The organism is Pseudomonas sp. W2Oct36 (genome assembly GCF_041060465.1).
In the GTDB taxonomy this organism is placed as follows: Bacteria; Pseudomonadota; Gammaproteobacteria; order Pseudomonadales; family Pseudomonadaceae; genus Aquipseudomonas; species Aquipseudomonas graminis_B.
Genome location: NZ_JAUERW010000006.1, coordinates 57672 through 173014 on the forward strand (window position 1 = coordinate 57672; position 115343 = coordinate 173014).

Here is a 115343-nt window from a genome sequence, read left to right on the forward strand (position 1 = left end):
GTACACCGCCTCGATGATCGCTTTTTTATCCACCGCCATGTCCAGCGCCTGGCGAACCTGCAAGTTGTCCAGCGGGGCGTGGCGGACGTTGTAGGTAATGTATCCGAGGTTGAACCCAGGCTTTTCGATGACCCTCAGGTTCTTGTCCTCTTTGATCGATTCAACGTCCGCCGGGCGTGGATTCAAAGTGACCTGACACTCGTTCTTTTTGAGTTTTTGAACCCGCACCGACGCATCTGTATTGATCGCAAAGATCAACTGATCAATCTTGACCCGACTCGGGTCCCAGAACTGTTTGTTTTTCACGTAGCGAATTTGCGAATCTTTTTGATAGCGCTGAAACACAAACGGGCCGGTGCCAATGGGCGCCTGGTTAATGTCGCGTACATCACCCGAGGTCATCAGTTTGTCAGCGTATTCAGCAGACAGAATGGACGCAAAGTTCATCGAAACATTCTGGATGAATGCCGCATCAACGTTGTTGAGCGTGAACACCACGGTCATTGGGTCGGTCTTTTCCACCGACTTGATGTTTTTGTCCAGGCCCATGCTGGTGAAGAACGGGAACTCCGTCGGATACGCCACGCGGAATGGATGGTCCTTGTGCAGCATGCGATTGAAGGTGAATAGCACGTCGTCGGCATTGAAATCGCGCGTGGGCGTGAAGAGCTTGTTGCTGTGGAACTTGACCCCTTCGCGCAGATGGAACGTGTAGGTCAGGTTGTCAGGGGAGATGTCCCAGCTCGTTGCGAGAGCAGGCACGACGCTGGTCTCGCCGCGTGCGAACTCGGCGAGACGGTTGTAGATCGGCTCGGCGGCATCGTTGTCAGTACCGGAGGTGTACTGGCCAATATCAAACCCGGCCGGGCTGCCTTCCGAACAGAAGACCAGGCTTTTGCTGGCGGCCTGAACAACGGGCGTCATAGCCAGGAGTCCAGCGGCAATAAGTGACGGCATAACGATAGTTGGACGCATGATATTCCTTATCGTGAGAGGCGCATTGAATGGCAATGCCTGCGCAATCCATGGCAATCGTTTGCGCAAATGGAGAATCAACGCCTGATACATCTCACTGTTCAAGATAGACAACGGACTGTATTTGCGGCTTGTCAGAAGGTATGTCTCTGGCGCCCCACAGTCCATAGTTACGCGTGCTTCAAAGTTTGTAGGAAAAGTGCTTATCGTAAGTAGGCAGGGGCTGTCGGACAGGCGCTAACCGCCAATCGCTACGCATCTAACGATAGTCAATTTCATTTAACGATCGAGCACATAACAACGCGATCGCGTCGCCCTGGGGCAACGCGACCGAGTGGTCATCTGGACGTATTACTTGCCGCTGACGCTGACGCCGTAGAACGAGTTCAGACCGAACGGGCTGATCTTGAAGTCCTGAACTTCCTTGCGCATTGGCTGATAAACAGTCGAGTGAGCAATGGGGGTCATAGGCACGGCATCTTTGAGCAGATGTTGAGCCTGCTTGTACAGCTCGGTGCGTTTGGCCTGATCGGTGGTTTCCTTGGCCTGATGGATCAAGGTATCGAACGGCTTGTCACACCATTTGGCGAAGTTGTTGCCGTTGAGGGCGTCACAGCCAAACAGAGTACCCAGCCAGTTGTCCGGATCACCGTTGTCGCCGCTCCAGCCAATCAGCATGGCGCCGTTTTCGCCCGCCTTGGCGCGCTTGATGTACTCGCCCCACTCGTAGGACACGATCTTGGCGTTGATGCCGATCTTCTTCCAGTCGTTCTGGAGCATCTCGGCCATCAGCTTGGCGTTCGGGTTGTAAGGACGCTGAACCGGCATCGCCCAGAGGGTGATTTCGGTACCTTCCTTCACGCCCGCCTGCTTGAGCAGGTCCTTGGCCTTGGCGACATCAAACGGTGCATCTTTGATCGTGGTGTCGTAGGACCATTGGGTCGGCGGCATGGCGTTGGTGGCCAGTTGGCCTGCGCCCTGATACACCGCGTCAATGATCGCTTTCTTGTCGACGGCCATGTCCAGCGCCTGACGTACTTTCAGGTCAGCCAGCGGGTTCGGCTTGTCTTCGCCCTTGATCTTCGGCATCACGTTGTAGGCGATGTAGCCCAGGTTGAAGCCGGCCTGATCAGGCATCTTCAGCGCGGGGTCAGCCTTCAGCGGAGCGAGGTCAGCCGGACGTGGGTAGGCGGTGATCTGGCATTCGCCTTTCTTCAGCTTCTGCGCACGAACCGAGGCGTCAGTGGTGATGGCGAAAATCAGGTTGTCGACTTTGACGTCTTCAGGCTTCCAGTAGTCCTTGTTCCCGGTGAAGCGGATGTTGGAGTCTTTCTGGTAGCTCTTGAACACGAACGGGCCAGTGCCGATCGGCTTCTGGTTGATGTCTTCCGGTTTGCCTTGTTTGAGCAACTGCGCGGCGTATTCAGCGGACTGAATGGAGGCGAAGCTCATCGCCAGGTTCTGGATGAAGGCAGCATCGACGGTGCCGAGGGTCATTTTGACGGTGTGATCGTCGACCTTCTCGATCTTGGTGATGTTGGTGTCCATCGCCATGTCGGTGAAGTACGGGAATTCGGTGGGGTACGCCTTACGGAACGGGTCGTCCTTGTTGATCATGCGGTTGAACGTGAACAGCACGTCATCGGCATTGAAGGTACGCGTCGGTTTGAAGTACGGCGTGGTATGGAATTTCACACCTTCACGCAGGTGGAAGGTGTAGGTCAGGCCATCCGGGGCAACGTCCCAGCTGGTGGCCAGGCCTGGAATCACAGCGGTGCCGCCACGTTCGAACTGGCTCAAACGGTTGAAAACGGTCTCGGCCGAAGCATCGAAGTCGGTACCGGTGGTGTATTGACCTGGATCGAAACCAGCAGGGCTGCCTTCGGAGCAGAACACCAGACTCGATGCTGCATGGGCGAAGGGAGCGCTGGCGATCAAACCTGCGCCGAGAAGAAACGGAATGACCGCTTTTTTGAGCATGGTGGCCTCAGTTGTTGTCATTTTTTGATTGAGGGTACGGCCTTTTGAGCCTGTCCCACGGATACTTATGCAGGCGCCATACCCAAAGCAAGATGTTGGCGCCAGCGAGGTGACAAACAGTGGCACGAACGTACACGAATGTCGCATAAGTGTAATTTCTGACGCTGTTGAACGTTTGCGTGTCGCATATCGATATCTTTGCAGCACCAAAAGGGTGCATCGCAACGTGGCGATTGCACCCGCTTCGGTCATCAAGTGTTACTTCGCTGTTGGTTTGTCCTGATTATTTGGTCAGGCTGACGCCGTAGAAGGGGGTCAGGCCAAACGGGCTGAGTTTGAAATCCTGAACCTCGTTGCGCATCGGCTGAAACACTTTGGAATTGGCGATCGGGGTGATCGGCACGTCCTTTTTCAGGATGTTCTGCGCCTGCTGGTACAGCTTGATGCGCTCATCGCGGTTGCTGGTCAGCTTGGCCTGGGTCACCAGTTTGTCGTAGCTGGGGTTGCACCATTTGGCGTAGTTGCTGCCCTTCACCGCGCCACAGCTGTACAGCACGCCGAGCCAGTTGTCGGGATCGCCATTGTCACCGGTCCAGCCGTAGATCATCACGTCATGCTCGCCCGCCTTGGCGCGCTTGATGTACTCGCCCCATTCATAGCTGACGATGTTGGCCTTGATGCCGATCTTCGCCCAGTCCGACTGAATCATCTGCGCCGACATGCGCGCGTTCGGGTTGGACGCGCGCTGCACGGTCATCGCCCACAGGTTGATCTGCGTGCCCGGTGCAACGCCCGCCTCCTTGAGCAGCTGCTTCGCTTTTGCCGGATCGTGGGGCGCGTCCTTGATGTTCGGATCAAAGCTCCACTGCGCCGGTGGCAGAGCGTTCTGTGCCAACTGCCCGGCGCCCTGGTACACCGCCTTGATGATGGCCGGCTTGTCGATGGCCATGTCCAGCGCCTGACGCACCTTCAACTGATCGAGCGGGGGATGAGTCACGTTGTACGCCAGAAAGCCCAGGTTGAAACCGGCCTGGCTCAGCACCTTGAGGTTCGGGTCCTTCTGCGCTTCTTCGATGTCCTGCGGGCGCGGATACCCGCTGATCTGGCATTCGCCGGTCTTGAGTTTCTGCAGGCGGGTGGCGGCGTCGGTATTGATCGAGAAGATCAGGTTGTCGAGCTTCACGTCCTCCGGCTTCCAGTATTCCGTGTTGCCGACGTAACGGATCTGCGCGTCTTTCTGATAGCGCTTGAACACGAACGGCCCTGTACCGATCGGCTTCAGGTTGATGTCGCCAGCCTTGCCCTGCTTGATCAGTTGCGCCGCGTATTCAGCCGATTGAATCGAGGCGAAGCTCATCGCCAGATTCTGGATGAACGCGGCATCGATGTTGTTCAGCTTGAAGCGGACGGTCTGATCGTCGACCTTTTCGACCTGCTTGATGGTGGTGTTCATGCCCATGTCAGTGAAGTACGGCGACTCGGACGGGTACGCCTTGCGGAACGGGTCATCCGGGTTCAGCAGGCGGTTGAAGGTGAACAGCACGTCATCGGCGTTGAAGTCGCGGGTCGGTTTGAAATAGTCCGTGGTGTGGAATTTCACGCCAGGCCGCAAGTGAAAGGTGTAGGTCAAGCCGTCGTCGGACACGTCCCATTGGGTTGCCAGGCCAGGCTCGACGTCTGTGCCGCCGCGCTTGAACTGGGTCAGGCGATTGAAGACGGTCTCTGCTGACGCATCGAACTCGGTGCCGCTGGTGTACTGGCTGGGATCGAAACCGGCAGGGCTGGCTTCCGAGCAATACACGAGGGTGCTGGCCGCCTGGACCGAAGGAACGCAAAGTGCCATGGCCGCTGCCAGGAGCAGGGGTTTGAAGGATGTGTCCATGTGAACCTCATTAAGTGCGGCACTCATGCCTGAATTCATCGACAGGATGATAGACAGCCAAGAATGCCGCACGGCTCACTCGGGCAACAAGCCTCGGAAATTCATAAGCTTATTACTTGATGATTTGCTGCAGGTCTTTCCACCACGTGGTTTCGGACGCCAGCTTCATGAACCCTTCCTCCAGATACCGCTGAAGGCGTGACGGCGCTGGCAGCTTGGTGTTTAGCACCTCATTCAGGTAGTTCTGACTGTCCTTGATGAGCGTGTTCTGAATGGCGCGGAGCTCGTCGATCGCCAACTGCTGGGTTCTGTCCAGCTCACTCTTTGATTCACTGCGCGCCACTTCCGCCGGATTGCTGGCCGCCCATGCGTTGACGATCGGGTATTGCCACTCGCTGTCGGCCGGGTGGCAAAAGAAGGCCGATGCCACAGCGACCGGGTCTGCGCCAGGTTTGCCCTCCCAGTAATCGACCATGGACCGGGCGACCCTGCGCACGGCTTCGGTGGCAAGCAGCGCCGCCAGATCGTGAAGCGGGTGTTCAGCGTGATCCTTGGAGAGTTGTGAGTGGGTGGGCTCGATGTCTGGATCTTCGTTTGGATCGCTGCCCAGCAGCGTTTGTGCATCGTCGACGCTGTTGCCGATCCAGGTCAGAACGCCTTGCGCCGCGCTGTTGTAAGCGTTGATCAAAATGGCTGCCGGGGTGTTGAGCAGCCAGCGGTAGAGCCTGAGCGTATCCACACCGACCGCCTGAGCGAGCGTCACCATGCCGTCCCTGGCCGTGAGCAGCGCGTTGAATGCAGTGAAGTAAGCCTGTTCGGGATGTTCGCTCAGCAGTATCAGCATCACTTTGTCCCGGTCCGAGCGATAACCCGGCTGGGAGATTTCAAACTGCAGCTCTTCGGTGGAGAAGAGGATCTTGCCCAGGGGGCCTGCCAGACTGGCCACCACGTCGGTGGCCCCGAACGTGCCTGTGACCAGGGGCAGATTCCATTTGACGTGAACAGGCGTTGTCCACGGCAGAACCCTGACATGCCCGGCCTTGATCAGGCTCAGCTCCACGAAGTTCGAATGGGCGAACAAGTCTTCGACCACATGCAGTGCGGCGCCGAAACTGCGCAGGCCGTCGAGGGAACGGCCGTGTTTCATGGCCAGCCGCAGCTCCTGTTCCATGTAGCCGACCGCATTACCGATGTAGCGCTTCATCGACGTGGCGAGCTCGGCACCCAGGGATGGGTCGCCGGGCAGCACCCAGGCTTCAAAGTCCGGATCACGCACTTTCGGGTCCGGGAACGGCGGATCGATGACCAACGGATTGTCGATGTGCTCCGTCGGTCGATAGACACCCAGCTTCTCCGGCGTGACCTTCATTTCGTTCGGGTAGCGCATCCGCAGGTCGATGAATTTTTTCGCCGCCAGCACGTCGACCAGACGGGTCCAGGCGTCGCGCGACAGCGTCGCCGGGAATTCGCCCGGGATGTCCGCCGCGCGGGTGATCTTGGGATCAACAACCTGAGAGTAATCCCGTAACCAGTTGCCGAAATAAACGGCGTCGATTTCCATTCGGCTGAGCTTGAAGTCCTGCAGCACCCATTCGATCGTCTGGTGAGTGCTGCCTTTGGTGTCAGTGCCCGCTTCGAACGCCTCACGATCAGAATGGGCGTGCGATGGCTCGAAGCGCAGATCGGTCGAGGCCAGATAGTCGCGAATGGCTTCGCAGGCTTGCTTCCAGGAAATCGCGTATTGACGCTCGGTGGAGGCCTCTTCGGCATACGTGGCGAAGGTCATGTCGTCTCGCGACGGGGAGGCTGTTTCGGTCAACCACAAAGTAAATAGATGACCCTCTTCGAACGGCGCATCGGTTGCCACTGGCGCCTGCTCATCGGTCAGTTCCCGGCGCAGGACGTTGTCGATGTGGTGACCGAATTCGTGGAGCAGTGCCGTCAACAACCACCAGTAGTGCTGCGGATTGGCGGTCGTGCGAGCGAAGAATGCCCAATCGACGCGGATGACCCGCTCGCGGTTGTCGTAGTCCGCTTCGAAGCCTAGATCCCGGGAGAGGAGGACCCCAGGGTTGTGTACTTCACCCGCCAGCAGCTTGTCCTGCAGATTCGTGTAGCGGTGAGCCGGGATGTCGTTGCCGAAGACGTTGCTCATCTCCAGGGCGAAAGAATCTGGCACGAGTTTTTCGGCCACTTGGGTCAGCAGGTCCAGCGCGAACGTGCTGCGTAACGTGCAGGTGGTCATGTCGACCGGAATGACGGGTTGAGCTTGAAAAGGCATGATCGGATTCTTCCTTGAATCATTAGCTGTGCACGGCCGTGCCCTGTGGATCAGGCGGCCTTAGGTGCGTGTTGAGGGTGAGTGTTGCCGGGGACAATTCTATGTATTCCGGCCAGCGTGGAAATCGGTCGAATCGCCCTGAGGCGTAGGAGACAGGGGGCGCGCTGATGGGGAAGGGGCCACGGGATGGCCGGAAAAAGTGGGAGCGTGCGAGGGAAAGAGCGGCAGCCGCCGGCTGCCGCCGCGTGCATCAAGGGATAGCGACTTCGATGACACCGTCTGCTGCGACGCTGACCTGGCTGGTGCCGGCTTCGACATCCGGCGTTGGCGCGGCGTCGGCACGCGCGGCCTTCATCATCATGACCGGCGCGCGCAGGTACGGCTGCGGAAAACCGGAGGTGTTGAGGTTCAGGTTGACCAGCTTGTAGCCGGTGCCGCCCAGTGCGTCGGTCACCAGTTTTGCGCGGGCGCGGAAGGCGGTGACGGCGTCCTTGAGCAGCGCGTCCTCGCTGGTCTTGCGCGCGGGATTGGAGATCGAGAAGTCCATGCCGCCCATCTTCATGTCGCCGCCCAGCAAGTCGCCGGTCAACTTCGACAGGGCGGCAAAGTCGGCGCTTTCCAGGCGAATTTCCGCATGCTCACGCCAGCCGGTGATCTTCTGGCCTTTGTCGTCGTAGACCGGGTAGCTGTTGCGGCTGCCCTGACGAATGTTGATGTCCTTGACCTGACGCGCTTCGCCCAGGGCCTTGTTCAGGGTTTCAGTAACGCCGGCCGCCAGTTTGGCGGGATCGGTGTTCTGCGCTTCGGTGTACAGCGTGACGGTCATCAGGTCGCGCTGCACTTCCTGGCTGACCTCGGCACGGACCGAAACCTGGTTGTAGTGAACGTCGTCGGCGAGGGCAGGGGTGCTGGCCAGCGCGAGTGCGCCGAGGGTGAACAATGTGGCAGTGGGGCGAAGGCTGAACATAAAAACTCCTTGTTTGGCGAACCGTCCCGAGGCGTGTGGCAAGCCCCGGCCGACGGATGCCCATGAGACTGTGAACCCGAAGGCTTGTTCCTGCACCGTTGTGCGGACATCAAATGAATGTGGCGCTTTGACGCACTTTGACGGCAACTGTTGTCGCATTGGTTATACTCGCTCCGATTCGCCTGGAGCGCTCATCAGGAGAGCTCATGCTCGCCCCCTTGCAACTGCTTTCCGCTACCCGTCAGAACCTCTGGCGCCTGACCTTCATTCGTATTCTGGTGCTGGGTGCGCAGGCCGGCTCGGTGGGGTTCGCCTATCTGTTCGATCTGCTGCCGCTGCCCTGGCTGCAGCTGGACATCACCTTGGGTTTTTCGGCGATCGTCTGCCTGCTGACGGCCATCCGCCTGCGCACCTCGTGGCCGGTGACCGAGCTCGAATACGCGGTGCAACTGGCATTCGACCTGTTTATCCACAGCGCGCTGCTGTACTTCTCCGGCGGCTCGACCAATCCCTTTGTCTCTTATTATCTGGTGCCGCTGACCATCGCCGCGGTGACGTTGCCGTGGCGTTACTCGCTGATCCTGTCGGGGATCGCACTCGCGCTGTACACCCTGATGCTGGCCAAGTTTTTCCCGCTGGATGCCTTCGTGGCCCGCGAGAACATGCAGATCTACGGCATGTGGCTGAGCTTTGCGCTGGCGGCCGGGGTGATCACCTTCTTCGCCGCGCGCATGGCCGAAGAGCTGCGCCGTCAGGAACACATGCGTGCCTTGCGCCGGGAAGAAGGCGCGCGCGACCAGCAATTGCTGGCGGTGGCGACCGAAGCTGCCGGGGCTGCCCATGAACTCGGCACGCCGCTGGCGACCATGAGCGTGCTGCTCAAGGAAATGCAGCATCACCACAAGGACCCTGCGTTGCAGGAAGATCTTTCGGTGCTGCAGGACCAGGTCAAGCTGTGCAAAGAGACGCTGCAGCAACTGGTGCGCGCTGCTGAGGCGAATCGCCGGCTGTCGGTTCAGGAGCAGACCGTCACGCACTGGCTCGATCAGGCGCTCAACCGCTGGCACCTGATGCGCCCGGAAGCCACCTACCGCTTCCAGCGCCTGGGGCAGGGCGATGTGCCGATGCTGGCGCCGCCGCCCGATCTGACCCAGGCGCTGCTGAACCTGCTTAACAATGCCGCCGATGCCTGCGCCGAAGGGCTCGAGGTGAATCTGGACTGGACCGCCACCGAGATTCGCATCAGCATCCGCGATCATGGCGCCGGCGTTCCGCTGGCCATCGCCGAGCAGATCGGCAAACCCTTTTTTACCACCAAGGGCAAAGGCTTCGGCCTTGGCCTGTTCTTGAGTAAGGCCAGCGTGACCCGCGCGGGCGGCTCGGTGAAACTCTATCCTCACGAGGAAGGCGGCACGCTGACCGAGCTGCGCCTGCCCCGTGACGCACGAGGAGATGAAGCATGACTGACGAAATCCAGGTTGAAGGCGAAGAACTGCCGCACCTGCTGCTGGTGGACGACGATGCCACCTTCACCCGCGTGATGGCGCGGGCCATGGCGCGCCGTGGCTTCCGCGTGAGCACCGCCGGTTCCGCTGACGAGGGCCTGGCCCTCGCGCAGCAGGACATTCCGGACTACGCCGCCGTCGACCTGAAAATGGAAGGCGACTCGGGGCTGGTGCTGTTGCCCAAGCTGCTGGAACTGGACCCGGAAATGCGCGTGCTGATCCTGACCGGTTATTCGAGCATCGCCACGGCAGTCGAAGCGATCAAGCGCGGCGCCTGCAACTACCTGTGCAAACCCGCCGATGCCGATGACGTGCTGGCAGCGCTGCTCTCCGAACACGCCGATCTGGACACCCTGGTGCCGGAAAATCCGATGTCGGTGGACCGCTTGCAGTGGGAGCACATTCAGCGCGTGTTGACCGAGCACGAAGGCAATATCTCCGCCACCGCCCGTGCGCTGGGCATGCACCGACGCACCTTGCAGCGCAAGTTGCAGAAGCGCCCGGTCCGTCGTTAAGCACGGACAGTTTCTTAAACATTTATTCATGGAAGATCGTCTGTGGCGTCTGGCACATTGGCGCCAACGCCTATAACTGCCCGCTGCCGAGCTTTTTGCCATGAATTTTGATGTAGACGAATCCAGGGTCAATGACGCTGTAAACGGGAGTTTCTTTTCCCGGGTCTGGAAGCTGGTCACGCCTTACTGGCGCAGTGAAGAAAAAGGCATGGCCTGGGTGCTGCTCATCGCAGTGATCGTGCTGTCGCTGTTCAGTGTCTTCATTTCAGTGCTGGTCAACAGCTGGTACCGCGACTTCTACAACGCGCTGCAGAACAAGGATCTGGGGGCCTTCACGCACCTGATTCTGTATTTCTGCGGCATTGCGGCCATCGCCATCCTCGGTGCCGTGTATCGCTTGTATTTGACCCAGATGCTCACCATCCGCTGGCGTCGCTGGCTGACCGAACAGCATTTCGCCAAGTGGCTCGCGCACAAGAATTACTACCGGCTGGAGCAGGGCGGTTACACCGATAACCCTGACCAGCGTCTGTCCGAAGACCTCAACAACTTTACCTCCGACACCCTCAGCCTGAGCCTGGGCCTGCTGCGCACCGTCGTCAGTCTGGTGTCGTTCTCGGTGATTCTGTGGGGCGTGTCCGGCAGCATCGAGCTGTTCGGCATCACCATTCCCGGCTACATGTTCTGGGCCGCACTTATTTATGCAGCGGTGGGCAGCTTGTTGACTCACCTGATCGGCAAACGCCTGATCGTGCTGAGCAACCAGCAACAGCGATACGAAGCCGACATGCGTTTCTCGCTGGTGCGCGTTCGCGAGAACGCCGAAAGCATCGCCCTGTCCGATGGCGAGGCCAACGAGAACCAGCGCCTGAGCGCGCGTTTCGGCATGGTCTGGAGCAACTTCTGGACGATTATGAAGGTGCAGAAGCGCCTGACGTTCTTCACCGCCGGTTACTCGCAGATCGCCATCGTTTTCGCCTTTGTCGTGGCCGCGCCGCGTTACTTTGCCGGCAAGATCGAACTGGGCGAGCTGATGCAGATCAACTCGGCGTTCGGCAATGTGCAGGAGAACTTCAGCTGGTTCATCGACGCGTACACCCAACTGGCGTCGTGGCGCGCCACCTGCGATCGTCTGCTCAGTTTCCGTCAGGCCATGGACGAAAACGAAGCGCGCGTGCCGGCCATCAAGGTCAGTCACGAGGGCGATGCCTTGCAGCTCGAAGGCCTCGCGCTGTCCCTCGCCGGCGGTCGCCAGTTGCTGAACAACGCAAACATCAGCATTGCCGCAGGCGAGAAGGTCATGCTCAGCGGCCGCTCCGGGAGCGGTAAAAGCACACTGCTGCGGGCGATGGGCGGGTTGTGGAAAGAAGGCCACGGTGCCGTGAAGTTACCGGCAAAACGTGCCTTCTTCCTGCCGCAAAAACCGTATCTGCCGATCGGCACGCTGCGGGAGGCGCTAAGTTATCCCCAGGCGCCCGAAGTCTATCCTGCCGAGCGCTTTGCTGAAGTGCTGGAAACCTGCCGCCTCGGTCATCTGATCTCTCGACTGGACGAGACCGAGCACTGGCAGCGCATGCTGTCGCCGGGCGAGCAGCAACGTGTCGCGTTCGCCCGCGCCCTGTTGTTCGCGCCGGACTGGTTGTACCTGGACGAAGCCACCTCAGCGATGGACGAGGAGGATGAAGCTGCGTTGTATCAGGCGTTGCTGGACGAGTTGCCGGGCGTGACCTTGCTCAGTATCGGCCACCGCAGCAGCCTCAAGCGCTTCCATCGTCGGCACGTGCGCATCGACGGCGGTCAGTTGCATGAGCAGCCGCTCACCGAAACGGCATTTTGAGCGTAGAGTGCTGAAGCGATAAAGTGTCGTAAACAAGGCGCCTCACCGGGGTTGTTGTGTGATCACACAACCTGGTGAGCTATCATCAGCGTTCAGCGTATTTAGAGATGCATGTTGGATATGGAAAATCAGAGCGCTCCGCCTCGCGCCCGCCGAAAGCACCGCAGTCTCGCGCAGGAGTTGGTTACCGAACTCTCCGAGCGCATCCGTAGTGGCGGACTCAAGCGCGGCGATAAGTTGCCCACCGAGTCCGCCATCATGGAAGAGCAGGGGGTCAGCCGTACCGTCGTACGCGAAGCCATCTCGCGGCTGCAGGCGTCCGGGCTGGTGGAAACCCGGCACGGCATCGGCACCTTCGTCCTCGACACGCCAAGCCCGAGTGGTTTTCGTATCGATCCGGCGACCATCGTGACCTTGCGTGATGTCCTGGCGATTCTTGAGCTGCGCATCAGCCTTGAAGTCGAGTCGGCCGGCCTTGCCGCTCAACGCCGCTCCGCCGAACAACTGGCCGACATGCGCGCCGCCCTCGACGCACTCACCGAAAGCGCGGCCCATGCCAGCGATGCGGTCGGCGCCGATTTCCAGTTCCACATGGCGATCGCCCTGTCGACCGGTAACCGCTACTTCACCGACATCATGAATCACCTGGGCACGAGCATCATCCCCCGCACCCGCCTGAACTCCGCGCGCCTCGCCCACGACGACAACCAGCACTACATGAGCCGCCTGAGCCGAGAGCACGAGGAAATCTACGACGCCATTGCGCGCCAGGACTCCGACGCCGCCCGCGCCGCCATGCGCCTGCACCTGACCAACAGCCGCGAACGCCTGCGCCATGCTCATGAAGAGGCTGAGTCGCAGCGGGCTTGATCTGGATTGATTGATAGGGGATCGCGTTGCTGCGGTGCCCTTGATCGAACAAGGTTATGGCTGGGTTATTCGACGTTTTGATCGATCGGTGCGCGTCTCCATTTTCGCAAGGCTTTGGTGAGGGCTAAGCATGTCAGCGTTGAAACCATGAGCGTCAAGCTGAGCGTCAAGAGAATGAGCATGTCTTCCCCGTCTTCCAGACCCTCCAATTTGAAGAGCGTTAGTAGCCATACATAAGCATTCATCCCGGTTTCAGTGTGAAGTATCCATTTCATCGGTCCGCCAATCATCACCCAGCGTTCGAGTAATATTGAAAGCGTAAGTATGAATACGATTTGCAGGAGTATCGCCAGCACTCTAATCATTTGGCCCCCTGAGAGTTTTCCAGCACATCCAACACTCCGAAGTATTTGATTCCAGTGCTAGGCAAGATTTCCCCTGGCATATTTCTCAAGGATCGACGTAGCTCATCGAATGCCAGCTTCGATGTCATTGTCACGCAGCCCTGGCTAATTCCCTGTGGTCCAACCGGATGAATCCGGAACGCACTTCGCTGAATGTTGTTGATAGTCGTCTGGTCGTCCACTTGGCCGTCGTCTCGGTAAAGGCTGAACCACTCGCTCCTGTCAGTTCCTGCAAATACGTCTTTAACTGGTTGTCTGATCCAGCCCAGCATGCCACCAGATTCTCTGGTCTAATATGAACTGAAGAAACAATCACTTCCTCAAGCTTTATTTCTAGGTATTTGATCTTGTCGTTGCCCGCCCGATTTAACGCGACCGTCACTTCTTTGAAGTGCCTGCCACTGCAGCAGGCTTCGTGCAGCTTAGGTGTTGCTTTATCGACAGCTTTTCGGAAGTACAAATCACTCATTTTCGCGCGGCCACTGCTGGCCCCACCCGAGCTCGTCGTGGTTGCGGAGGCTGACTGGCTGGCGCCGACATCAAAGTCTTCCATCTCAATCCAGTCTTTGAACTGGGCATCCAGTGACTCACCCGGGATGTCAGCCATTTTTAAAAATGCATCAATTGCCATTTCGTTTCGTTCCTTGCGGTTCGCGGTGATTAAGAATTTGAATTTGAACCGCAATGACTTTAGCGACGTGCCGCGCCCCGCAGAAGGTTTTCCAGGCAGGTGCGCGAGCAGTTTCAGAGAAGGACTACAACGTTTGGATCACTGGACTACGGAATAATCCGAGAGGGCGGTGAAAGCGCTTGATTCTGGCGGGAGGCCGTAGGAGTGAGCTTGCTCGCGATCGGCTGCGCAGCAGTCGTAAAGCTGAAGCTGCAGTTCGTTCCGACATGCCGCCTTCAAAAGGATGCTGCCGCTTCGCGCCAGGTCGCGAGCAAGCTCACTCCTACAAATAGCGCCATTTAGCGCAGCCCTTGGGGCGGCTGCGGCATCTGATAATCAGGCACCGTTACCACTTGCGAGAGCAGCCACGCACCACTCATCCTCACCCGGCATAAATATTTCAAAACGCTATTGAGTGATAACCCTCCCAGTTGTACGATGACTTACGACATCAGCGCAGGACTGGTGCTTCATCCACAAAAATAGCTCCCCAGGGTGTTCGAATAATGAATCCACAAGAACTGAAGTCCATCCTCTCTCACGGTCTGCTTTCCTTCCCGGTTACCGATTTCAATGCCCAGGGCGACTTCCACCGCGCTGGCTACATCAAGCGTCTGGAATGGCTCGCTCCTTACGGCGCCTCCGCGCTTTTCGCAGCGGGCGGCACAGGTGAGTTCTTCTCCCTGACCGGCGACGAATATTCCGAAATCATCAAGACTGCCGTCGACACCTGTGAAACCACAGTGCCGATTCTGGCTGGCGTCGGTGGTCCGACCCGCCAGGCGATTCAGATGGCTCAAGAAGCCGAGCGTCTGGGTGCCAAAGGCCTGCTGCTGTTGCCTCACTACCTGACCGAAGCCAGCCAGGACGGCGTTGCCCTCCACGTTGAAGCGGTCTGCAAATCGGTCAAGATCGGCGTTGTCGTCTACAACCGTAACGTCTGCCGCCTGACGCCTGCACTGCTGGAACAGCTGGCCGAGCGCTGCCCTAACCTGATCGGCTACAAAGACGGCCTGGGTGATATCGAGCTGATGGTTTCGATCCGCCGTCGTCTGGGCGACCGCTTCTCGTACCTGGGTGGTCTGCCCACCGCAGAAGTCTATGCCGCCGCCTACAAGGCGCTGGGCGTGCCGGTTTACTCGTCGGCGGTGTTCAACTTCCTGCCGAAAATGGCCATGGACTTCTACCGCGCCATCGCCAAAGACGATCACGAGACCGTCGGCAAGCTGATCGACGATTTCTTCCTGCCTTACCTCGACATCCGCAACCGCAAGCACGGCTATGCCGTAAGCATCGTCAAGGCGGGCGCCAAGCTTGCCGGTTACGACGCAGGCCCGGTCCGCGCGCCGCTGACTGACCTGACTTCCGAGGAAGTGGACTTGCTGGCTGCTCTGATGGACAAGCAGGGCAAGCAGTAACCGCCCGGATGCCGCAAAACCGCTGAGCGATCAGCGGTTTTTTGCCCTCGGGGCTTCGCTAACAGATACCTGGCAGTACCGCTTCACATCGCATCTGTTTTAGGGGCAGGGGCGAGCAGCACACACATAAGATCGTTTACCCGCACAAAAAAATAATTAGTGGGAGTTTCGAACATGCTGAAAACCAAGCCGACGCACGTCCGCTATTTGATCTTGCTCATGCTGTTCCTGGTGACCACGATCAACTATGCCGACCGTGCAACCATCGCCATCGCGGGCTCCAGCCTGCAAAAAAGCCTCGGCATCGACGCCGTCACCCTCGGTTTCATCTTCTCCGCATTTGGTTGGGCCTACGTCGCCGGCCAGATCCCGGGCGGCTGGCTTCTGGACCGTTACGGCTCCAAGAAAGTCTACGCAATGAGCATCTTCACCTGGTCGCTGTTCACCGTGCTGCAAGGCTACGTCGGTGAATTCGGTCTCTCGACCGCCATCTTCCTGCTGTTCGCCCTGCGCTTCATGGTGGGCCTCGCCGAAGCACCGTCGTTTCCCGGCAACGCCCGTATCGTGGCGGCCTGGTTCCCGACGTCTGAACGCGGCACGGCCTCGGCCATCTTCAACTCGGCGCAATACTTCGCCACCGTGCTGTTCGCCCCGATCATGGGCTGGATCGTCTATACCTTCGGCTGGCAGCATGTGTTCATCGTGATGGGCAGTATCGGCATCCTGTTCTCGCTGATCTGGCTGAAAGTTATCCACAGCCCGCGCAACCACCCGAAAATCAACAAGGAAGAGTTCGATCACATCGCCAACAACGGCGGCATGGTCGACATGGATCAGGACAAGGGTAAAGGCTCCGCCAGCGGTCCCAAATGGGACTACGTGCGTCAGTTGCTGACCAACCGCATGATGCTGGGCATTTACCTGGCTCAATATTGCATCAACGGCATCACCTACTTCTTCCTGACCTGGTTCCCGGTGTACCTGGTTCAAGAACGGGGCATGACCATTCTCAAGGCGGGCTTCATTGCATCGCTGCCGGCCATCTGCGGCTTCATCGGCGGCGTACTGGGCGGGATCATCTCCGACTACCTGCTGCGCAAAGGCCATTCGCTGACCTTCGCACGCAAGGCGCCGATCATCGGTGGCCTGCTGCTGTCGACCTCGATCGTGACCTGCAACTACGTCGATGTCGAATGGGTCGTCGTGGGCTTCATGGCACTGGCCTTCTTCGGCAAGGGCGTGGGCGCACTGGGCTGGGCGGTCATGTCCGACGCGTCGCCGAAACAAATCGCCGGTTTGAGCGGCGGTCTGTTCAACATGTTCGGTAACATCGCCTCCATCACCACCCCGATCGTCATCGGCTACATCATCAGCACCACCGGTTCGTTCAAATGGGCCCTGGTGTTCGTCGGCGCCAACGCGCTGGTGGCAGTGATCAGCTACATCTTCATCGTCGGTGAAATCAAACGTGTAGAACTCAAGGAAACCCCAAAGAAGGGTGCCTTGCCGGCCAGTGAAGCCGAGCTTTCTCAAGCGAAACTCTGAGGAAAAACCGTGATGAACTTGATCCAACATGCCGACTCGCCGCGTTACATTCGCCTGCATGCGCTTGATAACGTCGTCGTCGTGGTCAATGACCAGGGCGTCCCGGCGGGGACTGAATTCGATAACGGTCTGGTGACCGTCGACAATGTGCCGCAGAGCCACAAGGTGAACACCGTGGACATCGCCGAAGGGGAGCCGATCATTCGTTACGGCCACACCATCGGCTATGCGCTGCAGCCGATCCCGAAGGGCAGTTGGGTCAGGGAAGATCAGCTGCGCATGCCGTCGGCGCCAGCGCTGGACAGCCTGCCGATGTCCGATGCCGTGCCGGTCCGCGGTGAGCCGCTGGAAGGCTTCACCTTCGAGGGCTATCGCAACGCCGACGGCACCGTCGGCACGCGCAATATCCTGGGCATTACCACTACGGTGCAGTGCGTCACCGGCGTTCTGGATTTCGCCGTCAAGCGCATCCGCGAAGAACTGCTGCCCAAATACCCGAACGTCGATGACGTGGTGGCGCTGACCCACAGCTACGGCTGCGGCGTCGCCATCACCGCCAAGGACGCGTACATCCCGATCCGCACCGTGCGCAACCTGGCGCGTAACCCGAACCTGGGTGGCGAGGCGCTGGTGATCAGCCTGGGCTGCGAGAAGTTGCAGGCCGATCAGGTCATGCACAGTGACGACGCCTCGGTCGATCTGAGCGAGCCGTGGCTGTATCGCTTGCAGGATTCCAAACACGGCTTCAACGAAATGATCGAGCAGATCATGGAATTGGCCGAGACCCGCTTGAAGAAGCTCGACCAGCGTCGTCGCGAAACCGTGCCGGCGTCGGAATTGATTCTGGGCATGCAGTGCGGCGGCAGCGATGCGTTTTCCGGCATCACCGCCAACCCGGCACTGGGTTATGCCTCGGACCTGCTGCTGCGCGCAGGTGCGACCGTAATGTTCTCGGAAGTGACCGAGGTGCGTGACGCGATCTACCTGCTGACCTCCCGTGCGGAAAACATGGAAGTCGCTGAAGGCCTGGTTCGTGAAATGGATTGGTACGACCGTTATCTGGCCAAGGGCGAAGCGGACCGCAGCGCCAACACCACGCCGGGGAACAAGAAGGGCGGGTTGTCGAACATCGTCGAGAAGTCGCTGGGGTCCATCGTCAAATCCGGCAGCAGCGCGATCAACGGGGTGCTTGGCCCTGGCGAACGGGTGACGCGCAAAGGCCTGATCTTCTGCGCAACGCCGGCGAGCGATTTTGTCTGTGGGACGTTGCAACTGGCGGCCGGGATGAACCTGCACGTGTTCACCACCGGGCGCGGCACGCCGTACGGTCTGGCGATGTCACCGGTGGTGAAAGTGTCGACCCGTACCGAGCTGGCCCAGCGCTGGCCGGACCTGATCGACATCGATGCCGGGCGCATTGCGACCGGGCGTGCAAGCATCGAGGATCTGGGTTGGGAGCTGTTTCACTTCTATCTGGACGTGGCCAGTGGCAAGAAGACGACCTGGACCGAGAAGTATCGTCTGCACAACGACATCACCCTGTTCAACCCGGCGCCGATTACCTAAGCCGGAATTCAGCCCTTTACCAGCCGGGCATCTGAGCCCGGCTGGATCACGGTTCATGTGGGAGTGAGCGTGCTCACGAAGAAGTCACTGCAGCCGCTGAAGATTTAGCGGGTGTACCGGCCTCCTCACCCGGCTCAGGCTCAGGCTCCGGAAACGCCTCGGCGTGATCAAACTCAATGCCTTTGCCCATCGCCTTGTACTTCTTGCGCAGCGCGTGCAGTTCCTTCTGGTTGAGATTATCCAGGCTCAGCACGGCGTTCTGTGCATCTTTGGTCACGCGCAGCAGTTCGTCGATTTTGATATGCAACTCATCGGTATCGCGGTTCTGGGTGTTCTGGATCAGGAAAACCATCAGGAAGGTGATGATCGTCGTGGACGTGTTGATGATCAGTTGCCAGGTGTCGTTGTAGTGGAAGAGCGGCCCGGTCGCGGCCCACACGCAAATCAGCGCGATCGCCACCAGGAAGGTTCGTGGGCTGCCGGACCATCGCGACAAGGCCTGCGCGAACTTCGAGAATTTCATTAACGGGTTTCCTTTGTGAGCCTAGAGAGGTACCCAAGGGACCACGCTGCGTCTTTGAAATTTCTTCTTACAACATGAAATCGGCGACAGACTTCAGACCCAGCCGAACACTTCGCACGCGTTGGCGGTGCTCGCTGCGGCCAGCGTGTCGGCAGGGATTTTCATCAGTTCGGCGATGGCGGCGCAAATGTCGGGGAGATGCTCGGGGCTGTTGCGCATGCCTGGAAACATGGCCGGGGCCATGTCCGGCGAGTCGGTTTCCAGCACGACGCTGTCCAGCGGCAACTCGGCGATCACCCGATGCATGCGCAAGGCCTGCGGCCACGTCGCCGCACCGCCCAGCCCCAGCTTGTAACCCAGCTTGATGTATTCCCGCGCTTCTTCGCGGCTGCCGGCGAAGGCGTGAACGATACCGCAGCGCTTGAGCCTGAAACGCTTGAGCGCGGCGAGGGTGTCGGCATGGCTGCGGCGCACGTGGAGCAGGGCGGGGAGGTTGAAGTCCGCTGCCATCTGCAACTGCTGGTCGAGCAAGGCCTGTTGTGGCGGGCGGTCCAGGGATTCGATGTAGTAATCCAGACCGATTTCGCCCACGGCGCACAGTTTGGGATGCCCGGCCAGACGCGTCAGCCAGTCGCGCAGTTGCTGCACATGCTCGGGCTGATGCTCTTCCAGGAACACCGGGTGCAAGCCCAGCGCGGCGTACACCGACGGCTCACTGAGCGCCAGATCCCACACTCGCTGCAGATTGCGCTGATACACGCCCAACACCACGAGGCGCTCCACACCCAGCTGCCGGCTGTTGGCGAGTACGTCGTTGCGGTCGGCATCGAAATCGTCGAAATCCAGGTGTGTGTGGGTGTCGATCAGTCGCACGTTGCTTACGCCTCGTGAATCCGCTGCTTGAACGTCCGCACAATGGCATGCACGCCCGGTTCGTACTGGTCCTGCTCAATGGCCGACAGGGCCAGGGCCAGGGCTTTTTCGGCGATCAAGTGGTGCTGTTGGGCCATGGCATTGACCGGCAGCGGCAGGAAATCCAGCAGTTGCGTGTCACCGAACGTGCCCAGGTGAAGTTGGTCCGGGTTCAGGCGCCGCTGGTGCAGCAGGTCGAACACCCCTTGCAGCAGGACGTAGGACGTCGTGATCAGCGCGTCCGGGAAATAACCCAGCCGATCGAACATATCGCTGGCCAGTTGCAGGCCGCAGTCACGGCTGAACGCGTCGCCGTGCTCGCTGATCACCGAGCCTTCGAAACCCTCCAGCGCGTCTTCGAAGCCCTTGGCCCGCGCCTTACTGACGCTCAGCTCCGGCTGCGCGCCAAGCAAGGCGATGTGTCGGGGTTTGATCTCCAGCAGGCTGCGGGTCAGTTGCTGGCTGGCGTCGTGGTCGTCGCTGACCACCGAGCAGAAGTGTGCCGGGTCCATCTCCCGGTCGATGGCGATGACCGGCGTCCCTTGCTGCTGCAGCGCGCGATAGCTGTCATCGCTGGCCGGCAGGCAACTGGCGACGAACAGCGCATCGCAGCGTCTCGCACGAAACAGCTGCAACAACTGCAACTCGCTGATGGGATCGTCGTCTGAACTGGCGATCAGCAATTGGTAGCCGCGCGCGCGAGCGCCCTGTTCCAGTTGCTTGGCGATGCGCGCATAGCTGGGGTTTTCCAGGTCCGGCAGGATGAAGCCCAGTGTGCGGGTATGCCGGCTGCGCAGCCCGGCCGCCTGCGGGTTGGGCCTGAAGCCATGGGCGTCGACCACCGCGCGCACGCGCTCGACCGTTGCACTGCTGATGCGTTGCTGTTCGGCCTTTCCGTTGATCACGTAGCTGGCCGTGGTCACAGAAACACCGGCCAGACGCGCAATATCACTGAGTTTCAAGCCGGGCATCCTTTCGTGATGAGAAGCAAAAGTGGGAGCGGAACTACCGTGGCAGGGATTTTCACCGATTAACAGCCATCATGACAGCAGACCGTCGCCTCGTAGGAAGCTTGTGACCCGCACGGGCTGTTTCCTACACGATTCGACCGGATGAGCTTCAAACCGCCGGAATTATCAAGTAACGTGCGCGGCACTTCAGATTAAACGATTCAGCAGGCCTGTTTATGGCACTTTTTGCCCAATCGGACCTCTGAATGCCGCATTCAATATTCGCAAACCGTCAGTCATCGGTGTGTACGACCGGTCCTACAACAAGAATCTGGCGCGACCCCGCGCAGCACAGGAGAACGCAATGCTCGAGCTGACCATAGAGCAAATTTCCATGGACCAGTCGGCGGTGGACAAGCCCGCCGCGTTGCAACTGCTGGCTGACTTGCTCGTCGCTGACGGCCTGGTCGCTGCCGGCTACCTTGCAGGCTTGCAGGCGCGCGAGCAACAAGGCTCGACCTTTTTGGGGCAGGGCATTGCCATTCCCCACGGCACGCCAGAGACCCGCGACCAGGTGTTCGCCACCGGCGTGCGCCTTATGCAATTCCCCGAAGGGGTGGACTGGGGCGACGGGCAAATGGTCTACCTGGCCATCGGCATCGCCGCCAAGTCCGACGAACACCTGCGCTTGCTCCAGTTGCTGACCCGCGCACTCGGTGAAAACGACCTGGGCGAAGCGTTGCGTCAGGCGAAGGACCCCGAGTCGCTACTCAAACTGCTGCAGGGTGCGCCACAAGAACTGGCCCTCGATGCGCAGATGATCAGCCTGGGCGTCATGGTCGATGATTTCGAAGAACTGGTCTGGCGCGGCGCGCGTCTGCTGCGCAAGGCCGAGTGTGTGAACAACGGCTTCGCGGCGGTGCTGCAGCAGGTCGAGCCACTGCCGTTGGGCGAAGGCCTCTGGTGGCTGCACAGCGAACAGATGGTCAACAAGCCCGGCCTGGCGTTCGTCACCCCGGACAAACCCATGCGTCATCTGGGCCAGTCGCTGACCGGCCTGTTCTGCCTGGCGAGCCTGGGTGAGTCCCACCAGGCGTTGCTCGAACGTCTATGCGCGTTGCTGATCGAAGGTCGCGGCCACGTACTGGGCGAGGCGACCAGCAGCCGCGCCGTGCTTCAGGCATTGGGCGGCGAAGTGCCGCCGGACTGGCCGAGCGAGCGCGTGACCCTGGCCAATGCCCACGGTCTGCACGCGCGTCCGGCGAAAATCCTTGCGCAGTTGGCCAAGGGTTTTGAGGGCGACATCCGCGTGCGCATCGTCGATGGCACCGAGAATCCGGTGTCGGCCAAGAGCTTGAGCAAGCTGCTGAGCCTCGGCGTGCAGCGCGGTCAGTCCCTTGAGTTCATTGCCGAGCCGACCATTGCCGCCGATGCCTTGCCTGCGTTGATCGCCGCAGTGCTCGAAGGTCTGGGCGAAGAAATCGAACCGTTGCCGGCCCACAGTGAGCCCGCACCCGCCCCGACGATTGTTGAGAAAACCCTCAGCGCGCCGGCTGCGGGCACTCACATCCAGGCCGTTCCTGCGGCGCCCGGCATCGCCGTCGGCCCGGCCCACGTGCATGTTCTGCCAGTGTTCGATTACCCGGCCCAGGGCGAATCGCAGAGCGTTGAGCACGAACGTCTGCACAGCGCGCTGGCGCAGGTGCGCATCGACATCGAGCAATTGATTCAACGCAGCACGGCGAAGGCCATTCGCGAGATTTTCGTCACCCACCAGGAAATGCTCGCCGACCCCGAACTGGTCGACGAAGTGGCGCAGCGCTTGAAACAAGGCGAAAGCGCCGCTGCGGCATGGATGAACGTGATCGAGGCCGCCGCCCGTCAGCAGGAACAGCTCAAAGATGCGCTGCTGGCGGAACGTGCCGCTGACCTGCGGGATGTCGGTCGCCGCGTATTGGCGCAGATCTGTGGCGTCGAGGACCTGGTTGAGCCGGAAGAACCGTACATTTTGGTGATGGATGAAGTCGGCCCGTCCGACGTCGCCCGTCTGGACCCTGCCCGTGTCGCCGGCATTCTCACCGCGCGCGGCGGTGCCACGGCCCACAGCGCCATCGTTGCCCGGGCGTTGGGCATCCCCGCGCTGGTCGGTGCGGGCGATGCAGTATTGCTGATCAAATCCGGCACACAACTGTTGATCGACGGCCAGCGCGGGCGTCTCGACGTCGCGCCGGACGACGCGACCCTGAAGCGCGCCTTGCAGGACCGTGACACCCGCGAGCAACGGCTCAAGGCTGCCGCTGCCCTGCGCATGGAGCCTGCGATCACCCAGGATGGCCACGCCGTTGAGGTCTTCGCCAACATCGGTGACAGCGCCGGTACGCCGGCAGCGGTGGAGCAGGGCGCCGAAGGGATTGGCCTGCTGCGCACCGAGTTGCTGTTCATGGCCCACAGCTCCGCGCCGGATGAAGCGACCCAGGAAGCGGAATACCGTCGCGTGCTCAAAGACCTCGACGGTCGCCCGCTGGTGGTTCGCACCCTGGACGTCGGCGGCGACAAACCGCTGCCGTACTGGCCCATTGATAAAGAAGAAAACCCGTTTCTCGGCGTGCGCGGCATTCGCCTGACCTTGCAGCGCCCGGATATCATGGAAATCCAGCTGCGCGCATTGCTGCGTGCGGCAGACAATCGCCCGCTGCGCATCATGTTTCCGATGGTGGGCACCGTCGAAGAGTGGCGTCAGGCCCGCGACATGACCGAGCGTCTGCGTCTGGAAATCCCGGTGGCCGACCTGCAACTGGGCATCATGATTGAAGTGCCATCGGCGGCGTTGCTGGCGCCGGTGCTGGCGAAGGAAGTGGACTTCTTCAGCGTCGGCACCAACGACCTGACCCAGTACACAATGGCCATCGACCGCGGTCACCCGACCCTGTCTGCCCAGGCCGATGGCCTGCACCCGGCGGTGTTGCAACTGATCGACATCACCGTGCGCGCGGCCCATGCCAATGGCAAATGGGTGGGGGTCTGTGGCGAATTGGCCGCCGACCCGCTGGCCGTGCCGGTGCTGGTCGGTCTGGGTGTGGATGAATTGAGCGTCTCGGCGCGGAGCATCGGCGAAGTCAAAGCCTGCGTCCGTGAATTGAATCTGATCGAAGCCCGAAAACTTGCGCAGGCGGCCCTGGCCGTTGGCAGCGCGGCGGACGTGCGTGCCCTCGTGGAGGGGCTGTAATGGCGAAAATACTGACATTGACCATGAACCCGGCGCTGGACCTGACCGTGCAGTTGGGCCCCTTGCAGATCGGCCAGGTCAACCGCAGCGACGCCATGCTCAGCCACGCGGCGGGCAAGGGGATCAACGTCGCCCAGGTGCTGGCTGATCTGGGCCACGAGCTGACCGTTGCCGGTTTCCTCGGCGTGGATAACCAGCAGCCGTTCGAAACTCTGTTTGCGAAGCGCGGCTTCGTCGATGAATTCGTGCGGGTGCCGGGCGAGACCCGCAGCAACATCAAGCTGGCGGAAAGCAGCGGCCGTATTACCGACCTCAACGGCCCGGGCCCGGAAGTCAGCGCGCAGGCGCAACAGGCGCTGGCCGCTCGGGTCGAGCAGATCGCGTCGGGTTTTGATGCGGTGGTCGTGGCCGGCAGTCTGCCCCGTGGCGTCAGCCCCCAGTGGTTGAAAACGTTGTTGCTGCGCCTCAACGAGATGGGCCTGAAAGTTGCGCTGGACACCAGCGGCGAAGCGTTGCGCGCTGGACTGGAAGCGTCGCCGTGGATGATCAAACCCAACACCGAAGAGCTGGCCGACGCCCTTGATGCGCCGATCATTTCCATCGCCGCGCAAGCAGAGGCCGCAGCCGACCTGCGCCAGCGCGGCATCGAGCACGTGGTGATTTCCCAGGGCTCGGAAGGCGTTCATTGGTTCAGTTCCAACGTGGCCTTGCAGGCATTGCCGTCCAAAGTCACCGTCGCCAGCACCGTCGGCGCGGGTGATTCGCTGCTGGCCGGGATGGTTCACGGCTTGCTGTCTGGGCACAAACCCGAGCAAACCTTGCGGACTGCCACGGCCATTGCGGCCATGGCCGTCACTCAGATCGGCTTCGGCATCAATGATCCGGCGCAATTGAAACGTCTGGAAAGCGGCGTCAACGTCCGCGTCCTGACGGCATAACAAGAGAGGAAGTGTGATGAAGTTAGCCATCGTTACGGCCTGTCCGAACGGCAAAATCAGCAGCGTCCTCAGTGCCCGTCTGCTGGATGCGGCGGCCCAACGCCAGGGTTGGAGCACCAGCGTCGAGATCCACGATCCGCGTCATCCGGAAAAGCAACTGTCGCCGGGCGACATCGAAGCGGCGGACTGGGTGTTGGTGGTAAACACCGGCGCGCTGGACCTGACGCGTTTTTCCGGCAAGCGCCTGTATCAGGCCACGCCCGCACAGGCGTTGCAGGATGCCGACGGCTTTCTGCGTTCAGCGTCGGCGCTGGCGACCGAGCACACCGCGACTTCCGCCCCGCCTGCCACGTCCAGCGCGCAGCCGCGTCTGGTGGCGGTGACGGCGTGCCCGACCGGCGTTGCCCACACTTTCATGGCCGCCGAGGCGATTCAGCAGGCGGCGAAAAAGCTTGGCTATGACCTGCAGGTGGAGACGCAGGGCTCGGTCGGTGCACGCAATCCGCTCAGCGCCCAGGCCATTGCCGACGCCGACGTGGTGCTGCTGGCGTGTGATATCGAAGTCGCTACCGAGCGTTTCGCCGGCAAGCGCATCTATCGCTGCGGCACCGGTATTGCGCTCAAGCAGGCCGACGCGACGCTGAAAAAAGCGCTGGCGGAGGCGGAGGTTGAGTCCACGGCTTCAACGTCCAAGGCGTCCTCCAAAAAAGAGAAGACCGGTGTCTACAAACACCTGCTCACCGGCGTGTCTTTCATGCTGCCGATGGTGGTGGCCGGCGGTTTGCTGATTGCTCTTTCGTTCGTGTTCGGCATTCACGCGGCCGAGGAACCGGGGACATTGGCGGCTGCGCTGAAACAGATCGGCGCGGGCGCGGCGTTCCAGTTGATGGTGCCGTTGCTGGCCGGGTACATCGCGTATTCCATTGCCGACCGTCCGGGCCTAGCGCCGGGGATGATCGGTGGTCTGCTCGCCAGCACCCTGGGCGCCGGCTTCATTGGCGGGATCATCGCGGGCTTCCTCGCGGGCTATAGCGCCTGGGCGGTGAATCGTTACGCGAAGCTGCCGGCGAGTGTCGAAGCCTTGAAGCCGATTCTGATCATTCCGCTGCTGGCGAGCCTGTTCACCGGGCTGGTAATGATTTACGTGGTGGGCAAGCCGGTCGCCGGCATGCTCGAAGGGTTGACCCACTTCCTCGACACCATGGGCACGGCCAACGCGGTGCTGCTCGGCGTGCTGCTGGGCGCGATGATGTGCGTGGATCTGGGTGGGCCGATCAATAAGGCGTCGTACGCGTTTTCGGTGGGCTTGCTGGCCTCCAGCAGCGGCGCGCCGATGGCGGCCACGATGGCGGCCGGCATGGTGCCGCCAATTGGTATGGGCATCGCGGCATTGATCGCCCGGCGCAAGTTTGCCCAGAGCGAGCGTGAAGCGGGGAAAGCGGCCTTCGTGCTGGGGCTGTGCTTCATCTCCGAAGGCGCGATTCCGTTTGCCGCGAAAGACCCGCTTCGGGTGATTCCGGCGAGCATCGCGGGCGGCGCGCTGACCGGTGCGCTGTCGATGTTCTTCGGCTGCAAACTGATGGCGCCCCACGGTGGGTTGTTCGTGCTGCTCATTCCGAACGCGATCAACCATGCGCTGCTGTACCTGCTGGCGATCGTGGCGGGCAGCGTCGTGACCGGCGTGCTGTACGCGCTGCTGAAACGACCTGAACCTGCCGAGCTGGATGCGGTGCCCGCCGGCGCGTAACCGCTGGCGCTTCCCGGCTATAACCGGTTCCACGGGATGCACGCGATGCTTTTAGTGGGACCGGCTTCAGCCGGGAAGAGGCCGGTGTGCCCGCCATCAGAACTTTGGTGTGACTACCGACGCCTTCCCGGCTAAAGCCAGTCCTACAAGTGTGCGGTCCGGCTTCCGGAGATGTGTCGGATGTTCGGGCCTCTTCGCGAGCAAGCTCGCTCCTACAGAAGGCTGAGTGCGCCCCGGATTTCCGCGGCGGAACACGATCAATTGTAGGAGTGAGCTTGCTCGCGAAAGCGATATCCCAGGCGCTGAATGTGTGTCGGATGTTCGGGCCTCTTCGCGAGCAAGCTCACTCCCACAGGGACCGGGCTTGGCACTGGATCTTGTGCCAGAACAGACAACACTCGGCACTGGATCTTGTGCCAGACACAGACAACACTCGGCCTGTTCACTGCCCTGTCATCTCCCGCAAACAATCCGCTGCTAGCTTCCTCCTTTTGGCATTCCCTTGAGGAGGATAAACATGTCCCGGTTCGACCTGACTCGCCGCCGTATCATCCAGGCCGCTGGCGCCGGATTGTTGTTGCCGGGGCTCGCGCCTGCGGTCATTGCGTCGGTGAAGGGTCGCCCGCAGATGACCGACGGCGTGCAGTCCGGCGACGTGCTCGGCGACCGTGCCATGGTCTGGAGCCGCAGCGACCGGCCTGCGCGGATGGTGGTCGAATGGGACACCCGCAGCATGTTCAGCAACCCCCGCCGCACGGTCTCGCTGCTCGCCGACCCACGCACTGACTTCACCGCGCGCGTCGAACTGACCGGCCTGCCGGCGGATCAAGCCATCTTCTACCGCGTGTTCTTCGAGGACGCGCAAATCGGCGTCGCCAGCGAACCCTGGTTCGGCCATCTGCGCAGCGTGCCGGTCAATCGCCGCAACATCCGCTTCGTCTGGAGCGGCGACACCGTCGGCCAGGGCTTCGGCATCAACCCCGAGATCGGTGGCATGCGCATTTACGAAGCCATGCGTCTGCGCCTGCCGGATTTCTTCATCCACAGCGGCGACACCATTTACGCCGACGGCCCGGTGCCTGCCGAAGTGGTCACCGAGGGTGGGCGTGTCTGGCGCAACATCACCACGGAAGAGAAGAGCAAGGTCGCCGAAACCCTCGATGAATACCGCGGCGCCTACCGCTACAACCTGATGGACGAAAACCTGCGGCGCTTCAACGCCGAGGTCCCGCAGATCTGGCAGTGGGACGACCACGAAGTGACCAACAACTGGTCACCGAGCAAGCAGCTCGACGACCGCTACAAGGTCAAGGACATCCAGCTGTTGGCGGCGCGCGGGCGACAGGCGTTCCTCGAATATGCGCCGATGCGCCTGCAGAGCGCCGACAACGGCGGGCGGGTCTATCGCAAGATTGCTTACGGCCCGATGCTGGACGTGTTCGTGCTCGACATGCGCAGCTATCGCGACGGCAACGACGCCAATCTGGCCGACAAGCCCGGGCCGACCACTGCCTTTCTGGGCCGCGAGCAACTGGATTGGCTCAAGCGCGAACTTCAAGCCTCTGGGGCTCAGTGGAAAGTCATTGCCGCTGACATGCCCATCGGCCTGGGCGTGCCCGACGGCGAGATCAGCCCCGGCGTGATGCGTTGGGAGGCCATCGCCAACGGCGACGACGGCGCGCCGAAAGGCCGCGAACAAGAAGTTGCCGAACTGCTGGGCTTCCTGCGCCAGCAGAAGGTCCGCGACACCGTCTGGTTGACGGCTGATGTGCATTACTGCGCGGCGCACCACTACCACCCCGATCAGGCGGTGTATCAGGATTTCGACCCGTTCTGGGAGTTTGTGGCCGGGCCTTTGAATGCGGGCAGTTACGGGCCTAATACCCTGGACAAGACCTTCGGGCCCGAGTTGGTATTCCAGAAGGCTCCGCCAGCGCAGAACACTTCACCCTTCGCCGGCTACCAGTTTTTTGGTGAGGTGAACATTGACGGCCAAAGCGGGGAAATGACCGTGACACTGCGGGATCTGGACGGGGTTTCGGTGTTTGAGAAGAGGCTGCAACCTGCCAGCCAGGCCTGACGCCCCGACAGGCAACGCGGTCCGGCTTATTGATCAGTCGTACGATAACCAGGTAATTGCCGGTAACACTTCCCGCGCCGCTGGCCTATCATTAGGCACCTAACGACGGCTCAGGGTTGGCGTGCATGCTGGCAATCTTTCTGGAAACCCTGAACATCACCGCGCCGGTCTTCGCGATGCTGTTTCTCGGCGTGTTGCTCAAGCGCGTGGGCTGGATCAACGACAGCTTTATCCACACCGCCTCGTCGCTGGTGTTCAACTGCACCATGCCGGCGCTGCTGTTTCTGGGGATCATTCACGCTGACCTCCACGCGGCGTTTCAGCCGGGCGTGCTGATCTACTTCATCGTCGCCACGCTGGCGGGTTTCGCGTTGTCGTGGGGGTGGGCCATTTACCGCGTGCCGTTCGCCGAGCGTGGGACTTACACCCAAGGGGCGTTTCGCGGCAACAACGGCGTGATCGGCCTCGCCCTGGCCGCGAGCATGTATGGCGACTACGGCATTTCCCTCGGTGCGATCCTCGCGGCGCTGGTCATTCTTTTCTACAACACCCTGTCCACCGTCGTGCTGGCGGTCTACAGCCCGGTGATCAAGTCCGACCCGTGGAGCATCACGAAAAGCGTCATGGCCAATCCGCTGATCATCAGCATTGTCGTCGCGGCGCCGTTCGCCTACTTCCAGATCCCGCTCCCCAAATGGCTCGATACCTCCGGCAGCTACCTGGCGCAGATGACCCTGCCGCTGGCGCTGATGTGCATCGGTGGCACGCTGTCATTGAAGTCGTTGCGAGAGAGCGGCACCTTGGCGATCAGTGCGAGCCTGATGAAGATGGTCTGGCTGCCGCTGATCTGCACGCTGGGCGCGTGGCTGCTGGGTTTCCGTCACGCGGAGCTAGGGATTCTGTTTCTGTACTTCGGCGCCCCGACGGCATCCGCCAGTTTCGTCATGGTCCGCGCGGCCAACGGCAACCACGAGCTGGCCGCGTCGATCATCGTCATGACCACCCTGGCAGCAGCGGTCACGACCAACGTCGGGATATTCATTCTGCAGTGGGGCGGGTGGATTTAGTCTTAGTAGGCTTGTCGCCAATCAATGCTGACGCCGCCACGCCCGCACCGTACCCACGACGATACACAGCGCAATCACCGGCAGCGCGTAGTGAATCATCAAACGCTCCAGCCGCTCGGCCAGGGGCATGCCCGTGGTAAACGACACGATGTGCAGCCCGTACACCGCGTAAAGCCCGAGCAACAACAGCCCCTCCAGCCGGGTGATCCGGTACCCCGAATAAAACAGCGGCACACACAGCGCCGCGACGCCCAGCATCACCGGCAGATCAAAATCCAGCGCATTGGGCGAGATCGACAACGGCCCGGTGGAGATCAACGCCGTGATGCCGAGCACGCCCAGCAGGTTGAACAGGTTGCTGCCGATGATGTTGCCCACCGCGATATCCCGCTCGCCGCGCAATGCCGCGACCAGCGAGGTCATCAACGCCGGCAGCGAGGTCGCGACAGCGATCACGGTCAGGCCGATCACCCGTTCCGACAGGCCCAGGTCCAGGGCTACCGAAACCGCCGCGCCGACGAGAAGGTGACTGCCGAACGTCAGCAGCGCCAGGCCGCAGGCCATCAGCGCCAGTCGGCCGAGTAATGGCCAGATCCGCCGGCGCGGCTCAAGGTCCGTTCTCGCCACATGCCGCGCGCCGTGAGCGAATTGCCGCACCACGACGAACAGATACGCCGCCATGCCCATCAACAGCACGACGCCATCCAGCGCGCTCAGCTCGCCATTCCACGCCAGCGCTGCGACCAGGGCGGTGGCCGCAATCATCAACGGCAGATCAACGCGCACCAGTTGCCGGGCCACGCGCAGCGGGATGATCAGGGCGGACAGCCCGAGCGTGACCAGCACGTTGAAAATATTGCTGCCAATGACGCTGCCGACCGCAATGTCGGTGCTGTCAGTGAACGCCGCTTGCAGCCCGACCGCGAGTTGCGGGGCACTGCTGCCCAGCGCCACGACGGTCAGGCCGAGGAACAGCGGGCGGGTTTTGAGCAGGGCGGCCAGGGCCACAGCGGCGCGCACCGACAGTTGTGCGCCGATGATCATCAACAGCAGGCCGCAGGCCAGCTCGATCAGCGTGGGCAGGGGCAGATTCGTTAGGGCAAGAATTCAGGGCACCAGTCAGTCGTCGAGGGCTTGTACCCGCACTTGGGCGGTTCCGCTGCGCAGCATACCCAATTGCGCGGCGGCTGCACGTGACACATCGATCAGCCGCCCCCGGGTGTGCGGGCCGCGGTCGTTGATGCGGACGATGACCCTGCGGTCGTTGTCCAGATTGGTGACTTGCACGCGCGTGCCGAACGGCAATTGCCGGTGCGCGGCGGTCAGTGAATTGGCGTCGAAGCGTTCACCGCTGGCGGTGCGCTGACCTTGATGTTGCGAGCCGTAATACGAGGCGCCGCCGGTGGCGTTGTAGCCGTGCGGGTCGATGATGCCGTCACTGGCGCAGCCGGCCAGCAGAGAGAGCAGGGCGCAAGCGCCGAGGATTCGCCGCATGGGGCAGGGTCTCTACAGAAAGTGTTGATCGTTCCCGCGCCAGGCGCGGGAACAACCGCTAGCGTGAACGCACTCAGCCTTCCAGCTTGCGCTTCAGCAGTTCGTTGACCTGGCCCGGGTTGGCCTTGCCTTTGGATGCCTTCATCGCTTGCCCGACGAAGAAGCCGAACATCTTGCCGCGTTTGGCCTCATCGGCCGCGCGGTATTGCTCGACCTGTTCGGCGTTGGCAGCCAGGACGTCGTCCAGCATCGACTCGATGGCGCCGCTGTCGGTGACTTGCTTCAGGCCGCGCTGATCGATGATCTCGTCGGCGCTGCCTTCGCCATTAGCCATGCCTTCAAACACCATCTTGGCGATCTTGCCGGAAATGGTGTTGTCCTTGATTCGCAGCAGCATGCCGCCCAACTGTTCAGCGCTGACCGGCGACTCGTCGATCTCGACGCCTTGCTTGTTCAGCAACGAACCCAACTCGACCATCACCCAGTTGGCCGCAAGCTTTGCGTCTCCGGAAATGCTCACCACCTTCTCGAAGAAGTCTGCCTGTTCGCGGCTCGAAGCCAACACGCTGGCGTCGTACAGCGACAAGCCGAACTGCGACTGGAAACGCTCGCGTTTCTGCGGCGGCAGTTCCGGCAGGGTCGCGCGGGTCTGCTCCAGGAACGCGTCTTCGATGATCACCGGCAACAGGTCGGGATCGGGGAAGTAACGGTAGTCGTTGGCTTCCTCTTTGCTGCGCATGGCGCGGGTTTCGTTGGTATTCGGGTCGTACAGGCGGGTCTGCTGAATGACCTTGCCGCCGTCTTCGATCAGGTCGATCTGGCGCTGGATCTCGCTGTTGATCGCCTTCTCGATGAAGCGGAACGAGTTGACGTTCTTGATCTCGCAGCGCGTCCCGTACTCAACCTGGCCTTTCGGGCGAATCGACACGTTGCAGTCGCAGCGTAGCGAGCCTTCGGCCATGTTGCCGTCGCAGATGCCAAGGTAGCGAACCAGCGCGTGCATCGCCTTGACGTAGGCAACCGCTTCTTTGGCCGAACGCATGTCCGGCTCGGAAACGATCTCCAGCAACGGCGTACCGGCGCGGTTCAGGTCGATGCCGGTCATGCCGCTGTAGTCTTCGTGCAGGCTCTTGCCCGCATCTTCTTCAAGGTGGGCGCGGGTCACGCCGATGCGCTTGATGGTGCCGTCTTCCAGGGTGATATCCAGATGGCCTTTACCAACGATCGGCAATTCCATCTGGCTGATCTGATAGCCCTTCGGCAGGTCCGGGTAGAAGTAGTTCTTGCGGGCGAACACGTTGTGCTGACCGATCTCGGCGTCGATGGCCAGGCCGAACTTGACCGCCATCTGCACGGCTTCCTTGTTCAGCACCGGCAACGTGCCGGGCATGCCCAGATCGACGAGGCTGGCCTGAGTGTTCGGCTCGGAGCCGAACGTGGTGGCGCTACCGGAGAAAATCTTCGATTGGGTGGTGAGCTGGGTGTGAATCTCCAGCCCGATGACGACTTCCCATTGCATGTGTTTTCTCCTTAGAAGCCAGCCGGCGAGCGGGTGTGCCAATCGGTTACTTGCTGATATTGATGGGCAACGTTCAGCAAGCGGCCTTCCTGGAAATACGGCGCCAGCAATTGCACGCCCACCGGCAGGCCGTCGGCGAAACCGGCAGGCATCGACAGGCCGGGCAGGCCCGCGAGGTTGGCGGTGATGGTGTAGAAGTCTTCCAGGTACTCAGCGATCGGGTCGGCATTCTTGGCGCCGATTTTCCAGGCCGGGTTCGGCGTGGTCGGGCCGAGGATCACGTCGACTTCGGCAAACGCGTTCATGAAATCGTTCTTGATCAGCCGGCGAATCTTCTGCGCCTGCAGGTAGTAAGCGTCGTAGTAACCGGCCGACAGCGCGTAGGCGCCGACCATGATCCGGCGCTGCACTTCGGGGCCGAAGCCTTCGCCACGGGAGCGCTTGTACAGATCGGTGAGGTCTTTCGGGTCTTCGCAGCGATAGCCGAAGCGCACGCCGTCGAAACGCGACAGGTTGGAAGAGGCCTCGGCCGGCGCGATTACGTAGTAAGCCGGAATCGCGTGTTGCAGGTTCGGCAGGCTGATTTCCTTGACTACGGCGCCGAGCTTTTTCAGCGCTTCGACGCTGGCCATGACCAGATCGGCGATGCGCGGGTCGAGACCTGCGCTGAAGTATTCCTTCGGCACGCCAATGCGCAGGCCTTGCAGCGAGGCATTCAGGCCTGCGCTGTAATCCGGGACGGGCTCGTCGATGCTGGTGGAGTCGTTGACGTCGAAGCCGGCCATGCCTTGCAGCAGCAGCGCGCAGTCTTCAGCGGTGCGCGCCATCGGGCCGGCCTGATCGAGACTGGAAGCGTAGGCGATCATGCCCCAGCGCGACACGCGACCGTAAGTCGGCTTCAGGCCGGTCAGGTTGGTCAGTGCAGCAGGCTGGCGAATGGAGCCGCCGGTGTCGGTGCCGGTGGCGCCTGGCAGCAGACGCGCGGCAACTGCTGCTGCCGAACCGCCAGAGGAGCCGCCCGGGACGTGATCCAGATTCCACGGGTTTTTCACCGCGCCGTAGTGGCTGGATTCGTTGGCCGACCCCATGGCGAATTCGTCCATGTTGGTCTTGCCCAGGGTCACGGTGCCGGCGGCGGCGAGCCTGGCAACCACAGTGGCGTCATAGGGCGCCTTGAAGTTGTCGAGCATTTTCGACGCACAACTGGTGCGAACGCCCTTGGTGCAGAAGAGGTCCTTGTGTGCCAGGGGAGCCCCCAGCAGCGCGCCGGTTTCACCTGCCGCGCGACGGGCATCGGCAGCCTGCGCCTGGGTGATCGCCAGGTCTTCGGTGACGGTAATGAAGCTATTGAGCTGCGGATCCAGCTGGGCGATGCGCGCCAGCAGAGTGCGGGTCAATTCTTCGGAAGAAAACTTTTTATCGGCGAGTCCGCGAGCGATCTCTGCCAGAGTCATTTGATGCATTGCAGGCACATTCCCTTAGTCGAGGACTTTCGGAACCAGATAAAGGCCGTCTTGGACCGCTGGTGCGATGGCTTGATAGGTATCGCGATGATTGATCTCGGTAACGGCGTCTACACGCAGACGTTGCGAGGCTTCAAGGGGGTGCGCGAGGGGCTCGATGCCGGTGGTATCGACCGCCTGCATCTGATCAATCAGCCCGAGAATGCTGTTAAGTGCTTCAGTAGTACGCGGGATATCGACGTCATTGAGGCCCAGTCGGGCCAGATGAGCGATTTTTTCCACGTCGGAGCGATCAAGCGCCATGGGGTTCTCCAGTGGAATGCGCACGGGGTGAGCCGTACGTCAGATTGCGGAACACTACGCCCTTTAAACGGTCATAAGGCCGCGATCTTCCAGGGTAGTGCTCGGAAAAACAGCCAATTTAACATATTGGCTCCTTGCCCAAAATCCCTGTCGTTGTTAGAGTTTGCCGCACTTTTTTACCCACGCGTTGCCTAGGGTCCTTTCCCCATGTTCAAGAAACTGCGTGGCATGTTTTCCAGCGATCTTTCCATCGACCTGGGCACTGCCAACACCCTTATTTACGTGCGTGAGCGCGGCATTGTGCTGAATGAACCATCAGTTGTGGCCATTCGGACCCACGGAAATCAGAAGAGCGTTGTTGCTGTCGGGATGGAAGCCAAGCGGATGCTGGGCCGTACCCCGGGCAACATTGCCGCCATTCGCCCGATGAAAGACGGCGTCATCGCCGACTTCAGCGTCTGCGAAAAAATGCTTCAGTACTTCATCAACAAGGTTCACGAGAACAGCTTCCTGCAGCCAAGCCCTCGTGTGCTGATCTGCGTTCCTTGCAAATCCACCCAGGTCGAGCGTCGCGCCATCCGCGAATCCGCTCTGGGCGCCGGTGCACGTGAAGTATTCCTGATCGAAGAGCCGATGGCTGCGGCCATCGGTGCCGGCCTGCCGGTCGAAGAGGCCCGCGGCTCGATGGTTGTCGATATCGGTGGCGGCACCACCGAAATCGCGCTGATCTCCCTGAACGGCGTGGTGTATGCCGAGTCCGTCCGTGTGGGTGGCGACCGTTTCGACGAAGCAATCATCACTTACGTGCGTCGCAACTACGGCAGCCTGATCGGCGAATCCACCGCCGAGCGCATCAAGCAGGAAATCGGCACGGCCTACCCGGGCGGCGAAGTGCGTGAAGTCGACGTACGCGGTCGCAACCTGGCTGAAGGCGTGCCACGTGCCTTCACCCTGAACTCCAACGAAGTGCTGGAAGCGTTGCAGGAATCCCTGGCAACCATCGTTCAGGCCGTGAAGAGCGCTCTGGAACAGTCTCCGCCAGAGCTGGCTTCGGACATCGCCGAGCGCGGTCTGGTGCTGACCGGTGGTGGCGCGTTGCTGCGTGACCTCGACAAGCTGCTGGCCCAGGAAACCGGTCTGCCGGTGATCGTGGCCGAAGACCCGCTGACCTGCGTTGCGCGTGGCGGTGGTCGTGCGCTGGAAATGATGGACAAGCACACCATGGACCTGCTCTCCAGCGAATAAGTCGCCGGTACGCAGCATGTTGCGCTTAACGGGCAGCACCTCACCGTGCTGCCTGTTCGTGTCCGACCTGTTGACGTCGCGCAGCGATGTTGCAAGTCTGACGCCCTGCATTTCCATCAACCCGCATCAGGCCGGTTTCATGTCGCATGAATAAGCACAGCCACACTCACGCACCTCTGCGCGCATCTCTGGAAGGAGCGGCCCATTAAACCGCTTTTTTCCAAGGGTCCGTCTCTGGGCGTCCGTCTACTGGTGCTGGTCGTGCTGTCTGTGGCCATCATGGTCGTGGACGCGCGTTTCACCCTGCTCAAACCTGTCCGCAGTCAGATGTCACTGGTGCTGATGCAGTCTTACTGGATTGCCGATCTGCCCGAGCGTCTGTACCAGGGCGTTGCCAGCCAGTTTGGCAGCCGCACCGAGCTCGCCGCCGAAAACGAAAAACTCAAGACCGAGAACCTGCTGCTCCAAGGCCGCCTGCAAAAGCTGGCGGCGCTGACCGAGCAGAACGTGCGCCTGCGCGAGTTGCTGAACTCGTCGGCGCTGGTCAACGAGAAAGTCGAAGTCGCCGAGCTGATCGGCATGGACCCCAACCCGTTCACCCACCGGATCATCATCAACAAGGGTGAGCGCGACGGCGTAGTCCTCGGCCAGCCAGTGCTCGATGCGCGCGGCCTGATGGGGCAGGTGGTCGAGTTGATGCCCTACACGTCCCGTGTACTGCTGCTGACCGATACCACCCACAGCATCCCGGTGCAGGTGAACCGTAACGGCCTGCGCGCGATTGCCAGCGGCACCGGCAATCCTGAACGTCTTGAGCTGCGCCACGTGGCGGACACCGCCGACATCAAGGAAGGCGACCTGCTGGTGAGTTCCGGCCTGGGTCAGCGCTTCCCGGCGGGTTATCCGGTGGCGACGGTCAAAGAGGTGATCCACGACTCCGGCCAGCCTTTCGCCATTGTCCGGGCGGTGCCCACCGCCGCACTGAATCGCAGCCGTTATCTGTTGCTGGTGTTCTCGGACGGCCGTTCCCCTGAAGAGCGCGCTGCCGACGCCGCGCAGCAGCAGGAATCCCTTGATCGTCAGACGGCCGACCCGGCGGCGGTGCCCTCGGCCACTGTGCCGGGTGCCGCCCCTGCTGCCACGCCGAACAAGGCGGTCGTTCCGGCCACCGTGCCCAAGCCTGCCGGACACAGTGCTTCTTCGACGCCGGCCAACGCCAACAGCGCGTCTGCTCCGGCGACCACTGCACCGGCGGCGACCACGCCTGCCAAGCCCGCGACCAGCAAGCCGCCCGCCAAACCTGCGGCGAAACCTGCCGCCACCCGACCGGCGACGCCTGCTGCGACCCCGGCCGCTCCACGCGAGAGGGAAGAATAATGGCGCGTCACGCTCCCGCACGAAACGGCTGGGTGGTCTGGCTGACCTTCGCCATCGGCCTGCTGCTCAGCGTTTCGCCGCTACCGCAGTTCATGGAAATATTTCGCCCGCTGTGGCTGGCCTTGCTGCTGGCCTTCTGGGCATTGGCGTTGCCGCACAAGATCGGCATGGTCACGGCGTGGATGCTGGGGCTGGCCGAGGATGTGCTGTACGGCACGTTGCTGGGGCAGAACGCGTTGATCCTCACGTTGATTACCTTTCTCGTGCTGTCGCTGCAGCAGCGCTTGCGCATGTTCCCGATGTGGCAGCAGTGCCTGGTGATCCTGGTGATTTTCGGCCTCGCGCAGCTGGTGCAGCTGTGGCTCAGCGCCCTGACCGGCAACCGTCAGCCGACCCTGGCGCTGGTCTTGCCGGCACTGGTCAGCGCATTGCTCTGGCCATGGGTCAGCTACGGACTGCGGGGACTGCGTTTGCGTTTGAAGATCAACTAAGTAATTGGGAACGGCATCTGCCAGTTTTTGTAGGACCGGCTTCACCCGGGAAGAGGCCAGTGTGAGCACCCGAATTCTGCGGCGTGACACCCGACGCTTTCCCGGCTAAAGCCGGTCCTACAGTTTGAACGCGGTGTATCAGTAGGACCGGCTTCAGCCGGGAAGAGGCCGGTATTGGCGCCATCAGTTCTGCGGTGTGACCCCGGCGCTTTCCCGGCTAAAGCCGGTCCTACAGGATGAAGGAACGGAAAGGGGGAACGGAAAGGGGACTGATTTATTTAAAGCGCTTCACCGTAAATTAATCTGTCCCCGGCAGATGAATGTTGCGGCGTTACACCCGGCGCTTTCCCGGCTGAAGCCGGTCCTACAAGGGAAGAGGCCGGCGCGAGCACCCTCCCTTCAGCGGTGTGCACCAAGGCTACGCTTGTGATCAACGACACGGAGACGTCCCATGCCCCACCTTCTTCTTGCCTCCGGCTCCCCGCGCCGTCGTGAGCTGCTCACCCAGATCGGCGTGCCGTTCACGACCCTCAGCGCCGACATCGACGAAACCCCTCTGGCCGACGAAACCCCTGCCGCGTACGTCCTGCGGCTGGCCCGTGGCAAGGCGGACGCCGGACTGCTGCAGCTCGCCAACGATCCCGCCTACCCGACCGCCTGCGTACTGGGCGCCGACACCGCCGTGGTCCTCGACGGCCGCATCCTGGGCAAACCGGCGGACGAAGCCGAGGCGCTGGCGATGCTTGCCGCACTGTCGAACCGGGAACACGAAGTCCTGACCGCCATTGCCGTGGTGCACGAAGAACGCTGCGAAACCCGAACCGTTACCAGCCGTGTCCGCTTCCGCGCGATCCCGGAAGACGAGGCCCGCCGCTACTGGGCCAGCGGCGAGCCCTGCGACAAGGCCGGCGGCTACGGTATCCAGGGGCTGGGCGCGGTGTTCGTGGAAAACCTCAGTGGCAGTTATTCCGCCGTGGTCGGCTTGCCCTTGTGCGAAACCGCAGAAATCCTCCAGCGTTTCGGCATACCCTGTTGGCAACGCCCGGAAGGTGACAAGTCATGAGTGAAGAGATTCTGATCAACATCACGCCGATGGAATCGCGCGTGGCCGTCGTTGAGAACGGGGTGTTGCAAGAGGTGCACGTCGAACGCACCCAGCGTCGCGGGATCGTGGGCAATATCTACAAGGGCAAAGTCGTGCGCGTGCTGCCTGGCATGCAGGCGGCGTTCATCGACATCGGGCTGGACCGCGCGGCGTTCATTCACGCATCTGAAATCTCCATGCGCGAAGGCCCGGCCGTGGAGACCATCAGTTCGCTGGTCCACGACGGACAGAGCCTGGTGGTTCAGGTCACCAAGGACCCGATCGGCAGCAAAGGCGCGCGGTTGACGACGCAACTGTCGATCCCGTCGCGCTACCTCGTGTACATGCCGCGCACCGCCCACGTCGGCATTTCCCTGAAAATCGAGGACGAAGCCGAGCGCGAGCGCCTGAAACAAGTGGTCAGCGATTGCGTCGCCAAGGAAGGGATCAAGGAGAAGGGCGGTTTCATCCTGCGCACGGCGGCCGAAGGTGCGGGCGCCGACGAGATCATGATGGACATCCGCTACCTGCGCAGGCTGTGGGACCAGATTGGCGAGCAGATCAAAACCATCAGCCCGGCCAGCGTGATCTACGAAGACCTGGGCCTGGCGCTGCGCACGTTGCGCGACCTGGTCAGCCCGCGCACCGAGAAGATTCGCATCGACTCCCGCGAGACCTTCCAGAAGACCACCCAGTTTGTCGCTGAGCTGATGCCGGAAATTGCCGATCGCCTTGAGCATTACCCCGGCGAGCGGCCGATTTTCGACCTGTATGGCGTCGAGGATGAAATTCAGCGGGCGCTGGACCGCAAGGTGCCGCTCAAGTCCGGCGGCTATCTGGTCATCGATCCCGCCGAAGCCATGACCACCATCGACGTGAACACCGGTGCGTTTGTCGGTCATCGCAACCTCGAAGAGACCATCTTCAAGACCAATCTTGAAGCGGCGACCGCCATTGCCCGACAGCTGCGGCTGCGCAACATCGGCGGCATCATCATCATTGATTTCATCGACATGGAAGACGCCGAGCATCAGCGCCAGGTGCTGCGGACCCTGGAAAAACAGCTCGAGCGCGATCACGCCAAAACCAACATCATCGGCATCACCGAGCTGGGGCTGGTGCAGATGACCCGCAAGCGCACCCGGGAAAGCCTGGAGCAAGTGCTCTGCGAGCCGTGCAGCAGTTGCCAGGGCCGTGGCAAGCTGAAGACTCCGGAAACCATCTGCTACGAGATATTCCGCGAGATTTTGCGCGAAGCCCGGGCTTATCAGGCGGTGGGCTACCGCGTGCTGGCCAATCAGAAAGTGGTCGACCGGCTGCTCGACGAAGAATCCGGCAACGTGGCCGAGCTGGAAGTGTTCATTGGCAGGACCATTCGCTTCCAGGTCGAGACCATGTACTCCCAGGAACAATATGACGTCGTGCTGCTCTGAAAGTGCGTGATGCGCCGCGCTGCCCAGTGGCGGTGCAGTTGAAAACAGAAAACAGTGCCCTTGAGGCAGACGGAACGGATGCCGTCCAAAGAGAACAACGCGTGGCGATTGAGCACAACCTGGACGTACCCGCACCTGCACCATTGGGCCTGACGCCATGTGCAGGCGGTTTTTGCGGAGGCGCAGCGACATGGAACGTCTGACGCGGTTTCTGGCTGTGCTGACCCGTTGGGGGCTGAGTCTGTGCGCCCTTTTCGTGGTGCTGGTCGCGCTGTACGTGAGCGTCGGCCGTCAGTTGGTGCCGATGGTGGCCGAATACCGCGCCGACGTGGAAGCCAAGGCGCAGGCGGCGCTGGGCATGCCGGTGAGCATCGGTCGGCTGGAAGGCAGCTGGAGCGGCTTCGCCCCCATCTTTGTTGCGCGTGATGTGATGATCGGCGAGGGCGGCAACGCCGTTCGGCTCGATCACGTGCGCGCCATGCCCGACCTGCTCGCCAGCCTGCGTACCCGCGAAGTGCGTCTCGAACGCCTTGAGCTGGACGGCCTGCAGATTGGTCTGAAAGAAGACCAGAACGGCCACTGGGCACTGCAGGGCCTGCCCGTACAGCCCGATCAGGTGACCGATCCCGAGCAAATCCTCAATCAGATGCAGATGGTCTCGCACCTGTCGCTATTCGACAGCCAGATCACCTTGCAGCCCTATGATCATTCGCCCCTGACGCTGACCTATGTGAGCCTGACGCTGAAGACCGGCAGTCTGCATCAGCGCCTCGACGCGCGCCTGAACCTGCCCGACGGCCAGCCATTGTCGTTGAACGTGCGCTCCACGGTGCGCGCCCATGAATGGCGCGACGGCGAGGCCCAGGCCTACCTGAGCTTGCCGCAAAGCGAGTGGTCGCAGTGGTTGCCGAAGAGCCTGACCCGCGACTGGAAAATTCAGAAGCTCAAGGCCGGCGGCGAGTTGTGGCTGAACTGGGGCAAGGGCAATCTGCAAAGCGCCGTCGCCCGCTTGAATGCGCCGCAGTTCAAAGGCTCGTACGCCGACCGCAAGCCTGCACGCATTGACAATCTGGCCCTTAACGCCTGGTTTGTGCGCGACGAAAAAGGCTTCAGCGCGACGCTCGACTCGCTGGCGATGGACCTGAACAGCAAGCGCTGGGAAAGCCGCGTTGATCTGCAGCAGACTGCTGCGACGGCCGATGCCGAAGAGCTGTGGCACGTGCAGGCCGACCGGCTTGATCTGACGCCGATCACGCCGCTGCTCGACTCACTGGCGCCGTTGCCTGACAAGGTGATGGTGGCGGTCGACCGCCTGAAAGTCACCGGGGGCCTGCGCAACGTGCTGGTTGATTACCGACCGCAGGCCGAGCCGCCAAAACGAGTGAGCTTCGCCGCCAATCTGGACAAGGTCGGTTTCGACGCCTACCACGGCGCGCCGGCGGCGGGGAACGTCAGCGGCGCGATCAGCGGTGATCTGGGTCAGGGCGAACTGCGCCTCGACACCGATGATTTCATGCTGCACCTAGACCCGATTTTCCGTAACGAATGGAAGTACCGTCACGCCAATGCAAAGCTGACCTGGTCGCTGGACGATCAGGGCTTCACGCTGATTGCGCCGTACATCAAGGTTCAGGGGGAGGAGGGCAATATTGCCAGCGACTTCCTGATTCGCCTGCACTTCGATCACAGCCAGGAAGACTACATGGACCTGCGCGTCGGGCTGATCGACGGCGACGGGCGCTACACCTCCAAATACCTGCCTGCCGTGCTCAGCCCGTCCCTTGATCAGTGGCTGCGCACCGCGATTCTGGGTGGCAACGTCGATCAGGGTTTCTTCCAGTATCAGGGCTCGATCAGCAAAGATGCGCCTGACGTGGCGCGGGTTATCAGCCTGTTTTTCAAGGTGCGCAACGCGAGCCTGGCGTTCCAGCCGGGATGGCCGCAGCTGAACAATGTTGACGGTGACGTCTTCGTCGAAAACAGTGGCGTGCGCATTCGGGCCAACAAGGGGCAGTTGCTGAACACCCAGGTCAGCAATGTCGCGGTGGACATTCCGCATGTTCCGGCGGGCCAGTCCAGCCATCTGCTGGTGGACGGGGATCTGAAAGGCAGCCTCCAGGACGGCATGAAGATTCTCCAGGAAGCGCCAATCGGCACCGGGCAGACCTTTGCGGGCTGGCAGGCAGAAGGGCCGCTGCAGGGGCATATCAACCTGGATATACCGCTGGTGAAGGGCCAAGAGCCCAAAGTCGTCGTCGATTTCAGTACCGACAATTCGCGTCTCAAGCTCGCCGATCCGGTGCTGGAGCTGACGCAACTGCGCGGCGATTTCCGTTTCGACTACACCAAGGGCCTGAGCGGCAAGAACATCAAGGCCGTCGCCTTCGACAAGCCGGTGAACGCCGAGATTTTCGCCGAAGGCAAACCGGGAGCACCGGTGACCCGTATTACCGCCAGCAGCCAGATCGCCAGCAAGCGCCTGACCGATTGGCTGGGCGTGACGCAGCCGTTGCCGATCTCAGGCGATCTGCCCTACCAGTTGCAACTGACATTGAGCGGCAACGCCAGTCAGCTGCAGATCAACTCGAATCTGAAAGGGTTGGCGGTCGATTTGCCGCCGCCCTTCGGCAAAACCGCAGATGATGCGCGCGACACCGATTTGCGCATGAACCTGCAAGGCCCGGAGCGGCGCATCGACGTCGGCTACGGCAATATCGCCAATCTCGCGTTTGCGTCGCCGCCGGGCAAATTCGGCGACGGCCGTGGCGAACTCTTCCTCGGCGAAGGCGGGGCGATCGTGCCGGACGCCAAGGGATTGCGCGTTCGCGGTTCGTTGTCGGAACTGGACATCGCGCCCTGGCAAGCCATGGCTGAGCGGTATGCCGGCAATGACCCGGGGGGCAGCGCCAAGCAATTACTCAACAGCGTCGATTTGCAGATCGGCAAGCTGACCGCGATGGGCACGACGCTGGAGCAAGTGGGCGTTCAGCTCCAGCGCAGCAGTGCCGCATGGGCGCTGTCGCTGGATAGCTCGAAGGTGAAAGGCACTGCGACGTTGCCGGACAGCAAAGCCGCGCCGATCGACATCAGTCTGCTGTATGTACGCTTGCCTGCACCGGACCCCAACGCGGCAGTCGTTGAAAACGCGCCGGACCCGTTGGCGGACGTGGACCCGCGCAATATTCCCGCGCTGAACATCAAGATCACTCAGCTGTTTCAGGGCGATCAATTGATGGGGGCGTGGTCGCTCAAGATCCGCCCGACGCCGAACGGTATCCAGATGTCCGACATGAATCTGGGCCTCAAAGGCATTGCGCTGCTGGGTAATGGCGGTTGGGAAGGTACACCGGGGACGACCAGCAGTTGGTTCAAGGGCCAGGTGAGCGGCAAGAATCTCGCGGATGTGCTCAAGGCTTGGGGTTTCGCGCCTACGGTCACCAGTCAGGAGTTCGAGCTGAACGCTGACGGTCGCTGGCCGGGCTCGCCCGCCTGGGTCGGGTTGAAGCGTTATTCGGGCAGCCTGGATGCGACGCTCAAGAACGGCCAGTTCGTTGAGGTCGAGGGCGGTGCGCAGGCGTTGCGGGTGTTCGGCCTGCTCAACTTCAATTCCATTGGCCGGCGTCTGCGTCTGGACTTCTCCGACCTGCTGGGCAAGGGCCTGAGTTACGACAAGGTCAAAGGGCTCCTGGTGGCGAGCGATGGCGTATACGTCACCCGCGACCCGATCACCATGACCGGCCCGTACACCAATCTGGAACTCGACGGCACGCTGGACATGGTCCGCGACCGCGTCAACGCCAAGCTGCTGGTGACCCTGCCGGTGACCAATAACTTGCCGATTGCCGCGTTGATCGTGGGCGCACCGGCGATTGGCGGCGCGTTATTCCTCGTCGACAAGCTGCTGGGCGATCGCGTATCGCGCTTCGCCAGCGTGCAGTACAAGGTCGAAGGTCCCTGGAAAGAGCCGAAGATCACCTTCGACAAGCCGTTCGAGAAACCGCAGTAATCACTGCCTTGGCACGACGCAGACCTGTGCAGCGTGACGCCCGACGCCTTCCCGGCTAAAGCCGGTCCCACTGGGTAAATGCGGTGTCAGACCGAGGGGAGAGGGGACTGATTTATTTACAGCGCTTCACCGTAAATTAATCTGTCTCCGTTGGCCAAACTCTGCGGTGTAACACCCGACGCCTTCCCGGCTAAAGCCGGTCCCACTGGGTAAATGCGGTGTCAGTGAGGACCGCGTGCTTTTGTAGGACTGGCTTCAGCCGGGAACAGGGGAGAGGGGACTGATTTATTTACAGCGCTTCACCGTAAATTAATCTGTCTCCGTTGGCCAAACTCTGCGGTGTAACACCTGACGCCTTCCCGGCTAAAGCCGGTCCCACTAAGGTTGGCTGTCGAATTGGGGCTTTCGGACGAGCCCAATCGTCGGCGCCTGGAGTAGAGTGCAGTTCTATCGATCGGGGAGCGTGTATGTCCTTCGCAGTCATTCAGATGGTCAGCCAGAGCGATGTGCTCGGCAATCTGGCTCAGGCGCGCCGGCTGCTGGAACAGGCCGCTGCGTCGGGCGCCAAACTGGCGGTGCTTCCGGAAAACTTCGCTGCCATGGGCCGTCGTGATATCGCTGCCATCGGCCGCGCCGAGGCCCTTGGCGAAGGTCCGATCCTGCCATGGTTGAAACTTGCCGCCCGCGACCTCACCTTATGGATAGTGGCCGGGACATTGCCGCTGCCGCCCGAAGGTCAGCCGGATGGCAAGGTCACGGCGTGTTCGTTGCTGATTGACGATCAGGGCCGGCAAGTCGTGCGTTACGACAAGCTGCACTTGTTCGATGTCGACGTTGCCGATGCGCGAGGGCGTTACCGGGAATCCGACGATTACGCCCATGGCAACAACGTGGTGGTGGCCGACACCCCGGTCGGGCGGCTGGGGCTTTCGGTGTGTTACGACCTGCGTTTCCCGGAGCTGTACACCGCTCTACGGGAAGCCGGGGCTGAATTGATCACCGCGCCATCGGCCTTTACCGCCGTGACCGGCGCGGCGCACTGGGACATTCTGCTGCGCGCCCGGGCCATCGAAACCCAGTGCTATGTGCTGGCGGCGGCCCAAGGCGGCATTCATCCGGGGCCGAGAGAAACATTTGGGCACGCGGCGATCATAGATCCATGGGGCCGCGTGCTGGCCGAGCAGGCACAGGGTGAAGCCGTGCTGCTGGCCGAACGAGACAGCGTCGAACAAGCGTCCATACGGGCGCGCATGCCGGTAGCGAATCACCGGCGATTTTTTTCGCAGGCCGCCGTGCGACCTGCCAATACCCCGGAGTGAATATGAGCCACTTGTCCTCTGTCAGCGAACACCTTCTGGCACCAGGCGGCCTGAGCTTAGACAACCTGCAATCGGTGCTCGGCGAGCTGGCCGGTCCAGGCATCGACGCCGCCGACCTGTATTTTCAAGGGCAGATTTCCGAGTCCTGGGCACTGGAAGACGGCATCGTCAAAGAAGGCAGCTTCAACCTGGACCAGGGCGTCGGCGTACGCGCGCAGTCAGGCGAGAAAACCGGCTTCGCCTACAGCAACGCCATTACTCATGAAGCCCTGACCCAGGCGGCCCGGGCCGCTCGCTCGATTTCCCGCGCGGGCCAGAACGGCCGTGTTCAGGCGTTCACCACCCAGGACGTCGCCCAGCTGTACGCGCCGGACAACCCTCTGGAAGTCATGACCCGCGCCGAGAAGGTCGAACTGCTCAAGCGCGTCGACGCCGCCACCCGTGCGCTGGACCCGCGTATTCAGCAAGTCACCGTGAGCATGGCCGGTGTCTGGGAACGTATTCTTGTGGCGTCCACTGACGGCGGTCTTGCCGCCGACGTACGTCCGCTGGTGCGTTTCAACGTCAGCGTGATCGTCGAGCAGAACGGCCGTCGTGAGCGCGGCGGACACGGCGGCGGCGGACGCACCGATTACCGTTATTTCCTCAGCGACGACCGTGCGATGGGCTATGCCCGTGAAGCGTTGCGTCAGGCGCTGGTCAATCTGGAAGCCATTCCGGCGCCGGCTGGCACCTTGCCGGTCGTATTGGGCTCCGGCTGGTCCGGCGTATTGCTGCACGAAGCCGTCGGCCACGGCCTTGAGGGCGACTTCAACCGCAAGGGCAGCTCGGCCTACAGCGGCCGCATGGGCGAAATGGTTGCGTCGAAACTCTGCACCATCGTCGATGACGGCACCCTGGCCGATCGCCGCGGCTCCCTGACCGTCGATGACGAGGGCACCCCGACCGAGTGCACCACGCTGATCGAAAATGGCGTGCTCAAGGGCTACATGCAGGACAAGCTCAACGCACGGTTGATGGGCGTCGCGCGCACCGGCAACGGCCGTCGCGAGTCCTACGCACACCTGCCGATGCCGCGCATGACCAACACCTACATGCTCGGCGGCCAGAGCGATCCGGCGGAAATCATCGCCTCGGTCAAGCGCGGCATCTACTGCGCCAACCTCGGCGGCGGGCAGGTGGATATCACCAGCGGCAAGTTCGTGTTCTCCACCAGCGAGGCCTATCTGATCGAAGACGGCAAAATCACCGCGCCGGTCAAAGGCGCGACGCTGATTGGCAACGGCCCGGAATGCATGAGCCGTGTGTCGATGGTCGGCAACGATCTGTCCCTGGACAGCGGCGTCGGCACCTGCGGCAAGGACGGTCAATCGGTTCCGGTAGGCGTCGGTCAGCCAACGCTGAAGATCGATGCGATCACCGTTGGCGGCACAGGCGGGGCTTGATAATCGAGGGGCTTGCGCCGGTTGAGTGATTCAAACGGCGCAGCCATTTTTAGCGCAGTCCGCGTTTGCTTTCGTCTAGCTCGCGGATGTATTTGAAAATTTTGCGGGTCGCGGTAGGGGCCTTGTTCTGCGCAGCTTCATGCTGAGCCTGACGGATCAGCGAGCGCAGTTGCTGACGGTCGGCGTCCGGGTACTCACTGACGAACTGCTCAAGCACGTCGTCGGTACCGGTCACCAGGCGATCACGCCAGCGTTCCAGATTGTGAAAGCGCTCGTTGTACTGGCGCGTAGAGGCGTCAAGCTGATCGAGCAGCACCAGGATTTCATCCAGATCCTGATCGCGCATCAGCTTGCCGATGAATTGAATGTGGCGTTTGCGCGCAATGTGCGCGGTGTGCTTGGGAGCATCGGCCAGTGCCCGACGCAGAGGGTCGGTCAGAGGCAGCTTGGCCAGCACATCGGGCTTGAATGTCGTCAAGCGTTCGCCCAGCTCCACCAGAGCGTGAAGCTCTCGTTTGACCTGGGTTTTGCTTTTCTCTCCGTCGAAGGAGTCGTCGTAAGAATCAACCATGGGGGCCGTCCGCAAATAAACGCCGCCATGATAACCAGTCAGGGCCCGGTTGTCCGGCCCGGCTGCTGAAATCAGAATTTGATGGAGAACGTCATGAGTGCATCAGAAAGCGTCGGCCCGCAGGCTTTGCCGGCATTGCAACAGCAGGTCGAGCAGATCGTCGCTGAAGCCAAACGTCAGGGCGCGACCGCGTGCGAAGTCGCCGTGTCGCTGGAGCAGGGCCTGTCCACCACGGTTCGCCAGCGCGAAGTCGAGACAGTCGAATTCAACCGCGATCAAGGTTTCGGCATCACCTTGTACGTAGGCCACCGCAAGGGTTCAGCCAGCACTTCCGCGAGCGGCCCCGACGCCATTCGCGAGACCGTTGCCGCCGCGCTGGCCATCGCCAAGCACACGTCGGAAGACGAGGCCTCGGGGCTCGCCGACGCTGCGTTGATGGCCAAAGACCAGCCGAATTTCGACCTTTATCACCCGTGGGACATCACCCCCGAGCAGGCCATCGAACGTGCGCTGGTCTGTGAAGCGGCCGCCTTCGACGCCGACAGCCGGATCAAGAACGCCGACGGCACCACGCTGAACGTGCATCAGGGCTGCCGCGTTTATGGCAACAGCCACGGCTTCATCGGCGGCTACGCGTCGACCCGCCACAGCCTGAGCTGCGTGATGATCGCCGAAGGCGAAGGGCAGATGCAGCGCGACTACTGGTATGACGTCAATCGCCGTGGCGAGCTGTTGATGGACGCCCGGCTGATCGGCCAGAAAGCCGCCGAGCGTGCCGCAAGCCGGCTGGGCGCGCGGCCGGTGCCGACCTGCGAAGTGCCTGTGCTGTTCTCCGCCGAGCTGGCGGGCGGTCTGTTCGGCAGTTTGCTGGGCGCGATCTCTGGCGGCAATCTGTACCGCAAGTCTTCATTCCTCGAAGGCGCGATCGGTCAGCGCCTGTTCCCCGAGTGGATGACCATCGACGAGCGTCCGCATCTGGTTGGCGCCATGGGCAGTTCCGCGTTCGACGGCGACGGCCTGGCGACCTACGCCAAGCCGTTCGTCGAAAATGGCGATCTGGTGTCCTACATCCTCAGCACCTATTCGGGCCGCAAACTGGGCCTGCCGAGCACCGCGAACGCGGGCGGCGTGCATAACCTGTTCGTCAGCCACGGCACCGAAGACCAGGCGGCGCTGATCCGCCGCATGGGGCGCGGGCTGCTGGTCACCGAGTTGATGGGCAGCGGCCTGAACATGGTCACCGGCGATTATTCCCGTGGTGCTGCGGGTTTCTGGGTCGAGAATGGCGAGATCCAGTTCCCGGTTCAGGAAGTGACCATCGCCGGCAACATGCGCGACATGTTCAAGCAAATCGTTGCCGTGGGCAGTGATCTGGAGCTGCGCAGCAACATCCGCACCGGTTCTGTGCTGATCGAGAAGATGATGGTGGCGGGTAGCTGATTCCGCTCTGCGTTAGCGCGTCACCCCCAAGGCCTGCCCCGATTTCGGTGCGGGCCTTTTTTATGGGCGCTTTCAGACACTGCAGCAGACTCAATACATCGCCGGGGTTGTGTTGATTCTTAAACTCATTTAATAATGAATCTCATTCGTTAAGTGGGCCTCGGTCATGGGCACTGTTCTGCACGAGTCGCCGTACCTGGAACACTGGCGCGCATTGAGTCTGCGGATTCGCTGCGCGCTGGATCCGGACGAGCCGCGGCTCATCGAACACTACCTTGCGGAAGGCCGCTATTTGGCGCGCTTCACCGCCACGCCCAAATCCCTCATCTGTGAATGCACCTTTCGCCTGCTGGTCGACACCGCCAGCGATACCGCGCTGCCCTGGCATTGGCGTTGTCTGTGCCTGGACCAGGCATGGCGTCCGCTGCGTGACATGCAGGCCCTCGCCAAATCCGCTGCGCAACAGCAACGGGTTCAGGCCTTCGCTCAGCGTCTGGCGACCTGCGCACTGCTGCCGTCGATTCCTCTGACCGACCCCGCGCCATCGAATCCGCAAAACGCCCTGCCGACGGCTTTTGATCGCCGGCGCCACTCGTGAGGACCTGCGCCATGGAGCAATGGAAACGTACCATCCTGAGCGGTAACAGTTGCTTTAACCGAGGCGACTTGATCGATGCGCGCGAGCTGTACCTGCAAGCCCTCGCGCTGGCGCAGGTGCTCTTCGACCGTTGGAGCGTCGCCGATGAGGCCGTTGCGGCGTTCGTGATTTCTCATCACAACCTGGCGGATCTGCACCTGAGTCTGGGTCAGCCCGAGGAGAGCGCCGAATACCTCTGCGCCGTGCATCAGCGGATGCTGAATGTGATTCAGGACCCGCAAATTACGCCCGCCCTGCGACAGGCAGCGCTGCGGCACAGTAATAAAACCTACAGCGAACTCTTGGGTTTCGTCGGCCAATACGGCGAGTACCCACGCACCCAACGCCTGCTCAACAGCCGCGGCGAACATTCCCGCTCGGCGCTTCAGCACCACGCCGCTCGCGCCGGCACCCTCTCGTATGGAGTCCACTGACATGCCCTTTACCTTGCCTGCCTTGCCCTACGCCTACGATGCGCTCGAACCCCACATCGACGCGCAGACCATGGAAATTCACTACAGCAAGCACCACCAGACCTACATCAACAACCTCAACGCAGCCGTCGAGGGCACCGAATACGCGGAGTGGCCGATCGAGAAGCTGGTTGCCAGCGTGGCCGAGCTTCCGGAAAAACTGCGCCCGGCGGTGATCAATCAGGGCGGCGGGCATGCCAACCATTCGCTATTCTGGGAGGTGATGAGCCCCCAAGGTGGCGGCGTGCCAAGCGGTGCGCTGGCGAAGGCGATTGACGAGCAAGTGGGCGGATTCGAGGCGTTCAAGGACGCTTTCACCAAAGCAGCGTTGACGCGCTTCGGCAGCGGCTGGGCCTGGCTGAGCGTCACGCCGGACAAAAAACTCATCGTGGAAAGCAGCGGCAATCAGGACAGCCCGCTCATGAACGGCAACACGCCGATCCTCGGGCTGGACGTCTGGGAGCACGCCTATTACCTGCGCTACCAGAACCGTCGTCCGGAATACATCGCTGCGTTCTACAACGTCGTCAACTGGGATGAAGTTGCCCGGCGCTACGCAGCGGCGCTCGGCTGATCCCTACCAGACCCCGATAAGGCGATTTATGCGTTCGGACATACTGGCTCTCGGCAGCGTGCGGTTATTGCGGCTGGCATTGGGCTCGATTCTGGTCCTCGAGGGCACCGCTCTGCTGGTGGCCCAGGGACTCTCATGGGTTGCACTTGAGCCGAGAATGTTGCGAGCGCTGGAAGGCGGCGCCATCTGCGCGTTGGGCACTGCCCTGGGCGCCGTGCCGGTGCTGGTGATCCGCGGCATGCCGGTGGCAGTGTCCGACGGCCTGTTGGGTTTCGGCGCCGGCATCATGCTGGCGGCGACAGCGTTTTCGTTGATTGTGCCGGGCCTGGGCGCGGCCCATGATCTGGGCTTCACCCCGTGGGGCGCGGGAGCGTTGATCAGCTTCGGGATACTGCTCGGCGCGGCCGGTTTGTTTCTGGTCGACACGCTGGTTTCCAGAGGGTCGCCGTTATCGGAGGTGGCCGGGAAACCGACGATCCCCTCGAACATCTGGCTGTTTGTCATCGCCATCATTGCCCACAACATTCCCGAAGGGATGGCGGTGGGCGTGTCGGCGGGGGGTGGTCTGGCTCACGCCGACAGCCTGGCAATGGGTATTGCCATTCAGGACGTGCCTGAAGGGCTGGTCATCGCGCTGGTGCTGGCGTCTGCCGGCATGTCGCGGCTCAAGGCGTTTTTGATCGGCGCGGCGTCTGGGTTGGTCGAGCCGGTGTTCGCCGTGCTCTGCGCCTGGCTGGTGGAGGTGGCTGCGTTACTGTTGCCGGTAGGACTGGCGTTGGCGGCGGGGGCGATGCTGTTGGTGGTGACCCACGAAGTCATCCCCGAATCCCGCCGCAACGGTCACGACAAAATCGCCAGCTTCGGATTGCTGGTCGGATTCTGCTTGATGATGGTGATGGACACGGCGCTGGCCTGAGGGGGCGGGCGGCTACAGCCTGCCTCCGCCCAGCTTCGACAGCGTGACGGCATCCGGCTTGCCGTCGAAAAACGCCTCAAGCACCTGCTGGAAAACCGGCGTATCCGGCGCCACCGCTGCGAACAGCGTCATGCTTGATCGCAGCTTCATGTCATCCGGCGAGCCCATGATCTGCATGGCGCTGCGGTTTTTCCATTCAAGCAACGCCTCGCAGCACCGCGCCAACCGTTCGCCCAATACCGGATGCTGCAAATAGGCAATCGCCTCGTCACGCCCACTGATCGCGTACCGCCGAGCCATGTCGCTGTGGCCCAGACCGGCCAGTTGCGGGAACACGAACCACATCCAGTGCGACTGCTTGCGCCCGGATTTCAGCTCCGCCAGTGCGCGTTCGTGCATCGACGCTTGCGCTTCGACAAATCGTTGCAGGTCAAATGGATCGTTCATTACTGACGCCTCGCCCTGATCGCGGCACCTCGCCGCGCTTGCGATTGAGACTACAGCAGCGAGTGATGTTTCCAGCACTTTCAGGCGCCTGCTCCTCAACCGCGTAAAAACCCTTATAATCCTGCGCCTATTCCCTCTGATGCGAGATCCGCCGTGAGCTTACCGCCGTGCCCAAAATGCAGTTCCGAGTACACCTACGAAGATGGCAGCCAGCTCGTGTGCCCGGAATGCGCCCACGAGTGGTCGGCTGACGGCGCCAGCGCCGAAGCGGGCGATGACACCAAGGTGATCAAGGACGCTGTGGGCAACACCCTGCAGGACGGCGACACCGTCACAGTCATCAAAGACCTGAAGGTCAAAGGCTCGTCGCTGGTAGTCAAGGTCGGCACCAAAGTCAAAAACATCCGCCTGGTGGACGGCGATCACGACATCGACTGCAAAATCGACGGCATCGGCGCGATGAAGCTGAAATCGGAGTTTGTGAAGAAGGGCTGATCGCCGTCCGGCGTGATCGGCAGATTTATCGTTCCTCACGGTTTACCTGCTGATCGTTCCTTACGCCCCGTGTGGGCATGCCGCTCATGACTCTCCGAGTTCCTTTAATGTGGAGGCGGACTTGGGAACGAACTTCGAAATTATGTAGGCCTGATCCTCCTAGGGGTTCGGAAACTTCCTACCATCAGAGTGGCATTACCGCCCATCCATCCCGCCGCAAGTCCCATAGCATCTGCCACCTTGGATTGGTTATGCGGGAATTGCTTCGGTGTCAGATTTCTACCAGTACTTCAAAGAAAACATGGAGAGCATGGGCCTGCCTGCGCCTCAATCGCTTTTTGGCTCTGTCACGAGCGCGGTTGCGACAGCGACGACGCTTCTCAGCCAGGTCGAGAAATTCGGTAAAAAAGTGACCATTAATGAGCTTTTGCGCGCGGGTACCAAATTAGAGCAACTGGCAATCGTCGGAGCATGCTCGGCGGCGTTCTATTTGGGTGCGGTGATTGGAAGCATTGCCGTTGCTACCGGAAGAGTGCTTGGTAACGGCGCGACTTTATCCGACGTGCTTCTCACCGCCCAAACACATAACCTGAGGACTGACTGGCTCGTCCATTGCCTACACATGTATCCAGGCATATACCAAGCCGCCACTCCGGGCAAAACCACTTATCGATTCTTGGGACATGTAGTGTGAAAGACTCAGTCTTGCTACTGACAGTCGCGGTGATCGTCGCCTTTGCCGCTTGGGTGTTTTGGCACTACGCCGGGCTGAGCGGTTTTGAGCTACTGAGCACTTTGATAGTTGTGTCGCTTGCCGTGGACAACACGCGCTTGAGGCGCGAGTTGAAAAAGCGCAGAGCTTAGTCGGTAGGCGCGATTCATGCGGCCTCGCTATCGTGCGCTGTGATCGTTCCTTACGCTCCGCGTGGGAATGCCGCTCATGATGCTCCGCGTTATTCAAACGCGGAGCATCCCCGGCGGCGCTACCAAGCAGAGCGTGGGAACGATCATCAAGGGGATGAACTCGGTAGCTCGGTGAAGCTGCTGGACCTGTGGGAGTGAGCTTGCTCGCGAAGACTGCCTTCCGGCCGCTGAAGACGATGCGGATGCACCCACCGCTTCGTGAGCAAGCTCACTCCCACAATGGATTGTGTGCGGCATGGTTTTCCGCACGCTAACCCAGATGCCCGCCTCAACTCGGCAAATTAATCCCGAACGTATTCACTCCATCCTCGCTGCGCACGAACACGGTGCCGCCGTGCATCAGGGCGATGGCTTTGACGATCGCCAGTCCAAGCCCGTGGTTGGCGCCGCTGTTGCTGCGCGAGGCATCGACGCGGTAGAAACGCTCGAACAGTTTGGGCAGATGTTCCCCGGCGATCGGCGCGCCGGGATTGGTCACGCCGATGCTGACGTGATCGCCCTCATCGCGAATATCCACCTGAATCAACTGCCCAGGCGAGGTGTGCTGCACCGCGTTGTGCAGCAGGTTGATCAGCGCCCGGCGCAAGTGCGCGGTTTCGATGGGCGCGTTGGCATCCCCGCGCACCTCAACCTGCACCTGCGCGTCTTCCAGAATGAAATCCAGATAGTCCAAGGTCTTTGCCACCTCCACGGCGAGCGAGGCTTGGGTCAGTTGAGTGGCTTTGCTGCCTTGATCGGCGCTGGCCAGAAACAGCATGTCATTGATGATCGAGCGCAGCCGTTCGAGCTCTTCGAGGTTGGATTGCAGCACCTCGAAGTAATGCTCGGCCGAGCGCCCGCGGGTCAGCGCCACCTGGGTCTGACCGATGAGGTTGGTCAGGGGAGAGCGCAGTTCATGGGCAACGTCGGCGTTGAATGACTCCAGCCGCGAATAGGCCTGCTCGACCCTATCCAGCGTCGAGTTGAACGAGGTCACGAACTGATCCAGTTCAGGCGGCAGATGCGACAATTTCAGGCGCCCGCTCAGTCGTGGCGGTGTCAGTTTGCGCGCCTCCAGAGACAACTCCGTCAGCGGCTTCAAGCCGATGCGCGCGACCCAGTAACCCAGAGCAGACGCGAGCAGGATGCCGACGGCGGCCAGACTGATCAGCGCGACGAGCAGGGAATGTTGGGTCTGCCAGAAGGTTTCGGTGTCCACCGCTGTCAGAAAACGCAGCGGCGGACGTTGATCTTTCGCCGGGAACTGACTGACCAGCACTTTGAACGGGTAATCATGGCCCCTCAGGTTCAAGTCGCGCATGCCCAGCGGGCCCTTGGCGAAGGCGCGGATCTCGGCGTCCGGGTTGCCGAATTCATAGGTCGGGTTGTCGCTGACCACCCAAAAGCGCAGGCGTTTGTCTTCCTCACTGAGCAGCCTGAGCTTGGCGTTGATTTTGGCCCAGTGCTCGGGCGTTCCATAACGCTGGACGGCCGATTCGAGCACGCTGTAACGGGCGTCGACTTCGGCTTCCGGCAACAGCCCGAGGCCCTTGTCCACTTGCAGGTAAAGCGCCCAGCCGATCAACAGAAACACCAGCAGCGCCACGAGGGCGAACATGCCGCTCAGGCGCAGGGCGATGGAATTAGTCGACACGACGGCTCTCCAGCACGTAACCCATGCCGCGAATGGTGTGCAGCAGTTTTTGCTCGAACGGCCCGTCGAGCTTGGCACGCAGGCGTTTGATCGCGACTTCGACGACGTTGGCATCGCTGTCGAAATTCACGTCCCAGACCATCTCGGCAATCGACGTCTTCGACAGGATTTCCCCCTGACGCCGAGCCAGTACGCTCAGCAGCGAAAACTCCTTTGCCGTCAGATCCAGACGTGCGCCGGCCCGGGTGGCCTTGCGGCTGATCAGGTCGATCCACAAATCAGCGACGCTGATCTGCACCGGCTCGTGGCCGCCACTGCGCCGGGTCAAAGCCTGCAGGCGAGCCACCAACTCCAGAAACGAAAACGGCTTGCCCAAATAATCGTCAGCCCCTTCGCGCAGGCCGCGAATGCGATCGTCGACGTTCTCGCGGGCGGTGAGCATTATCACCGGCGTCTGCTTGCGCGCACGCAGGGCTCGCAGCACGCCATAGCCATCGAGGCCGGGCAGCATGACGTCGAGAATGATCACCGCGTAGTCGCTTTCCAGCGCCATGTGCAGGCCTTCGATGCCTTCGCGCGCGACGTCGGTGGTGTAACCCTGCTCGGTCAGGCCCCGGTGCAGGTAATCGGCGGTTTTCTCTTCGTCTTCGATAATCAGGACACGCATCGGTCCACGCTCACTTTTTTCACTGCTTGCTTATTAGGTACTTGGTTTCAACGGCTTACTTTTCAGTGGCCAGTTCCGCAACCGCCGGCTTACCGGATGCTGTCGTGCCTGGCGCTGTCGAAGCAGGCGTCTGACACGGGCGGTGGAACAGTCGCTCCAGTTGCAGGTAGATCACGGGCGTGGTGAACAGCGTCAGCGCCTGGCTCACCAGCAACCCTCCGACAACGGCAATGCCCAAGGGCTGACGCAGCTCCGCACCGACACCGTAACCGAGCATCAACGGCAGCGCGCCGAGCAATGCCGCCAGCGTGGTCATGATGATGGGCCGAAAACGCGTCAGACAGGCTTCATAAATGGCGTCACGCGGAGACATGCCTCGATTGCGCTGGGCGTCCAGCGCGAAGTCCACCAGCAGGATGCCGTTCTTCTTGACGATGCCGATCAGCAGCACGATCCCGATCAGGCCCATGATCGAAAAGTCCTGACCCATCAGCCACAGCAGCAACAGCGCACCGATACCGGCGGAGGGCAGGGTGGAAATGATCGTCAGCGGATGGACGAAGCTTTCATACAGCACGCCCAGAATGATGTACACCGCCACCAGTGCCGCGAGAATCAACCACGGCTGGTTGGCCAGCGAACTCTGGAACGCCTGGGCCGCGCCCTGGAAGTTGCCGATGATCGAGGCGGGCATGCCGATCTCGTTCTTCGCCTGATCGAGCAGCACCACCGCATCACCCAAGGCCACGCCCGCCGACAGGTTGAACGACAGGTTCGCGGCCGGGAACATGCCGTCATGGCTGATCGACAACGGTCCCATCTTCGGCGCGCCGACCTTGGCCAGCGCCGACAACGGCACCATTTCATTGGTCAGCGGTGAGCGCAGGTAAAAATAGTTCAGGCTTTCGGCCTTGCCGCGCTGCTGCGGCTCCAGCTCCAGGATGACTTTGTACTGGTTGATGTCGGTCTGGTATTCGTTGATCTGGCGCTGACCAAAGGCGTCGTACAGCGCCTGATCGACGTCCGCCGTGGTGAGGCCGAAGCGCGCGGCGGCGCTGCGGTCGATGTCGAGGTGCGTGACGCTGCCGCCCAGTTGCAGGTCGTTGGAGAGGTCGCGGAAGGCCGGCAGGGTCTTCAGTTTATCGGTCAGCTTTTGCGTCCAGACATTCAGCAGCGCGCCGTCGTTGCTCTTGAGCACGTATTGGTACTGCGCGCGGCTCGGACCGGAACTCAGGTTGATGTCCTGCCCCGCGCGCAGGTACAGGACGATGCCGGGGATCTGCGCGAGTTTCGGCCGGATCCGGTCGATGAACTGGCTGGCGGAAACGTCACGGTCTGCACGGTCCTTGAGGGCGATCCACACCCGGCCGTTGGCGATCGTCTGGTTACTGCCGCTGACCCCGACCGAATGGGAAAACGCCTTGACCGCCGGATCCGCGGCGATGATTTTCGCCAGCTGTTTGTGTTTCTCGATCATGTCCGGGAAGGAAATATCCGCCGCCGCTTCACTGGTGCCCAGCACCATACCGGTGTCCTGAACCGGGAAAAATCCCTTGGGGATCAGCACATAGCCGACCACCGCAAGCGCCAACGTCAGGCCGAAAATACCCAGCATCAATCGCTGGTGCGCAAGGGCAAAGCGCACGCCGCGGGCATACCGCGCGAGCAGTCGCTCGCCGAAGCCGGGCTTGGCGTGGGGATCGTGTTTCGGTGCGCGCATGAACAGTGCCGCCAAGGTAGGCGCCAGGGTCAGCGAGACTACCACCGAAATCAGAATGGTCGATGTCGCGGTCAGCGCGAACTCCTTGAACAGCCTGCCGACCACGCCGCCCATGAACAGCAGCGGAATGAATGCCGCGACCAGCGAAAAGCTGATCGACACCACGGTGAAGCCGATTTCGCTGGACCCTTTGATCGCCGCGTCGCGCTTGCTTTCGCCGGCTTCCAGGTGTCGGTGGATGTTCTCCACCACGACAATCGCATCGTCGACGACAAACCCCACCGCCACCACGATGGCCACCAGCGTCAGGTTGTTCAGGCTGAAGCCGAGCACGTACATCAGCGCGAAACTGGCAACGAGGGACACGCCCAGCACGGCGGTCACGATCAGCGTCGCAGAGAGCTGGCGCAGGAACAGCGCCATGACCGCGATCACCAGCGCGATGGCAATCAGCAGCGTCATCTCCACTTCATGCAACGATGCACGAATGGTTTTGGTGCGGTCGCTGAGCACCGAGACGTCCACCGACGCCGGGAGCATTTCCTGCAATTTGGGCAACTGGCCGAGCACCCGGTCGACCGTCTCGACGATGTTCGCGCCGGGCTGGCGGAACACCACGATGTTCACGCCCTGCTGATCCCCGGACCAGGCCCGCACGTAGGCGTTTTCCGAACCGTTGATGACCCGCGCCACGTCACGTAAATGAACCGGTGCGCCATCTTTGTAGGAAACGATCAGTTGTTCGTAGTCCTTCGCCTGAAACAGTTGGTCGTTGGAGGCGAGGGTGGAAATGCTGTCTTTGCCGTACAGCGCGCCCTTGGCCAGGTTCAGGCTGGTCTGCTGCAGGGATTCCCGCAGATCGGCGAGGGTCAGCCCGATGGATGCAAGTTTTTCAGGCGCCGCCTGCACGCGAATTGCCGGACGTTGCTGACCGGTGATGTTGACCTGTCCGACGCCATCGATCTGACTCAACTGACGCGCCAGCAGGGATTCGGTGACGTCGCTGAGTTCGGTGGCGGGCATCAGGTTCGAGCTGACGCTGAGGATCAGCACCGGGCTGTCCGCCGGGTTGACCTTGCGCCAGGTCGGCAGGGTCGGCAGGTCTGCGGGCAAGCGGCCGGCCGCCGTGTTGATGGCCGCCTGCACTTCCTGCGCGGCGGTGTCGATGCTTTTGTTGAGGGTGAACTGCAGCGTCAGGTTGGTGGAGCCCAGCGCGCTGCTCGACGTCATCTGGGTCATGCCGGGAATGGCGCTGAACTGCACTTCGAGCGGCGTCGCCACCGACGATGCCATGGTTTCCGGGCTGGCGCCGGGCAACTGCGCAGCCACTTGAATCGTCGGAAACTCGGCCTCCGGCAGCGGCGCCACCGGCAGGCGAGGGAAGGCGATGCAGCCCAGCAGCACCAGCGCGAAGGTCAGCAGAACCGTGGCGATCGGGTGGTTGACGCACCACGCGGAGATGGACCCGCGGCTGTTCATTTCGCCGCCCCGGTGGAGTCGGCCAGGGTGTCCACAGGATCACCCTTGACCACCTCGATGTACGAACCGTTTTTCAGACGCGACTGACCGTCGCTGACCAGCACGTCATTGGCCTCCACCCCGCTGATCAGCATCAGGTCGCTGTCCTGATACAGCACCTTGACCGGCACCACCTCGGCCGTGTCGCCCTTGATCCGATAAACATAATGCTGGTCGATGCCGCGCTGCACCACCTGTGGCGGAACCTTCAAGGCATTGCGATCGATGGCGGTCTGAATGCGCACGGTCACCAACTGCCCTGGCCACAGCTTCTCGTTCGCATTGTCGAATATCGCCTTGGCGCGGATGGTGCCCGTGCTGGCCGCCACCTGATTGTCGATCAACAGCAACTTGCCCTGACCCAGCAGCGTGCCAGTCGCGCCTTCGCCGAGGTAGGCATTGACCGGTGCGGGCGTGTTGGAGGCAATCAGATCATGCAGCGTGGGGAGCATCTGCTGCGGCAGGGAAAACTCCACCGACACCGGGTCGATCTGCGTCACCGAGAAGAGCCCGGTCGCATCGCTGACGCGCAGGAAGTTGCCTTCATCGACGTTGCGGATGCCGACCCGACCTGTCACCGGCGAGCGTATTTGCGTGTAGGACAGCTGCACTTGCGAGGCATTGATCGACGCCTGATTGCCCAGCGCCGTGGCCTTGAGTTGGTCGACCAGCGCTTGCTGCTGATCGTACTGCTGTTTCGAGATGCTGTTGTCGACGGTCAGCAGCTTGTAGCGCTTGAGGTCGACATTGGCCACGTTCAGCTGCGCCTGGCTCTGGGTCAACAGCGCTTTGGCCTGATCGAGTGCGGCGCGGATCGAGCGATCATCGATGGTCGCCAGCAGATCACCCGCCTTGACCTGCTGCCCTTCCTTCACCAGCACCCTGGTCAGAATCCCGTCTACCTGAGGACGAATCACCACGCTTTGCAGCGACAGCACCGAGCCGATGCCGGTGACGTAACGCGGCACGTCTTCCTGCATGACGTTGATCACGCGCACCGGCACGGCAACCGGGGCGCTGACCTTCTTTGCCGCGGGCCGTGTCATTGCCCAGACGCCTATCACCACGAGCACGACCAACAGGGTCGCGAGCATCACAACGTTGTTCTTCTTCTGCATACAGGGACAGGGCCAACCAGTGAATGAGGGGCGGGTAACCGAGAGCGTTCTTTATAACCCTTTGACCCGGTCAGCAAAATGACTGCTGCCTGTCAATATTGTCAGGTGAATAAGGGCAGACGATGAACGTGGGTAAAGAAACAACGCCGCAGGGCGATACCCAGATAGAAGCCACGAGTTTCGATGAACGAGTTCTACTGTGACGGGGAAAATTCCTACATAAACTTCGTGAGCTCCGAATGCTGGTTCACCAGGGGCTGGACTGATTTCGCTCAGCAGGTCCCTACTCCGGAGTAGTGCGATGAAAAGCCAAAAGGCTGTTTCGCTGTTTTTCTCGATCGCGGTCATCGGTGCGTGTGCCATGACGGCGCCTGCCGCCTGGGCTGCCCAAGGCGCGCTAATGTTTCACGGTAGCGTGGTCAATGCGACGTGCGACGCGCAGGTTTATAGCGCTCCGTCTTCAACCGGCTCCTTTAATACCTTGCCAGCCGACACTTATCTCACCTTGGGCGCAAGCCGTGGTGATGACGCGTGCGCTCAGCGAGTCGGGCCCGTGCAGGTGACTTACAAGGCGCTGTCCGCAGCCGGGTCTGAGGCTCACGCGGGCATCGTCACGCTGACTTATCCGTAAGCGCTTTCGCGCTCACCCGAAGCTATCTGCTGACGAACCCGGCTCAATCGAGCCGGGTTTTTTGTGGGTGAACGCTTTAAAGGGGCTCGTCTTCGGCCAGGCCTTTCGGGGCACCGTGCAAACGTTCGCCTCAGGTTTTCTGAGGACGTAATGCCGCAAGCCGCGGCCTGCCTGGGGTCTGACACAGAAGCGTCACCTCCTACTGAAAGGTCCCACACGCGCAACTGTATTTTCAATCCAAAAGAGGTAGATCGCCTGACAGCCGACCTTGAAGACGCTGCTTATAGTTCGTGTCGTCCTTTTGGGCACACACGAATCGACACAAGGAACGTCGTTATATGAAAAAGCTTTCTCTTACCCTGGCTATCGTGGCCGCAATGGGGCTTGGCATTTCCGGGACCGCGAATGCTGCGAACAACGGCAAACTTGTTTTCACCGGTACCCTGACCAATATCACGTGTGACATCGGCGCCGGAACGGGCGCCACCCCTGGCAACAACCCCGGCGAGATCAACGTAGACCTGGGCAACGTCTCGTTTTCCGACATCGGTCTCTTCGCCGACAACAAACTTGAAACCGCATCGCCCATCCAGCTGTTGGTCAATTGCACCGGCGGCGCCTCTCAATACAACACTGTGAACATGCGCTTCGTTGCTCGCCAGGGCAGCGGTCTGGATAACCTCGATCAGAAACTGCTGCGGGCCACCGGCGCGGCGGACGGTGTGGGCATCGGTCTGCTCAATGCATCCAATCAGTTGATGGACCTGAGCGGCAACGAAACCATCGACACGCCACTGGTCAAGGACGGTGCCGATGGCGCGACCGCCGAGATCAACTTCGGCGCGGTGTACGTCCTCAACGGCGCGGCCACCAACCCGGGTAATGCCGACGGCTTCCTGCCGTTCGTGATGGATTACCAGTGATGTAGCGGGCGAGCGGGCGTTGCTCGCTCGCCTTCCTGGCGTGTCCACCCCACAGCCCAAGACGGTCTCACCATGTTTCCTGATTTCATTCGCGGCTCGGCCCTATGGCTGGGCCTGCTCCTGGCTGCCCCGGCGCAGGCGGGTATCGTGCTCAACACCACGCGTGTCATCTACCAGGCTACGGACAAGGAAGTCAGTTTCGTTGTGAACAACAGCGGGACGGCTGACATCCTCGCCCAGTCATGGCTCGAAGCGCAGAACGACACCGAGAATCTGCCTTTTGTCGTCACTCCGCCGCTGGCGCGAATGGCGGGCAGTGCCCGGCAAATGATTCGGGTGATCTACGCCGGCGAAGGTTTGCCTCAGGATCGCGAGTCGGTGTTCTGGCTCAACGTCCAGGAGATCCCGCAATCGGCGAAGGATAATCAGCTGCAGATCGCGATTCGTCAGCGCATCAAGCTCTTCTACCGGCCCGCCGGTTTGAGTGACGATCCGCTCGACGCTGCCAAAAACCTCAAATGGCGCATGCATGACAGCCAGCTGGAAGTCAGCAATCCGACGTCGTATCACGTTTCGATGATTCAGATCGACGCCCGCCAGCAGGGCAAGACGCTGTTCAAGGCGGACAGCAGGATGCTGGCGCCAAAGCAGACCGTTCAATTGCCGCTTACTCAATCGGCCAGTGGTCACGCGGTGGACCTGCGGTTCATCAGCATCAACGATTTCGGCGCGCAGGAGCCGTACACCGCAAAGGTGTCCGGTGGCCAGACGACTCAAGCCATCAAGGCCGCCAACGTCATCACCCGGGCCGAGTAGCCACTCAGTCGCGGGCCGGATTTTACCCAGGTCTTTCTTCGGTCGCAGTCATGCGGCTCCAGCGCCTTGCGCCTGCCAAACATGATTTGCCAGCGCGTCGGAATCGAGAACACGAGTGAAACCAGCCAATGGAACCCCGAGATCACACCCAGGGAGATGCACGGATCGCAGCATGCTCGTCCCGCATCGACCGCAGACATCTGGCGCACCTGCCTGTCCGGATCAGCCCCCTGGCGAGGATTATTCTTGCCTCGGCAGGCATGGCACTGGCTTCGTCCGCGACTGCAATGACTGATCAAAGCAGCGCCGCGACCGATGTGAAATTCAACACCTCGTTCATCCAGGGCACCGATCAGCCTGCTGATCTCGCGACCTTTTTGCACGGTAACAGCGTGGTCCCCGGAACCTATCGGGTGGATGTCTACGTCAATCGTGTGCTGAGCGGGCGGCGTGACATCAGCTTCATCCCCAACCCTGCAAAAGGCACCGTCGAGGCCTGCCTCACCCTGGACATGCTCCGCCTGTTCGGCATGAACCCGGAGGCTGTGCACGCCGGCGATGCCTCGTCGACGGAATGTTTCGATCTCCCGGCGCGGGTCGAATTCGCCCGCGTCGACTACCATCCGGCGAGCCTGCGTCTGAACATCAGCATTCCCCAGGCCATGATGTTGCGCAGCGCTCGCGGCTACGTGCCGCCGGAGTTATGGGACGAGGGCGAGACGGTCGGTTTCGTCAATTACAACTTCAGCGGCGCGCGCCGTACCCGCAGTGGCCAGGGTCGCTCTCACGCCCAGGATCAGTATTACCTGAGCCTGCGCAACGGCGTGAACCTCGGTGCCTGGCGACTGCGCAATGAGTCCTCGCTGACCTATGGCAATGATCAGCCGTACCGCTTTCGCAGCAACCGGACCTTCGTGCAGCGCGACCTCACGGCAATGAAAGGCCAGCTGACCCTGGGCGAAACCTTTACCGATTCGCAAGTCTTCGACAGCGTTCGATTCCTTGGCGCCATGGTGATGTCCGACGAGGGCATGCTGCCCGACAGCGAGCGGATTTTCGCGCCGGTCATTCGTGGCATCGCCGACACCAACGCGTTGGTGGAAGTGCGTCAGAACGGTTTCATGCTGTACAGCGGCAACGTCTCGCCGGGCCCGTTTGAAATCACCGACATCTATCCCAGCGGGTCGAACGGCGATCTGGAAGTGACGGTGGTCGAAGCCGACGGCAGCAAGCGCGTGTTCGTCCAGGCCTACGCATCGCTGCCCATCATGGTGCCCAAAGGCGCGTTGCGTTACAGCCTCGCCGCCGGCCAATACGACAGCAACACCGAGGACGGTCTCTCTCCCGGCTTCGCCTCCGGCACCGTGGTGTACGGCCTGACCGAGCGGGTAACGGCAGCGGGCGGCGTGCAAATCGCCGAGGATTACCAGGCCGGCAACATCGGGGCGGGTGTTAACACCGGGCTCGGCGCGGTGTCGCTGGACGTGACCCAGTCCCTCAGCCGTCAACGCGAGCAACGCTTCAGCGGCCAGAGCCTGCGGGTGCGCTACGCCAACACGATGGACCTGACCCAAACCACCCTCGCCGTGGCCGGCTATCGCTATTCAACGAATCAATACCTGACGTTCGACGACCATGTGGATGCGTTGCAGGCGCGTGACGGATCAACCAGCGCGCGGGCCAAGGATCGCCTCGAAATCAGCCTGACCCAATCGCTGCCGGCGCAGGGCGCGTCGCTAAGCTTTACCGGTTCCGAGCAACGTTACTGGGACCGGGGCAGCAAGACGCGCCAGTTTTTTCTGTCGTGGAACTCGGCGTGGCGCAGCCTCAGCTACAGCCTGTCGGTCGAGCGTAACCAGACCTTCGAGCGCAGCGGAGACAATCGATCGGACAACCGTATCGCGCTGACATTGAGCCTGCCGCTGGGGAGCGAATCCGGTTCGTCGCGGGTTTTCGGGAATGCCGTTCGCGACAGCTCCGGCGCGTCCAGTGTGCAGTCGGGCCTCAACGGGCAACTCTTCGACGACCGCAACAGCTTCTACTCGGTACAGGCGGGTCACGACAGTGAGTCGGGGTCGTCAGGGTTCGGCAAGCTCAGCACCACCACGGCCTACGGGCGTTTTGATGCGGGCTACGGACAGGGCAGGGATTATCAGGCGTTGAGCCTGGGCGCTTCGGGTTCGGTGGTTGCTCACGGCGGCGGGGTGAATTTGGGCCAGCCCCTGGGCGAGACCTTCGCGCTGGTGCAGGTAAAAGACGTCAGCGGTGCGCGGCTGAGCAATTTCAGCAACGTCGAAACCGCCGATAACGGCTATGCCATCCTGCCTTACGCCCAGCCCTATCGAACCAATTGGGTCAACCTCGATACTCGCCAGTTGGGCGCCGATGTCGAGCTGGAAAATGCCGTGGACCAAGTCGTGCCCCGACGCGGCGCGGCACCCCTGATCAGCTTTCGCACGGCAATCGGCCGGCGTGTGCAATTCGAACTGGTGCGGGCCGATGGCAGCCGCTTGCCCATGGGCGCAGCGGTTGAAGACGAGCAGGGCAAGGCGCTGGCAACCGTCGACCCCAGCGGGCGTGCGCTGGTGCTGAGCGAGCGGGACAGCGGCGAACTCATTGTCAAATGGACCGATCAGCAGTGCCGTGCATCGTTCGTGCTGCCGCCCAAGGAAACCCATCGCAGCTACGATCGCCTGAAGGTGCAATGCCTATGAAACGCGCCTGTCTGTCAGGGTTATTTCTGGCCGTGATCAGCGGCATGGCCCAAGGCGCGGTCTCGCTGTCAGGTACCCGGTTGATCTTCGACGGTCGCGACAAGGAGGCGACGATCGAGGTCAGCAACCGCAGTGATGCCGAGGCCTTGATTCAGGCCTGGCTCGATGCGCCCCGCGGCGACGATCAGCCAGGCGGTGGGCGTGCGGCCGACCTGCCGTTCGCATTGACCCCGCACCTGGTGCGCCTGCCAGCCAAGGGCAAGCAGACCCTGCGCCTGCTGTATGAAGGCATCGGCATGCCCCAGGACCGGGAATCGATGCTGCACCTGTTCGTGCTGGAAATCCCTCGGCGCAGCCCGGCGGTTCAGCAGTTGAGCATTGCCATCCGCCAGCGCATCAACGTGTTCTATCGGCCAGCGGGGCTGACCGGCGACCCGGCGGATGCGGCACAAACGCTCCTCTGGCAACGCGCGCCATCGGCGAGCGACAGGCTTTCGGTGCGCAACCCGACGCCGTATCACGTTTCGCTGCTGGACCTGCGCCTCAATGGAATTGAGGTCGCAGACCACCGGTTGCTGGCGCCTTTTTCGGACGCATCGCTGCCCCTCCCTGTCCTCGGCTCAAAAGTCCCGGTGCCCTTCATCCTGAGTTTCAAGGCCATGACTGATTACGGGGGACAGCGCGATTACTGTGCGCCGCTTCAGGGAGGGCAGCCGTTCACGGTGCCGCTGCGCACGCCGGATTCACACTCACCCATAGGGAAATGCTGACATGAAAAGAACCATCATCCGAGGGTGGTTGACGTTGCTGACGACGCCGCTGCTGATGCTGTTGATGCCCGGCTGCGCACTGGCGCTGACCTGCAAGACCCAGGGCGCCGGCGAGACGGTGGTGCGCGCGGACCTCGGCAGCACCGTCGCCATCCCGGCGAATCTGCCCGATGGCAGCGCGGTCTGGCGTTCGGAGCGACTGAACCTTGCCGTCGAATGTGCGAGGGACGAACCGGGTGGTCCCGAGGATGTATTGATTTATCTGAACCCTGACAACCTGCAGATAGGACAAGGCATTCGCGCCGGACTCACGTTGAGCGGCGTCGACTTCGTGCAAACCAGCGGGCGTATTCCCACGCGTCAGCAAGCCCCGGCCTGCACGGAGGCACGCTCGGCCTGCCCGAGCGTCGCGTTCAACCTGGCGTTTTCGGTGTTCATCCAGAAGTACGGTCCGACCCCGCCCTCCGGCGTCGCCAGTGATCTGCACGACTATCGATTGTTCCAGCTCGACGCTGGCAGCGGGCAGAGTCCGGGGGGAGACCGCACGCTCAGCTACGTCATCAACAACCTTGAGGGGCTGCGCTTCGTCGCCTGCGATGCTGAGTTGCGAGTCATGCCCGAGACCGTGGATTTCGGCGACGTGGCCATCCGCAACGTACGGGTGGGAGAAGTCGCCACCTTTCAACGCTTCGCCCTGGCGACCAGCCGCACCTGCGAATCGCCGTTCAGCCTCAATGCGCGCATCACGCCTGTGTCTGGAACACTCAAGGGCGACGTGCTGGTGCCCATCAACAACGACAGCATCGGCGTTCGCATCACCCATGCCCGGGACAGCTCGCCCGTGCCGTTCCTCGAACCCTTCCACCTGACCGATCTGCTGGAGGGCAATTACTCGGAGACCGCTGACTTCAACGCCGAGCTGCTCTGGCAAACCAGTAAGCCGACCGCAGGCCCGTTTTCGGCGGAAGTGATGGTGGATCTGTTCTACAAATAGGCGCGCGCAGCCGGTCTGTTGGCAGAAGCGATCCGCTGGCGATTCAGGTATGCTGCGCGGCCCTCGGGCGCCGCCCGTATTCTCGAACGTCTGCCGTTCCGGAGCTTTCATGACCACCCCCGAACACACGCCCGCTCCTGATGCTCGTGATTCGCACGCTTCGGTCGACGCCAACGCTGCGGCGGCGGACACAAAACCTGCGATCCCGGCCTTCAGCTTCCCGTTCAAACCGGGCGAGCTGTTGCAGGCCAAGAAGGACCAGCAGCACTACAAAGGCTCGGGCAAATCGAACCACGACAAGCGTCCGGGCGTCGCGCCATCAGGCACCCGTCGGTCGATGGGCAAGCGCTGATCACACCTTCGCTGGCGCGCACGGCAGGGTCATCCGACCCCCGCCGTGGTCATGCTTCGTTACGAAAACTGTCCTGATACTGAGCCTTACTTCTCCGGCAACGTGGTGACGTTATCCCATTCGGTGATCACCGCTTTCTTGTTCTTGCGGTCGTAGAGGCACAGCTCGGTGCCCGTCTTGTTCTTCATGAACGCCTGTTTGTACTGGCCTTTGATCAACAGCGCGTTGAAGCCGACGCTGTCATTGAAGGCCGCATCGGCGCCGGCAGGTTTGGCATTCTTCAGGGAGCTGGCGCTGACACAACTGTCGACCAGGGTTTTGTTGAAGCCGGCCCAGGCGTCCGGGCTGGAGGCATTGGCCTGGCCGGCGGCGCAGGCGGTGAGAACGAGTAACAGCGCGACGTGCATCTTCATGGGTAGGGCTCTCCATGGCATGAGGGGGGAACGCGTCTCGGCGCAGATTCAGCGCGGTTCGAGTTCGTGGCGCTGAATATATTGCATACCGGCGCGCTCATACAGTCGGCGTGCGCCCAGGTTGCTTTCCATCACCTTGAGATCGACGTGGCCTTCGCCCCGCTGGCGGAAGGCCGAGAACGCCTGATTCAGCAACGCCAGACCCAGGCCTTGACGGTGCGCGCGCGGGTGAACCACCAGATTGCGGATGAACGCGCTGGTCCAGCATTGCGCCACGGCCACCACGCCCTGAGCATCCTCCACAACGAAACACAGCGCCTGGTCAAACTCGGGATCAGTCTCGAAGGCGTCCAGCCAGGTGGCATAGTCGGGCACCCGGCCGCCGCCGTATTCGCGTCCCAGCATCAGCAATTGATGAACCGCCGGGGCGTTCTGCGCACTGAGCTCAACGGGGCGCACACCAGCGGGCCAGACCGCATCGTCAGGGGCTGGGACAAGGTGGCGGCGCATCAGCCAGTAATGCGCAGTGGAGGCATCGCCTGTGGCCGGTCTCAGATTCCCTGAGCTTCGACCGTGCGGGCGGCTTCGATCAAGCATCGTGTCAGCTCGGGCGAGGAGAACTTGGTCAGAACAGCGTTGGCGCCGGCGGCATTGGCCTTCTCGGCGTTCATCGCGCTGTCCAGTGAAGTGTGCAGCAGGACGTACAGCTCCTGGAAGTCCGGGGTCTCCCGAAGTGTGCGGGTGAGCGCGTAGCCGTCCATTTCCGACATCTCGATGTCGGACACCAGGACGTTGATCTGCTTCGCCGTGCCTTGCAGTTCAAGTAACTGATCAATGGCTTCCCGCGCGCTGCGGGCGGTGTGGCATTCGATGCCCAGGTTGCGCAGGGTGATCACCGATTGTTGCAGCGCCACCTGACTGTCATCGACCACCAGAATGCGCGCCTTGGCCAGCACGGCAGCGTCTTCGGTACTCAGCTCGGCACGTTCGGCGACGATCCGCGCCGGCGCGATGCCGTGAATGACCTTCTCGATGTCCAGAACCTGAACCAGCGTCCCGTCCACCTGCGTCACGCCGGTGATGAACGACTTGTTGCCGGAGCCGAAGGGTGGGGGGCGAATGTCAGTGGTCAGGCAGTGAACGATCTTGCTGACGGCCTGTACATGCAACCCCTGCTTGGAGCGGCTGACATCGGTGACGATCAGGCAGCCGCCATCCGGGTCCACCAATGGACGCTCGCCAATCGCGCGACTCAGGTCAATCACCGACAGCGGGTTGCCGCGCAGGGTCGCGACGCCTTTGACGTGCGGGTGGGATTCGGGCAAGCGCGTGAGGGGAGGGCAGGGGATGATTTCACTGACCTTGAGCAGGTTGATCGCCATCAGCTTTCCGCTGCGTAACGTGAACAGCAGAAGCGAGAGTGAATCTGCGCGGACGTTCTTGGACATATAAACCTTCTGTGATGCGTTGCCTGGCCGCGTGGAATCGGCCAAAAGCTTTCGATGACGGTTTATCGACCTGCGCAAGTCAGGCTTTAACCCTTTCGACCTGAAGGCTCATTTCGGTGCACATCCTGCACAGTCAAATTGACCTCGTCAGGGTCATTTTGACACGCAATGCGAGGAGTCAACTTGACTCAACCTCTTCGCCGAGGCCGGTTTCAGGGGGTCGAACAGCTGGCACGGTTCATGAACTGCCGAGGTATTGCCAGCTCATTCTATCTCAGGAGTTTTCTATGTTGTCTGCATCGGATCGTGCCATCGTCAAGTCGACAGTGCCACTGCTGGAAAGCGGGGGCGAAGCGCTGATCACCCATTTCTACAAAATGCTGCTCGATCGATACCCGCAGGTGCGTCCTCTGTTCAATCAAGCCCACCAAGTGAGCGGCGATCAGCCACGCGCGCTGGCGAACGGCGTATTGATGTATGCGCGGCACATCGATCAGCTTGATCAGCTGGGCGATCTGGTCGCCAAGATCATCAACAAGCACGTGGCACTGCAGATCCTTCCCGAGCACTACCCTCTCGTCGGGAAATGCCTGCTTGAGTCCATTCGCGAAGTGTTGGGTGCCGAGATCGCCACTGACGAGGTAATTACGGCATGGGGCAACGCCTACGGCCAGCTCGCCGACATTTTGATCGGCGCAGAAAAAGCCATCTACGACGAGAAGGCCCAGGCAGTGGGCGGCTGGCGCGGCGCACGGGAATTCAAGGTCGTCGCCAAGACACCGGAGAGCGCAGAAATCACCTCGTTCTACTTCGCCCCCGCAGACGGCCAGCCGATTCTGCAATTCACTGCCGGCCAGTACATCGGCCTGCAACTGCAGGTGGGGGGCGAAGAAATCCGCCGGAACTACTCGCTGTCAGCGCTTGCGGGGAACAATCAGTACCGCATCAGCGTCAAGCGCGAGCCTGGCGGCGTTGCCTCCAATTACCTTCACGATCACCTGCAGCTGGGGGACAGCATCAATCTGTTTCCGCCGTCAGGGGAATTCATCCTGACCCACAGCGACAAACCGCTGGTGTTGATCAGCGGCGGCGTCGGCATCACGCCGACCCTGGCGATGCTGGAAGCCGCGCTGCATACCCAGCGTCCGATCTACTTCATCCACTGCGCTCGCAATGGTTCGGTGCACGCGTTTCGCGACTGGATCGAAAACCTCGCCACCCGGCATCCCCAACTCAAGCGTTTCTACTGCTACGCGCAAGATGATGGCGTAAGCCCCGCACCCCATGGGACAGGGCTTCTTGATCAGACGCGGCTGGAACAGTGGCTTCCGGAGAACCGGGATGTTGACGCCTACTTTCTGGGGCCCAAAGGCTTCATGTCTGCGATCAAGCGTCAATTGAAAACGGCGGGCGTACCCGATGCGCAGACGCATTACGAATTCTTCGGTCCTGCCTCGGCGCTGGAATGATAGCTGCGACAATTAGACGCATCCTACATATATATAGAAGGAGTTCGCGCGGCGATGCGCGTCTGCGACAAAAAGCCGCACTCTTCTATATATAAGCAAGGTGTCAGGCCGGGTGGGGGCTGTGTATGGGGATGTTAACGCTCAGGTAATGCGCAAGTGTCCACCATTGCGCCGGTTGCGGTGCCGGGCGTTGGCCTGCTGCTGTTGTGCTGCGGCGGGCGTTCTGTGAACGGACGGGCACGACGGTGGTAGAATCGCCGGCTTTCCGGGGCGTCCGGGCCGCAACACAACGCATCCGTCGATCCGGATGACTCCAATTCAAAGGATATGTGAATGACTGACGAGATGGTGTACCTGCGGCGTGAAAAGCAGCTTCTGGTGGTGCTCGGGATCATCTGCCTGGCCCTGATCGGCGGCGCCCTGTACATGCAGGTGGTACTGGGCGAAGCGCCTTGCCCGCTGTGCATTCTGCAGCGATATGCGCTGTTGTTCATCGCGGTGTTTGCGTTCATCGGCGCAGCGATGCCCGGGCGTCTGAGCCTGACGATCTGTGAAGCGCTGGTCACCTTGAGCGCAGTGGGCGGCCTCGTTGCAGCGGGGCGTCATGTGTATATCCAGACCCATCCGACAGAGAGCTGCGGCATCGACGTGCTTCAGCCGATCGTCGACGGTCTGCCTCTGGCGTCGCTATTTCCGCTAGGCTTTCAGGTAGGTGGTTTCTGCGAGACGCCATATCCGCCAGTTCTCGGTTTGTCTCTGGCGCAGTGGGCATTGGTAGCGTTTGTTTTGACTGTGGTGCTGGTTCCGGCGGGAATCATTCGTAACAGGATGAAAGCACGCTGATTACAAAGTGTTGCGTAACAAAGCCCCTGTGCTCCTCCACGGGAACCGGGGCTTTCCGCCTTTTCAGGGTGCGACATAACACCGCATTTTTACCGATTCCGAAATTAACTGTTGCGCAGAAACTTATAGTCAATAAAACTTTACGTATCTACAATCGCCCCCAATTCACGCCCCCCCTCATTTGCGGGACGGTGTAAATCGAGGTTATTGAGCGTCTTTTCGCTCTAGTAGACGCGGTTCGAATGGCCTCCTGAGTCACGTTCTGAATGTCTGCGCCAAAGGATCTGGTCCGCATTAGCGGGTGCCACCATTCGAATAAGAAACCAAAGCTCAACCCGGATTTGTTGTGAGGCCCACATGCTTCCTGACAGGCCCCTTTTCAATCCAAGCATTTGCCAGCACCTGGCAGGGTGAAGTGTTGGCGGTCGAAACCCAACTGCGATGCGAAAGCTGCTTTTAGAGGTCGTGAGATGAGTAAAAAAAGGTACCCCAGGTTTTTTGGCTTCTTGGCCCTTTTCAGCATGCTCCTGCTCAGCGGGTGCGATTACACCCTGCTGGATCCCAAAGGGCATGTCGGCGTTCAAGAGCGTGACCTGATCATCACTGCTACCTTGCTGATGCTTTTGGTAGTGGTGCCGGTCATTTTCATGACCATCATCTTCGCCTGGAAGTATCGCGCTACGAACAAGAGCGCGACGTACACGCCTGACTGGGCGCATTCGACCCGCATTGAACTGGTGGTCTGGCTGGTTCCATTGGCCATCATCATCGTGCTCGGCTATGTGACCTACAAGTCGACCCACGCGCTGGATCCTTACCGCCCGCTCGAGTCGGACGTCAAGCCGCTGACCATTGAAGTGGTCGCGCTGGACTGGAAGTGGCTGTTCATCTATCCGGAACAGGGCATCGCCACCGTCAACAAGATCGTGTTCCCGGCCAACACGCCGATCAATTTCCGCATCACGTCCGATTCGGTCATGAACTCGTTCTTCATCCCTGCACTGGGCGGCCAGATCTACGCGATGGCCGGCATGCAGACCAAGCTGCACTTGATCGCCAATGAAAACGGCGAGTTCGATGGCATCTCCGCCAACTACAGTGGCGCAGGTTTCACCGGCATGAAGTTCAAGGCGACAGCCACCTCACAGGCTGATTTCGACACCTGGGTTGCCGACGTCAAGAATTCACCTAAAACACTGGCAACGGCCGAATACGCCGCGCTGGCCAAGCCTAGCGAACGTAACCCCGTTGAACTCTACTCCTCGGTCACTCCGAACCTGTTCCAGATCATCATCGACAAGTATGAAGGTATGAAGCCGGGCAAGATTGTCCATGAGAAGAAAGAAGTAGCAGGTACGGAAGGGATGGACATGGGTAAGCAGTCAGCTGCGCAGGCAGAGGAGTAAGCAATGTTTGGTAAATTAAGTCTGGACGCGATTCCGTTCCACGAGCCGATAGTCATGATCACGGTCGCCATGATCGCGATCGGTGGCGCGGCGTTGTTGGGCCTGATCACGTACTTCAAGAAATGGACTTACCTCTACACCGAGTGGCTGACGTCCGTCGACCACAAGAAAATCGGTGTCATGTACATCATCATTGCAATGGTCATGCTGCTGCGCGGCTTTGCCGACGCCGTACTGATGCGTTCGCAATTGGCCATGGCCACTGAAGGCTCGCCCGGCTACCTGCCGCCTGAGCACTATGACCAGATCTTCACCGCTCACGGTGTGATCATGATCATCTTCATGGCGATGCCTTTCTTCACCGGCCTGATGAACATCGTCGTGCCTCTGCAGATCGGCGCTCGCGACGTTGCCTTCCCGTTCCTGAACTCCTTGAGCCTCTATCTGCTGATCTCCGGCGTGATTCTGGTGAACGTGTCTCTGGGCGTCGGCGAGTTCGCACGCACTGGCTGGGTTGCCTATCCACCGCTTTCCGAACTCGGCTATAGCCCGGGTGTGGGTGTGGATTACTACATCTGGGCACTGCAGCTCTCAGGACTGGGGACGACGTTAACCGGGGTTAACTTCCTGGTCACCGTTCTGAAGATGCGCACCCCTGGCATGAAACTGATGGACATGCCGATCTTCACCTGGACCTGCACCTGGGCCAACGTCCTGATCGTGGCTTCGTTCCCGATCCTGACCGGCACCCTGGCGTTCCTGACCCTCGACCGTTACCTGGACTTCCACATCTTCACGAACGAGTTGGGTGGTAACCCGATGATGTACGTGAACCTGTTCTGGGCGTGGGGTCACCCTGAGGTCTACATCCTGATTCTGCCGGCGTTCGGGGTCTTCTCCGAAGTCATCTCGACCTTCACCGGCAAGCGTCTGTTCGGCCACCACTCGATGATCTACGCCTCCGGTGCGATCTCGATTCTGGGCTTCATGGTCTGGCTGCACCACTTCTTCACCATGGGTTCGGGTGCAAGCGTCAACGCCTTCTTCGGTCTGGCGACGATGCTGATTTCCATCCCGACGGGTGTGAAGCTGTTCAACTGGCTGTTTACGATTTACCAGGGCCGTCTGCGCTTCACCGCGCCAGTCATGTGGACCCTGGGCTTCATGGTGACCTTCTCCATCGGTGGTATGACCGGCGTACTGCTGGCTATCCCGGGTGCCGACTTCGTTCTGCACAACAGCCTGTTCGTGATCGCGCACTTCCATAACGTGATCATCGGTGGTGCTGTGTTCGGTTACATCGCCGGCTTCGCGTTCTGGTTCCCTAAAGCGTTCGGCTTCAAGCTGAACGAGAAGTGGGGCAAGGCAGCGTTCTGGTTCTGGATCTCTGGTTTCTACGTCGCCTTCATGCCGCTGTACGCACTGGGCTTCATGGGCATGACCCGTCGTCTGAACACCACTGACAACCCGGACTGGACGCCGTACCTGCACGTCGCGTTCGTGGGCGCTGCACTGATTGCCGTCGGTATCGCCTGCCAGCTGATCCAGATCTACGTGTCTATCCGTGATCGCGAGCAGAACCGCGACCTGACCGGTGACCCATGGAATGGCCACACCCTGGAATGGTCCACTTCGTCGCCACCGCCTTTCTACAACTTTGCAGAAATGCCGAAAGCCAACGAGATCGATCCGTTCTACGCCGCCAAGCGTGATGGCGAGGCGTACAAGGTTCCGGCCAAGTACTCCGACATCCACATGCCGAACAACACGGCGACGGGCATGGTGATGGGCCTCCTGCTGACCGTCTTCGGTTTCGCGATGATCTGGCACATCTTCTGGCTGGCTGCCGTCAGCTTGATCGGTACCATCGTGTACTTCGTGATTCACGCTGCACGTGACGATCAGGGCTACATGGTTCCTGCATCCGAAGTGGCACGCATCGAAGGCGAACAGCATGCGATCCTGGCGCGGGTCCGCAACGGTCAGACAAACACTCCTGTCAACAAGCTGGAGCAGGCATAAACAATGTCGAACTTAGTATTAGATGGTGCGAAGGGTCACGACCACGGTCATGACCACGAGCACGACCATGGTCACCATGACGCCGGCGAGATGAAGATCTACGGTTTCTGGATCTACCTGATGACCGACTGCATTCTGTTTGCGTCGATCTTCGCCATTTACGCGGTACTGGTTAACAACGTAGCGGGTGGCCCTGCGGGCCACGATATCTTCGAGCTGCCATACGTGCTTGGCGAAACCGCCTGCCTGTTGCTCAGCTCGATCACCTACGGCTTCGCCATGCTGGCGATGCACAAGGGCAACAAGTCGGGCGTTCTGGGCTGGTTGTTCGTGACCTTCCTGTTCGGCCTGGGCTTCATCGGCATGGAGATCAACGAGTTCCACCTGCTGATCTCCGAAGGCTACGGTCCTAACCGCAGCGGTTTCCTGTCGGCGTTCTTCACGCTGGTCGGCACCCACGGTCTGCACGTGACCAGCGGCCTGATCTGGATGGCGATCATGATGTATCAGGTCTCCAAGCACGGTCTGACCGGGACCAACCAGACTCGCCTGAGCATGCTCAGCCTGTTCTGGCACTTCCTGGACGTTGTCTGGATCTGCGTGTTCACCGTTGTCTATCTGATGGGGACCATTTAAATGGCGAATTCACATCACTCCAATGACGCTGCCAGCCATGAACCTGCCGCCCACGGCAGCTTCAAGTCGTACATGGTCGGTTTCGTACTGTCGATCATCCTGACCGCGATTCCTTTCGGTCTGGTGATGTTCCCGACGATTTCGAAAGTGGCCACGCTGTGGGTCGTTCTGATCTTCGCAGTCGTGCAGGTTATCGTTCACCTGGTGTACTTCCTGCACCTTGACCGCTCCGCAGCACAGCGCAACAACGTCATCGCGTTTGCCTTCGCTGGCCTTGTGATCGTGCTGCTCGTTGGCTTGAGCACCTGGATCATGTTCAGCATTCACACCGCCATGATGGCGAAGTGAGGAAAACCTGATGTCACTGAAGCACTTTATCCAAATCACCAAACCGGGGATCATTTTCGGTAACGTGCTTTCGGTGGCAGGTGGCTTTTTTCTGGCGTCCAAGGGACATGTCGACATCGGCTTGTTCCTGGCAGCGGTGATCGGGACTTCACTGGTGGTGGCTTCTGGCTGCGTTTTCAACAACTGCATCGATCGCGATATCGATGTGAAGATGGAGCGCACCAAGAATCGGGTGCTGGTGCAAGGGTTGGTGTCAGTGCAACTGGCACTGATCTATGCCACCGTACTCGGCGTCGTCGGCGTCGGCCTGCTGTACACCAAGGCCAACGCACTGGCGGCGCTGTTTGCCGTGATCGGCTTCGTGATCTACGTCGGCTTCTACAGCCTGTACCTGAAGCGCAGGTCGGTTCATGGCACGTTGGTAGGTAGCCTGTCGGGTGCGATGCCGCCGGTGATCGGTTACGTCGCGGTCAGCAACACCTTCGACCTCGCGGCGTTGACCTTGCTGGTGATGTTCAGCTTGTGGCAGATGCCTCACTCGTACGCCATCGCGATTTTCCGCTTCAATGACTATCGGGCTGCCTCGATTCCGGTCTTGCCGGTCAAGCGTGGTATCCGGGTCGCCAAGCGGCACATCCTGATCTACATCCTGGCTTTCCTGCTGGCGACCTTGATGCTGACCTTCGGCGGTTACGCCGGGCTCAATTATCTGGCCGTTGCAGCGGCGATGGGCATGTACTGGTTGTACATGGCCTGGACCGGCTACAAAGCCAAAGACGACACGGTTTGGGCACGTAAGCTGTTCGTGTTCTCCATCTTCACGATCACTGCCTTGAGCGTGGCCATGTCGCTGGATTTTCAGGTAACTAAGGAACTGTTGGTGACATACGCAGCGCCTTAGTCTCTTGAATGAAACGTAAAAAAACCCGGTCGCTCGCGAGAGAAACCGGGTTTTTTTCGAGCCGAATAAGGTCTCTGGTTTAGCTGGTTGGCCCTTTCGCAGAGGCCTCCTCGGCGTCCTTGGCCGGCCCAAGCACGATGGCCAGATGGCGCAAGTCTTCGATCTCCACACTGACGCTTTTCCCGGAAGGGCTGGCGACCAGTGTGCCCAAGGCAAAGACCGTGAAGAAGCGCACCTCATCGGCGTGGCTCAGCAGCTCGCTGAGGTAGCGGCTTGAGCGGTAGGCCTGCATCTGCGCGGGTGACACGTACAAGGTCACCAACTTGCCTTGCAGGCGATCGAAGAACTTGAATTTGAAGCCTGTCCCGTAGCGCTCGACCAGCCCGCCGCCATACAGCACCCGGCGCTCGTCATTGAGCTGAGCGAATTTGATATGGCGAAAATAGGCGCGCAACGACACTTCACCCTGACCCGGAATGCGCAGGGTCAGCAGTGCAAGCTCTTCCTTGGTCAACGAGGCTTGGGCCTGACGAAAGCTGTCGACCAAACGCTCCAGATTGCTGGTGCGGTTCTGCTTGTCCTGTCTGGCCTTGAGCGCGTCGGCGGGAGGCGTGGCGTCTTCGGGCCTCTCGAGCGGATCGGCGTCAGGCTTATCTGTCGGCGGTGTGGGTTTTGCGCGTTCCTTCGGGGTCGGATCGAAGACATCTATGTAGTCATCCAGCTTGCGCTTGACCTTGCGCAGCTCGCTTTCGGCCTCAGTTTCGGCTTCCTGCACAACCGGCGTTTCGACGGCTTCATCCACCCATTCGCAATCGGCATGATGTTCGTAGTTCGGGTTGGCCCGGTAGTGCGCGGCGACGAAGGTCGGGTGCTCCTGGGGCTTCACGTCATAGCGAACCCCGGTGATTTTGACACCCAGGGCACGGCACGGCTCGGACGAGCACAAAAAGCTGAAGCGCGCCCGAGGCGGCTCTTGAGAAAAGTACTCACGTCGCGCCGCTACGATGGAAAGCTCTTGCTGCAGCTCGACGCAAAACGCGCGAGTAATGGTTCTGTTGGTTTTCATGGATACGGCGGGGTCCTGTGCCGAAGTCTTGCGGGCATGCGCATGGTCACTCGTTGGGCATCGCCAGCCATTCGCCGACCACTTTCTTGTAAGCGCCGGTGGCTTTTGAAAGATGCAGCCATTGATCGACATAGGCCTTCCAGGCCACATCATCCCGGGGCAGCAGGTAGGCCTTTTCGCCGTATTGCATGTAGTGCGACGGATTGACCGTGCACAAGCCGGGCATGCGTTTCTGTTGGTACAGCGCTTCGGACGCGTCGGTGATCATCACGTCGGCCTGCTTGTCGAGCAACTTCTGGAAAATGGTTTTGTTGTCGTGGAAGGCCAGGCTGGCCTTGGGTAAATAAGCGTGGGCGAAGGCTTCGTTGGTGCCACCCTGAGGTTCGATCAAGCGAACGCCGGGCTGATTGATCTGCTCGAGGGTCTGGTACTTGGACTCGTCTTCGCAGCGCACCAGCGGGACCTTGCCGTCGATGTCCAGCGTGCTGCTGAACGCCGCCTTTTTCTGTCGCTCCAGGGTGACCGAGATGCCACCGATGGCGATGTCGCATTTGCCGGCCGTGAAGTCGGGCATCAGGGTTTTCCAAGTGGTCGGGACCCACTCGATCTTCACGCCCAGGCTCTGCGCCAGCGACTGAGCCAGCTCGATGTCGATGCCTTCGTACTGGCCGTCAGGCTTGAGAAAGGTGTACGGCTTGTAATCCCCAGTCGTGCAAACGGCCAGTTGACCCTTCTGCATGACGGTGTCCAGGCGCGACGGCGTCTCAGCGGCCTGAGCCTGTGCGATGCTGACCATGCTCAACAGCAAACCGGCGGTGATGCGTGTGTTCATCGAGTCGATCCCTCTGCGTCTAATGCCTGTCTGCCGTTATAGAGGCGGTCGCCGCAGATGGGAAGCGTTATCCAGCGGAGGAGGGCGGGACGTCTTTCGCCTGCTTGGCTGCTTGGCGTGCAGGCCGGGTTTTCGCGCGACGATGGCGATACAGCGCTACGGCCGCGCCCACCACGACCACGCCCAGGAAGATCGGCATTTTATAAGGTTTCAGGTTGCCGAGCATGTTCTCCAGGAAGCCGCCCGCCCAGTAACCCGCAGCCAGGAACAGACTCGCCCAGACCGCCGCGCCGATCAGGTTGATGATCGCGAAGCGGATGGGCGACAAGCGACTCGCGCCGATCACCAGAGGCCCGATCAGGCGCATGCCGTAGAGAAAACGGACCGAGAAAATGGACGCCGTGGGGTAGCGCTTGATCAGGTCCGACACGCGATCGATGGTCGCCTGCTGACGGTGCAAGCGAGGCAGCAGGCGTGGCCCGAAGTAGCGCCCGGTCCAGAACAGTATCTGATCGCCGAGCATCCCGCCCAATGTGGCGTAGATGAGCACTTGCTGCCATTGCAGGACATGCTGGTGTGCCGCCAGCCCGCCGAGGATCAGGATGGTTTCCCCCTCCAGCAGGCAGCCGATGAACACGGCCCAGTACCCGTAGTTTGAAAGCAGATAGTTGAAGTCGATGTGTTCGAACATGGAAGGCCGGTGGTTTTCGGTGAATGAGTGCCTGCTGAAACGTCCAGCAGCGTGCACGCCTCGGGGGGTATTGCACGGCGTTCGACCGAAGCGGGTCGTCATCGGTTCGGTCGTTGTAAGTCGAATCCTCCGTCGCCGCGCCGTCAGGGGAAGGTCTGCGGGTATCCCAGACACTGGATCAGATGATCGTAGACAATTCTCACCCTGCTCGGCACCGGTCCTGACTGCGTTCGGTACACGGAAAGGTACATGGGCGGCGGCGCGGAATGCGGCACCCTACGCGATCGAACAGCCGGGGGATGTGGACATCAACGAGGTCGTACTGGGCTGACTTCGCAGGACTTTTGATGGGGGCAGGGATTGCGGCTGGGGTAGTTAGGGCGCAATACCGCTTTTCAATGCAGCATGAGCCGACAACTCTTCTTCGATAAACGCTGCAATCATCGCTCGGTATACCTTCTCCACCACCTCTGCTGAGGCCCCGCACTCCTCAGCGACCGCTCGCACATTCGCAATTACGTCCTCAACCCGTGAGGGCGCCCTGACCTCTGCAGTCGTCTTTTTAAACGCTGCGGCTTGGTTAACCAGATTCCCACGACGGGCGAGCAATGACACAAGGTCGCGGTCAATGTGGTCGATGTGCCGCCGGACTTCTTCAAGCGGTGTGCAGGTCACCATAGTCAATTCTCGTCTTTGATCCGGTATTTTACGAAGGCGATATATTTGGCGAAGCCGAAGTTCAGGATTTTCTTTTTAGGAGATCCCGACAGGTGGCCCACCATGATGAATCGTGCACCTGCGAGATCGTTAAGGCCACTGAGCTTAAATGCCGAAAGCATCTCATCTTCCAGATCCTTATCTCGAATCAGGATACTTGGCTCACTGAGATAGTCGCCGCAGTTGAGCCAGGCTGAACCCTCCTTTCTGTTGACGTTGTTGATCTGTCCCCAGAACAGCCGCACCGAGCCCAGCTCAATACCTGAAAGTTGATATTGGGAGAACAGCAAGCGGCGAATGCTTCCTTCAAGGACTACCCGCCCATTGTCGGCGGTTATCCTGATGTTGGTTTCATCTTCGGGATAGTCAGGATTACGCATCAGCTTCGACAGGATTTGTCTCAGCGACTTATTGACTGGATAGTCGGCCGCGTTTGCGTATTGCTTTTGGATGCTGCCCCAAGGTGATCCCACGGGGGGTGTCGCGGGTGGGGCCGGTGTCAGAATGGTTTGGGGTTTTCGCTTGTCGAGATCCACAACGATGTGCGCAGTGTCTTCACCATCGACAATGCCTGGCTCTTCGCCATCGACGACGAGCACCACCGTTTTGATTTGGCAGCCTTCTTTGTGATGCGCTGCGAAACATGCAGCTCTCTCTCGCAGCCCACCAGTTGATCCGCTGACAAACCAAGCGCCTGCCTCGCACTCGACACATCTGATATTGCCCGCGTATTTTTCTACATCCTGCTGGAACTCGGCCAGCGAGCATGGGCTCAGGTCCACGCGGTAAATGACTGATTGCATCTCTTATCCTTAAGCGCAGCCGAGGGTTGAAAACTGGCTCAGTGCCGTCCTTGTTCGATCATACTCACTGTGCGGGGTGATGCTAGTAGAGAGGGTTCTGAGTCGTTTGTCGGATGTTGCCTACAGAGAAAACGGCTAAGTGCGGAAGCGGTTACGGGTAGCACTGAAAAGAGGTGGTATGAACTCCACCAGATATGCGGCATGGCACATGGCGCCTTCCCGGCTAAAGCCAGTCCTACGAAGGCGCGCGTTGTGTCAGTGGGACCGGCTTCAGTCGGGAAGCGACCGGTGGTGACGCCGCCAGATTTGCGGCGTCGTATCTGGCGGTTTTCCGGCCAAATCCCGTCTTGGTAGACGCGAAAGCCTGCGCCCTACTGCAAATCAACTGTCAGCGACGGCGCCCCGAAGCTCACCAGTCGAGCATTGGACTGGCTCAAATATCCGCTCCAGAAGGTCTCCAGCTTCTGCACCGTATTGCCCGATCGATAGCCATTCTTGGCGGTCCCAGGTACCAGACCTGCGCCCAGTACATAGACTTTGGCGCCGCCCAGGTCTGCAAACAGTTTCTTCTGCTCGACTTTTTTCAACTCTGCAGCCGGGTCAATGGCGCGGATTTGGTTGCTGGCGTAAAAGCTGCCGAAGTCGCTGTTTTCCAGCATGTCGGAGACCAGCAACACCACCTTCTCCTGTGCAGGCCGCGGTGCGATGTCTTCGCCTATCTGCTTGAGGCTGAAAAAGATCTCGCTCTTTGCGATGTCCTCGCCCGGCTTCGCGAAACTTTCTACCAGTTTTTGGCCCAATGTTTTGCGAAAGAAATCGACCTGTTTGGCCAGGCAGTTGTCCAGCTGACGCAGACTGTTCATGCCGATATCGTCGCGTTTCTTCTCATCCAGCTTGTCTTCAAGTTGTCCGGTATACATCAGCTTCATGTAATTGCCGGGCAAGTAGGCCGAAAACTGGTACAGCCGGACGCTGTCGCCTGGTTTGACGTACCGAAGCGCGTGACTGTAAGTCGACTCCTTCAGGTCCTTTGGCAACTGAACCGTCTGGTCGACGATGATAATCAGCTCGCGCCCGGAGGAGGCGGGTCGGTATTCGGACAGCTTTGCGAAGTCATAGCAACTGGGCAGGTCATTACGCTCAGCCGCGTGCAGTAACGGCGTGCCCAGTAACAGGAGAGTGCTTGCCAGCAAGGCGCGCCGTTTCATATCACTGCTCCTGACGTGTTTGAGTGGCTTTTGCAGCCATGCGTTGCAGCTTCTGGACTTTCTTCAACTGTTCGACAGTGACTTCGTACTTGCCGGCAAGAAATGCCAGTTCGTCATCGTCGAAGTCATTCAGGTCGTCGAAATTGTCCGGGTCGAGTGCGACTGTAGGCTTGAGCGCAATCGGGGTCGCTTCTGGAGCGGCAGCAGGCGTAGCAATTGCCAACTCGGCCGCCGCCGGTTGAGTGACAGCCGATTTTGCCCTCGCACGCTCGTGAGCCTGGTCTGCACTCCGTTGCTCCCGGCTGAGACGGTCTTGCTCCAGGCGGCTGTCATCGCTCTTGCGGAAACCTTCGTGGCGCTTGGTGACATATGTATCGAAGTTACGGTGACCAAATCCTTTGAGCAAATGCTCTCGCTCATGGCCTGAGGTGGTAATGCGGTTGGCCAGTCGACTTTGTAAGGCTGTCAGTTTGGCCTGCGCATCACGGGCGACATGTTCGCGAAGATTCTGATAGTGAGCAGCAAACTCTTCGGCGTTATTGAACCCACGCGTGTATTGCCACGCTTGCCCCGATTGTTTCCCCGCGAAGGAGAATCGATTGGACAGCACGATGCCCACGCCCTGAATGCCCAGGAATATGACCGAAAGAATAATGTAAGTCGTCAGCGACGCAGCGCGGATGGCCTCCATTTTGTCGTGCGCCGAGGTCTGATCGGCAGTCTGGTTTTCCTGCGCGCTTTCAGCCGGCAACTCGAATGGCGAATCCGGCAGTTTGGTGTTACCCGACTGAGTCTGGCTGAAGGCATCCGGGTTGCTGACCAAATCAACTTCCATCGATTTGAGGCTGTAGTTACGGATGACAAAGGCACCAATCGCAATCGCCAGCACATAAATCAGGCAGACCGTGGTCCACGTGTATTTAGGCGTGACCCGTGCGTTGTGGTCAGTGCGGTTAAGCACTTTAAGGTAATTGGGTTCGTCGTCGTCGCGGTAGGTATTGTCGATATCGACTTTGGTGTCCGCCTCCAGATCTCTCGGCGTGCGCGACTGTTCATACCAAGTGCGAATCTTGGTAATCAGGCTGCTGTGGTGCATCTCACGGCCTGCCATCTCGGTAAAGAATACCGCGGCGACAGAGAGCAGAAAGGCAGTGAACCACGCCAGCATGCCAGCGACATTGGCGGATATGTTCTGCACCATGAACGGCGCAAGGACGTAGGCAAAACCAACGGCTTCGAAGAAGATCAGGCCGATGATCAGCATCCACATGAAGAAGCCTTTCTCCCGTCGACCGGTCTCGTGAACCTTGTTCAGGTAATCACGGCACTTGTCATAATAGTCCGGGCTTTTGTTGAAACCTCGGTAGTACGAGTAATAGTCGGCACACAGGCGTGATTCGCTGTCCATCCAACCATCTGCTTCAGTGATAGGCGGCTTTCTGCTCAAGCTGCTGATTCGACCCACGAGCGGCAGGGCGTACGCCAAGTTCATATAGAAGTAGCTGACTTTCGACCACCAGATCCTGATGGCGACCAGAAGCACCAACGTGCTCAGGATCAAACCCACTGCCACGCGGTGCATTACAAGAAAAGCGGTCAGGGCGTCCATTGAAAACTGTTCCATGTTGTTCCTCGAGCGTTACGGACTTCAGGTGCGAATAGGGACGAATTTAGCGACGTAGCTCTCGCCGGTTTTGTCATAGAACAACTTGCCGTCCACTGCCTTGCCGCCGTTCTTGTCCAGAACAATGTCCATGCAGTTCACCGGCGCCTGAGCGTCGTCGATGAACACGCGATAGAGCACGGTGTCCTGGCCTTCGAAAGTGTTGGCAACAGCAGCGAGGGTGGTCGCTTTGCCTTTCTTGTTCTGTTCGTAGCCTTTAACCAGTTGGATACGGGGCTGCTTGGCAATCTCTGCGTTGTTGCGCAGCACGGCGATTGGCGTGATGGTCACCAGATTGCCGTTGACGTTGTTGGCCCAGACTCTGCCGTTGTAACCCGGCAGGTAATCGGTGGTCTCGTGCTCGGCCAGTTCTTGTCCGCTCGCAAGATTTTTCACCGCGCCGGCAACCCGTGGGCGATCGGCTTCACAGCTCGCGACCGGCACGCTTGCGTTGGCTTTGCTGATCAGCGTGAAGCCCGTGGACTCCATGGGTTTGACCAGGCGGGCCAGTTGATTGACATCCGAGCTGGCGGGGCTTCCGCCGAAATCGATGAAGTTTGGGGCCAGCGCGGCAACCGGCTGCTCGGTAGATTTTTTCGGCGCCTCAGCTTGAGGTGCAGACGCAGCGACTTTGGCTTTCGGCGTGGGCTGGTTGCGCGTCCCATGGGCCAGGTAGCGCGGGTTGCTGCGCTCCTGTTTAACGCGTTGTTCCAGCAGCGCCGTGGACTCCAGTTGGACGATTTCGACACGGCGATTCTGGGCGCGCCCTTCGGTGGTGGTGTTATCGGCCAGGGGACGGGCTGCGCCTACACCCTGGAAGTACAGACTCTGAGCGGAAATACCGGCCTCCGCCAGGACTTTGCCGACACTGCGCGCACGACGCTCGGACAGTTGCTGATTGAAGTCTGCGGAGCCGGTCGCGTCGGTATGTCCCACCACCAAAACCGCTTGCCGCTGAGCGTTGGACTGGCCTTGCGCCGGCTTGAACGCGTTGGCGAGCTTGCGCACCTGACGCAGGCCATCGGCTGTCAGTTGGTCGCTGCCCGTGGGAAACATGCCCTGATCTTCGACCTGGGCAACAATGCCCGCGTCCGCCATCACGGCAGGTTTGCCATTCTGCGCGGGGGCCTGTGCCTGCAGCGTGTCGATCTGCATTTTCAGGTGTTCTTCCTGCGCGATGCGCTGCAGTTCCTGCTGACGGTTCTGCCAGACATGGCCCACTGCGCAACCCGCTGCACCGCCGACCACACCGCCTGCGACAGCTTTGCCAGCATTACCCGTGGCGGCGTAGATCAAACCCGCGCCGAGCAATGCCCCACCTGCGCACCCTATCGCCGTGCCGTAATCACGGCCGGCCTGATCGAACGTGGCGCAACTGCTCAGCGTAACTGCCAGTGCCAGCACCGTCAGCTTGCCGGGATGAAAAGACTTCAATGCGTACGCTCCTTGTGAGACTGCGAAAGGCGCACGGACGTGAGGACCGGGCGCAATCGCCTGTCTTCGTCCGTGATGAAAAGCCTTCAATGGATCCGATTTTTCAGGCGGTGGATTTCACCACAGCGGGGCAGGGGATTCAATGTCAAAGGGCCATTCCCGTTCGGTTTTGGGAATTTTTGCTGAGGGGATCAGCTTAGGCTGGCGATGTGCTGAGAACGGGGGTGATTGATGCTGATGCTTAACCGTTTAGTAAATGCCGCCCACAAAAAAACCGGCTCAAATCCGGCCGGTTTTTCTGTGCTCCAAGTCACGTAACCACTTGAAGGTGCTGCTGTTTGGTGCCCCGAGGGAGAATCGAACTCCCACTTCTTTCGAAAACGGATTTTGAATCCGCCGCGTCTACCAATTCCGCCATCAGGGCTCAATGGCGGCGAAGTATAGAGACGAGCCTACCGTTGGTCAATCATGTTTCATGGTCAATTTTCACTTATTCCGCTAAACTTCCCGGCCCTGCTAGACGAACCCCATCATGCGTGTCGCTGACTTTACCTTCGAGCTCCCGGATTCATTGATCGCTCGCCATCCTTTGGCGGAGCGACGCAGCAGCCGTTTGCTGACCCTCGACGGGCCAAGCGGCGCGCTGGCACACCGCCAATTCACTGATTTGCTGGAGCATTTGCGCCCTGGCGATCTGATGGTCTTCAACAATACCCGGGTGATTCCGGCGCGGCTGTTCGGGCAAAAAGCCTCGGGCGGCAAGCTGGAAATCCTCATTGAGCGCGTTCTCGATCAGCACCGTGTGCTGGCCCATGTGCGCTCCAGCAAGTCGCCCAAGCCGGGTTCGACGATTCTCATCGATGGCGGTGGCGAGGCCGAAATGGTCGCGCGCCACGATGCGTTGTTCGAACTGCGTTTTGCCGAGCCGGTGCTGCCGCTGCTCGAGCGCGTCGGGCACATGCCGTTGCCTCCTTATATAGACCGCCCGGACGACGATGCTGATCGCGAGCGTTATCAGACCGTGTACGCCCAGCGCGCCGGTGCGGTCGCGGCGCCGACGGCAGGTCTGCATTTCGATCAGACCATGATGGCCGCAATTGCCGAGAAGGGCGTCGAGACAGCATTCGTGACGCTGCATGTCGGCGCCGGGACATTCCAGCCGGTGCGCGTTGAGCGCATTGAAGATCACCACATGCACAACGAGTGGCTTGAAGTCACTCAGGACGTGGTCGACGCCGTGGCAGCCTGCCGCGCACGCGGTGGTCGGGTGATCGCCGTGGGCACGACCAGCGTGCGTTCGCTGGAAAGTGCCGCGCGCGATGGCGTGCTCAAGCCCTTCAGCGGCGACACCGACATCTTTATCTACCCGGGCCGACCTTTTCATGTGGTCGATGCGCTGGTTACCAACTTCCATTTGCCGGAATCGACGCTGTTGATGCTGGTCTCGGCATTCGCCGGTTATCCCGAAACCATGGCGGCCTACGCGGCTGCGGTGGAGCACGGTTACCGCTTCTTCAGTTACGGGGATGCCATGTTCATCACCCGCAATCCCGCGCCGACCGCTCCCGGGGAATCAACCCCGACGGACCCGGCCCCAGAGGATCACGCATGAGTCGCACCTGTCGTATGTCTTTTGAGCTGCTGGCCACCGATGGCAAAGCGCGTCGCGGTCGCCTGACCTTTCCTCGCGGCGTTGTCGAAACGCCTGCGTTCATGCCGGTCGGCACCTACGGCACGGTCAAGGGGATGCTGCCTCGAGACATCGAGGCCACCGGCGCTCAGATGATCCTCGGCAACACCTTCCACCTGTGGCTGCGTCCGGGTACTGAAGTCATCAAGGGCCACGGCGACCTTCACGATTTCATGCAGTGGAAAGGACCGATTCTGACCGACTCCGGCGGTTTTCAGGTGTTCAGCCTGGGCGCGATGCGTAAGATCAAGGAGGAGGGCGTGACCTTCGCCTCTCCAGTTGACGGCGCAAAAGTGTTCATGGGGCCTGAAGAATCGATGCAGGTTCAGCGCGACCTCGGTTCCGACGTCGTGATGATCTTTGACGAATGCACGCCGTATCCTGCGGACGAAGAAGTTGCGCGCACCTCCATGGAGCTGTCGCTGCGCTGGGCCAAGCGCTCCAAGATCGCCCACGGCGAAAACACCGCGGCGCTGTTCGGCATCGTTCAGGGCGGCATGCACGAGAACCTGCGCATGCGCTCGCTCGAAGGCTTGAGTGAGCTCGACTTTGACGGCCTGGCGATTGGCGGCCTGTCGGTCGGCGAGCCCAAGGACGAGATGATCAAGGTCTTGGACTACCTGCCGGGCCGCATGCCGGCTGACAAACCTCGTTACCTTATGGGTGTAGGCAAGCCCGAGGACCTGGTTGAAGGTGTCCGCCGCGGCGTCGACATGTTCGACTGCGTGATGCCTACGCGCAATGCGCGCAACGGTCATCTGTTCATCGACACCGGTGTTCTGAAAATCCGCAATGCGTTTCATCGTTACGATGAGTCGCCGCTGGATCCGACCTGCGATTGCTACACCTGCAAAAACTTCTCCCGCGCCTATCTGCACCACCTGGACAAGTGCGGCGAAATGCTGGGTAGCATGCTCAATACGATCCATAATTTGCGCCATTACCAGCTGCTTATGGCTGGTTTGCGCGAGGCTATTCAACAAGGTACATTGGCCGCCTTTGTCGACACGTTCTATGCCAAACGCGGGCTTGTGACGCCGTTACTGGACTGAGCGACATCCGGTCTTTCGCTTCCTATTATTAAAATATGCAACTGGAGTGTTAAATGAGCTTTTTCATCTCTTCCGCTTTCGCGGATGCGGCTGCCCCTGCCGCTGCAGGCCCTATGGGCGGCGGTTTCGAGTGGATTTTCCTGGTCGGCTTTCTGGTCATCTTCTATCTGATGATCTGGCGTCCACAGGCCAAGCGCGCCAAAGAGCAAAAGAACTTGCTGGGCAACTTGCAGAAGGGTGATGAAGTCGTCACTACCGGCGGTATCGCAGGCAAGATCAACAAAGTGACTGATGACTTCGTTGTTATCGAAGTGTCCGACACCGTAGAGCTGAAAATCCAGAAGGGCGCAATCGCTGCCACCCTGCCCAAGGGCACTCTGAAAGCCATCTGATTCCAGTCTTTTACCAATCGACGGGGCGCGCAAGGCGCCCCGCGTTATAAGCAGGCGGCGTGATGTTGAACAAATACCCTCTGTGGAAATACATCCTGATCCTGGCAGTGCTGGTGATCGGTTTTATTTATTCCGCACCCAATCTCTACCCTGATGACCCGGCTATCCAAGTCACGGGCGCAAGCACTGCGCTGCAGGTCAATCAGGCTGATCTGGATCGCGTAAGCAAGGCGCTTACCGATGCTGGCATCGCGGTCAAGGGCGCTTCTCTGGCCGAGAATGGCAAGGGCGGTTTGTTGCGTCTGACCAAACAGGAAGACCAGCTGCCAGCCAAAGATGTCGCACGCAAGGCGCTGGGCGACGATTACGTTGTCGCGCTCAACCTGGCTCAGACCACGCCAAAATGGCTGCGCAGCATTGGCGCTACGCCGATGAAGCTGGGTCTCGACCTGTCCGGTGGCGTGCACTTCCTGCTTGAAGTCGACATGGACAAAGCGCTTAGTGCGCGTCTGAATGTCTACGAAGGCGAAGTGAAGAGCCTGCTGCGCAAGGAAAAAGTGCGTTATCGCAGCCTGCCGCAGGACAACGGCGCCATCCAGCTGGGCTTCAGCGATGCTGATACCCGCGAACAGGCCCGTGCGCTGATCCGCAAGGACTACACCGATTTCGATATCACCACGAGCGATCGCGGCGAGATGCCGATCCTGCGTCTGGCCATGACGCCAGCCAAGATCGCTGAAATCCGCGAATACTCGATCAAGCAAAACCTGACCACCGTGCGTAACCGGGTCAACGAGCTGGGCGTCGCCGAGCCGCTGGTTCAGCGTCAGGGCGCCAACCGCATCGTGGTCGAGCTGCCAGGTGTTCAGGACACCGCCGAAGCCAAGCGTATCCTCGGCAAGACGGCCAACCTTGAGTTCCGTCTGGGCGCAGGCCCCGACGACAGCAAAGCCACCACCGAGATGTTCGAATTCCGCGAAGGCGGTCGTCCTGCGGCGCCGGTCGAGCGTGGTCTGATCATCACCGGTGACCAGGTAACCGACGCCAAGGCTGGCTTTGACGAGCACGGCCGTCCTCAGGTGAACATCAAGCTGGACGGCCATGGTGGCGATCTGATGAGCCGCGCAACCCGCGCGAACGTCGGTCGCAGCATGGCGGTGATCTTCATCGAGCAGAAGCCGACCACCACCTACACCAAGCAAATGGTCAACGGCGTCGAAAAAGACGTGCCGGTCCAGACGTTCAAGGAAGAGAAGAAGATCATCAGCCTGGCGACCATTCAGTCGCCGCTGGGTGCTCAATTCCGCATCACCGGCCTGAACGGCGCAGGTGAGTCGTCCGAGCTGGCGCTGCTGCTGCGTGCCGGTGGTCTGGCTGCACCCATGTACTTCGCTGAAGAGCGCACCATCGGCCCGAGCCTGGGTGCCGACAACATCACCAAGGGTATCGATGCATCCCTCTGGGGCATGCTGTTCGTCTCGCTGTTCATCCTCGCCATCTACCGTTTCTTCGGTCTGATCGCGACCGTGGCCCTGGCCTTCAACATGGTCATGCTGCTGGCGCTGATGTCGCTGCTGGGTGCAACGCTGACCCTGCCAGGCATCGCCGGTATCGTCTTGACGATGGGTATGGCGGTCGATGCCAACGTGCTGATCTTCTCGCGGATTCGTGAAGAGATCGGCAATGGCATGACGGTTCAGCGTGCAATCAACGAGGGCTTCGACCGCGCGTATACCGCGATCCTCGACGCCAACCTGACGACGCTGCTGGTCGGCGGCATTCTCTTCGCGATGGGCACCGGCCCGGTGAAGGGTTTTGCGGTCACCATGTCCCTCGGGATCTTTACCTCGATGTTCACAGCCATCATGGTGACCCGCGCAATGGTCAACCTGATCTTTGGCGGTCGTGACTTCAAGAAGTTGTGGATTTAAGGGGCTGCCATGAAACGTACGATCAACTTCATGGGCGTTCGCAACATTGCGTTCGCCATTACCATGCTTCTTACCGTTCTGGCGTTGTTCAGCTGGTTCTATAAAGGGCTGAACTTCGGTCTGGATTTCACCGGCGGTACGCTGATCGAGCTGACCTACGAGCGCCCTGCCGATCTGCACAAAGTGCGCGAAGAGCTGGTTACGTCGGGTTATACCGAAGCGGTCGTGCAAAGCTTCGGTGCGACCACCGATCTGCTCGTTCGTATGCCGGGTGAAGACCCGCAGCTGGGCACTCAGGTTGCTGAAGCGCTGCGCAAGACAGGCGCCGATAACCCGGTGACCGTCAAACGCGTCGAGTTCGTCGGTCCGCAGGTGGGTGAAGAGCTACGCGACCAGGGTGGCCTCGGCATGCTGCTGGCACTGGGCGGCGTTCTCGTCTACCTGGCTTTCCGTTTCCAGTGGAAGTTCGCGGTGGGGGCGATCATCTCGCTGATCCACGACGTGGTGGTGACGATGGGCATTCTGTCGTTCTTCCAGGTGACCTTCGACCTGACCGTTCTGGCCGCTGTATTGGCGATCATTGGTTACTCGCTCAACGACACCATCGTGGTATTCGACCGGGTTCGCGAGAACTTCCGTCTGCTGCGCAAGGCTTCGCTGATCGAGAATATCAACATCTCCACCACGCAGACCTTGCTGCGGACCATGGCCACCTCGATCTCCACATTGCTGGCGATCGTCGCGCTGTGGATCTTTGGCGGCGATAGCCTGCACGGGTTCTCGGTGGCACTGTTCATCGGTGTTCTGGCAGGTACGTACTCGTCGATCTACATCGCCAACGTGGTGCTGATCTGGCTGAACCTGCGCAGCGAAGACTTGCTGCCACCGGTCACGGTCGACAAGGTGGATGACCGTCCGTAACCAGTAATGGTAACCGGCCATCACCTGAAAAGGCGCGAGGGTGAACTCGCGCCTTTTTTTGTGCTCCAAGGCTGGGAGTAGCGCGAGCAATCGCGCTGAATATCGTCAGGAGGTTCACGTGAACAAGTCGTTGCTTATTGGTGCAGTATTGGGTGCCGTCGGTGTTACCGCCGGTGGTGCTTTGGCCACCTATAGCCTCGTAAAACAAAGCGGCCCAGAGTACGCAGACGTACTTGCCGTCGAGCCTGTTAAAGAACAAATCAAAACCCCGCGTCAAGTCTGCAAAGACGTTGCAGTCACTCACCGAGCGCCGGTGAAGGACGAGCATCAGATCGTGGGGAGTGTCATCGGTGCCGTAGCGGGTGGCCTGCTCGGCAACCAGGTGGGTGGCGGTAATGGCAAGAAGATTGCCACGGTCGCCGGTGCGGTCGGCGGGGGTTACGCCGGTAACAAGGTTCAGGAAGGCATGCAGAACCGCGACACTTACACCACCACCGAGTCGCGCTGCAATACCGTCAATGACATCAGCGATAAAGTCGTCGGCTACAACGTGAAGTACAAGCTCAACGACAAAGTCGGGCAGGTGCGTATGGATCGCGATCCGGGCAGTCAGATCCCTGTCAACAAGGAAGGTCAGCTGGAGTTGAGCCAAGCGGGCCAGTGATAGCACTAACCGTTCCTCAAAAAAGCACCTTCGGGTGCTTTTTTGTTGCCGGTGTCATGAGACTCAAGGGTACAAAAAAACCGGCACATGGCCGGTTCTCTTGTACAGCGTGCTGGGCTTAACGCTTCAGCGAAGTCGGCACAAATGGAGCGATCGACGTCAGCACTGCTTTGAAGCATTTGGTGTTGCCAGCAACGATGTGACCTTTTTCAAGGAAGTCGTGACCGCCGTTGAAATCGCTGACCAGTCCGCCTGCTTCCTGAATGAGCAGGGCGCCTGCGGCCATGTCCCATTCCGACAGGCCCGATTCCCAGAACGCGTCGAAACGGCCCGCAGCCACGTAAGCCAGGTCCAGGCTTGCGGCGCCGGCGCGACGGATACCGGCCGTCTGGCCCACCAGCGAACGGAACATGTTCATGTAGTTATCGAGGTTATCGAGCTGGTTTTCGCGGAACGGAAAACCGGTGCCGAGCAGTGCGCCTTCAAGGCTCTTGCGCGGGCTAACGCGCAGACGGCGGCCGTTCAGGGCAGCGCCACGACCACGGCTGGCGGTGAATTCTTCCTGACGGACCGGGTCCAGAACAACGGCGTGTTCCAGGCGACCGCGGTATTTGCACGCGATGCTGACGGCGAAGTGGGGAACGCCGCGCACGAAGTTGGTGGTGCCGTCGAGTGGATCGATGATCCAGAGGTAGTCGGTACCTTCGCCGCTGCCTTCATGCAGGCCGCTTTCTTCGCCAAGGATGCCGTGGGTTGGATACGCCTTGCGCAGTGCGGTAATGATGCTCTGCTCGGCGGCGCGATCGATTTCGGTCACGTAATCTTTCGCGTCTTTTTCGTCGACCTTGATGGTATCCAGGCGCTCGATGGAGCGGAAAATCAATTCGCTGGCGCTGCGGGCGGCGCGCAGCGCGATATTCAGCATGGGCTGCATGGATGGATCACCTAGGTCGTTAAAGAGAGCCGGCCATTCTATTGGTTCTCTTGGATGATTTCCAGCGCGAGTGCAGACTTTGCCGCGCGGCCGGTCGGCTTGGCGCGACGAGGTCGGGGGTGCCCTGTCTCCTTTTAGTGGCGTATCCGGCGCGTGAGGCGCAAGGTTCGTGGCGTTGCAGCAAGTGCTTCTGTAACATTCGTCCCCCTTTTCACCTGCTAGCGAGACTTCACCAGTGCTGCAAAAAATTCGTGTCGTCCTGGTCGGTACCAGCCATCCCGGAAATATCGGTGGCGCCGCACGTGCCATGAAAAACATGGGCCTTTCACGTCTGGTGCTGGTTGATCCCGCCATGTTTCCCCACCATGAGGCCGATGCACGGGCGTCTGGCGCGGGCGATATTCTGGAAGGTGCGCAGGTCGTGGCGACGCTGGAAGATGCGCTGGTAGGCTGCAATCTGGTGTTGGGCACTAGCGCCCGGGACCGCCGCATTCCCTGGCCGCTGCTCGACCCTCGTGAAGCGGGCGTCAAAACCGTTGAGCACGCCGCGCTGGGCGAGGAGATCGCACTGGTGTTCGGTCGTGAATACGCCGGCCTCACCAATGAAGAGTTGCAGCGCTGCCATTACCACGTACACATCCCATCAGACCCGGAATTCAGCTCGTTGAATCTGGCCGCCGCTGTGCAGGTGTTGAGTTACGAAACCCGCATGGCCTGGCTCGCGGCCGACGGTCAAGCGAGTAAGGTGGAGAAGTTCGAAGTCAATTCGGTGCGAAGTACCGAGCTGGCGACCATGGATGAGATGGAAAAATTCTATGAGCATCTCCAGTCCACGCTGGTTGCCATTGGCTTCCTTGATCCCGAGAAGCCTCGTCACCTGATGGCGCGGTTACGTCGTCTGTACGGCCGCTCTGCGGTCAATCGATCCGAGATGAGCATCTTGCGCGGCATCCTCACCGAGACCCAGAAAGCGGCCACCGGTGAACCCTATAAGCGGAAGGATCAGTAATGTTCGAGCGTTTGCGGGAAGACATTCAAAGCGTGTTTCATCGTGACCCGGCGGCTCGAAATGCCTTTGAAGTGCTGACCTGCTACCCCGGCATGCACGCGATCTGGCTGCATCGGCTGTCTGGCTGGTTGTGGCGCAACGAACTGAAATGGCCGGCGCGCATGGTCTCCAACTTCGGTCGCTGGCTCACCGGGATAGAGATTCACCCGGGTGCGAAAGTCGGTCGGCGCTTTTTCATCGATCACGGCATGGGCATTGTGATCGGCGAGACCGCCGAGATTGGCGATGACGTGACGCTCTATCAGGGCGTGACCCTGGGCGGCACCAGCTGGAACAAGGGCAAGCGCCATCCTACTTTGGAGTCCGGCGTGGTTGTCGGCGCGGGCGCCAAGGTGCTCGGACCGTTCACCGTGGGCGCCGGGGCAAAGGTCGGCTCCAACGCGGTGGTGACCAAGCCTGTGCCGGCGGGTGCAACGGTGGTGGGCATTCCGGGGCGGATCATCGTCAAGTCTGACGACGAGGCCGAAGCGAAGCGCAAGGCGATCGCCGAAAAGCTCGGCTTCGATGCGTATGGCGTTGGTGAGGACATGCCTGATCCGGTGGCACGCGCGATCGGCCAGTTGCTCGATCACCTGCAAGCGATGGACGTGCGCGTGGAGGACATGGGCAAGGCATTGAAAAGCCTGGGCGGCGAGTATCGCGAAAAAGAGCTGCCCGAGCTGCGTCAGGAAGTCTTCGACTGCATGAAAGAGCGTTGCGAGGTTAATGCGCCCCGGGAATAAGTCAGCGCGCGCCCTCAGGTCGAGCATGTGCCAATCCCGGCGTGTTTTGCTATGATGCCGCCGCGCTTTTGCGGGTAATCCCGACTGTTCCGCTAGGTCTTATAGTTGACTTAAATACTCGGGAATAGCATACTCGCCCTCATTCCGAACCTCCGCGGTACACGTCATGCGACTGACTACAAAAGGCCGATACGCTGTCACTGCCATGCTCGACCTGGCATTGCATGCGCAGCATGGGCCAGTGTCCCTGGCCGATATCTCCGAGCGGCAAGGGATTTCCCTTTCCTACCTCGAGCAACTGTTCGCCAAGCTGCGCCGCGGCAATCTGGTCTCCAGCGTGCGTGGGCCCGGCGGCGGTTATCAGCTGGCCCGTCAAATGCAGGGCATTCAGGTGGCGCAGGTGATCGACGCGGTCAACGAATCGGTTGACGCGACGCGCTGCCAGGGGCTCGGTGATTGCCATGCCGGTGACACCTGTCTGACCCACCACTTGTGGTGTGACCTCAGTCAGCAAATTCACGAGTTTCTAAGCGGTATCAGCTTGGCCGACCTCGTCACTCGCCGTGAAGTGCAAGAAGTCGCCCAACGTCAGGATCTGCGCCGTTGCGGTAGCAAGACGCAGCCACTGGACAAGATTGAAACATCCGCCGTTGAGTGAACGCAGATGAACGCGCGGCGCGCCTGCCCGATAGGAGATATTCAATGAAATTGCCAATTTACCTCGATTATTCCGCGACGACCCCGGTCGACCCGCGTGTTGCGCAGAAAATGAGCGACTGCCTTCTGGTTGATGGCAACTTCGGTAACCCGGCGTCGCGCTCCCACGTGTTTGGCTGGAAGGCCGAAGAAGCGGTCGAGAACGCCCGCCGTCAGGTTGCCGATCTGGTCAATGCCGACCCACGCGAAATCGTCTGGACTTCCGGTGCTACCGAGTCCAACAACCTCGCGATCAAAGGCGCTGCGCATTTCTATGCCTCCAAAGGCAAGCACCTGATTACCAGCAAAATCGAACACAAAGCCGTGCTCGACACCATGCGTCAGCTTGAGCGTGAAGGCTTTGAAGTCACCTATCTCGAACCGACCGAAGATGGCCTGATCACGCCGGCCATGATCGAAGCAGTGATGCGCGACGACACCGTTCTGGTCTCGATCATGCACGTCAACAACGAAATTGGTACGGTCAACGATATCGCTGCCATCGGCGAGATGACCCGTTCCCGCGGTGTGCTCTTCCACGTCGATGCAGCACAGGCTACTGGCAAGGTTGAAATCAACCTGGCCAACCTCAAAGTTGATCTGATGTCGTTCTCGGCCCACAAGACCTACGGTCCGAAGGGTATTGGTGCATTGTGGGTCAGCCGCAAGCCACGTGTTCGCATCGAAGCCGAAATGCACGGTGGCGGTCACGAGCGTGGCATGCGTTCCGGTACGCTGGCGACGCACCAGATCGTCGGTATGGGTGAAGCCTTCCGTGTGGCCAAAGAAGACATGGCTGCCGAGAACGTTCGCATCAAAGCCTTGAGCGATCGCTTCTATCAGCAGGTTGCGCACCTGGAAGAGTTGTACATCAACGGCAGCATGACTGCCCGTGTGCCGCACAACCTCAACCTGAGCTTCAACTATGTAGAGGGCGAGTCGCTGATCATGGCGCTCAAGGACCTGGCGGTTTCGTCCGGCTCCGCGTGCACCTCGGCTTCCCTGGAACCTTCCTACGTGCTGCGCGCCCTGGGCCGTAACGACGAGCTGGCACACAGCTCGATCCGTTTCACCTTCGGTCGCTTCACGACTGAAGAAGAAATTGACTACGCCGCGCAGAAAGTCTGCGAGGCAGTGACCAAGCTGCGCGCCTTGTCGCCGCTGTGGGACATGTTCAAAGACGGCGTCGACATCTCCAAGATCGAGTGGGCGGCGCATTAATTCAAAGTCGCCACACCTGCGGCACTTTGAAAACAGCTTCCGAGTGCCGCGAGAGCGACATGTTGTAACTGATGAGGAATTGCACCATGGCTTACAGCGAAAAGGTCATTGACCACTACGAGAATCCCCGCAACGTCGGCAAGATGAACGCGGAAGACCCTGATGTCGGCACCGGCATGGTCGGCGCGCCGGCTTGCGGCGATGTTATGCGTCTGCAGATCAAGGTGAACGAGCAGGGCATCATTGAAGACGCCAAGTTCAAAACCTACGGCTGCGGCTCTGCCATCGCGTCGAGCTCCCTGGCCACCGAGTGGATGAAGGGCAAGACTCTGGATGAAGCAGAGACCATCAAAAACACTCAGCTGGCTGAAGAACTGGCCCTGCCGCCAGTGAAAATCCACTGCTCCGTGCTCGCTGAAGACGCCATCAAGGCGGCCGTTCGCGACTACAAGCAGAAGAAAGGCCTGCTCTGAGCAGAGTCTGTTCCGCTGCGTTAAGTAACTTGCGTGAGGTAAGGAGTTCCGATGGCTATCAGCATGACCGAAGCGGCCGCCAACCATGTACGCCGCTCCCTCGATGGGCGCGGTAAGGGTGACGGCATTCGTCTGGGCGTTCGCACGACCGGTTGTTCCGGGCTTGCCTACGTGCTCGAGTTCGTCGATGAGCCGGAAAGCGAAGACACGGTGTTCGAGTATCACGGCGTCAAGGTGATCATCGATCCCAAGAGCCTGGTCTACCTTGACGGCACCGAGCTCGATTTCGTCAAGGAAGGGTTGAACGAAGGCTTCAAGTTCAACAATCCCAATTCGCGCGGTGAATGTGGCTGCGGCGAAAGCTTCAACGTCTGAGGCTTATTGTGGGTACTCCTTGTCACTTTGCTTTATTCGACCTGCAGCCGGGCTTCGATCTGGACCTCGACCTGTTGGCGACGCGTTACCGTGAGCTTGCCCGGAGCGTGCACCCCGACCGTTTTGCCGATGCCCCTGAGGCTGAGCAACGGGTTGCGCTGGAGCGCTCCGCCAGTCTGAACGACGCCTACCAAACGCTCAAGAATGCGCCGAAAAGGGCGCGTTACCTGTTGGCGCTGAAGGGCGAAGTTCCGCTGGAAGTCACTGTGCAGGATCCCGAGTTTCTGATGCAGCAGATGCAATGGCGCGAAGAGCTCGAAGATTTGCAGGACGACGCGGATCTGGCGGGCGTTGCGGTATTCAAACGCCGGCTGAAGGTTGCCCAGGAAGAACTGAACGAAAGCTTCGCGGCCTGTTGGGACGATGCTGCACAGCGTGATCAGGCTGAACGGCTGATGCGCCGCATGCAGTTCCTCGACAAGCTCTCCTACGAAGTGCGCCAGCTCGAAGAGCGCCTCGACGATTAACCCCGCGCCGTCCTTCTGGGGCGGCTCGCCAGTGATATCAGAAAAGCAATGGCTCTACTGCAGATCGCCGAACCCGGCCAAGCTCCAAAACCTCATCAGCGTCGCCTGGCTGTCGGGATTGACCTCGGCACCACCAACTCGCTGGTGGCTGCCCTGCGCAGCGGCATCAGTGAGCCGCTCCCCGACGCCAACGGTCAGGTCATCCTGCCGTCCGCCGTTCGCTATCACGCCGATCGTGTCGAAGTAGGCCAGTCGGCCAAGGGTGCGGCTGCGACAGATCCTCTGAATACCATTATTTCCGTCAAGCGCCTCATGGGGCGCGGGATCTCCGACGTGAAGCATTTGGGTGGGCAGTTGCCTTACCGCTTCACCGGTGGGGAATCCCACATGCCGTTCATTGAAACCGTGCAGGGCCCTAAGAGCCCGGTCGAAGTGTCGGCCGACATTCTTAAGGTGCTGCGCCAGCGCGCCGAAGAAACACTGGGTGGCGAACTGGTCGGTGCGGTCATCACCGTTCCCGCCTATTTCGATGACGCTCAGCGTCAGGCCACCAAAGACGCCGCGAAGCTGGCGGGTCTCACCGTCCTGCGCCTGCTCAACGAGCCCACTGCGGCTGCCGTGGCATACGGGCTGGACCAGAACGCAGAGGGCGTGGTCGCGATTTACGATCTGGGCGGCGGCACCTTCGACATCTCGATCCTGCGCCTCACCGGCGGCGTGTTTGAAGTCATGGCCACCGGTGGCGACAGCGCGCTGGGAGGTGATGATTTCGATCACGCCATCGCAACCTGGATCATTGCTGAAGCCGGCCTGTCCGACGACCTCGATCCTGCTGCCCAGCGCCGCTTGATGCAGGCGGCATGTGCGGCGAAGGAATCCCTGACTGACGCCGATTCGGTGGAAGTAGTCCATGGCGAATGGCAGGGCGTTCTGACCCGCGCCGCATTCGATGCCCTCATTGAGCCGATGATCGCCCGCAGTCTCAAAGCTTGCCGTCGTGCCGTTCGTGATTGCGGCATTGAGCTGGATGAAGTCGAAGCCGTGGTCATGGTGGGTGGTTCCACCCGCGTCCCGCGAGTGCGCGAAGCGGTGGCCGAACTGTTCGGCCGCCAGCCGTTGACCGAGATCGACCCCGATCAGGTAGTCGCCATCGGCGCTGCGATTCAGGCCGATACCCTGGCAGGTAACAAGCGCGATGGCGGCGAGCTGTTGCTGCTCGACGTGATCCCGTTGTCCCTGGGGCTGGAGACCATGGGCGGACTGATGGAGAAGGTCATTCCGCGCAACACCACGATCCCGGTGGCCCGCGCCCAGGAGTTCACCACTTATAAGGACGGCCAGTCGGCCATGATGATCCACGTGCTCCAAGGCGAGCGTGAATTGATCAGCGACTGCCGTTCACTGGCGCGTTTTGACCTGCGCGGCATTCCCGCGATGGTCGCCGGCGCCGCGAAAATCCGCGTGACCTTTCAGGTCGACGCCGACGGCCTGCTCAGCGTGTCCGCCCGCGAGCTGGCGTCGGGCGTGGAGTCGAGCATTCAGGTCAAGCCTTCTTATGGCCTGACTGACGGTGAAATCACCCGCATGCTGAAGGATTCGTTCCAGTACGCCAGTGACGACATGGTGGCTCGCGCGCTGCGAGAGCAGCAGGTCGACGCGCAGCGTTTGCTCGAAGCGGTCGAAGGTGCGTTGCAGGCCGATGGCGAACGCTTGCTCGATGCCGAAGAGCGCATGGTGATCGACCTGCAGATGGAAGAACTTCGTGAATTGATGAAGGGCGATGACGGTCCGGCCATCGAGCAGCAGACCAAGCGTCTGTCGCAGGTGACGGATGCGTTCGCCGCCCGCCGCCTGGACTCGACGGTGAAAGCCGCGCTGTCAGGGCGCAACCTGAATGAGATTGAGGAATAACTGATGCCGCAGGTTACATTTCTGCCACACGCCGAGCATTGCCCGGACGGGATGGTTGTCGAGGCCGAAGTCGGCAAGTCGATTCTGGAACTCGCCCACGACCACCACATCGAGATCGAAAGCGCATGCGGCGGCGTCTGCGCCTGCACCACCTGCCACTGCATCATTCGTGCGGGCTTCAACTCCCTCGAAGAAGCGGACGAGCTGGAAGAGGACTATCTTGACCGTGCGTGGGGGCTGGAAGCGCAGTCCCGTCTGGCCTGTCAGGCCAAGGTCGGCACCGAAGACCTCACCGTCGAGATCCCGAAATATTCGCTTAACCACGCTGCCGAAGCGCCGCACTGATCGAGAAGCTGTCATGAGTTACGGTTGGAATGACGTACAACGCATCGCTGAAGAACTCGCCGAGACTCACCCCGGCGTTGACCCTTATTCGGTAGGGTTCACCAAGCTGCAACTGATGATCAAGCAGCTCCCGGATTTCGACGACACCTCTGGCCGCGTCGGCGAGAAAGTGCTGGAGGCGGTCCAGACGCTCTGGGCCGGCGAAATCGACTGATCAGATTTGCACGTTAGGCAATAACATCAAACCCGCGTATAATTCGCGGGTTTAATTTTTCGCAATAATCACTGCTTCTGGAGTTACACCATGGCTGTTCAACGTACTTTCTCGATCATCAAGCCTGATGCTGTTGCCAAAAACGTCATCGGCGAAATCACCACCCGTTTCGAAAAAGCCGGTCTGCGCGTTGTCGCTTCGAAACTGAAGCAACTGTCCAAGGCCGAAGCAGAAGGTTTCTACGCTGAGCACAGCGCCCGTGGTTTCTTCGGTGATCTGGTTGCATTCATGATCTCCGGCCCGGTTGTCGTGCAGGTTCTGGAAGGCGAAAACGCTATCGCTCTGAACCGCGAGCTGATGGGCGCTACCAACCCTAAAGAAGCTGCTGCCGGCACCATCCGCGCTGACTTCGCTGATTCCATCGACGCCAACGCTGTTCACGGCTCCGACTCCGAAGCCGCTGCTGCTCGTGAAATCTCGTACTTCTTCGCTGCTACCGAGGTAACCACTCGCTAAGCTATTGCTGCGAGTGAGGGTGAATCCATGACTGAATCAACTGGCAAAATCAACCTGTTGGGTCTGACCCGGCTGGAAATGGAAAAATTCTTCGAGTCTATCGGGGAGAAACGCTTCCGTGCCGGTCAGGTCATGAAGTGGATTCACCACTTTGGCGTCGATAACTTCGACGCCATGACGAATGTCGGCAAGGCCCTGCGCGAAAAGCTGCAGAGCCGTGCCGAAATTCGCGGTCCTGAAGTCGTCAGCGAGGACATCTCCACCGACGGCACCCGTAAATGGGTCGTCCGTGTCGAGTCCGGCAGCTGCGTCGAGACCGTCTATATTCCGCAAGGCAAACGCGGCACGCTGTGTGTCTCGTCCCAGGCGGGCTGTGCGCTGGACTGCAGTTTCTGCTCCACCGGCAAACAAGGCTTCAACAGCAACCTCACCGCCGCCGAAGTCATTGGCCAGGTGTGGATTGCCAACAAATCTTTCGGCAGTGTCCCGGCTACCGTCGACCGCGCCATCACCAACGTGGTGATGATGGGGATGGGCGAGCCATTGCTGAACTTCGACAATGTCATTGCCGCCATGCATCTGATGATGGATGACCTGGGGTATGGCATTTCCAAGCGCCGGGTGACGCTGTCCACCTCCGGCGTGGTGCCAATGATCGATGAGCTGTCCAAGCACATCGACGTTTCGCTGGCCCTTTCGTTGCACGCGCCCAATGACGCGCTGCGAAACCAGCTGGTGCCGATCAATAAAAAATACCCTCTGAAGATGCTCCTCGAGTCCTGCCGCAACTACATGGCTGCGCTGGGCGAAAAGCGCGTGCTGACCATCGAGTACACGCTGCTCAAGGACATCAACGACAGGCCTGAGCACGCGATCGAGATGATCGAGCTGCTCAAGGACACGCCGTGCAAGGTCAACCTGATCCCGTTCAACCCGTTTCCGCATTCGGGCTACGAACGCCCCAGCAACAACGCAATCCGTCGTTTCCAGGATCTGCTGCATCAAGCCGGCTTCAACGTCACCGTGCGTACCACGCGCGGTGAGGACATCGATGCTGCCTGCGGCCAGTTGGTCGGGCAGGTCATGGACCGCACCCGTCGCAGCGAGCGCTATATCGCTGTGCGAGAGCTCAGTGCCGATGCCGACGTGGTGCAGGCCGCTTCCGCTCGCAATTGAATGCGAATTTGACTGAGAGGATCTCTATGTCCCTGCGCGTTGCGCTGCTGCTCTGTTTTGCCACGCTGCTGGTCGGTTGTGTGTCTACCGGCAACGTCGATCCGCTGAGTACCAGCAAGGGGCGTGAGGAAGCTCGTCAGGCTTACGTGCAATTGGGTTTGGGCTATCTTCAGCAAGGCCAGATGGAGCGTGCGAAGGCGCCTCTGAAAAAAGCGCTTGAGCTGAACGGCTCCGATGCGGATGCCAATGCTGCGCTGGCGCTGGTGTTCCAGGCCGAGATGGAACCGGAACTGGCCAACCAGTATTACCAAAAAGCGTTGTCGGCACGTTCCAAAGACGCGCGAATCCTCAACAATTACGGCAGCTTTCTTTACCAGCAGAAACGTTACAAGGAAGCCTACGAGCGCTTCGAGCAGGCCGCCGAGGATAATCTCTACGCCGAGCGCGCCCGAGTGTTCGAAAACCTCGGCATGACGGCTGTGATGCTTGGGGATCGCGACACCGCCCGTGAGCATTTCGACAAAGCCCTGCGCCTCGATCGTCAGCAGCCACGCGCGTTGCTGGAAATGGCTGAGTTGTCGTACGAAGACAGGCATTATGTGCCGGCACGCGATTACTACGAGCGTTTCAGCCAGTTGAGCGAGCAGAATGCGCGGAGCCTGTTGCTCGGCACGCGGCTGGCGAAGGTGTTTGATGATCGCAACAAGGCAGCCAGCTATGGGCTGCTTCTAAAAAGACTCTATCCCGGTACGCCGGAATATCAGCAATACCTGTCGGAGCAATGATGAAAGCGGCGCATCCCGAAGTTGTAGCAGCCACTCGCACGAACCCAGGCGAAACATTGCGACAGGCCCGCGAGAGCAAGAACTGGTCGCTGCCAGATGTGGCGTTGAGGCTCAACCTCACCGTGACTTCCCTGACTCATCTGGAAGCGGGCGATTTCGACAAGCTCCCCGGCCATACCTTTGCCCGCGGCTATGTCCGCGCCTACGCAAAGCTGCTTGAACTTGATCAAGCTGCATTGGTCAGTGCGTTCGACCAATACACCGGCACCGACGGCAAGGGCAGCAGCGTTCATGCACTGGGCCGAATCGAAGAGCCCGTACGCCTGTCTCACAATATTCTGCGCATCGTCAGCCTTTTGCTGCTCATCGCATTGATCGGCGGCGGCTTCGTGTGGTGGCAGGATCAAGCGACGCTGCGCGGCAAGGAACCGACCAATCTGGGCATGGAGCATGTCGAAGTCGAAAGCGCCGACGGCACCACCCAGATCCATCCGCTCGACGAGCCGGAAGATCAAGCTGTCGCTCAAGGCCAGACCGCGTTGCCGTTGAACAACGCCGAGCCTGCGTCCGCGCCTGATGCACCTGCTTCCTCCAGCACCGCACCCGCCAGCACCGGCACCGCCGTTGCAGGCGCTTTAGTTCCTCACAGCACATCAACCACCGCGCCGGTAGCACCTGCACATACCACGTCGACCCCAACCGCGCCGGTCACCACCGTGGCGCCAACGCCTGCGACCACCGCACCCGTCAATACCGCAACGAGTGCAGCGGCTGACGCAGCGCCCGTACCGGCAGGTGCCGGCCGCGTTCAGGTTCAGTTTGTCAACGATTGCTGGACCCAGGTCACCGATGGCAACGGCAAAGTGCTGATGAGCGGACTCAAGAAAAAAGGCGACAGCCTCGACGTCAATGGCAAGCCGCCGCTGACCCTGCGCCTGGGCTTTGCTCGCGGCGCGCAAGTGAGCTACAACGGTCAGCCGGTTGATGTGGCACCTTTCACCAGTGGCGAAACTGCTCGCCTGAAGCTAGGGCAATAAGTCATGCACGGCGAATCTCCGATCAAACGTCGCGAATCTCGTAAAATCTGGGTCGGCTCGGTGCCGGTCGGTGGCGATGCCCCGATCGCAGTGCAGAGCATGACCAACAGTGACACCAATGACGTCGCGGCTACCGTGGCACAGATCAACCGTCTGGAAGCCGCCGGCGTGGACATCGTTCGCGTCTCGGTGCCCGACATGGACGCTGCCGAGGCCTTTGGCCGTATCAAACAGTTGGTCAAGGTCCCGTTGGTCGCTGACATTCACTTCGACTATAAAATCGCCCTGCGCGTGGCCGAGTTGGGCGTCGATTGCCTGCGGATCAACCCGGGCAACATCGGCCGTGAAGACCGCGTCCGCGCGGTGGTCGAGGCGGCCCGTGATCGCGGCATTCCGATCCGCATCGGCGTCAATGCCGGTTCGCTGGAAAAAGACCTGCAGAAGAAGTACGGCGAGCCAACGCCCGCTGCCCTGGTCGAGTCCGCGCTGCGGCACGTCGAGCATCTGGACCGTCTGGATTTCCAGGACTTCAAGGTCAGCGTCAAGGCTTCCGATGTGTTCATGGCGGTCGAGGCGTATCGCCTCCTGGCCAAGCAAATCATCCAGCCGTTGCACCTGGGTATCACTGAAGCGGGCGGTTTGCGCTCAGGCACAGTGAAATCGGCCGTCGGCCTAGGTATGCTGCTCGCCGAAGGGATCGGCGATACCATTCGGATTTCGCTGGCAGCCGATCCGGTTGAAGAAGTGAAGGTCGGTTACGACATCCTCAAGTCGCTGCGCCTGCGTTCCCGTGGCATCAACTTCATCGCCTGCCCGAGCTGCTCGCGGCAGAACTTCGATGTGGTCAAGACCATGAACGAGCTGGAAGGGCGCCTTGAAGATTTGCTCGTGCCGCTGGATGTTGCGGTGATCGGTTGCGTGGTGAACGGTCCCGGCGAGGCGAAAGAAGCCCATGTCGGTCTGACCGGAGGCACGCCGAACCTGATCTACATTGATGGCAAGCCGGCGCAAAAGCTGACAAATGACAATCTGGTGGAACAGCTTGAACGCTTGATCCGTCAGAGAGCGGCCGAAAAGGTCGAGGCCGACGCAGCGCTGATCGCGCGCGGCTAACCCAGTTTCCAAGGAATATTTGTGAGTAAGTCTCTGCAAGCCATTCGTGGCATGAACGACATCCTGCCGGATCAGACGCCGCTGTGGCGCTACTTCGAGGGTACGGTCTCGCGTTTGCTGGATAACTACGGTTATCGCCAGATCCGCATGCCGATCGTCGAGTTCACCGACCTGTTCAAACGCTCCATCGGCGAAGTCACGGACATCGTCGAGAAAGAGATGTACACCTTCGCTGACCGCAATGGCGATTCGCTGACCCTGCGCCCTGAAGGCACGGCGGCCTGCGTGCGTGCGGTCCTCGAACACGGCATCACCGGTGGCGGTCAGGTGCAGAAACTCTGGTACATCGGTCCGATGTTTCGCCACGAGCGTCCGCAAAAAGGCCGTTATCGTCAGTTTCACCAGATCGGTGTCGAGGTGTTCAACCTTGATGGTCCGGACATCGACGCCGAGCTGATCGTTCTGACCTGGCGTCTGTGGGGCCTGCTGGGTATTCGCAATGCCGTCAAACTGGAACTCAACAGCCTGGGCACCAGTGAAGCCCGCGGCCGTTATCGTGAAGCGCTGGTCGAGTATCTCTCGGCGCGTCACGAGCAACTGGACGAAGACAGTCAGCGCCGTCTGAAGAGCAATCCGCTGCGCGTGCTTGATACCAAACACCCTGAAACCCAGGCGGTGCTGGTTGATGCACCCAAGCTGGCAGATTACCTGGACGACGAATCCCGGGTTCACTTCGAAGGCCTGAAGGCGCGTCTCGACGCGGCGGGCATTCCGTACGTGATCAACCCGAAGCTGGTTCGTGGCCTGGATTACTACAGCAAAACCGTATTCGAGTGGGTCACTGACCAGCTCGGCGCTCAGGGGACTGTCTGCGCGGGTGGCCGTTACGACGGTCTGGTCGAGCAGATGGGCGGCAAACCGACGTCAGGCGTGGGCTTTGCCATGGGCATCGAACGTCTGGTGCTGCTGCTGGAAACCCTCGAGCAGATTCCCGAAGAGATCGCCCGTACGGTCGACGTTTACGTTTGCGCATTCGGCGAGGCCGCCGAGCTGGCAGCGCTGACCCTGTCCGAGCGCTTGCGCGATCAGGCGCCAAATCTGCGTCTGCAAGTCAATGCCGGAGCTGGCAGCTTCAAGAGCCAGTTCAAGAAGGCCGACAAGAGCGGTGCGCTGTACGCGCTGATCCTTGGCGACGAAGAGCTGGCGCGCAAGGAAGTGGGCGTCAAGCCGCTGCGTGGTCAGGGCGAGCAACAAAATATTGCCTGGGATGCTCTGTCCGAGCACCTGGCCACCTGCATTTCGCAGGGTTGAAGCAGATAAAAGCCGATTTAGCGAATAGGAGTATTGGGGTGTCGAGTACCGATGATGATGAGCTGGTTGCCGTAAAGGACTGGTGGCAGCGTAACGGCAAGCCTCTGCTGACCGGCGGCCTGCTCGCGGTGATCGTGGTGTTGGGCTGGCAAGGCTGGCAGCGCTATCAGAACAATCAGGCGCAGGGTGGTTCGGCGCTGTACCAGCAATTGCTGGAAACCGCACTGACGCCAAGCGGCCAGGCTGATGCAGGCCGTGTTGCCGAGATCGCCGGCAAGCTGAAGAGCGAATTTGGCGGCACTGCATACGCTCAGTACGGCAGCCTGTTCGTGGCCAAAGTGGCTGTGGACACCGGCAAGCTGGATGACGCTGCGAACGAGCTGAAATCCGTGACCGACAAGCCGGCCAACGCGACCCTGGGTGAAATCGCCCGTCAGCGTCTGGCTCGTGTCCTCGCTGCACAGAACAAGGCCGAAGACGCGCTGAAGCTGCTCGACGGTCAGGCCGACCAGTCTTTCGCGGCCAGCCGTGAAGAGCTGCGTGGCGACCTGCTGGTTCAGCTGGGTCGCACCGATGACGCTTATGCTGCATACAAAAAGGCCAAGGCGGCGCTTTCCGAAGAAGCGGCTGTTGGCGGTCTGCAAATGAAGCTCGACGATCTGGCGAAAGGGGATGCGTGACGTGATTCGTTGGAAACATGCAGCATTGCTGGCTCTGGCCATTCTGGCCGCGGGTTGCAGCAGCAACAGCAAAAAAGAGCTGCCACCGGCAGAACTCGTCGACTTCAAGCAAGAAGTGACCCTGCAGAAGTTGTGGAGCCGTTCCGTCGGTGACGGTCAGGGCGACATCTACAACATGCTGGTTCCGGCCATCGACGGCGAGAACATCTACGCTGCCGATGCGAACGGCCTGGTCATGGCGATCAACCGCAGCAACGGCGACGTGGTCTGGAAAAAAGAGCTTGAGCAACCGGTATCCGGCGCCGTCGGCGTAGGTTTCGGTCTGGTCATGCTGGGCACGTTGCGCGGCGAAGTCATCGTCCTCGACGAAGCCACTGGCGAGCAGAAGTGGAAAGCCAAGGCGACCAGCGAAGTGCTGTCCGCTCCGGCCACCAACGGCAGTGTCGTGGTTGCCCAGACTCAGGATGACCGGGTTATCGGTTATGACGCCATCACTGGTGATCAGCGCTGGATCTACGAGAGCAGTCCTGCGGTTCTGACATTGCGGGGCACCGGCGCACCGATTGCCACCAGTTCGTTGGCCATCGCTGGGCTGTCGACCGGCAAGGTTGTGGCGCTGGACATCAACAACGGCGTCCCGGCCTGGGAGCAGCGCGTTGCCGTTCCGACAGGTCGTTCCGAGCTGGATCGCGTGGTCGACATCGACGGCGGTTTGCTGCTTTCCGGCAACACGCTGTATGTCGCGACCTATCAGGGCCGCGTAGCCGGCCTGGAACTGCAGAGCGGTCGTGTGCTGTGGCAGCGTGATGCCTCGAGTTATTCGGGTGTGGCGCAGGGCTTCGGCAGCGTTTACGTTTCGCTTGCCAACGGCACCGTGGAAGGCATCGATGAGCGCTCTTCCACCGGTCTGTGGAGCAACGACTCGCTGGCCCGTCGCCAACTCGGCGCGCCGGAAGTGTTCTCCAGCTACGTCGCGGTCGGTGACATGGAAGGCTATCTGCACCTGCTGAGCCAGGTCGATGGCCATTTCGTCGCCCGTGAAAAGATCGACAGCGATGGCCTGCGTGCTCGCCCGCTGGTCTCCGGCAGCACCATTTACGTCTTCGGCAACAGCGGCAAGCTGGAAGCGCTGACGATCAAGTAGTGGCTGTCTATGCTTGAGGCGGTCGAGTATCGGCTTCTTCAGGCGGCCCCGCTTCCATGGGGCCTGCGGCGCTTCGGCGTCGCTCCGAACTCCGGCCGCTGCCTTGCAGCGGCTTTTGTATTTTCTGAAATAACGAAGTGGAGAGCCGCATGGTTCCCGTAATCGCCCTGGTGGGTCGACCGAACGTCGGCAAGTCCACCTTGTTCAACCGCCTGACCAGGACTCGTGACGCCATCGTCGGCGACTTGTCCGGTCTGACCCGTGATCGCCAATACGGTGAGGCCAAGTGGCAAGGGCGCTCCTACATCCTGATCGACACCGGCGGTATCTCCGGTGACGAACACGGCATGGACGAAAAAATGGCCGAGCAGTCGCTGCTGGCCATCGAAGAGGCCGATGTCGTGTTGTTCCTCGTTGACGCCAAAGCAGGCTTCACGGCCGCCGACCAGATGATTGGCGAGCACCTGCGCAAGCGCAACAAGACGTCCTACGTCGTCGCCAACAAGGTCGACAACATCGACCCTGACATGGCCCGCGCCGAGTTCGCACCGCTGGGCATGGGTGACGCGATTCCGGTCGCCGGCGCTCACGGTCGAGGCATCACGCAGATGCTCGAGATCGCCCTGCGCGATTTCCCGAAAGACGCTGACGAAGTCGAAGAAGGCGAAGAAGAGGAAGTCGTCGCCGAAGGTCAGGAAGCCAAGCGCATTCCCGGCCCGAGTGAGAAGGACGGCATCAAGATCGCGATCATCGGCCGCCCTAACGTCGGCAAGTCGACGCTGGTCAACCGGATGCTCGGTGAAGACCGGGTCATCGTCTACGACGAGCCGGGCACTACCCGCGACAGCATTTACATCCCGTTCGAACGCAACGAAGAAAAGTACACGCTGATCGACACCGCCGGTGTCCGCAAGCGCGGCAAGATCCACGAAGAAGTCGAAAAGTTCTCCGTGGTGAAAACCCTGCAGGCAATCAAAGACGCCAACGTGGTGATCTTCGTGATGGACGCCCGCGAAGGCGTCGTCGACCACGACCTCAACCTGCTGGGCTTTGCCCTTGAATCCGGTCGGGCCCTGGTCATCGCGCTGAACAAGTGGGATGGCATGGTGCCGAGCGAGCGCGACTACGTGAAGGTTGAGCTGGAGCGCCGGTTGTTCTTCGTCGACTTCGCCGACATCCACTTCATCTCGGCGCTGCACGGCACCGGCGTGGGTAACCTGTATCAGTCGGTGCAGAACTCGTTCAAATCCGCTGTGACCCGTTGGCCGACCAGCCGTTTGACCCAGATTCTGGAAGACGCAGTCAGCGAGCACGCACCGCCGATGGTGGGCAGCCGCCGCATCAAGCTGCGTTACGCTCACTTGGGTGGCGCAAACCCGCCGTTGATCGTGATCCACGGCAACCAGGTCGAGAAAGTGCCGAAGTCGTACGTCCGGTATCTCGAGAACACCTATCGCCGCGTGCTCAAGCTGGTCGGTACGCCGATCCGCATCGAGTTCAAGGGCGGCGAGAACCCGTATGAAGGCAACAAGAACACGCTGACCGACCGCCAGGTCAACAAGAAGCGTCGGATGATGTCGCACCACAAGAAGGCCGACAAGAAGCGCCGCGACAAGCGCTGATCGTGTAACGGTCTTTCTCGGAAAAGGCGCCAGCGGCGCCTTTTTTTGTGCGCGACATCTGGGCTATCCTGCGAGTCCCCGAGCCCTTCAGGTGTCGGGAGTGGAGCAGGAAAACCCCCATGATCACCAGCAAACTGCCGAACGTTGGCACCACCATTTTTACTGTGATGTCTCAGCTTGCCGCCGAAACCGGGGCGATCAATCTGTCTCAGGGTTTTCCCGATTTCGATGGGCCTGACGCACTGCGTGAAGCCCTCTGCCGCCGCGTCATGGACGGCAACAACCAATACGCGCCGATGGCCGGCCTGCCGGCATTGCGCGAGCAAGTCGCGGCCAAGATCGCTCGCTGCTATGGCCGTCAGGTCGGCATCGACAGCGAAATCACCATCACGCCCGGCGCCACCCATGCCATCTTCTGCGCGATCCAGACCGTTGTGAGCGCCGGCGATGAAGTGATCGTCTTCGACCCGTGCTACGACAGTTATGCGCCGTCGGTGGAACTGGCCGGCGGGCGCACCGTGCATGTGCAGCTCAAAGACGGCGACTTCGCCATCGACTGGGAAAAGCTCGGCGCAGCGTTGAGCCCTCGCACCCGGATGATCGTCATCAACACGCCGCACAATCCCAGCGGCGCGCTGATCACCCGCGATGAGCTGGATCGCCTTGCGGCGTTGATTCGTGACCGGGACATTTACGTGCTCAGCGACGAGGTCTACGAGCATCTGGTGTTCGACGGCCTGCAACACGCCAGCGTACTGGCCCATGACGAACTCTATCAGCGCGCGTTTGTGGTCAGTTCGTTCGGCAAGACCTACCACGTCACCGGCTGGAAAACCGGCTACCTCGTTGCGCCGCCGGCACTGACCGCCGAAGCACGGAAGATCCATCAGTTCGTCGCATTCTGTGGTGTCACGCCGTTGCAATGGGCGCTGGCCGATTTCATGGCGGCGCACCCTGAACATGTCGACGAACTGCCGGCGTTCTATCAGGCCAAGCGCGACTATTTCTGCGATCGCCTGGAAGCGTCGCGCTTCACCTTCACGCGGGCTAGCGGCACCTACTTTCAGCTCGTTGATTATTCGCAGATCCGCCCGGACCTCAATGACGTCGACATGTCGCTGTGGATGACCCGCGAACACGGTGTCGCGAGCATTCCCATTTCGGTTTTCTATCAGAATCCGCCCGAAGGCCAACGCCTGATCCGGCTGTGCTTCCCCAAGCGTGAGGAGACGCTGCGTCTGGCGGCGGAGAAGCTATGCGCGATCTGAGTACGCTGCCCAATCTGAATATCGCGTTGGTTCAGACCACGTTGGTCTGGCACGACGCCCCGGCGAACCACGCCCACTTCGAAGAGCTGCTGGCCCAGGCCAAAGGCGCGGATCTGGTGATCCTGCCGGAGATGTTCACCACTGGCTTTACCATGGCGTCCGAAACTCAGGCCGAACCTGAAGACGGCCCGACTGCCCAGTGGATACTGGCGCAGGCCAGGCAACTGGATGCCGTGGTGACCGGAAGCGTGATCATTCGCGCCGCTGACGGCAGCCATCGCAATCGCTTGCTGTGGGCGCGGCCGGACGGCGAGCTGCTGCATTACGACAAGCGCCATCTGTTCCGGATGGCCGGCGAGCACGAGCATTACAGCCCGGGCGAGCGCCAGGTGCAGTTCGAGCTCAAGGGCTGGCGGATTCGTCCGCTGATCTGCTACGACCTGCGTTTTCCGGTGTGGAGCCGTGACGCCCACAACACCGATCTGCTGCTCTATACCGCCAACTGGCCGGGTGCTCGCCGCCTGCACTGGAACCGCTTGCTGCCGGCGCGCGCCATCGAGAACCTGTGTTACGTCGCTGCGGTGAATCGTGTGGGGATTGATGGCAAGGGCTTCGCCTACACGGGCGACAGCCAGGTGCTGGATTTTCAGGGCGAGAGCCTGCTCAACATCGGCGAGGCGGACGGGGTGTTTCAGGTCAGCCTGTCAGCGCAGAGCCTGGCGGCCTACCGCGAGAAATTCCCGGCCTGTCTCGACGCTGATACATTCGAGATACAGTAACGTCATAGAGTTAGTGGGCGAGTGGTCGATAGCGGTTGTACCCAGACAGGAGATCGGTATGACCACCATCAGCACATCCTCATTGAGTTCGTATTCCACCAGCTTCACCGTGGCGGTCAAGAAAGACGCCACGACGACGGCGGCAGACAGCGACACCTCCACCACGACAGATGCCACTTCGGTGTCTGCATCGACGACAACGACTGCAGCGGGTGGCGCTGGCGGTGCCGGTGGGGCAGGCGGCGCGTCTGATTCTTCCAGCACCAGCGAGCAGGCCATCGAGAAGCTGGAAGAGCAGATCAAGGAAACCCAGAAGCGCCTGCAGGAGCAGCAACAGCAACTCGCTGCCGCTCAGGCAAGTTCGGGTTCCGATGAGGAGAAATCGGCAAGGGTGATGGCCATTCAGGGACAGATCTCGTCGACGACCGCCAGCCTGTCCACGGAGCAGGCGGCGCTTCTACAACTGCAGAAGTCCGGCAGCATCAACACCACCGCCTGATTCACTGATTCAAACATAACCCGCTCCATGACCTCGGTCGTGGGGCGTATTTGCGTCTGCAATAAATCCGACTTCAGATGTTTGTACGCTGGCCGATACAAAGTGCACCTCATAAGGAGTTCATCATGACCACCATCAACACCAGTTCGTTGGGCGCTTACTCCAGCGTGTTCACGGCTGCCGTCAAAACTGACGACTCCACCAAGAGCGATGCCAAGACCGCCAGCGTCGAGCTGCGTGGCAATGTGTATGGCGACTCCAAGGCGGCCGGCGCCAGTGAGTCAGGCGACGCGCCGAGCATGAAGGAGGAGATGATCAAGCAGTTGCAGGAGCAGATTCAGCAAACCCAGAAAATGCTCCAGCAGCAGCAGGCTCAGTTGGCCGCGATCCAGGGCAGCAAGACACCCGATGAATTGAAGGCCACGCAGGTCATGGCGATCCAGCAGCAGATTTCCGGGACCATGGCGCAGCTGGGCGCATTGCAGGCGTCCCTGTTGAACTTGATGAAAGTCAAAGTCGACACCACGGCCTGATAATCCGGCGCTCAAACAAAAGGCCCTGAAGCTTGCACTTCAGGGCCTTTTTTATCGTAGGAATGATTGCCGGCAGTTATGCCGCTTTTGTCGCGTCAGCCTGCAGCAAGCCACGATTGAGAGCGCTAAACAGCGCCTTGAAGCTGGCCGTGGTGATGTTTTCGTCGATGCCGACGCCATGCACCGCCCGGTCACCGTTCACACGCAACTCGATGTAAGCGGCGGCCTTGGCCGTGGTGCCTGCGCCGATGGCGTGTTCGTTGTAGTCCATGATCTCGGCTGACACCGGGAGACCAGCAACCAGCGCTTCCAAGGCGCCGTTGCCGGTGCCTTTCCAGCGCAGATTGCTTTCGCTGTCGCTCATTCCGGTCACGACCACTTCGACTGCGCTGTTGCCGTTTTCTTCTTGCAGACGATGGCTGACCAGCGCGTACGGCTTGTTGGCCTGCAGGTATTCACGCTTGAACAGCGAGTAGATCTGCTGAGCGGTCATCTCCAGGCCCAGTCGATCGGTCTCGCCCTGAACCACTTGGCTGAACTCGATCTGCATGCGACGCGGCAGGGAAATACCGTATTCCTGTTCCAGCAGGTAAGTGATCCCGCCCTTGCCCGACTGGCTGTTGACGCGGATCACCGCCTCGTAGCTGCGGCCAATGTCGGCCGGGTCGATTGGCAAGTACGGCACTTCCCACATCGTGCCTTCTTTCTGCTGGGTGAGGCCCTTGCGGATCGCATCCTGGTGGGAGCCGGAGAACGCGGTATGCACCAGGTCGCCGACATACGGGTGACGCGGGTGCACCGGAATCTGGTTGCACTCCTCGACGACCTTGCGCACGCCGTCGATGTCGGAAAAGTCCAACTGTGGATTCAGGCCCTGGGTGTACATGTTCAGCGCGACCGTCACCAGGTCGACGTTGCCGGTGCGCTCGCCGTTGCCGAACAGGCAGCCTTCAACGCGATCCGCGCCGGCCATCAGGCCCAGCTCGGTCGCCGCCACGCCGGTGCCTCGGTCGTTGTGGGTATGCAGGCTGATGATCACGCTGTCACGGCGTGAAATGTTGCGGCAGAACCATTCGATCTGGTCGGCGTAGATGTTCGGGGTGGCGACTTCGACGGTTGCCGGCAGATTGAGGATCACCTTGTTCTGCGGCGTCGCGTTCCACACTTCGATGACGGCGTCGCAGACTTCCTTGGCGAACTCCAGCTCGGTGGCGCTGAACGTCTCAGGCGAGTACTCGAACTGCCATTGGGTTTCTGGCTGCAGGGCGGCGTATTTGACGAACAGCTGAGCGGCATTCACGGCGATGGCTTTAACGCCGGCTTTGTCTTGGTTGAAGACGATGCGGCGGAAAGACGGGCAGGTGGCGTTGTACAGGTGGACGATGGCTTTTTTGGCGCCGCGCAGGGATTCGAACGTCCGTGCGATGAGGTCTTCGCGGGCCTGAGTCAGGACCTGAATGGTGGTGTCGTCCGGGATGTGGCCGTCTTCGATGAGCGTGCGCACGAAGTCGAAATCCGTTTGCGACGCAGAAGGGAAGGAGGCTTCGATTTCCTTCACACCGACTTGCACGAGGGTCTTCCAGAAACGCAGCTTCTTGACCGCATCCATGGGCTCGATCAGGGACTGGTTACCGTCACGCAAGTCGGAGCTGCACCAGATAGGCGCCGCAGTGATGGTCTTGGAAGGCCAGGTGCGGTCAGGCAGGTCGATGACAGGAAAGGCGCGGTACTTGGTCGAGGGATCTTTGAGCATGGTCATGTGAATAGTCCTTGTTGTACTCAGGGCCGAAAGAAGGCGGCCAGCCGGTTGATGCGAGAGTAGCACTGCGGGGAGAGCGTCGAGGCACCGCGTTCAGCTTTGCAGTCGTGCGCTCACGAGGCAGAGGCAGCGATGTTGACGCATCAGAATGAGGGTGTGAGAGGTTTTCATGTCGCCAAACGTAACCAATGGGGTGAAAGCTGGCAAGCGGTTGGGGAAAATTGAGAGAAGTAACCGGTAAAAGCTTCAGGTTGAGATTCTATTGCCAGATTTTGATGCTGTGCGCGATTTAATTGCTGGTGCGATTCGGTCTGAACGTACCGGCCGCTCCAATGGTAGGACCGGCTTCAGCCGGGAAGGGGCCAGAACGCGTGCCATCAGATTTGCGGTGTTGCGCCTGACGCCTTCCCGGATAAAGCGGGTTCTACAGGGGGCCTACAGAGCTACTCAGCCCTCTAGAGCGTTACGGCTGAAACGCATTGATGAAGATCGCCGGATCCACCCGCGCGTCATTCAGGCTGACGTTCCAGTGCATGTGCGGTCCCGTCGCGCGACCGGTCGAACCCACACGCCCGACCACGCCACCACGCGGCACGGCTTCGCCGACTTTTACGTCGATCTTCGACATATGGCAGAACATGCTGATAAAGCCCTGCCCATGATCGACGAACACCGTATTGCCGTTGAAGAAGTAGTTACCGATCAAAATCACCT

105 protein-coding genes, 1 tRNA gene and 1 pseudogene (2 of these 107 cut by a window edge) are annotated in these 115343 nt (G+C 60.5%); 70 read left to right on the forward strand and 37 right to left on the reverse strand.

The window, feature by feature from the left end:
- The 5 genes from QWI18_RS10960 to QWI18_RS10980 all read right to left on the reverse strand — a co-directional run.
- On the reverse strand, positions 1 to 975 hold the 5' portion of the coding sequence (locus tag QWI18_RS10960; RefSeq protein ID WP_369318832.1) for an ABC transporter substrate-binding protein. Its footprint begins 627 nt before the window's first position; the window shows 975 of its 1602 coding nt (coding positions 1–975); the start codon lies at positions 973 to 975; its stop codon lies off the left edge, out of view.
- Positions 976 to 1326: 351 nt separating this feature from the next.
- Positions 1327 to 2955: an ABC transporter substrate-binding protein gene (locus QWI18_RS10965; RefSeq protein WP_065990175.1), complete on the reverse strand. Its 1629-nt coding sequence runs from the start codon at positions 2953 to 2955 to the stop codon at positions 1327 to 1329.
- Between the two features lie 283 nt (positions 2956 to 3238).
- The gene (locus QWI18_RS10970; protein ID WP_065990174.1) at positions 3239 to 4837 is read right to left on the reverse strand and encodes an ABC transporter substrate-binding protein; all 1599 of its coding nucleotides are present in this window, start codon (positions 4835 to 4837) and stop codon (positions 3239 to 3241) included.
- A 112-nt stretch (positions 4838 to 4949) separates the two neighbouring features.
- Positions 4950 to 7118, reverse strand: coding sequence for an HET-C-related protein (locus tag QWI18_RS10975; protein WP_369318833.1), 2169 nt, complete (start codon positions 7116 to 7118; stop codon positions 4950 to 4952).
- A 250-nt stretch (positions 7119 to 7368) separates the two neighbouring features.
- Positions 7369 to 8085 carry an SIMPL domain-containing protein gene (locus QWI18_RS10980; RefSeq protein WP_192132412.1) on the reverse strand — a complete coding sequence of 239 codons (717 nt, stop codon included), beginning with the start codon at positions 8083 to 8085 and terminating at the stop codon, positions 7369 to 7371.
- Between the two features lie 206 nt (positions 8086 to 8291).
- Between QWI18_RS10980 and QWI18_RS10985 the strand changes: the two genes are divergently transcribed.
- From QWI18_RS10985 to QWI18_RS11000, 4 genes are all read left to right on the forward strand, one after another.
- Complete coding sequence (locus tag QWI18_RS10985; RefSeq protein ID WP_065990166.1) at positions 8292 to 9548, forward strand: ATP-binding protein; 1257 nt, start codon at positions 8292 to 8294, stop codon at positions 9546 to 9548.
- Positions 9545 to 10105 carry a response regulator transcription factor gene (locus tag QWI18_RS10990; protein WP_065990162.1) on the forward strand — a complete coding sequence of 187 codons (561 nt, stop codon included), beginning with the start codon at positions 9545 to 9547 and terminating at the stop codon, positions 10103 to 10105. Before QWI18_RS10985 ends, QWI18_RS10990 begins: the two co-directional genes overlap by 4 nt.
- A 100-nt stretch (positions 10106 to 10205) precedes the next feature.
- Positions 10206 to 11942 (forward strand): ABC transporter ATP-binding protein/permease, encoded by a 1737-nt coding sequence (locus QWI18_RS10995; protein ID WP_369318834.1) that lies wholly within the window; start codon positions 10206 to 10208, stop codon positions 11940 to 11942.
- Between the two features lie 120 nt (positions 11943 to 12062).
- A complete protein-coding gene (locus QWI18_RS11000) occupies positions 12063 to 12812 on the forward strand; it encodes a FadR/GntR family transcriptional regulator (protein WP_065990157.1) in 750 nt (249 codons plus the stop codon).
- 65 nt (positions 12813 to 12877) lie between these two features.
- Here the strand turns inward: QWI18_RS11000 and QWI18_RS11005 are convergent, their stop codons facing one another.
- The 3 genes and pseudogenes from QWI18_RS11005 to QWI18_RS11015 all read right to left on the reverse strand — a co-directional run.
- Positions 12878 to 13177, reverse strand: coding sequence for a hypothetical protein (locus tag QWI18_RS11005; protein WP_369318835.1), 300 nt, complete (start codon positions 13175 to 13177; stop codon positions 12878 to 12880).
- On the reverse strand, positions 13174 to 13488 hold the full coding sequence (locus QWI18_RS11010; RefSeq protein ID WP_369318836.1) for a tlde1 domain-containing protein: 315 nt from the start codon (positions 13486 to 13488) through the stop codon (positions 13174 to 13176). The genes QWI18_RS11005 and QWI18_RS11010 overlap by 4 nt, the downstream gene beginning before the upstream one ends.
- 26 nt (positions 13489 to 13514) lie before the next feature.
- Positions 13515 to 13847 (reverse strand): annotated as a pseudogene (locus tag QWI18_RS11015) (Hcp family type VI secretion system effector); the annotation flags it as partial.
- 545 nt (positions 13848 to 14392) lie between these two features.
- On the opposite strand from QWI18_RS11015, the gene kdgD reads away from it, so the two are divergent.
- The 3 genes from kdgD (at position 14393) to garD (ending at position 18415) form a co-directional block, all read left to right on the forward strand.
- On the forward strand, positions 14393 to 15304 hold the full coding sequence (gene kdgD / locus QWI18_RS11020; protein WP_065990147.1) for a 5-dehydro-4-deoxyglucarate dehydratase: 912 nt from the start codon (positions 14393 to 14395) through the stop codon (positions 15302 to 15304).
- A 174-nt stretch (positions 15305 to 15478) separates the two neighbouring features.
- A complete protein-coding gene (locus QWI18_RS11025) occupies positions 15479 to 16849 on the forward strand; it encodes an MFS transporter (protein WP_065990145.1) in 1371 nt (456 codons plus the stop codon).
- 12 nt (positions 16850 to 16861) lie between these two features.
- Entirely contained in the window at positions 16862 to 18415 is a 1554-nt protein-coding gene (gene garD / locus QWI18_RS11030; RefSeq protein ID WP_192132398.1) for a galactarate dehydratase, read from the forward strand.
- A gap of 73 nt (positions 18416 to 18488) precedes the next feature.
- Here garD and QWI18_RS11035 read toward each other — a convergent pair whose 3' ends face one another.
- The 3 genes from QWI18_RS11035 to cra form a co-directional block, all read right to left on the reverse strand.
- The gene (locus QWI18_RS11035) at positions 18489 to 18938 is read right to left on the reverse strand and encodes a low affinity iron permease family protein (RefSeq protein ID WP_192132396.1); all 450 of its coding nucleotides are present in this window, start codon (positions 18936 to 18938) and stop codon (positions 18489 to 18491) included.
- A gap of 93 nt (positions 18939 to 19031) precedes the next feature.
- On the reverse strand, positions 19032 to 19811 hold the full coding sequence (locus QWI18_RS11040; RefSeq protein WP_192132394.1) for a TatD family hydrolase: 780 nt from the start codon (positions 19809 to 19811) through the stop codon (positions 19032 to 19034).
- A 5-nt stretch (positions 19812 to 19816) separates the two neighbouring features.
- The gene (gene cra / locus QWI18_RS11045; protein ID WP_065990136.1) at positions 19817 to 20812 is read right to left on the reverse strand and encodes a catabolite repressor/activator; all 996 of its coding nucleotides are present in this window, start codon (positions 20810 to 20812) and stop codon (positions 19817 to 19819) included.
- A gap of 352 nt (positions 20813 to 21164) precedes the next feature.
- Between cra and ptsP the strand changes: the two genes are divergently transcribed.
- The 5 genes from ptsP to QWI18_RS11070 all read left to right on the forward strand — a co-directional run bounded on the left by ptsP (position 21165) and on the right by QWI18_RS11070 (position 29858).
- Complete coding sequence (gene ptsP, locus QWI18_RS11050; RefSeq protein ID WP_296306823.1) at positions 21165 to 24026, forward strand: phosphoenolpyruvate--protein phosphotransferase; 2862 nt, start codon at positions 21165 to 21167, stop codon at positions 24024 to 24026.
- On the forward strand, positions 24026 to 24964 hold the full coding sequence (pfkB, locus tag QWI18_RS11055; RefSeq protein ID WP_369318837.1) for a 1-phosphofructokinase: 939 nt from the start codon (positions 24026 to 24028) through the stop codon (positions 24962 to 24964). Before ptsP ends, pfkB begins: the two co-directional genes overlap by 1 nt.
- A 16-nt stretch (positions 24965 to 24980) precedes the next feature.
- The gene (locus QWI18_RS11060; protein ID WP_192132392.1) at positions 24981 to 26711 is read left to right on the forward strand and encodes a PTS fructose-like transporter subunit IIB; all 1731 of its coding nucleotides are present in this window, start codon (positions 24981 to 24983) and stop codon (positions 26709 to 26711) included.
- 517 nt (positions 26712 to 27228) lie between these two features.
- Entirely contained in the window at positions 27229 to 28791 is a 1563-nt protein-coding gene (locus tag QWI18_RS11065; protein ID WP_369318838.1) for an alkaline phosphatase, read from the forward strand.
- Positions 28792 to 28916: 125 nt separating this feature from the next.
- A complete protein-coding gene (locus QWI18_RS11070; RefSeq protein WP_133776254.1) occupies positions 28917 to 29858 on the forward strand; it encodes an AEC family transporter in 942 nt (313 codons plus the stop codon).
- Between the two features lie 21 nt (positions 29859 to 29879).
- Here QWI18_RS11070 and QWI18_RS11075 read toward each other — a convergent pair whose 3' ends face one another.
- The 5 genes from QWI18_RS11075 to gatC all read right to left on the reverse strand — a co-directional run bounded on the left by QWI18_RS11075 (position 29880) and on the right by gatC (position 34637).
- Positions 29880 to 30932, reverse strand: a complete 1053-nt coding sequence (locus tag QWI18_RS11075; RefSeq protein WP_192132508.1) for a calcium/sodium antiporter — start codon at positions 30930 to 30932, stop codon at positions 29880 to 29882.
- A 45-nt stretch (positions 30933 to 30977) separates the two neighbouring features.
- A complete protein-coding gene (locus QWI18_RS11080; RefSeq protein WP_065990120.1) occupies positions 30978 to 31352 on the reverse strand; it encodes a septal ring lytic transglycosylase RlpA family protein in 375 nt (124 codons plus the stop codon).
- 73 nt (positions 31353 to 31425) lie between these two features.
- Positions 31426 to 32871, reverse strand: a complete 1446-nt coding sequence (gene gatB, locus QWI18_RS11085; RefSeq protein ID WP_065990118.1) for an Asp-tRNA(Asn)/Glu-tRNA(Gln) amidotransferase subunit GatB — start codon at positions 32869 to 32871, stop codon at positions 31426 to 31428.
- Positions 32872 to 32882: 11 nt separating this feature from the next.
- A complete protein-coding gene (gene gatA / locus QWI18_RS11090) occupies positions 32883 to 34334 on the reverse strand; it encodes an Asp-tRNA(Asn)/Glu-tRNA(Gln) amidotransferase subunit GatA (protein ID WP_369318839.1) in 1452 nt (483 codons plus the stop codon).
- 15 nt (positions 34335 to 34349) lie between these two features.
- Positions 34350 to 34637, reverse strand: a complete 288-nt coding sequence (gene gatC / locus QWI18_RS11095) for an Asp-tRNA(Asn)/Glu-tRNA(Gln) amidotransferase subunit GatC (RefSeq protein ID WP_369318840.1) — start codon at positions 34635 to 34637, stop codon at positions 34350 to 34352.
- 207 nt (positions 34638 to 34844) lie between these two features.
- On the opposite strand from gatC, the gene mreB reads away from it, so the two are divergent.
- The 8 genes from mreB (at position 34845) to tldD (ending at position 47037) form a co-directional block, all read left to right on the forward strand.
- On the forward strand, positions 34845 to 35882 hold the full coding sequence (mreB, locus tag QWI18_RS11100; RefSeq protein WP_020292894.1) for a rod shape-determining protein MreB: 1038 nt from the start codon (positions 34845 to 34847) through the stop codon (positions 35880 to 35882).
- Between the two features lie 204 nt (positions 35883 to 36086).
- Positions 36087 to 37259 (forward strand): rod shape-determining protein MreC, encoded by a 1173-nt coding sequence (gene mreC, locus QWI18_RS11105; protein WP_192132506.1) that lies wholly within the window; start codon positions 36087 to 36089, stop codon positions 37257 to 37259.
- Positions 37259 to 37750 carry a rod shape-determining protein MreD gene (gene mreD / locus QWI18_RS11110; protein ID WP_065990112.1) on the forward strand — a complete coding sequence of 164 codons (492 nt, stop codon included), beginning with the start codon at positions 37259 to 37261 and terminating at the stop codon, positions 37748 to 37750. The genes mreC and mreD overlap by 1 nt, the downstream gene beginning before the upstream one ends.
- 451 nt (positions 37751 to 38201) lie before the next feature.
- Positions 38202 to 38813: a nucleoside triphosphate pyrophosphatase gene (locus QWI18_RS11115; RefSeq protein ID WP_369318841.1), complete on the forward strand. Its 612-nt coding sequence runs from the start codon at positions 38202 to 38204 to the stop codon at positions 38811 to 38813.
- Positions 38810 to 40267 carry a ribonuclease G gene (rng, locus tag QWI18_RS11120; RefSeq protein ID WP_037012596.1) on the forward strand — a complete coding sequence of 486 codons (1458 nt, stop codon included), beginning with the start codon at positions 38810 to 38812 and terminating at the stop codon, positions 40265 to 40267. Before QWI18_RS11115 ends, rng begins: the two co-directional genes overlap by 4 nt.
- 190 nt (positions 40268 to 40457) lie before the next feature.
- Positions 40458 to 44273, forward strand: a complete 3816-nt coding sequence (locus QWI18_RS11125; RefSeq protein ID WP_369318842.1) for a YhdP family protein — start codon at positions 40458 to 40460, stop codon at positions 44271 to 44273.
- Positions 44274 to 44740: 467 nt separating this feature from the next.
- Complete coding sequence (locus tag QWI18_RS11130) at positions 44741 to 45592, forward strand: carbon-nitrogen hydrolase family protein (RefSeq protein WP_369318843.1); 852 nt, start codon at positions 44741 to 44743, stop codon at positions 45590 to 45592.
- 2 nt (positions 45593 to 45594) lie between these two features.
- Positions 45595 to 47037, forward strand: a complete 1443-nt coding sequence (gene tldD, locus QWI18_RS11135) for a metalloprotease TldD (protein WP_192132378.1) — start codon at positions 45595 to 45597, stop codon at positions 47035 to 47037.
- 49 nt (positions 47038 to 47086) lie between these two features.
- Here tldD and yjgA read toward each other — a convergent pair whose 3' ends face one another.
- Positions 47087 to 47608 (reverse strand): ribosome biogenesis factor YjgA, encoded by a 522-nt coding sequence (gene yjgA / locus QWI18_RS11140; RefSeq protein WP_065990105.1) that lies wholly within the window; start codon positions 47606 to 47608, stop codon positions 47087 to 47089.
- A gap of 93 nt (positions 47609 to 47701) precedes the next feature.
- On the opposite strand from yjgA, the gene pmbA reads away from it, so the two are divergent.
- The 5 genes from pmbA (at position 47702) to QWI18_RS11165 (ending at position 51648) form a co-directional block, all read left to right on the forward strand.
- On the forward strand, positions 47702 to 49048 hold the full coding sequence (gene pmbA, locus QWI18_RS11145) for a metalloprotease PmbA (protein ID WP_192132376.1): 1347 nt from the start codon (positions 47702 to 47704) through the stop codon (positions 49046 to 49048).
- A 166-nt stretch (positions 49049 to 49214) separates the two neighbouring features.
- Positions 49215 to 49646, forward strand: a complete 432-nt coding sequence (locus QWI18_RS11150; RefSeq protein ID WP_369318844.1) for a FagA protein — start codon at positions 49215 to 49217, stop codon at positions 49644 to 49646.
- A gap of 11 nt (positions 49647 to 49657) precedes the next feature.
- Complete coding sequence (locus tag QWI18_RS11155; protein ID WP_369318845.1) at positions 49658 to 50119, forward strand: hypothetical protein; 462 nt, start codon at positions 49658 to 49660, stop codon at positions 50117 to 50119.
- A gap of 1 nt (position 50120) precedes the next feature.
- Positions 50121 to 50732, forward strand: coding sequence for a superoxide dismutase (locus QWI18_RS11160; RefSeq protein ID WP_369318846.1), 612 nt, complete (start codon positions 50121 to 50123; stop codon positions 50730 to 50732).
- A 28-nt stretch (positions 50733 to 50760) separates the two neighbouring features.
- Complete coding sequence (locus tag QWI18_RS11165; RefSeq protein WP_369318847.1) at positions 50761 to 51648, forward strand: ZIP family metal transporter; 888 nt, start codon at positions 50761 to 50763, stop codon at positions 51646 to 51648.
- Between the two features lie 12 nt (positions 51649 to 51660).
- Here the strand turns inward: QWI18_RS11165 and QWI18_RS11170 are convergent, their stop codons facing one another.
- Complete coding sequence (locus QWI18_RS11170; protein ID WP_369318848.1) at positions 51661 to 52095, reverse strand: DUF1810 domain-containing protein; 435 nt, start codon at positions 52093 to 52095, stop codon at positions 51661 to 51663.
- 153 nt (positions 52096 to 52248) lie between these two features.
- On the opposite strand from QWI18_RS11170, the gene QWI18_RS11175 reads away from it, so the two are divergent.
- Both QWI18_RS11175 and QWI18_RS11180 read left to right on the forward strand, forming a co-directional pair.
- Positions 52249 to 52590 (forward strand): zinc ribbon domain-containing protein YjdM, encoded by a 342-nt coding sequence (locus tag QWI18_RS11175; RefSeq protein ID WP_065990097.1) that lies wholly within the window; start codon positions 52249 to 52251, stop codon positions 52588 to 52590.
- A gap of 268 nt (positions 52591 to 52858) precedes the next feature.
- Positions 52859 to 53284 (forward strand): hypothetical protein, encoded by a 426-nt coding sequence (locus QWI18_RS11180; protein ID WP_065990095.1) that lies wholly within the window; start codon positions 52859 to 52861, stop codon positions 53282 to 53284.
- Positions 53285 to 53782: 498 nt separating this feature from the next.
- Here QWI18_RS11180 and QWI18_RS11185 read toward each other — a convergent pair whose 3' ends face one another.
- The 4 genes from QWI18_RS11185 to QWI18_RS11200 are packed head-to-tail and all read right to left on the reverse strand — an operon-like array spanning position 53783 to position 60170.
- Positions 53783 to 55147, reverse strand: a complete 1365-nt coding sequence (locus tag QWI18_RS11185; RefSeq protein ID WP_192132367.1) for a heavy metal sensor histidine kinase — start codon at positions 55145 to 55147, stop codon at positions 53783 to 53785.
- Positions 55137 to 55814, reverse strand: a complete 678-nt coding sequence (locus tag QWI18_RS11190; RefSeq protein ID WP_065990091.1) for a heavy metal response regulator transcription factor — start codon at positions 55812 to 55814, stop codon at positions 55137 to 55139. Before QWI18_RS11190 ends, QWI18_RS11185 begins: the two co-directional genes overlap by 11 nt.
- 55 nt (positions 55815 to 55869) lie before the next feature.
- Positions 55870 to 59013, reverse strand: a complete 3144-nt coding sequence (locus QWI18_RS11195) for a multidrug efflux RND transporter permease subunit (RefSeq protein WP_369318849.1) — start codon at positions 59011 to 59013, stop codon at positions 55870 to 55872.
- Positions 59010 to 60170: an efflux RND transporter periplasmic adaptor subunit gene (locus QWI18_RS11200; protein ID WP_192132365.1), complete on the reverse strand. Its 1161-nt coding sequence runs from the start codon at positions 60168 to 60170 to the stop codon at positions 59010 to 59012. The genes QWI18_RS11195 and QWI18_RS11200 overlap by 4 nt, the downstream gene beginning before the upstream one ends.
- Before the next feature lie 301 nt (positions 60171 to 60471).
- Between QWI18_RS11200 and QWI18_RS11205 the strand changes: the two genes are divergently transcribed.
- The 7 genes from QWI18_RS11205 to QWI18_RS11235 all read left to right on the forward strand — a co-directional run bounded on the left by QWI18_RS11205 (position 60472) and on the right by QWI18_RS11235 (position 67370).
- Entirely contained in the window at positions 60472 to 60801 is a 330-nt protein-coding gene (locus tag QWI18_RS11205) for a hypothetical protein (protein ID WP_369318850.1), read from the forward strand.
- Between the two features lie 338 nt (positions 60802 to 61139).
- Positions 61140 to 61724, forward strand: a complete 585-nt coding sequence (locus QWI18_RS11210) for a fimbrial protein (protein WP_065990085.1) — start codon at positions 61140 to 61142, stop codon at positions 61722 to 61724.
- 72 nt (positions 61725 to 61796) lie between these two features.
- Complete coding sequence (locus QWI18_RS11215) at positions 61797 to 62540, forward strand: molecular chaperone (protein ID WP_369318851.1); 744 nt, start codon at positions 61797 to 61799, stop codon at positions 62538 to 62540.
- Positions 62541 to 62827: 287 nt separating this feature from the next.
- Complete coding sequence (locus tag QWI18_RS11220) at positions 62828 to 65254, forward strand: fimbria/pilus outer membrane usher protein (RefSeq protein ID WP_369318852.1); 2427 nt, start codon at positions 62828 to 62830, stop codon at positions 65252 to 65254.
- Positions 65251 to 66024 carry a molecular chaperone gene (locus QWI18_RS11225; RefSeq protein WP_369318853.1) on the forward strand — a complete coding sequence of 258 codons (774 nt, stop codon included), beginning with the start codon at positions 65251 to 65253 and terminating at the stop codon, positions 66022 to 66024. The genes QWI18_RS11220 and QWI18_RS11225 overlap by 4 nt, the downstream gene beginning before the upstream one ends.
- A 1-nt stretch (position 66025) precedes the next feature.
- The gene (locus QWI18_RS11230; RefSeq protein ID WP_296306279.1) at positions 66026 to 67018 is read left to right on the forward strand and encodes a fimbrial protein; all 993 of its coding nucleotides are present in this window, start codon (positions 66026 to 66028) and stop codon (positions 67016 to 67018) included.
- A gap of 109 nt (positions 67019 to 67127) precedes the next feature.
- On the forward strand, positions 67128 to 67370 hold the full coding sequence (locus QWI18_RS11235) for a hypothetical protein (protein ID WP_065990075.1): 243 nt from the start codon (positions 67128 to 67130) through the stop codon (positions 67368 to 67370).
- Between the two features lie 86 nt (positions 67371 to 67456).
- On the opposite strand, the gene QWI18_RS11240 is transcribed toward QWI18_RS11235, so the two are convergent.
- The 3 genes from QWI18_RS11240 to QWI18_RS11250 all read right to left on the reverse strand — a co-directional run bounded on the left by QWI18_RS11240 (position 67457) and on the right by QWI18_RS11250 (position 69231).
- Entirely contained in the window at positions 67457 to 67783 is a 327-nt protein-coding gene (locus QWI18_RS11240; protein WP_369318854.1) for a hypothetical protein, read from the reverse strand.
- A gap of 48 nt (positions 67784 to 67831) precedes the next feature.
- The gene (locus tag QWI18_RS11245; RefSeq protein ID WP_369318855.1) at positions 67832 to 68242 is read right to left on the reverse strand and encodes a GNAT family N-acetyltransferase; all 411 of its coding nucleotides are present in this window, start codon (positions 68240 to 68242) and stop codon (positions 67832 to 67834) included.
- A gap of 92 nt (positions 68243 to 68334) precedes the next feature.
- On the reverse strand, positions 68335 to 69231 hold the full coding sequence (locus tag QWI18_RS11250; RefSeq protein WP_065990071.1) for a chemotaxis protein: 897 nt from the start codon (positions 69229 to 69231) through the stop codon (positions 68335 to 68337).
- 287 nt (positions 69232 to 69518) lie between these two features.
- On the opposite strand from QWI18_RS11250, the gene hmpA reads away from it, so the two are divergent.
- The 7 genes from hmpA to cyoE all read left to right on the forward strand — a co-directional run bounded on the left by hmpA (position 69519) and on the right by cyoE (position 76856).
- Positions 69519 to 70700: an NO-inducible flavohemoprotein gene (gene hmpA, locus QWI18_RS11255; protein ID WP_369318856.1), complete on the forward strand. Its 1182-nt coding sequence runs from the start codon at positions 69519 to 69521 to the stop codon at positions 70698 to 70700.
- Between the two features lie 333 nt (positions 70701 to 71033).
- Positions 71034 to 71543, forward strand: a complete 510-nt coding sequence (locus QWI18_RS11260) for a disulfide bond formation protein B (RefSeq protein ID WP_065990066.1) — start codon at positions 71034 to 71036, stop codon at positions 71541 to 71543.
- A 470-nt stretch (positions 71544 to 72013) separates the two neighbouring features.
- Entirely contained in the window at positions 72014 to 72949 is a 936-nt protein-coding gene (cyoA, locus tag QWI18_RS11265) for a ubiquinol oxidase subunit II (protein ID WP_074886395.1), read from the forward strand.
- Positions 72950 to 72952: 3 nt separating this feature from the next.
- Positions 72953 to 74971, forward strand: a complete 2019-nt coding sequence (gene cyoB / locus QWI18_RS11270; protein ID WP_065990059.1) for a cytochrome o ubiquinol oxidase subunit I — start codon at positions 72953 to 72955, stop codon at positions 74969 to 74971.
- 3 nt (positions 74972 to 74974) lie between these two features.
- Positions 74975 to 75607, forward strand: a complete 633-nt coding sequence (locus QWI18_RS11275; RefSeq protein WP_192132347.1) for a cytochrome o ubiquinol oxidase subunit III — start codon at positions 74975 to 74977, stop codon at positions 75605 to 75607.
- On the forward strand, positions 75608 to 75955 hold the full coding sequence (cyoD, locus tag QWI18_RS11280) for a cytochrome o ubiquinol oxidase subunit IV (protein ID WP_065990055.1): 348 nt from the start codon (positions 75608 to 75610) through the stop codon (positions 75953 to 75955).
- A gap of 10 nt (positions 75956 to 75965) precedes the next feature.
- Positions 75966 to 76856 carry a heme o synthase gene (cyoE, locus tag QWI18_RS11285; protein WP_192132344.1) on the forward strand — a complete coding sequence of 297 codons (891 nt, stop codon included), beginning with the start codon at positions 75966 to 75968 and terminating at the stop codon, positions 76854 to 76856.
- A gap of 79 nt (positions 76857 to 76935) precedes the next feature.
- On the opposite strand, the gene QWI18_RS11290 is transcribed toward cyoE, so the two are convergent.
- The 9 genes from QWI18_RS11290 to QWI18_RS11330 all read right to left on the reverse strand — a co-directional run bounded on the left by QWI18_RS11290 (position 76936) and on the right by QWI18_RS11330 (position 85694).
- Positions 76936 to 77922 (reverse strand): ATPase, encoded by a 987-nt coding sequence (locus QWI18_RS11290; protein WP_192132342.1) that lies wholly within the window; start codon positions 77920 to 77922, stop codon positions 76936 to 76938.
- A 46-nt stretch (positions 77923 to 77968) separates the two neighbouring features.
- Positions 77969 to 78754 (reverse strand): transporter substrate-binding domain-containing protein, encoded by a 786-nt coding sequence (locus QWI18_RS11295; protein ID WP_369318857.1) that lies wholly within the window; start codon positions 78752 to 78754, stop codon positions 77969 to 77971.
- 67 nt (positions 78755 to 78821) lie between these two features.
- A complete protein-coding gene (locus QWI18_RS11300) occupies positions 78822 to 79445 on the reverse strand; it encodes a DedA family protein (protein WP_065990051.1) in 624 nt (207 codons plus the stop codon).
- Positions 79446 to 79820: 375 nt separating this feature from the next.
- Positions 79821 to 80123, reverse strand: coding sequence for a chorismate mutase (locus QWI18_RS11305; protein ID WP_369318888.1), 303 nt, complete (start codon positions 80121 to 80123; stop codon positions 79821 to 79823).
- Between the two features lie 2 nt (positions 80124 to 80125).
- A complete protein-coding gene (locus QWI18_RS11310) occupies positions 80126 to 80965 on the reverse strand; it encodes a hypothetical protein (RefSeq protein WP_369318858.1) in 840 nt (279 codons plus the stop codon).
- Positions 80966 to 81336: 371 nt separating this feature from the next.
- On the reverse strand, positions 81337 to 82173 hold the full coding sequence (locus QWI18_RS11315; protein WP_369318859.1) for a hypothetical protein: 837 nt from the start codon (positions 82171 to 82173) through the stop codon (positions 81337 to 81339).
- 1 nt (position 82174) lies between these two features.
- Entirely contained in the window at positions 82175 to 83797 is a 1623-nt protein-coding gene (locus QWI18_RS11320; protein ID WP_369318860.1) for a hypothetical protein, read from the reverse strand.
- Between the two features lie 24 nt (positions 83798 to 83821).
- Positions 83822 to 85270 carry an OmpA family protein gene (locus QWI18_RS11325; RefSeq protein WP_369318861.1) on the reverse strand — a complete coding sequence of 483 codons (1449 nt, stop codon included), beginning with the start codon at positions 85268 to 85270 and terminating at the stop codon, positions 83822 to 83824.
- A 339-nt stretch (positions 85271 to 85609) separates the two neighbouring features.
- Positions 85610 to 85694: transfer RNA gene (locus tag QWI18_RS11330), tRNA-Leu, on the reverse strand.
- A gap of 108 nt (positions 85695 to 85802) precedes the next feature.
- Here QWI18_RS11330 and queA point away from each other — a divergent pair.
- From queA to QWI18_RS11360, 6 genes are all read left to right on the forward strand, one after another.
- Positions 85803 to 86882 carry a tRNA preQ1(34) S-adenosylmethionine ribosyltransferase-isomerase QueA gene (gene queA / locus QWI18_RS11335; protein WP_369318862.1) on the forward strand — a complete coding sequence of 360 codons (1080 nt, stop codon included), beginning with the start codon at positions 85803 to 85805 and terminating at the stop codon, positions 86880 to 86882.
- Between the two features lie 14 nt (positions 86883 to 86896).
- Positions 86897 to 88012 carry a tRNA guanosine(34) transglycosylase Tgt gene (gene tgt / locus QWI18_RS11340; RefSeq protein WP_167355804.1) on the forward strand — a complete coding sequence of 372 codons (1116 nt, stop codon included), beginning with the start codon at positions 86897 to 86899 and terminating at the stop codon, positions 88010 to 88012.
- A gap of 53 nt (positions 88013 to 88065) precedes the next feature.
- The gene (gene yajC, locus QWI18_RS11345; protein ID WP_037012510.1) at positions 88066 to 88404 is read left to right on the forward strand and encodes a preprotein translocase subunit YajC; all 339 of its coding nucleotides are present in this window, start codon (positions 88066 to 88068) and stop codon (positions 88402 to 88404) included.
- A 62-nt stretch (positions 88405 to 88466) separates the two neighbouring features.
- On the forward strand, positions 88467 to 90335 hold the full coding sequence (gene secD / locus QWI18_RS11350) for a protein translocase subunit SecD (protein WP_369318863.1): 1869 nt from the start codon (positions 88467 to 88469) through the stop codon (positions 90333 to 90335).
- Positions 90336 to 90344: 9 nt separating this feature from the next.
- Positions 90345 to 91256, forward strand: a complete 912-nt coding sequence (secF, locus tag QWI18_RS11355; RefSeq protein WP_296308330.1) for a protein translocase subunit SecF — start codon at positions 90345 to 90347, stop codon at positions 91254 to 91256.
- A gap of 118 nt (positions 91257 to 91374) precedes the next feature.
- Positions 91375 to 91920, forward strand: coding sequence for a glycine zipper 2TM domain-containing protein (locus tag QWI18_RS11360; RefSeq protein WP_065990034.1), 546 nt, complete (start codon positions 91375 to 91377; stop codon positions 91918 to 91920).
- 118 nt (positions 91921 to 92038) lie between these two features.
- Here the strand turns inward: QWI18_RS11360 and suhB are convergent, their stop codons facing one another.
- A complete protein-coding gene (gene suhB / locus QWI18_RS11365) occupies positions 92039 to 92854 on the reverse strand; it encodes an inositol-phosphate phosphatase (protein ID WP_065990032.1) in 816 nt (271 codons plus the stop codon).
- Between the two features lie 235 nt (positions 92855 to 93089).
- Between suhB and trmJ the strand changes: the two genes are divergently transcribed.
- The 23 genes from trmJ (at position 93090) to QWI18_RS11480 (ending at position 112870) form a co-directional block, all read left to right on the forward strand.
- Positions 93090 to 93863, forward strand: coding sequence for a tRNA (cytosine(32)/uridine(32)-2'-O)-methyltransferase TrmJ (gene trmJ, locus QWI18_RS11370; protein WP_065990030.1), 774 nt, complete (start codon positions 93090 to 93092; stop codon positions 93861 to 93863).
- Positions 93863 to 94645 carry a serine O-acetyltransferase gene (gene cysE / locus QWI18_RS11375; RefSeq protein WP_192132323.1) on the forward strand — a complete coding sequence of 261 codons (783 nt, stop codon included), beginning with the start codon at positions 93863 to 93865 and terminating at the stop codon, positions 94643 to 94645. The genes trmJ and cysE overlap by 1 nt, the downstream gene beginning before the upstream one ends.
- A 166-nt stretch (positions 94646 to 94811) precedes the next feature.
- Positions 94812 to 95303 (forward strand): Fe-S cluster assembly transcriptional regulator IscR, encoded by a 492-nt coding sequence (iscR, locus tag QWI18_RS11380; protein ID WP_065990026.1) that lies wholly within the window; start codon positions 94812 to 94814, stop codon positions 95301 to 95303.
- A 44-nt stretch (positions 95304 to 95347) separates the two neighbouring features.
- Positions 95348 to 96562 carry an IscS subfamily cysteine desulfurase gene (locus QWI18_RS11385; RefSeq protein ID WP_065990024.1) on the forward strand — a complete coding sequence of 405 codons (1215 nt, stop codon included), beginning with the start codon at positions 95348 to 95350 and terminating at the stop codon, positions 96560 to 96562.
- Positions 96563 to 96648: 86 nt separating this feature from the next.
- Positions 96649 to 97035, forward strand: coding sequence for a Fe-S cluster assembly scaffold IscU (iscU, locus tag QWI18_RS11390; protein WP_062383507.1), 387 nt, complete (start codon positions 96649 to 96651; stop codon positions 97033 to 97035).
- A 51-nt stretch (positions 97036 to 97086) separates the two neighbouring features.
- A complete protein-coding gene (gene iscA, locus QWI18_RS11395) occupies positions 97087 to 97410 on the forward strand; it encodes an iron-sulfur cluster assembly protein IscA (RefSeq protein WP_065990022.1) in 324 nt (107 codons plus the stop codon).
- Between the two features lie 8 nt (positions 97411 to 97418).
- Positions 97419 to 97937: a co-chaperone HscB gene (gene hscB, locus QWI18_RS11400; RefSeq protein ID WP_296308341.1), complete on the forward strand. Its 519-nt coding sequence runs from the start codon at positions 97419 to 97421 to the stop codon at positions 97935 to 97937.
- Between the two features lie 48 nt (positions 97938 to 97985).
- Positions 97986 to 99848 (forward strand): Fe-S protein assembly chaperone HscA, encoded by a 1863-nt coding sequence (gene hscA, locus QWI18_RS11405; protein WP_369318864.1) that lies wholly within the window; start codon positions 97986 to 97988, stop codon positions 99846 to 99848.
- A gap of 3 nt (positions 99849 to 99851) precedes the next feature.
- The gene (gene fdx, locus QWI18_RS11410) at positions 99852 to 100193 is read left to right on the forward strand and encodes an ISC system 2Fe-2S type ferredoxin (protein ID WP_065990018.1); all 342 of its coding nucleotides are present in this window, start codon (positions 99852 to 99854) and stop codon (positions 100191 to 100193) included.
- Positions 100194 to 100206: 13 nt separating this feature from the next.
- Positions 100207 to 100407, forward strand: a complete 201-nt coding sequence (gene iscX / locus QWI18_RS11415; RefSeq protein ID WP_192132319.1) for a Fe-S cluster assembly protein IscX — start codon at positions 100207 to 100209, stop codon at positions 100405 to 100407.
- A gap of 90 nt (positions 100408 to 100497) precedes the next feature.
- The gene (ndk, locus tag QWI18_RS11420) at positions 100498 to 100923 is read left to right on the forward strand and encodes a nucleoside-diphosphate kinase (protein WP_007916882.1); all 426 of its coding nucleotides are present in this window, start codon (positions 100498 to 100500) and stop codon (positions 100921 to 100923) included.
- 27 nt (positions 100924 to 100950) lie between these two features.
- Positions 100951 to 102099: a 23S rRNA (adenine(2503)-C(2))-methyltransferase RlmN gene (gene rlmN / locus QWI18_RS11425; protein WP_192132317.1), complete on the forward strand. Its 1149-nt coding sequence runs from the start codon at positions 100951 to 100953 to the stop codon at positions 102097 to 102099.
- 26 nt (positions 102100 to 102125) lie between these two features.
- Positions 102126 to 102884, forward strand: a complete 759-nt coding sequence (gene pilW / locus QWI18_RS11430) for a type IV pilus biogenesis/stability protein PilW (protein ID WP_192132315.1) — start codon at positions 102126 to 102128, stop codon at positions 102882 to 102884.
- A complete protein-coding gene (locus QWI18_RS11435; RefSeq protein ID WP_369318865.1) occupies positions 102884 to 103921 on the forward strand; it encodes a RodZ domain-containing protein in 1038 nt (345 codons plus the stop codon). The genes pilW and QWI18_RS11435 overlap by 1 nt, the downstream gene beginning before the upstream one ends.
- Positions 103922 to 103924: 3 nt before the next feature.
- Positions 103925 to 105034, forward strand: a complete 1110-nt coding sequence (ispG, locus tag QWI18_RS11440) for a flavodoxin-dependent (E)-4-hydroxy-3-methylbut-2-enyl-diphosphate synthase (RefSeq protein WP_296314492.1) — start codon at positions 103925 to 103927, stop codon at positions 105032 to 105034.
- A 21-nt stretch (positions 105035 to 105055) separates the two neighbouring features.
- The gene (hisS, locus tag QWI18_RS11445; RefSeq protein ID WP_369318866.1) at positions 105056 to 106345 is read left to right on the forward strand and encodes a histidine--tRNA ligase; all 1290 of its coding nucleotides are present in this window, start codon (positions 105056 to 105058) and stop codon (positions 106343 to 106345) included.
- A gap of 38 nt (positions 106346 to 106383) precedes the next feature.
- A complete protein-coding gene (locus QWI18_RS11450) occupies positions 106384 to 107025 on the forward strand; it encodes a tetratricopeptide repeat protein (RefSeq protein ID WP_065990005.1) in 642 nt (213 codons plus the stop codon).
- A complete protein-coding gene (gene bamB, locus QWI18_RS11455; protein WP_065990004.1) occupies positions 107018 to 108169 on the forward strand; it encodes an outer membrane protein assembly factor BamB in 1152 nt (383 codons plus the stop codon). Before QWI18_RS11450 ends, bamB begins: the two co-directional genes overlap by 8 nt.
- A 149-nt stretch (positions 108170 to 108318) precedes the next feature.
- Entirely contained in the window at positions 108319 to 109791 is a 1473-nt protein-coding gene (gene der, locus QWI18_RS11460) for a ribosome biogenesis GTPase Der (RefSeq protein WP_065990003.1), read from the forward strand.
- Between the two features lie 119 nt (positions 109792 to 109910).
- Positions 109911 to 111059, forward strand: coding sequence for a pyridoxal phosphate-dependent aminotransferase (locus QWI18_RS11465; RefSeq protein ID WP_369318867.1), 1149 nt, complete (start codon positions 109911 to 109913; stop codon positions 111057 to 111059).
- Positions 111047 to 111838 (forward strand): amidohydrolase, encoded by a 792-nt coding sequence (locus QWI18_RS11470; protein WP_065990001.1) that lies wholly within the window; start codon positions 111047 to 111049, stop codon positions 111836 to 111838. Before QWI18_RS11465 ends, QWI18_RS11470 begins: the two co-directional genes overlap by 13 nt.
- 58 nt (positions 111839 to 111896) lie before the next feature.
- Positions 111897 to 112337: a hypothetical protein gene (locus tag QWI18_RS11475; protein WP_296315429.1), complete on the forward strand. Its 441-nt coding sequence runs from the start codon at positions 111897 to 111899 to the stop codon at positions 112335 to 112337.
- 125 nt (positions 112338 to 112462) lie between these two features.
- Complete coding sequence (locus QWI18_RS11480) at positions 112463 to 112870, forward strand: hypothetical protein (protein WP_065989998.1); 408 nt, start codon at positions 112463 to 112465, stop codon at positions 112868 to 112870.
- A 76-nt stretch (positions 112871 to 112946) separates the two neighbouring features.
- Here QWI18_RS11480 and leuA read toward each other — a convergent pair whose 3' ends face one another.
- Both leuA and QWI18_RS11490 read right to left on the reverse strand, forming a co-directional pair.
- Positions 112947 to 114629, reverse strand: a complete 1683-nt coding sequence (gene leuA, locus QWI18_RS11485) for a 2-isopropylmalate synthase (RefSeq protein ID WP_192132305.1) — start codon at positions 114627 to 114629, stop codon at positions 112947 to 112949.
- A gap of 463 nt (positions 114630 to 115092) precedes the next feature.
- A protein-coding gene (locus QWI18_RS11490) for a peptidoglycan DD-metalloendopeptidase family protein (protein WP_369318868.1) crosses the window boundary here: on the reverse strand, positions 115093 to 115343 show its end. 592 nt of this gene lie beyond the right edge of the window; the window shows 251 of its 843 coding nt (coding positions 593–843); its start codon lies off the right edge, out of view; the stop codon is at positions 115093 to 115095.

Excerpts from the sequence above, each read along its gene's own strand:
- QWI18_RS11165 (WP_369318847.1), top strand. The coding sequence starts at position 50,761 with ATGCGTTCGGACATACTGGCTCTCGGCAGCGTGCGGTTATTGCGGCTG.
- gatC (WP_369318840.1), bottom strand. The coding sequence starts at position 34,637 with ATGGCGCTTGATCGCTCCGACGTGGAAAAAATCGCTCATCTGGCCCGA.
- kdgD (WP_065990147.1), top strand. The coding sequence starts at position 14,393 with ATGAATCCACAAGAACTGAAGTCCATCCTCTCTCACGGTCTGCTTTCC.
- QWI18_RS11005 (WP_369318835.1), bottom strand. The coding sequence starts at position 13,177 with ATGATTAGAGTGCTGGCGATACTCCTGCAAATCGTATTCATACTTACG.
- hscA (WP_369318864.1), top strand. The coding sequence starts at position 97,986 with ATGGCTCTACTGCAGATCGCCGAACCCGGCCAAGCTCCAAAACCTCAT.
- secD (WP_369318863.1), top strand. The coding sequence starts at position 88,467 with ATGTTGAACAAATACCCTCTGTGGAAATACATCCTGATCCTGGCAGTG.
- fdx (WP_065990018.1), top strand. The coding sequence starts at position 99,852 with ATGCCGCAGGTTACATTTCTGCCACACGCCGAGCATTGCCCGGACGGG.
- QWI18_RS11275 (WP_192132347.1), top strand. The coding sequence starts at position 74,975 with ATGTCGAACTTAGTATTAGATGGTGCGAAGGGTCACGACCACGGTCAT.
- secF (WP_296308330.1), top strand. The coding sequence starts at position 90,345 with ATGAAACGTACGATCAACTTCATGGGCGTTCGCAACATTGCGTTCGCC.
- QWI18_RS11160 (WP_369318846.1), top strand. The coding sequence starts at position 50,121 with ATGCCCTTTACCTTGCCTGCCTTGCCCTACGCCTACGATGCGCTCGAA.
- QWI18_RS11475 (WP_296315429.1), top strand. The coding sequence starts at position 111,897 with ATGACCACCATCAGCACATCCTCATTGAGTTCGTATTCCACCAGCTTC.
- QWI18_RS10985 (WP_065990166.1), top strand. The coding sequence starts at position 8,292 with ATGCTCGCCCCCTTGCAACTGCTTTCCGCTACCCGTCAGAACCTCTGG.
- yajC (WP_037012510.1), top strand. The coding sequence starts at position 88,066 with ATGAGCTTTTTCATCTCTTCCGCTTTCGCGGATGCGGCTGCCCCTGCC.
- ispG (WP_296314492.1), top strand. The coding sequence starts at position 103,925 with ATGCACGGCGAATCTCCGATCAAACGTCGCGAATCTCGTAAAATCTGG.
- QWI18_RS10995 (WP_369318834.1), top strand. The coding sequence starts at position 10,206 with ATGAATTTTGATGTAGACGAATCCAGGGTCAATGACGCTGTAAACGGG.
- QWI18_RS11190 (WP_065990091.1), bottom strand. The coding sequence starts at position 55,814 with ATGCGTGTCCTGATTATCGAAGACGAAGAGAAAACCGCCGATTACCTG.
- QWI18_RS11155 (WP_369318845.1), top strand. The coding sequence starts at position 49,658 with ATGGAGCAATGGAAACGTACCATCCTGAGCGGTAACAGTTGCTTTAAC.
- QWI18_RS11125 (WP_369318842.1), top strand. The coding sequence starts at position 40,458 with ATGGAACGTCTGACGCGGTTTCTGGCTGTGCTGACCCGTTGGGGGCTG.
- QWI18_RS11295 (WP_369318857.1), bottom strand. The coding sequence starts at position 78,754 with ATGAACACACGCATCACCGCCGGTTTGCTGTTGAGCATGGTCAGCATC.
- QWI18_RS11025 (WP_065990145.1), top strand. The coding sequence starts at position 15,479 with ATGCTGAAAACCAAGCCGACGCACGTCCGCTATTTGATCTTGCTCATG.
- garD (WP_192132398.1), top strand. The coding sequence starts at position 16,862 with ATGAACTTGATCCAACATGCCGACTCGCCGCGTTACATTCGCCTGCAT.
- gatB (WP_065990118.1), bottom strand. The coding sequence starts at position 32,871 with ATGCAATGGGAAGTCGTCATCGGGCTGGAGATTCACACCCAGCTCACC.
- QWI18_RS11230 (WP_296306279.1), top strand. The coding sequence starts at position 66,026 with ATGAAAAGAACCATCATCCGAGGGTGGTTGACGTTGCTGACGACGCCG.
- cysE (WP_192132323.1), top strand. The coding sequence starts at position 93,863 with ATGTTCGAGCGTTTGCGGGAAGACATTCAAAGCGTGTTTCATCGTGAC.
- queA (WP_369318862.1), top strand. The coding sequence starts at position 85,803 with ATGCGTGTCGCTGACTTTACCTTCGAGCTCCCGGATTCATTGATCGCT.
- QWI18_RS11480 (WP_065989998.1), top strand. The coding sequence starts at position 112,463 with ATGACCACCATCAACACCAGTTCGTTGGGCGCTTACTCCAGCGTGTTC.
- rlmN (WP_192132317.1), top strand. The coding sequence starts at position 100,951 with ATGACTGAATCAACTGGCAAAATCAACCTGTTGGGTCTGACCCGGCTG.
- QWI18_RS11435 (WP_369318865.1), top strand. The coding sequence starts at position 102,884 with ATGAAAGCGGCGCATCCCGAAGTTGTAGCAGCCACTCGCACGAACCCA.
- QWI18_RS11240 (WP_369318854.1), bottom strand. The coding sequence starts at position 67,783 with ATGAAGATGCACGTCGCGCTGTTACTCGTTCTCACCGCCTGCGCCGCC.
- QWI18_RS11310 (WP_369318858.1), bottom strand. The coding sequence starts at position 80,965 with ATGCAATCAGTCATTTACCGCGTGGACCTGAGCCCATGCTCGCTGGCC.
- QWI18_RS11150 (WP_369318844.1), top strand. The coding sequence starts at position 49,215 with ATGGGCACTGTTCTGCACGAGTCGCCGTACCTGGAACACTGGCGCGCA.
- QWI18_RS11060 (WP_192132392.1), top strand. The coding sequence starts at position 24,981 with ATGAAGTTAGCCATCGTTACGGCCTGTCCGAACGGCAAAATCAGCAGC.
- QWI18_RS11065 (WP_369318838.1), top strand. The coding sequence starts at position 27,229 with ATGTCCCGGTTCGACCTGACTCGCCGCCGTATCATCCAGGCCGCTGGC.
- cyoD (WP_065990055.1), top strand. The coding sequence starts at position 75,608 with ATGGCGAATTCACATCACTCCAATGACGCTGCCAGCCATGAACCTGCC.
- cyoA (WP_074886395.1), top strand. The coding sequence starts at position 72,014 with ATGAGTAAAAAAAGGTACCCCAGGTTTTTTGGCTTCTTGGCCCTTTTC.
- QWI18_RS11070 (WP_133776254.1), top strand. The coding sequence starts at position 28,917 with ATGCTGGCAATCTTTCTGGAAACCCTGAACATCACCGCGCCGGTCTTC.
- iscX (WP_192132319.1), top strand. The coding sequence starts at position 100,207 with ATGAGTTACGGTTGGAATGACGTACAACGCATCGCTGAAGAACTCGCC.
- mreD (WP_065990112.1), top strand. The coding sequence starts at position 37,259 with ATGGCGCGTCACGCTCCCGCACGAAACGGCTGGGTGGTCTGGCTGACC.
- QWI18_RS11225 (WP_369318853.1), top strand. The coding sequence starts at position 65,251 with ATGAAACGCGCCTGTCTGTCAGGGTTATTTCTGGCCGTGATCAGCGGC.
- iscA (WP_065990022.1), top strand. The coding sequence starts at position 97,087 with ATGGCTATCAGCATGACCGAAGCGGCCGCCAACCATGTACGCCGCTCC.
- QWI18_RS11305 (WP_369318888.1), bottom strand. The coding sequence starts at position 80,123 with ATGGTGACCTGCACACCGCTTGAAGAAGTCCGGCGGCACATCGACCAC.
- QWI18_RS11205 (WP_369318850.1), top strand. The coding sequence starts at position 60,472 with ATGAAAAGCCAAAAGGCTGTTTCGCTGTTTTTCTCGATCGCGGTCATC.
- mreB (WP_020292894.1), top strand. The coding sequence starts at position 34,845 with ATGTTCAAGAAACTGCGTGGCATGTTTTCCAGCGATCTTTCCATCGAC.
- QWI18_RS11210 (WP_065990085.1), top strand. The coding sequence starts at position 61,140 with ATGAAAAAGCTTTCTCTTACCCTGGCTATCGTGGCCGCAATGGGGCTT.
- der (WP_065990003.1), top strand. The coding sequence starts at position 108,319 with ATGGTTCCCGTAATCGCCCTGGTGGGTCGACCGAACGTCGGCAAGTCC.
- QWI18_RS11200 (WP_192132365.1), bottom strand. The coding sequence starts at position 60,170 with ATGCAGAAGAAGAACAACGTTGTGATGCTCGCGACCCTGTTGGTCGTG.
- gatA (WP_369318839.1), bottom strand. The coding sequence starts at position 34,334 with ATGCATCAAATGACTCTGGCAGAGATCGCTCGCGGACTCGCCGATAAA.
- QWI18_RS11130 (WP_369318843.1), top strand. The coding sequence starts at position 44,741 with ATGTCCTTCGCAGTCATTCAGATGGTCAGCCAGAGCGATGTGCTCGGC.
- QWI18_RS11320 (WP_369318860.1), bottom strand. The coding sequence starts at position 83,797 with ATGGAACAGTTTTCAATGGACGCCCTGACCGCTTTTCTTGTAATGCAC.
- rng (WP_037012596.1), top strand. The coding sequence starts at position 38,810 with ATGAGTGAAGAGATTCTGATCAACATCACGCCGATGGAATCGCGCGTG.
- QWI18_RS10965 (WP_065990175.1), bottom strand. The coding sequence starts at position 2,955 with ATGCTCAAAAAAGCGGTCATTCCGTTTCTTCTCGGCGCAGGTTTGATC.
- QWI18_RS11290 (WP_192132342.1), bottom strand. The coding sequence starts at position 77,922 with ATGAAAACCAACAGAACCATTACTCGCGCGTTTTGCGTCGAGCTGCAG.
- QWI18_RS11170 (WP_369318848.1), bottom strand. The coding sequence starts at position 52,095 with ATGAACGATCCATTTGACCTGCAACGATTTGTCGAAGCGCAAGCGTCG.
- iscU (WP_062383507.1), top strand. The coding sequence starts at position 96,649 with ATGGCTTACAGCGAAAAGGTCATTGACCACTACGAGAATCCCCGCAAC.
- QWI18_RS11235 (WP_065990075.1), top strand. The coding sequence starts at position 67,128 with ATGACCACCCCCGAACACACGCCCGCTCCTGATGCTCGTGATTCGCAC.
- cyoB (WP_065990059.1), top strand. The coding sequence starts at position 72,953 with ATGTTTGGTAAATTAAGTCTGGACGCGATTCCGTTCCACGAGCCGATA.
- yjgA (WP_065990105.1), bottom strand. The coding sequence starts at position 47,608 with ATGGTTGATTCTTACGACGACTCCTTCGACGGAGAGAAAAGCAAAACC.
- iscR (WP_065990026.1), top strand. The coding sequence starts at position 94,812 with ATGCGACTGACTACAAAAGGCCGATACGCTGTCACTGCCATGCTCGAC.
- QWI18_RS10990 (WP_065990162.1), top strand. The coding sequence starts at position 9,545 with ATGACTGACGAAATCCAGGTTGAAGGCGAAGAACTGCCGCACCTGCTG.
- pilW (WP_192132315.1), top strand. The coding sequence starts at position 102,126 with ATGTCCCTGCGCGTTGCGCTGCTGCTCTGTTTTGCCACGCTGCTGGTC.
- QWI18_RS11080 (WP_065990120.1), bottom strand. The coding sequence starts at position 31,352 with ATGCGGCGAATCCTCGGCGCTTGCGCCCTGCTCTCTCTGCTGGCCGGC.
- tldD (WP_192132378.1), top strand. The coding sequence starts at position 45,595 with ATGAGCCACTTGTCCTCTGTCAGCGAACACCTTCTGGCACCAGGCGGC.
- QWI18_RS11035 (WP_192132396.1), bottom strand. The coding sequence starts at position 18,938 with ATGAAATTCTCGAAGTTCGCGCAGGCCTTGTCGCGATGGTCCGGCAGC.
- ptsP (WP_296306823.1), top strand. The coding sequence starts at position 21,165 with ATGCTCGAGCTGACCATAGAGCAAATTTCCATGGACCAGTCGGCGGTG.
- QWI18_RS11215 (WP_369318851.1), top strand. The coding sequence starts at position 61,797 with ATGTTTCCTGATTTCATTCGCGGCTCGGCCCTATGGCTGGGCCTGCTC.
- bamB (WP_065990004.1), top strand. The coding sequence starts at position 107,018 with ATGCGTGACGTGATTCGTTGGAAACATGCAGCATTGCTGGCTCTGGCC.
- pfkB (WP_369318837.1), top strand. The coding sequence starts at position 24,026 with ATGGCGAAAATACTGACATTGACCATGAACCCGGCGCTGGACCTGACC.
- QWI18_RS11220 (WP_369318852.1), top strand. The coding sequence starts at position 62,828 with ATGACTGATCAAAGCAGCGCCGCGACCGATGTGAAATTCAACACCTCG.
- cyoE (WP_192132344.1), top strand. The coding sequence starts at position 75,966 with ATGTCACTGAAGCACTTTATCCAAATCACCAAACCGGGGATCATTTTC.
- QWI18_RS11000 (WP_065990157.1), top strand. The coding sequence starts at position 12,063 with ATGGAAAATCAGAGCGCTCCGCCTCGCGCCCGCCGAAAGCACCGCAGT.
- QWI18_RS11250 (WP_065990071.1), bottom strand. The coding sequence starts at position 69,231 with ATGTCCAAGAACGTCCGCGCAGATTCACTCTCGCTTCTGCTGTTCACG.
- QWI18_RS10975 (WP_369318833.1), bottom strand. The coding sequence starts at position 7,118 with ATGCCTTTTCAAGCTCAACCCGTCATTCCGGTCGACATGACCACCTGC.
- QWI18_RS11195 (WP_369318849.1), bottom strand. The coding sequence starts at position 59,013 with ATGAACAGCCGCGGGTCCATCTCCGCGTGGTGCGTCAACCACCCGATC.
- QWI18_RS11470 (WP_065990001.1), top strand. The coding sequence starts at position 111,047 with ATGCGCGATCTGAGTACGCTGCCCAATCTGAATATCGCGTTGGTTCAG.
- QWI18_RS11260 (WP_065990066.1), top strand. The coding sequence starts at position 71,034 with ATGACTGACGAGATGGTGTACCTGCGGCGTGAAAAGCAGCTTCTGGTG.
- tgt (WP_167355804.1), top strand. The coding sequence starts at position 86,897 with ATGTCTTTTGAGCTGCTGGCCACCGATGGCAAAGCGCGTCGCGGTCGC.
- QWI18_RS11300 (WP_065990051.1), bottom strand. The coding sequence starts at position 79,445 with ATGTTCGAACACATCGACTTCAACTATCTGCTTTCAAACTACGGGTAC.
- QWI18_RS11115 (WP_369318841.1), top strand. The coding sequence starts at position 38,202 with ATGCCCCACCTTCTTCTTGCCTCCGGCTCCCCGCGCCGTCGTGAGCTG.
- hmpA (WP_369318856.1), top strand. The coding sequence starts at position 69,519 with ATGTTGTCTGCATCGGATCGTGCCATCGTCAAGTCGACAGTGCCACTG.
- QWI18_RS11465 (WP_369318867.1), top strand. The coding sequence starts at position 109,911 with ATGATCACCAGCAAACTGCCGAACGTTGGCACCACCATTTTTACTGTG.
- QWI18_RS10970 (WP_065990174.1), bottom strand. The coding sequence starts at position 4,837 with ATGGACACATCCTTCAAACCCCTGCTCCTGGCAGCGGCCATGGCACTT.
- QWI18_RS11315 (WP_369318859.1), bottom strand. The coding sequence starts at position 82,173 with ATGAAACGGCGCGCCTTGCTGGCAAGCACTCTCCTGTTACTGGGCACG.
- leuA (WP_192132305.1), bottom strand. The coding sequence starts at position 114,629 with ATGACCATGCTCAAAGATCCCTCGACCAAGTACCGCGCCTTTCCTGTC.
- QWI18_RS11385 (WP_065990024.1), top strand. The coding sequence starts at position 95,348 with ATGAAATTGCCAATTTACCTCGATTATTCCGCGACGACCCCGGTCGAC.
- ndk (WP_007916882.1), top strand. The coding sequence starts at position 100,498 with ATGGCTGTTCAACGTACTTTCTCGATCATCAAGCCTGATGCTGTTGCC.
- suhB (WP_065990032.1), bottom strand. The coding sequence starts at position 92,854 with ATGCAGCCCATGCTGAATATCGCGCTGCGCGCCGCCCGCAGCGCCAGC.
- QWI18_RS11010 (WP_369318836.1), bottom strand. The coding sequence starts at position 13,488 with ATGCTGGGCTGGATCAGACAACCAGTTAAAGACGTATTTGCAGGAACT.
- pmbA (WP_192132376.1), top strand. The coding sequence starts at position 47,702 with ATGAGTGCATCAGAAAGCGTCGGCCCGCAGGCTTTGCCGGCATTGCAA.
- QWI18_RS10980 (WP_192132412.1), bottom strand. The coding sequence starts at position 8,085 with ATGTTCAGCCTTCGCCCCACTGCCACATTGTTCACCCTCGGCGCACTC.